At 69.7% G+C, this 113460-nt stretch carries 104 protein-coding genes and 1 pseudogene (1 of these 105 only partly in view); 67 read left to right on the forward strand and 38 right to left on the reverse strand.

Going from position 1 to position 113460, the window contains the following annotated elements; all coding sequences use genetic code 11:
• Positions 1-38: 38 nt before the first annotated feature.
• On the reverse strand, positions 39-707 hold the full coding sequence (locus ACFWV8_RS03260) for a class F sortase (RefSeq protein ID WP_384197512.1): 669 nt from the start codon (positions 705-707) through the stop codon (positions 39-41).
• A gap of 322 nt (positions 708-1029) precedes the next feature.
• Between ACFWV8_RS03260 and ACFWV8_RS03265 the strand changes: the two genes are divergently transcribed.
• A complete protein-coding gene (locus ACFWV8_RS03265; protein WP_384197514.1) occupies positions 1030-1515 on the forward strand; it encodes a hypothetical protein in 486 nt (161 codons plus the stop codon).
• A 153-nt stretch (positions 1516-1668) separates the two neighbouring features.
• Here the strand turns inward: ACFWV8_RS03265 and ACFWV8_RS03270 are convergent, their stop codons facing one another.
• Together ACFWV8_RS03270 and ACFWV8_RS03275 are read right to left on the reverse strand one after the other, a co-directional pair.
• Positions 1669-2256, reverse strand: a complete 588-nt coding sequence (locus tag ACFWV8_RS03270; RefSeq protein ID WP_384197516.1) for a hypothetical protein — start codon at positions 2254-2256, stop codon at positions 1669-1671.
• A 292-nt stretch (positions 2257-2548) separates the two neighbouring features.
• Entirely contained in the window at positions 2549-3313 is a 765-nt protein-coding gene (locus tag ACFWV8_RS03275; RefSeq protein ID WP_384197518.1) for a hypothetical protein, read from the reverse strand.
• A gap of 74 nt (positions 3314-3387) precedes the next feature.
• Between ACFWV8_RS03275 and ACFWV8_RS03280 the strand changes: the two genes are divergently transcribed.
• From ACFWV8_RS03280 to ACFWV8_RS03295, 4 genes are all read left to right on the forward strand, one after another.
• Positions 3388-4032 carry a hypothetical protein gene (locus ACFWV8_RS03280; RefSeq protein WP_384197520.1) on the forward strand — a complete coding sequence of 215 codons (645 nt, stop codon included), beginning with the start codon at positions 3388-3390 and terminating at the stop codon, positions 4030-4032.
• A gap of 95 nt (positions 4033-4127) precedes the next feature.
• Positions 4128-5072 carry an SCO0930 family lipoprotein gene (locus ACFWV8_RS03285; protein ID WP_384197521.1) on the forward strand — a complete coding sequence of 315 codons (945 nt, stop codon included), beginning with the start codon at positions 4128-4130 and terminating at the stop codon, positions 5070-5072.
• A gap of 206 nt (positions 5073-5278) precedes the next feature.
• Positions 5279-6091 carry an SAM-dependent methyltransferase gene (locus ACFWV8_RS03290; RefSeq protein ID WP_384197798.1) on the forward strand — a complete coding sequence of 271 codons (813 nt, stop codon included), beginning with the start codon at positions 5279-5281 and terminating at the stop codon, positions 6089-6091.
• The gene (locus ACFWV8_RS03295; protein WP_384197523.1) at positions 6088-8424 is read left to right on the forward strand and encodes a putative bifunctional diguanylate cyclase/phosphodiesterase; all 2337 of its coding nucleotides are present in this window, start codon (positions 6088-6090) and stop codon (positions 8422-8424) included. Before ACFWV8_RS03290 ends, ACFWV8_RS03295 begins: the two co-directional genes overlap by 4 nt.
• 42 nt (positions 8425-8466) lie before the next feature.
• Here the strand turns inward: ACFWV8_RS03295 and ACFWV8_RS03300 are convergent, their stop codons facing one another.
• Entirely contained in the window at positions 8467-9417 is a 951-nt protein-coding gene (locus tag ACFWV8_RS03300; protein ID WP_384197525.1) for a LysR family transcriptional regulator, read from the reverse strand.
• A gap of 94 nt (positions 9418-9511) precedes the next feature.
• On the opposite strand from ACFWV8_RS03300, the gene ACFWV8_RS03305 reads away from it, so the two are divergent.
• From ACFWV8_RS03305 to ACFWV8_RS03315, 3 genes are read left to right on the forward strand one after another with little or no spacing between them, the layout of a single operon-like run.
• Positions 9512-10264 carry a succinate dehydrogenase cytochrome b subunit gene (locus tag ACFWV8_RS03305; RefSeq protein WP_384197527.1) on the forward strand — a complete coding sequence of 251 codons (753 nt, stop codon included), beginning with the start codon at positions 9512-9514 and terminating at the stop codon, positions 10262-10264.
• A 1-nt stretch (position 10265) separates the two neighbouring features.
• The gene (locus ACFWV8_RS03310) at positions 10266-12230 is read left to right on the forward strand and encodes a fumarate reductase/succinate dehydrogenase flavoprotein subunit (RefSeq protein WP_384197529.1); all 1965 of its coding nucleotides are present in this window, start codon (positions 10266-10268) and stop codon (positions 12228-12230) included.
• The gene (locus ACFWV8_RS03315) at positions 12227-12973 is read left to right on the forward strand and encodes a succinate dehydrogenase/fumarate reductase iron-sulfur subunit (protein ID WP_329378236.1); all 747 of its coding nucleotides are present in this window, start codon (positions 12227-12229) and stop codon (positions 12971-12973) included. Before ACFWV8_RS03310 ends, ACFWV8_RS03315 begins: the two co-directional genes overlap by 4 nt.
• A 14-nt stretch (positions 12974-12987) precedes the next feature.
• Here ACFWV8_RS03315 and ACFWV8_RS03320 read toward each other — a convergent pair whose 3' ends face one another.
• Positions 12988-14043, reverse strand: a complete 1056-nt coding sequence (locus tag ACFWV8_RS03320; protein ID WP_384197530.1) for an MsnO8 family LLM class oxidoreductase — start codon at positions 14041-14043, stop codon at positions 12988-12990.
• Positions 14044-14101: 58 nt separating this feature from the next.
• Between ACFWV8_RS03320 and ACFWV8_RS03325 the strand changes: the two genes are divergently transcribed.
• The gene (locus tag ACFWV8_RS03325) at positions 14102-14590 is read left to right on the forward strand and encodes a hypothetical protein (protein ID WP_384197531.1); all 489 of its coding nucleotides are present in this window, start codon (positions 14102-14104) and stop codon (positions 14588-14590) included.
• Positions 14591-14658: 68 nt separating this feature from the next.
• Here the strand turns inward: ACFWV8_RS03325 and ACFWV8_RS03330 are convergent, their stop codons facing one another.
• Positions 14659-14883, reverse strand: a complete 225-nt coding sequence (locus ACFWV8_RS03330) for a dodecin (RefSeq protein WP_384197533.1) — start codon at positions 14881-14883, stop codon at positions 14659-14661.
• Between the two features lie 225 nt (positions 14884-15108).
• Between ACFWV8_RS03330 and ACFWV8_RS03335 the strand changes: the two genes are divergently transcribed.
• The 3 genes and pseudogenes from ACFWV8_RS03335 to ACFWV8_RS03345 all read left to right on the forward strand — a co-directional run.
• Positions 15109-16353: an extracellular solute-binding protein gene (locus tag ACFWV8_RS03335; protein ID WP_384197535.1), complete on the forward strand. Its 1245-nt coding sequence runs from the start codon at positions 15109-15111 to the stop codon at positions 16351-16353.
• A gap of 260 nt (positions 16354-16613) precedes the next feature.
• The gene (locus tag ACFWV8_RS03340) at positions 16614-17429 is read left to right on the forward strand and encodes a GNAT family N-acetyltransferase (RefSeq protein ID WP_384197536.1); all 816 of its coding nucleotides are present in this window, start codon (positions 16614-16616) and stop codon (positions 17427-17429) included.
• Positions 17426-18034: pseudogene (locus tag ACFWV8_RS03345) on the forward strand (lysophospholipid acyltransferase family protein); the annotation flags it as partial. The gene ACFWV8_RS03340 and the pseudogene ACFWV8_RS03345, both read left to right, overlap by 4 nt.
• A 260-nt stretch (positions 18035-18294) precedes the next feature.
• Here ACFWV8_RS03345 and egtD read toward each other — a convergent pair.
• Genes egtD through egtA form a run of 4 tightly spaced genes read right to left on the reverse strand, consistent with a single transcriptional unit; the run spans position 18295 to position 22647 of the window.
• On the reverse strand, positions 18295-19257 hold the full coding sequence (gene egtD, locus ACFWV8_RS03350) for an L-histidine N(alpha)-methyltransferase (protein ID WP_384197538.1): 963 nt from the start codon (positions 19255-19257) through the stop codon (positions 18295-18297).
• Positions 19254-20009: an ergothioneine biosynthesis protein EgtC gene (gene egtC / locus ACFWV8_RS03355; protein WP_384197539.1), complete on the reverse strand. Its 756-nt coding sequence runs from the start codon at positions 20007-20009 to the stop codon at positions 19254-19256. Before egtC ends, egtD begins: the two co-directional genes overlap by 4 nt.
• On the reverse strand, positions 20009-21376 hold the full coding sequence (gene egtB / locus ACFWV8_RS03360; protein ID WP_384197541.1) for an ergothioneine biosynthesis protein EgtB: 1368 nt from the start codon (positions 21374-21376) through the stop codon (positions 20009-20011). Before egtB ends, egtC begins: the two co-directional genes overlap by 1 nt.
• Positions 21373-22647 carry an ergothioneine biosynthesis glutamate--cysteine ligase EgtA gene (egtA, locus tag ACFWV8_RS03365; protein ID WP_384197543.1) on the reverse strand — a complete coding sequence of 425 codons (1275 nt, stop codon included), beginning with the start codon at positions 22645-22647 and terminating at the stop codon, positions 21373-21375. The genes egtB and egtA overlap by 4 nt, the downstream gene beginning before the upstream one ends.
• A gap of 163 nt (positions 22648-22810) precedes the next feature.
• On the opposite strand from egtA, the gene ACFWV8_RS03370 reads away from it, so the two are divergent.
• Entirely contained in the window at positions 22811-23764 is a 954-nt protein-coding gene (locus ACFWV8_RS03370; protein ID WP_384197545.1) for a TIGR02452 family protein, read from the forward strand.
• Here ACFWV8_RS03370 and ACFWV8_RS03375 read toward each other — a convergent pair.
• Positions 23749-24222: a type II toxin-antitoxin system PemK/MazF family toxin gene (locus ACFWV8_RS03375; protein WP_384197546.1), complete on the reverse strand. Its 474-nt coding sequence runs from the start codon at positions 24220-24222 to the stop codon at positions 23749-23751. The two genes, ACFWV8_RS03370 and ACFWV8_RS03375, sit on opposite strands and share 16 nt — an antisense overlap.
• Positions 24223-24289: 67 nt before the next feature.
• The gene (locus ACFWV8_RS03380) at positions 24290-24997 is read right to left on the reverse strand and encodes an alpha/beta fold hydrolase (RefSeq protein WP_384197548.1); all 708 of its coding nucleotides are present in this window, start codon (positions 24995-24997) and stop codon (positions 24290-24292) included.
• A gap of 139 nt (positions 24998-25136) precedes the next feature.
• Here ACFWV8_RS03380 and ACFWV8_RS03385 point away from each other — a divergent pair, with 139 nt between their 5' ends.
• The 3 genes from ACFWV8_RS03385 (at position 25137) to ACFWV8_RS03395 (ending at position 27980) form a co-directional block, all read left to right on the forward strand.
• The gene (locus ACFWV8_RS03385; protein ID WP_384197550.1) at positions 25137-26255 is read left to right on the forward strand and encodes a LacI family DNA-binding transcriptional regulator; all 1119 of its coding nucleotides are present in this window, start codon (positions 25137-25139) and stop codon (positions 26253-26255) included.
• Positions 26256-26355: 100 nt separating this feature from the next.
• On the forward strand, positions 26356-26673 hold the full coding sequence (locus ACFWV8_RS03390; RefSeq protein ID WP_384197552.1) for a hypothetical protein: 318 nt from the start codon (positions 26356-26358) through the stop codon (positions 26671-26673).
• Positions 26674-26789: 116 nt separating this feature from the next.
• Positions 26790-27980: a thiolase family protein gene (locus tag ACFWV8_RS03395; protein WP_384197800.1), complete on the forward strand. Its 1191-nt coding sequence runs from the start codon at positions 26790-26792 to the stop codon at positions 27978-27980.
• 9 nt (positions 27981-27989) lie between these two features.
• On the opposite strand, the gene trxA is transcribed toward ACFWV8_RS03395, so the two are convergent.
• Complete coding sequence (gene trxA, locus ACFWV8_RS03400) at positions 27990-28400, reverse strand: thioredoxin (protein WP_329378205.1); 411 nt, start codon at positions 28398-28400, stop codon at positions 27990-27992.
• Positions 28401-28527: 127 nt separating this feature from the next.
• Here trxA and ACFWV8_RS03405 point away from each other — a divergent pair, with 127 nt between their 5' ends.
• Positions 28528-29958 carry a dihydrolipoyl dehydrogenase family protein gene (locus ACFWV8_RS03405; RefSeq protein WP_384197555.1) on the forward strand — a complete coding sequence of 477 codons (1431 nt, stop codon included), beginning with the start codon at positions 28528-28530 and terminating at the stop codon, positions 29956-29958.
• 15 nt (positions 29959-29973) lie between these two features.
• Here ACFWV8_RS03405 and ACFWV8_RS03410 read toward each other — a convergent pair whose 3' ends face one another.
• The 3 genes from ACFWV8_RS03410 to ACFWV8_RS03420 form a co-directional block, all read right to left on the reverse strand.
• The gene (locus ACFWV8_RS03410; RefSeq protein ID WP_384197557.1) at positions 29974-33363 is read right to left on the reverse strand and encodes a hypothetical protein; all 3390 of its coding nucleotides are present in this window, start codon (positions 33361-33363) and stop codon (positions 29974-29976) included.
• A 112-nt stretch (positions 33364-33475) separates the two neighbouring features.
• Positions 33476-35746 carry an ATP-binding cassette domain-containing protein gene (locus ACFWV8_RS03415; protein ID WP_384197559.1) on the reverse strand — a complete coding sequence of 757 codons (2271 nt, stop codon included), beginning with the start codon at positions 35744-35746 and terminating at the stop codon, positions 33476-33478.
• A gap of 198 nt (positions 35747-35944) precedes the next feature.
• Complete coding sequence (locus ACFWV8_RS03420) at positions 35945-37036, reverse strand: magnesium and cobalt transport protein CorA (RefSeq protein ID WP_384197561.1); 1092 nt, start codon at positions 37034-37036, stop codon at positions 35945-35947.
• Between the two features lie 215 nt (positions 37037-37251).
• On the opposite strand from ACFWV8_RS03420, the gene ACFWV8_RS03425 reads away from it, so the two are divergent.
• The 6 genes from ACFWV8_RS03425 to ligD all read left to right on the forward strand — a co-directional run bounded on the left by ACFWV8_RS03425 (position 37252) and on the right by ligD (position 41438).
• The gene (locus tag ACFWV8_RS03425) at positions 37252-38043 is read left to right on the forward strand and encodes a VOC family protein (RefSeq protein WP_384197562.1); all 792 of its coding nucleotides are present in this window, start codon (positions 37252-37254) and stop codon (positions 38041-38043) included.
• Positions 38044-38180: 137 nt separating this feature from the next.
• Entirely contained in the window at positions 38181-38480 is a 300-nt protein-coding gene (locus ACFWV8_RS03430) for a hypothetical protein (RefSeq protein WP_384197564.1), read from the forward strand.
• A 37-nt stretch (positions 38481-38517) separates the two neighbouring features.
• Positions 38518-38910, forward strand: a complete 393-nt coding sequence (locus tag ACFWV8_RS03435; protein ID WP_384197566.1) for a hypothetical protein — start codon at positions 38518-38520, stop codon at positions 38908-38910.
• Positions 38911-39224: 314 nt separating this feature from the next.
• Positions 39225-39722, forward strand: a complete 498-nt coding sequence (locus ACFWV8_RS03440; RefSeq protein ID WP_384197567.1) for an ATP-binding protein — start codon at positions 39225-39227, stop codon at positions 39720-39722.
• 345 nt (positions 39723-40067) lie between these two features.
• Positions 40068-40430, forward strand: a complete 363-nt coding sequence (locus ACFWV8_RS03445) for a WhiB family transcriptional regulator (protein WP_384197569.1) — start codon at positions 40068-40070, stop codon at positions 40428-40430.
• Positions 40431-40469: 39 nt separating this feature from the next.
• Positions 40470-41438: a non-homologous end-joining DNA ligase gene (gene ligD, locus ACFWV8_RS03450; RefSeq protein ID WP_384197571.1), complete on the forward strand. Its 969-nt coding sequence runs from the start codon at positions 40470-40472 to the stop codon at positions 41436-41438.
• A 17-nt stretch (positions 41439-41455) separates the two neighbouring features.
• On the opposite strand, the gene ACFWV8_RS03455 is transcribed toward ligD, so the two are convergent.
• Positions 41456-41797: a tetratricopeptide repeat protein gene (locus ACFWV8_RS03455; protein ID WP_329378185.1), complete on the reverse strand. Its 342-nt coding sequence runs from the start codon at positions 41795-41797 to the stop codon at positions 41456-41458.
• Between the two features lie 136 nt (positions 41798-41933).
• Between ACFWV8_RS03455 and ACFWV8_RS03460 the strand changes: the two genes are divergently transcribed.
• From ACFWV8_RS03460 to ACFWV8_RS03480, 5 genes are all read left to right on the forward strand, one after another.
• Positions 41934-42899: a pirin family protein gene (locus ACFWV8_RS03460; RefSeq protein ID WP_384197572.1), complete on the forward strand. Its 966-nt coding sequence runs from the start codon at positions 41934-41936 to the stop codon at positions 42897-42899.
• Positions 42900-42980: 81 nt separating this feature from the next.
• Positions 42981-43472: a DUF2975 domain-containing protein gene (locus ACFWV8_RS03465; RefSeq protein ID WP_384197574.1), complete on the forward strand. Its 492-nt coding sequence runs from the start codon at positions 42981-42983 to the stop codon at positions 43470-43472.
• Positions 43472-43693: a helix-turn-helix domain-containing protein gene (locus ACFWV8_RS03470; RefSeq protein ID WP_384197576.1), complete on the forward strand. Its 222-nt coding sequence runs from the start codon at positions 43472-43474 to the stop codon at positions 43691-43693. Before ACFWV8_RS03465 ends, ACFWV8_RS03470 begins: the two co-directional genes overlap by 1 nt.
• A gap of 179 nt (positions 43694-43872) precedes the next feature.
• Positions 43873-47670 (forward strand): S8 family serine peptidase, encoded by a 3798-nt coding sequence (locus tag ACFWV8_RS03475; protein WP_384197578.1) that lies wholly within the window; start codon positions 43873-43875, stop codon positions 47668-47670.
• Positions 47671-47973: 303 nt separating this feature from the next.
• Positions 47974-48978 (forward strand): helix-turn-helix domain-containing protein, encoded by a 1005-nt coding sequence (locus tag ACFWV8_RS03480; protein ID WP_384197579.1) that lies wholly within the window; start codon positions 47974-47976, stop codon positions 48976-48978.
• Between the two features lie 33 nt (positions 48979-49011).
• Here ACFWV8_RS03480 and ACFWV8_RS03485 read toward each other — a convergent pair whose 3' ends face one another.
• A complete protein-coding gene (locus ACFWV8_RS03485) occupies positions 49012-49986 on the reverse strand; it encodes an NAD(P)-dependent alcohol dehydrogenase (protein WP_384197581.1) in 975 nt (324 codons plus the stop codon).
• Between the two features lie 209 nt (positions 49987-50195).
• Here ACFWV8_RS03485 and ACFWV8_RS03490 point away from each other — a divergent pair, with 209 nt between their 5' ends.
• The 4 genes from ACFWV8_RS03490 (at position 50196) to ACFWV8_RS03505 (ending at position 52870) form a co-directional block, all read left to right on the forward strand.
• Positions 50196-50645, forward strand: coding sequence for a spore-associated protein (locus tag ACFWV8_RS03490; protein WP_384197583.1), 450 nt, complete (start codon positions 50196-50198; stop codon positions 50643-50645).
• A gap of 332 nt (positions 50646-50977) precedes the next feature.
• Positions 50978-51784, forward strand: a complete 807-nt coding sequence (locus ACFWV8_RS03495) for a hypothetical protein (RefSeq protein ID WP_384197586.1) — start codon at positions 50978-50980, stop codon at positions 51782-51784.
• A 203-nt stretch (positions 51785-51987) separates the two neighbouring features.
• A complete protein-coding gene (locus ACFWV8_RS03500) occupies positions 51988-52443 on the forward strand; it encodes a DUF5707 domain-containing protein (RefSeq protein WP_384197588.1) in 456 nt (151 codons plus the stop codon).
• A gap of 214 nt (positions 52444-52657) precedes the next feature.
• Complete coding sequence (locus tag ACFWV8_RS03505; RefSeq protein WP_384197589.1) at positions 52658-52870, forward strand: hypothetical protein; 213 nt, start codon at positions 52658-52660, stop codon at positions 52868-52870.
• On the opposite strand, the gene ACFWV8_RS03510 is transcribed toward ACFWV8_RS03505, so the two are convergent.
• The 4 genes from ACFWV8_RS03510 to ACFWV8_RS03525 form a co-directional block, all read right to left on the reverse strand.
• The gene (locus tag ACFWV8_RS03510) at positions 52867-53922 is read right to left on the reverse strand and encodes an alpha-L-fucosidase (RefSeq protein WP_384197591.1); all 1056 of its coding nucleotides are present in this window, start codon (positions 53920-53922) and stop codon (positions 52867-52869) included. The genes ACFWV8_RS03505 and ACFWV8_RS03510 overlap by 4 nt on opposite strands.
• Positions 53923-54047: 125 nt before the next feature.
• Complete coding sequence (locus tag ACFWV8_RS03515; RefSeq protein ID WP_384197593.1) at positions 54048-54566, reverse strand: DUF1203 domain-containing protein; 519 nt, start codon at positions 54564-54566, stop codon at positions 54048-54050.
• A gap of 270 nt (positions 54567-54836) precedes the next feature.
• Positions 54837-55358 carry a hypothetical protein gene (locus tag ACFWV8_RS03520; RefSeq protein ID WP_384197595.1) on the reverse strand — a complete coding sequence of 174 codons (522 nt, stop codon included), beginning with the start codon at positions 55356-55358 and terminating at the stop codon, positions 54837-54839.
• A 125-nt stretch (positions 55359-55483) separates the two neighbouring features.
• A complete protein-coding gene (locus tag ACFWV8_RS03525; RefSeq protein WP_384197597.1) occupies positions 55484-55804 on the reverse strand; it encodes a hypothetical protein in 321 nt (106 codons plus the stop codon).
• A 202-nt stretch (positions 55805-56006) separates the two neighbouring features.
• Here ACFWV8_RS03525 and ACFWV8_RS03530 point away from each other — a divergent pair, with 202 nt between their 5' ends.
• Genes ACFWV8_RS03530 through ACFWV8_RS03540 form a run of 3 tightly spaced genes read left to right on the forward strand, consistent with a single transcriptional unit; the run spans position 56007 to position 58028 of the window.
• A complete protein-coding gene (locus tag ACFWV8_RS03530) occupies positions 56007-56444 on the forward strand; it encodes a helix-turn-helix domain-containing protein (RefSeq protein WP_384197599.1) in 438 nt (145 codons plus the stop codon).
• Positions 56441-56947, forward strand: a complete 507-nt coding sequence (locus ACFWV8_RS03535) for a hypothetical protein (protein WP_384197601.1) — start codon at positions 56441-56443, stop codon at positions 56945-56947. The genes ACFWV8_RS03530 and ACFWV8_RS03535 overlap by 4 nt, the downstream gene beginning before the upstream one ends.
• Entirely contained in the window at positions 56868-58028 is a 1161-nt protein-coding gene (locus tag ACFWV8_RS03540; protein WP_384197603.1) for an MAB_1171c family putative transporter, read from the forward strand. Before ACFWV8_RS03535 ends, ACFWV8_RS03540 begins: the two co-directional genes overlap by 80 nt.
• Positions 58029-58072: 44 nt before the next feature.
• Here the strand turns inward: ACFWV8_RS03540 and ACFWV8_RS03545 are convergent, their stop codons facing one another.
• The gene (locus tag ACFWV8_RS03545) at positions 58073-59215 is read right to left on the reverse strand and encodes a mandelate racemase/muconate lactonizing enzyme family protein (protein ID WP_384197604.1); all 1143 of its coding nucleotides are present in this window, start codon (positions 59213-59215) and stop codon (positions 58073-58075) included.
• Between the two features lie 237 nt (positions 59216-59452).
• Here ACFWV8_RS03545 and ACFWV8_RS03550 point away from each other — a divergent pair, with 237 nt between their 5' ends.
• The 10 genes from ACFWV8_RS03550 (at position 59453) to ACFWV8_RS03595 (ending at position 71664) form a co-directional block, all read left to right on the forward strand.
• Positions 59453-60442 carry a LacI family DNA-binding transcriptional regulator gene (locus ACFWV8_RS03550; RefSeq protein ID WP_384197606.1) on the forward strand — a complete coding sequence of 330 codons (990 nt, stop codon included), beginning with the start codon at positions 59453-59455 and terminating at the stop codon, positions 60440-60442.
• A 148-nt stretch (positions 60443-60590) separates the two neighbouring features.
• Positions 60591-61925, forward strand: a complete 1335-nt coding sequence (locus ACFWV8_RS03555; protein ID WP_384197608.1) for an ABC transporter substrate-binding protein — start codon at positions 60591-60593, stop codon at positions 61923-61925.
• 8 nt (positions 61926-61933) lie between these two features.
• Complete coding sequence (locus tag ACFWV8_RS03560; protein WP_384197610.1) at positions 61934-62938, forward strand: carbohydrate ABC transporter permease; 1005 nt, start codon at positions 61934-61936, stop codon at positions 62936-62938.
• Positions 62935-63813 carry a carbohydrate ABC transporter permease gene (locus ACFWV8_RS03565; protein WP_329378139.1) on the forward strand — a complete coding sequence of 293 codons (879 nt, stop codon included), beginning with the start codon at positions 62935-62937 and terminating at the stop codon, positions 63811-63813. Before ACFWV8_RS03560 ends, ACFWV8_RS03565 begins: the two co-directional genes overlap by 4 nt.
• 59 nt (positions 63814-63872) lie before the next feature.
• Positions 63873-66164: a hypothetical protein gene (locus ACFWV8_RS03570; RefSeq protein ID WP_384197612.1), complete on the forward strand. Its 2292-nt coding sequence runs from the start codon at positions 63873-63875 to the stop codon at positions 66162-66164.
• Positions 66165-66167: 3 nt separating this feature from the next.
• Positions 66168-68423, forward strand: coding sequence for an FAD-dependent oxidoreductase (locus tag ACFWV8_RS03575; protein ID WP_384197614.1), 2256 nt, complete (start codon positions 66168-66170; stop codon positions 68421-68423).
• A 2-nt stretch (positions 68424-68425) separates the two neighbouring features.
• The gene (locus tag ACFWV8_RS03580; protein ID WP_384197616.1) at positions 68426-69283 is read left to right on the forward strand and encodes an NAD-dependent epimerase/dehydratase family protein; all 858 of its coding nucleotides are present in this window, start codon (positions 68426-68428) and stop codon (positions 69281-69283) included.
• Between the two features lie 51 nt (positions 69284-69334).
• On the forward strand, positions 69335-70327 hold the full coding sequence (locus ACFWV8_RS03585; protein WP_384197618.1) for an acetylxylan esterase: 993 nt from the start codon (positions 69335-69337) through the stop codon (positions 70325-70327).
• Positions 70328-70379: 52 nt separating this feature from the next.
• Positions 70380-70568 carry a hypothetical protein gene (locus ACFWV8_RS03590; RefSeq protein ID WP_384197620.1) on the forward strand — a complete coding sequence of 63 codons (189 nt, stop codon included), beginning with the start codon at positions 70380-70382 and terminating at the stop codon, positions 70566-70568.
• A 172-nt stretch (positions 70569-70740) separates the two neighbouring features.
• Positions 70741-71664, forward strand: coding sequence for an endo-beta-N-acetylglucosaminidase H (locus ACFWV8_RS03595; protein WP_384197622.1), 924 nt, complete (start codon positions 70741-70743; stop codon positions 71662-71664).
• A gap of 88 nt (positions 71665-71752) precedes the next feature.
• Here the strand turns inward: ACFWV8_RS03595 and ACFWV8_RS03600 are convergent, their stop codons facing one another.
• A complete protein-coding gene (locus tag ACFWV8_RS03600) occupies positions 71753-72706 on the reverse strand; it encodes an alpha/beta hydrolase family protein (protein ID WP_384197623.1) in 954 nt (317 codons plus the stop codon).
• A 206-nt stretch (positions 72707-72912) separates the two neighbouring features.
• Between ACFWV8_RS03600 and ACFWV8_RS03605 the strand changes: the two genes are divergently transcribed.
• Positions 72913-73278, forward strand: coding sequence for a MerR family transcriptional regulator (locus tag ACFWV8_RS03605; protein ID WP_384197625.1), 366 nt, complete (start codon positions 72913-72915; stop codon positions 73276-73278).
• A 7-nt stretch (positions 73279-73285) separates the two neighbouring features.
• On the opposite strand, the gene ACFWV8_RS03610 is transcribed toward ACFWV8_RS03605, so the two are convergent.
• A complete protein-coding gene (locus tag ACFWV8_RS03610) occupies positions 73286-73906 on the reverse strand; it encodes a TetR/AcrR family transcriptional regulator (RefSeq protein WP_384197627.1) in 621 nt (206 codons plus the stop codon).
• A gap of 165 nt (positions 73907-74071) precedes the next feature.
• On the opposite strand from ACFWV8_RS03610, the gene ACFWV8_RS03615 reads away from it, so the two are divergent.
• A complete protein-coding gene (locus tag ACFWV8_RS03615; protein WP_384197629.1) occupies positions 74072-76288 on the forward strand; it encodes a 2Fe-2S iron-sulfur cluster-binding protein in 2217 nt (738 codons plus the stop codon).
• Between the two features lie 95 nt (positions 76289-76383).
• Here ACFWV8_RS03615 and ACFWV8_RS03620 read toward each other — a convergent pair whose 3' ends face one another.
• Complete coding sequence (locus ACFWV8_RS03620; RefSeq protein WP_384197631.1) at positions 76384-77037, reverse strand: class I SAM-dependent methyltransferase; 654 nt, start codon at positions 77035-77037, stop codon at positions 76384-76386.
• A gap of 382 nt (positions 77038-77419) precedes the next feature.
• Here ACFWV8_RS03620 and ACFWV8_RS03625 point away from each other — a divergent pair, with 382 nt between their 5' ends.
• Positions 77420-77935, forward strand: coding sequence for a hypothetical protein (locus ACFWV8_RS03625; protein ID WP_384197633.1), 516 nt, complete (start codon positions 77420-77422; stop codon positions 77933-77935).
• 328 nt (positions 77936-78263) lie between these two features.
• Positions 78264-79259, forward strand: coding sequence for an alpha/beta fold hydrolase (locus ACFWV8_RS03630; protein ID WP_384197635.1), 996 nt, complete (start codon positions 78264-78266; stop codon positions 79257-79259).
• A gap of 160 nt (positions 79260-79419) precedes the next feature.
• Here the strand turns inward: ACFWV8_RS03630 and ACFWV8_RS03635 are convergent, their stop codons facing one another.
• Positions 79420-80331, reverse strand: coding sequence for an AraC family transcriptional regulator (locus tag ACFWV8_RS03635; protein WP_384197637.1), 912 nt, complete (start codon positions 80329-80331; stop codon positions 79420-79422).
• 73 nt (positions 80332-80404) lie between these two features.
• Between ACFWV8_RS03635 and ACFWV8_RS03640 the strand changes: the two genes are divergently transcribed.
• The 4 genes from ACFWV8_RS03640 to ACFWV8_RS03655 all read left to right on the forward strand — a co-directional run bounded on the left by ACFWV8_RS03640 (position 80405) and on the right by ACFWV8_RS03655 (position 85957).
• Positions 80405-81439 carry an SDR family NAD(P)-dependent oxidoreductase gene (locus ACFWV8_RS03640; RefSeq protein ID WP_384197639.1) on the forward strand — a complete coding sequence of 345 codons (1035 nt, stop codon included), beginning with the start codon at positions 80405-80407 and terminating at the stop codon, positions 81437-81439.
• Positions 81440-81549: 110 nt separating this feature from the next.
• Positions 81550-83745: an MMPL family transporter gene (locus tag ACFWV8_RS03645; protein WP_384197640.1), complete on the forward strand. Its 2196-nt coding sequence runs from the start codon at positions 81550-81552 to the stop codon at positions 83743-83745.
• Positions 83746-83780: 35 nt separating this feature from the next.
• Complete coding sequence (locus ACFWV8_RS03650) at positions 83781-84512, forward strand: response regulator transcription factor (protein WP_384197642.1); 732 nt, start codon at positions 83781-83783, stop codon at positions 84510-84512.
• 59 nt (positions 84513-84571) lie between these two features.
• Positions 84572-85957 (forward strand): sensor histidine kinase, encoded by a 1386-nt coding sequence (locus ACFWV8_RS03655; RefSeq protein WP_384197644.1) that lies wholly within the window; start codon positions 84572-84574, stop codon positions 85955-85957.
• Here ACFWV8_RS03655 and ACFWV8_RS03660 read toward each other — a convergent pair.
• The 9 genes from ACFWV8_RS03660 to ACFWV8_RS03700 form a co-directional block, all read right to left on the reverse strand.
• Complete coding sequence (locus ACFWV8_RS03660) at positions 85932-86948, reverse strand: Gfo/Idh/MocA family oxidoreductase (protein WP_384197646.1); 1017 nt, start codon at positions 86946-86948, stop codon at positions 85932-85934. The two genes, ACFWV8_RS03655 and ACFWV8_RS03660, sit on opposite strands and share 26 nt — an antisense overlap.
• 15 nt (positions 86949-86963) lie before the next feature.
• Positions 86964-87917: an aldo/keto reductase gene (locus tag ACFWV8_RS03665; protein ID WP_384197648.1), complete on the reverse strand. Its 954-nt coding sequence runs from the start codon at positions 87915-87917 to the stop codon at positions 86964-86966.
• Positions 87914-89125, reverse strand: a complete 1212-nt coding sequence (locus tag ACFWV8_RS03670) for a mandelate racemase/muconate lactonizing enzyme family protein (RefSeq protein ID WP_384197650.1) — start codon at positions 89123-89125, stop codon at positions 87914-87916. Before ACFWV8_RS03670 ends, ACFWV8_RS03665 begins: the two co-directional genes overlap by 4 nt.
• Positions 89122-89964, reverse strand: a complete 843-nt coding sequence (locus tag ACFWV8_RS03675) for a carbohydrate ABC transporter permease (RefSeq protein WP_384197651.1) — start codon at positions 89962-89964, stop codon at positions 89122-89124. Before ACFWV8_RS03675 ends, ACFWV8_RS03670 begins: the two co-directional genes overlap by 4 nt.
• Positions 89961-90869, reverse strand: coding sequence for a carbohydrate ABC transporter permease (locus ACFWV8_RS03680; RefSeq protein ID WP_384197652.1), 909 nt, complete (start codon positions 90867-90869; stop codon positions 89961-89963). Before ACFWV8_RS03680 ends, ACFWV8_RS03675 begins: the two co-directional genes overlap by 4 nt.
• Positions 90866-92164 carry an ABC transporter substrate-binding protein gene (locus tag ACFWV8_RS03685; protein ID WP_384197654.1) on the reverse strand — a complete coding sequence of 433 codons (1299 nt, stop codon included), beginning with the start codon at positions 92162-92164 and terminating at the stop codon, positions 90866-90868. The genes ACFWV8_RS03680 and ACFWV8_RS03685 overlap by 4 nt, the downstream gene beginning before the upstream one ends.
• 105 nt (positions 92165-92269) lie before the next feature.
• Entirely contained in the window at positions 92270-93022 is a 753-nt protein-coding gene (locus ACFWV8_RS03690) for a GntR family transcriptional regulator (RefSeq protein ID WP_329378087.1), read from the reverse strand.
• Positions 93023-93094: 72 nt separating this feature from the next.
• Positions 93095-94270, reverse strand: a complete 1176-nt coding sequence (locus tag ACFWV8_RS03695) for a 4-hydroxybenzoate 3-monooxygenase (RefSeq protein WP_384197802.1) — start codon at positions 94268-94270, stop codon at positions 93095-93097.
• Positions 94271-94395: 125 nt separating this feature from the next.
• The gene (locus ACFWV8_RS03700; RefSeq protein WP_384197655.1) at positions 94396-95139 is read right to left on the reverse strand and encodes a helix-turn-helix domain-containing protein; all 744 of its coding nucleotides are present in this window, start codon (positions 95137-95139) and stop codon (positions 94396-94398) included.
• A 103-nt stretch (positions 95140-95242) separates the two neighbouring features.
• Here ACFWV8_RS03700 and ACFWV8_RS03705 point away from each other — a divergent pair, with 103 nt between their 5' ends.
• The 11 genes from ACFWV8_RS03705 to ACFWV8_RS03755 all read left to right on the forward strand — a co-directional run bounded on the left by ACFWV8_RS03705 (position 95243) and on the right by ACFWV8_RS03755 (position 108819).
• The gene (locus ACFWV8_RS03705; RefSeq protein ID WP_384197657.1) at positions 95243-96049 is read left to right on the forward strand and encodes a siderophore-interacting protein; all 807 of its coding nucleotides are present in this window, start codon (positions 95243-95245) and stop codon (positions 96047-96049) included.
• Between the two features lie 98 nt (positions 96050-96147).
• Positions 96148-97077: a dihydrodipicolinate synthase family protein gene (locus ACFWV8_RS03710; protein WP_384197659.1), complete on the forward strand. Its 930-nt coding sequence runs from the start codon at positions 96148-96150 to the stop codon at positions 97075-97077.
• Positions 97077-98522 (forward strand): aldehyde dehydrogenase (NADP(+)), encoded by a 1446-nt coding sequence (locus ACFWV8_RS03715; protein WP_384197661.1) that lies wholly within the window; start codon positions 97077-97079, stop codon positions 98520-98522. Before ACFWV8_RS03710 ends, ACFWV8_RS03715 begins: the two co-directional genes overlap by 1 nt.
• Before the next feature lie 99 nt (positions 98523-98621).
• The gene (locus ACFWV8_RS03720) at positions 98622-99638 is read left to right on the forward strand and encodes a sugar ABC transporter substrate-binding protein (RefSeq protein WP_384197662.1); all 1017 of its coding nucleotides are present in this window, start codon (positions 98622-98624) and stop codon (positions 99636-99638) included.
• Positions 99626-101191, forward strand: a complete 1566-nt coding sequence (locus ACFWV8_RS03725) for a sugar ABC transporter ATP-binding protein (protein ID WP_384197664.1) — start codon at positions 99626-99628, stop codon at positions 101189-101191. The genes ACFWV8_RS03720 and ACFWV8_RS03725 overlap by 13 nt, the downstream gene beginning before the upstream one ends.
• On the forward strand, positions 101188-102189 hold the full coding sequence (locus ACFWV8_RS03730) for an ABC transporter permease (protein WP_384197666.1): 1002 nt from the start codon (positions 101188-101190) through the stop codon (positions 102187-102189). Before ACFWV8_RS03725 ends, ACFWV8_RS03730 begins: the two co-directional genes overlap by 4 nt.
• Before the next feature lie 29 nt (positions 102190-102218).
• On the forward strand, positions 102219-104258 hold the full coding sequence (locus tag ACFWV8_RS03735; protein WP_384197668.1) for a hydantoinase/oxoprolinase family protein: 2040 nt from the start codon (positions 102219-102221) through the stop codon (positions 104256-104258).
• A complete protein-coding gene (locus ACFWV8_RS03740; protein ID WP_384197670.1) occupies positions 104255-105967 on the forward strand; it encodes a hydantoinase B/oxoprolinase family protein in 1713 nt (570 codons plus the stop codon). Before ACFWV8_RS03735 ends, ACFWV8_RS03740 begins: the two co-directional genes overlap by 4 nt.
• A complete protein-coding gene (locus tag ACFWV8_RS03745; RefSeq protein WP_384197672.1) occupies positions 105964-107175 on the forward strand; it encodes an amidohydrolase family protein in 1212 nt (403 codons plus the stop codon). Before ACFWV8_RS03740 ends, ACFWV8_RS03745 begins: the two co-directional genes overlap by 4 nt.
• Positions 107172-108053, forward strand: a complete 882-nt coding sequence (locus tag ACFWV8_RS03750) for an LLM class flavin-dependent oxidoreductase (protein ID WP_384197674.1) — start codon at positions 107172-107174, stop codon at positions 108051-108053. The genes ACFWV8_RS03745 and ACFWV8_RS03750 overlap by 4 nt, the downstream gene beginning before the upstream one ends.
• An 88-nt stretch (positions 108054-108141) precedes the next feature.
• Positions 108142-108819: a GntR family transcriptional regulator gene (locus tag ACFWV8_RS03755; RefSeq protein ID WP_329378065.1), complete on the forward strand. Its 678-nt coding sequence runs from the start codon at positions 108142-108144 to the stop codon at positions 108817-108819.
• A gap of 92 nt (positions 108820-108911) precedes the next feature.
• Here ACFWV8_RS03755 and ACFWV8_RS03760 read toward each other — a convergent pair whose 3' ends face one another.
• Positions 108912-111095, reverse strand: coding sequence for an MMPL family transporter (locus ACFWV8_RS03760; protein ID WP_384197676.1), 2184 nt, complete (start codon positions 111093-111095; stop codon positions 108912-108914).
• Positions 111096-111100: 5 nt separating this feature from the next.
• On the reverse strand, positions 111101-111316 hold the full coding sequence (locus ACFWV8_RS03765; RefSeq protein WP_384197677.1) for a hypothetical protein: 216 nt from the start codon (positions 111314-111316) through the stop codon (positions 111101-111103).
• A gap of 233 nt (positions 111317-111549) precedes the next feature.
• Between ACFWV8_RS03765 and ACFWV8_RS03770 the strand changes: the two genes are divergently transcribed.
• The 3 genes in view from ACFWV8_RS03770 to ACFWV8_RS03780 are tightly spaced (at most 44 nt apart) and all read left to right on the forward strand, a layout consistent with a single transcriptional unit that may run on beyond the window.
• Positions 111550-112200, forward strand: a complete 651-nt coding sequence (locus ACFWV8_RS03770) for a GntR family transcriptional regulator (protein WP_384197678.1) — start codon at positions 111550-111552, stop codon at positions 112198-112200.
• A 44-nt stretch (positions 112201-112244) separates the two neighbouring features.
• Entirely contained in the window at positions 112245-112994 is a 750-nt protein-coding gene (locus ACFWV8_RS03775) for a PIG-L deacetylase family protein (protein ID WP_384197680.1), read from the forward strand.
• Positions 112991-113460, forward strand: the 5' portion of a protein-coding gene (locus ACFWV8_RS03780) for a 4-carboxy-4-hydroxy-2-oxoadipate aldolase/oxaloacetate decarboxylase (RefSeq protein WP_384197682.1). It continues 241 nt past the right edge of the window; 470 of the gene's 711 nt are visible here — the first part of the coding sequence; it begins with the start codon at positions 112991-112993; its stop codon lies off the right edge, out of view. The genes ACFWV8_RS03775 and ACFWV8_RS03780 overlap by 4 nt, the downstream gene beginning before the upstream one ends.

Raw genomic sequence — 113460 nt, forward strand, 5'->3', positions numbered from 1 at the left:
CACACCCACCACCGCCGTACCGCGGCCGGTAGGCGCGCTCAGCGGGTCTCCACGAGACGGGCGAAGACCACGACGTTGCCGTCGTAACCGCCCGCCTTGGAGTAGCCGCCGCCGCAGGTGATCACGCGCAGTTCGGCGTGGCCCGTATCGCCGTACACCCGGGCCCCGGGGAAGTCGTCCTTGGAGAAGACCTCCACGCCGTAGATCTCGAACACCGCCACCCGCTCGTCGAAGCGGGTCACCTCGATGTGCTCGCCCTTGCTCAGCGAGCCGAGGCCGTAGAAGACCGCGGGCCCCGCCTGGTTGTCGACATGGCCCACGACCACCGAGGTGCCGCGCTGGCCCGGGGCGACGCCGTTCTGGTACCAGCCCGCCATGTTGGCGTCCTGGGGCGGCGGGGCGGCGATCCAGCCCTCCGGGTCGAGCCCGACGTCCATCACCGGGGCGTCGACCTTGATCGACGGAATGGTCACGTGGGACATGGGGGAGTACGGCAGCGGCTTCACGATGGGGACGGTCTCGGGCTGGGTCACCGCCTCATGCCGGGTGTCCAGGGCCGCGGCCGAGGCAGGCTGCGGAGGGCCGAGGGAGACATCGGCCCCGTTCCGCATCAGTGCGATACCGGAGAGCATGACCAGAGCCAGAAGGCCCCAGGGCGAGCGTCTCCTCCGCTCCGAGCCGCCGTAGCCGCCGTAGTCCAGGCCCATGTTTCTCCCTTCGTGGGCGCCTGCTACGCACGCTAAGCGCGCAAGTCCGGGTCGGCGAGAACTGGAGGGCGAATGGGTGGTGCGGCCGTCCGCGCCGACTCGGCTGGCCCATTCGAGTACTCGTCACACAAAAAACCTCTGACGCTCTGTGACCTGCGGGTCCGTCAGCTCCGGCCAAGCTCTGTCGGCGTGTCGCCTCACCGGTGTGGACCAGTGCCGAAATGCGTCGAAAGTGCTGTCCGGTGATGGTTCGTCATGGAGGGCGTACTCGTCGAATTTCCCGGAGCACCGCTTTGGGGCGTCTTCCGCTGGAGGCTCAACGATGCGTGCTTCACGCGCTCTCATGGTGACTGCCGCGGCCTGCGCCGCCGTGGCGCTCTCCGCCCCGCTGGCCGGGGCCACCAACGGTCCGACAAACATCACCGTCAACCCGTTCGCCGTTCACCAGGGCGGTACGTTGCGCATCACCGTCGACGGCTGCGGCCACGGCGGTACCGTCACGTCCAACGCCTTCCCCAAGACGCACCTCTCGGTGAACTCCTCGGGGCACTCGACGGCCACGGCCCGGATCCACAACCACGCGACGCCGGGCGACTACAACCTCTCCGTCAAGTGCAGCGACAACAGCCGCATCGCGACCCACCGCTTCCGGGTGCTGGCCGGACAGGGCGCGCAAGGCGGCCTCGGCGGCTCCATCGGCCCGAGCTCGACCGAGATGGCCGTCGGTGCCGGTCTGGTCGCGTCCGCCGCGGTCGGCGGCACGGTCTTCATCGCCCGCCGCCGACGTACGAGCAACGCGCTCGTCTGACCGGCCGGGCCTCCGTACGGCGGATGCCGGTCGCCCCAAGTCCCGGACAGGACTTGGGGCGACGGGCGTTGGACCCGCTCTCCGGGCTCTCCGCGCTCCCCATGCCTTCCGCGCTTCCCGGACGGACGGGGAGGGCGGGCCGACGGTGCGAGGTCAGTGGTCGCGGCTCGCCGAGCGGCGGCGCATGACCACGACGGTGCCCGCCGCCGCCGCGGCGACCAGGCCGGTGCCGAGGGCCAGCTCGGTGGCGTTCATGCCGATGAAGCTGCCGCCGAGTCCGCCGCGGACACCGCCGGGAGGCGCGATCGCCGTGGAACTGGTGGTCGCGGTGCGGGTCGTGACCGGGCTCGGTGTCCGGGTCGGGGTGGCGGTCGACGTACGGGTCGGCGTGGGCGACGGGGTGCCGCCCGAGATGGTCAGGTCCGTGGTGCCCTGCTGACCGTTGCAGGTGAAGGTCACCTCGTACATCGCTCCGGGCTTGGCGTCCCAGAAGATGGAGGCCCGCGCCGATCCTCCGGAGGGGATGGGGGTGTCGTCGAAGACCCCGGACTCGGCGGTGGCGGTGCTGCTGCAGTTGGTGACCGTGAGGGTCACCTGGCCGCCGGCGGCGATCACCGAAGGCGTGACGGCGAAGCCGAACGGGGTGGGGGCCGCAGGCGCGGCCATGGCCGTGGCGGGCGTGGTGAGTGCGAGTGCGGCCGCTCCCAGTAGAGCGGCGGACGCGGCACGTATCGCGCGCATGGACAATCCTCCGGTCTCCGAGGGGCAGTGCGGAACTGATTTCCGCGGCTGGCGGGAAATGCACCTCGATACCCGGCACGCTAGGAGTGCCCTACGGCAGCCGCGATCTCAGTCGGGCGAACGGGTTGTCTCGTCACCCGACTGGTCCGCGTGGGTCGCCGACGGACGGAAAGAGCCCCCGTGTTCCGCCCTCGGCACGGCAGGCACGACGTGGCATGGCACCGCATCGCACGGCCCGGTGGCCGGACGGGCCGCTGCCGCGATCCCGTCCGGCCACCGAGGGGGACCGGCCCTACATACGGATGTGCGGGAACAGATCGGTGAACGGGCCCGCCGTGGCCGAGATGCCCCGGCCGTACGGCGCGTCGAAGTCCCAGATCAGGAAGAGCAGGAAGGCGATCAGGGCGCTGAACAGCCCCGCGAGCAGCAGCTCCCGCCAACTGCGCCGGATCTGGAGCGTGAAGATCAGCCCCACGGTCACGACCGCGCCGATGATGAGGCCGAACCAGACGACCCCCGGCATGGTCGCCCCCGCGTTCTCCCCTCTGGCGCCTCTCGCGTCGTCGGCCGCCGCCACCTGGTCGACCAGCGGCTGGTAGGCCTGTGCCTCGTGGTCGTCGGCGGGCACGTAGTCGGTGACGCTCCGCCGTACCCGCTCCAGCAGCGCCGTTCCCTCCTCGCTGAGACTCTCGTGCTCCGACATGTAGGGCCACTCGGTGTCGACCACGTACGAGACATACGCGTCGACGTCGCCCCGGATCCGGTCGCGGACCTCGGCCGGGTAGACCTCGGACCGCGCCTGCACCTCGTGCAGGGCCTGCGCCTCCTGGCGTACGGACTCCTGGGCGCCGCCGCGCGCCTCCCAGACGCCCGCGATGGCCAGACCGAGCACGATCGCGTAGACCACGCCGATCATCATCGTCATGTATTCGAGGACGTCAGGGCTCTCCGAGGGATCGTCGTCGGCCGGCACCCGGCGGTTGTTGATGAGGACGATGGCCACGACGACCGCGCAGGCCGCGGCCATGGCGATGGTCAGGACAAGCCATTCCGACATGGGTCTCCGTCAACTAGCGGGAACGGGGGCGAAGGATGGCGGCGGCGAGCACCGCCGGTGCCGTGAGCAGGAGCATGAGCATCACGACCGAGGTGCCGTTCGACGGCCGCTCGCGGACCGGCGACTTGTACGCGGGCAGGACCCGGACCTCCGGCGGGTCGGCCTTCCGCGCCGACCGCGACGGTGACGGCGCGGGCGGCGAGGGTGTGACGGGCGGCGGCGGGGTGGGCGGCGCGACCGCGGGCCGCACCGGCGGCGGCGAGGGCGGCGGCGGTACGGGCGCGGGCTCGGCGGCCACCGGCGGTTCGGGCTCGGGTGCCGGCTCCGGTTCGGACCTGGGCGGTGTCGAGGGCTCCGGCGGGGGCTCGGGAGCCGGCGGCGGAGGCGGCGACGGCTCGGGCGGAGGTTCGGGCGACGGTGGCGGTGATGGCGGTGGCGGTGACGGCGGCGGTTCGGGCCAGCAGGGCCCGTCGCCGATGACGACGACCGCGCCCGCGCCGCCAGGCCCGGCCCAGGCCGAGACGCAGACGGCTGCGACGGCGGGGACGGGCGCGCTGAGTATGCAGACGAGTCCGGTGACGGCCAGGATCCGCACGGTGAATGATCGGTACACGGCGGCAGCATCGGTCAACGCGCCCCACACCGTGCCGAAAAGGCGTCTGATTCCCCTGATCGGGGGGATTCGGGGCTCGCCAGGTTTCTTTCTGAAGATTCTTTGAGAGGCGTTGAACGCTCCTCACCCTCCCGTGCGTACTTAGGACCATGAACGGCGCGGCCTGGCGCCCCAACTGGCTTACGAACTACGGGAGTTGACATGAACACCTGGCGGAACGCCTCGCTCGCGGTGACCGCGGTGGCCGTCCTGGCCCTGACGACGGCGTGCGGTCAGGAGAAGGGTGAGAGCCCCAACGGTGAGGCCGTCGGCGCCGCCGCACCCGCCGACGCCGGTTACGGCTCGGACAGCGGCTACGGCGACGAGTCGGCGGCCGAGCCCAAGACGGCCGGCCAACTCGCCGTCTGGGACAGCAAGGAACTCGGCGAGGTCGTCACCGACAGCGAGGGCTTCACGCTCTACCGGTTCGACAACGACACCGCCGAGCCCCCGAAGTCGAACTGTGCGGGCGAGTGCGAGAAGGCGTGGCCGGTCGTCGCCGCCGGTGACGTCAAGGCCGCAGCGGGCACCGACGCCTCGAAGATCGGTGAGGTCACCCGCGCCGACGGCACCAAGCAACTGACCCTCGGCGGCTGGCCGATGTACCGCTACGCCAAGGACACCAATCCCGGTGACGCCAACGGGCAGGGTGTGGGCGGTACTTGGTTCGCCTCCGCTCCCGACGGAAAGAAGGCCGCTCCCGGAGCTGGCGGCGGGGAAGCGGCCGGCGGCAGTGAGGCCGATCTCGCCGGACTGTCCGTGCGAAAGGATCCCAAGCTCGGCGAAATCGTGGTCGACTCCAAGGGTATGACGGTATATCGGTTCAAGAAGGACAGTGCGTGGCCCATGAAGACGGCGTGCACGGGCGCCTGCCTCGAAAAGTGGCCGGTAGTCGCTCCGGTGGACAAGAACGACACCGAAGGCATCATCAAGAAGGGCTTCGTGACGTTCGACCGGCCCGACGGAATCAAGCAGCAGACCATCGACTGCTGGCCCATCTACACCTTCGCCGGGGACGCCAAGCCCGGTGACACCAATGGTCAGGGCGTCGGCGGCACCTGGTACGCCGTCGCTCCCGACTCCAAGCTGGTCGGAGCGCCCAAGTAGTCCCCACGTCGCGCCTCCGGCCGATCGGTCCGCTGTCACGCACCCGTGTGTGACAGCGGACCGCTTGTGTGCCGGGTTCAGGTGTGACCGAGAACGGACCGCTAATTTCCGTTTCGGCTCGCTCTCTTGGCGGGCGATCAGTAGCCTCGGCTCGAACACCGGCCATGTACAGGGCCGTTCACCGTGGCGACTTGTTGGAGATCTCGATGGAGCGTCCCGCCTGGGCACCGCAAGGCATCGACATATCGGTGCCGAGCGTTTCCCGTATGTACGACTACTATCTGGGCGGTTCGCACAATTTCGAAGTGGACAGGGAAGCGGCCCGTAAGGCAATGCGGTTCATGCCGGGACTGCCCAAGATCATGCAGGCGAACCGGGCGTTCATGCGCCGTGTCGTCCGATTCGCCATTGGCGAGGGCGTGACCCAGTTCCTCGACATCGGCTCCGGCATTCCCACGTTCGGCAATGTGCACGAGGTGGCCCAGGCCGCCGACCCCGACGCCAGGGTGGTGTACGTCGACCACGACCCGGTCGCCGTCGCGCACAGCAGGGCGGTCCTCGAAGGCAACGACAAGGCCGGCATCGTGGCGGCCGATCTCCGCAGACCCAGGCAGATCCTCGACAGCCCCGAGGTCCGGGAACTCCTCGATCTGGACCGGCCGGTCGGCCTTCTGCTGATCTCCGTCCTGCACTTCCTTGAGGACGAGGACAAACCCGTCGCGGCCGTGACCGAGCTGAGCGAGGCCCTCGCCCCCGGCAGCGTCATAGCCGTGTGCCACGCCGCCCACGCCGGCATACCGCTGCCCCAGGAACAGATCGCCGGGATGGTCGGTGTCTACCAGGAAGTCCGCAACCCGCTGGTCATGCGCACACGCGACGAGATCGCCGGGTTCTTCGACGGCTACGAGTTCGTCGAGCCCGGTCTGGTGCCCATGGGGAAGTGGCGGCCCGAGAGCCCGGACGGCCAGGAGGACCCGTACGCGCTGACGGGCTTCGCCGGAGTGGGACGCAAGGCGTGATGGCGCCGGCGGAGGTCCCGGACGCCGAGGCGGAACCGGACGGAGTGGAGGACCGGCTCAGGCGCTTCGCGACGATCTGGAGCCGCGCGATCTTCCCGGCGACGGCCACGTCACTGACCCGGCCCGAGTTCGAACACCATCTGCTGCCCCTGGCACGCCGGTTGAGGGACGCTCTGCACCACAAGATCTTCGACGCCACGCCGGCGTCCGGCGTGGGGGCGGATCTGGTGGCCGCGCACTGCACGGACCCGGAGGCGCTCGCGCGCTCCCTCGGGGTCGTCGACGCCTATCTGGTGCTGTACTGCGGCGCGGCGGCCGGTCCGGCCGACGACCTCGCCGCTGAGGAACTGCGGGCGCGCTGCGCCCGGCTCCAGCACGCGCTCGCCGCCGGGTACGCCCTGGCGCTGCGCGAGCGCACCCTGGCCGAGCAGGAGGCCATCGCCCGCTCCGCGCTCGCGGCGCGCGGCGCCGCCGAGGACGCGCTGCACGCCACGGAGGCCCGGTTCCGCGCGGTGTTCGAGGGCGCGGCGATCGGGATCGGCATCGCCGATCTCGACGGACATGTGCTGGAGGTCAACGACACCCTCACCCAGATGTTCGGCGGCCTGGAACACCATGTGCGCAGCAGGAACATCAGCGAGTGGGTGCACCCCGACGACGTCCCGCAGGTCTGGCGGATGCACGGTGAGCTGATACGCGGCGAACGCGAGAACCTCCGTACGGAGAAGCCGTTCTTCCGTAACGACGGCACGGTCCTGTGGACCAATCTGACGGTCTCGCTGCTCCGGGACGTCGACGGAGTGCCGCAGTACCAGTTGGTGCTGCTGGAGGACACCACCGAGCGACGGCTGCTCAATCTGCGGCTGCGCTACGAGGCGACGCACGACGCCCTCACCGGACTGCCGAACAGGACGCTGTTCTTCGAGCGTCTGGAGAAGGCGCTGGCCCCCGCGAGGGACACGGCCAGGGACGCCAACGCCAAGGACGCCAAGGACGCCAAGGACGCCAAAGACGCAGCCAGGGACGGCGCGGAGGCACCGCCGGAGACCGGCTCCCGCGACAGCGCCGACGCGACTCCGAGGGAAACCGCCCAGGAAACCCGCCCGCCGGCCCGCTTCGGCCTCTGCTACCTCGATCTCGACGGCTTCAAGGCCATCAACGACAGCCTCGGCCACTCCGCGGGCGACCGGATGCTGGTCGAGGTCGCGGACCGCCTCCAGAGCTGCGCCACGGCCCCCGGCGAGATGGTCGCCAGGCTCGGCGGCGACGAGTTCGTGGCGCTGACCACCGGACCCGACACCCAGCGCGAGGTGAATGACCTCGCGTCGCGCATACTCGGCGTGCTCGCCACCCCGATCAGCCTGGACGGCCGCGAGTTCACCGTCCGGGGCAGTATCGGCATAGTCGAGGGCGAGGCGGGCGCGTTCAGCGCCGCCGAGGTGCTCCGCAGCGCCGACATCACCATGTACCGGGCCAAGTCGGCGGGCGGCAACCGGTTCGAGCACGCCGACGCCGAGGCCGATGCCCGCGCCATCACCCGGCACGGTCTCACCACGTCGCTGCCGACCGCGCTGGAGCGCGGCGAGTTTTTCATCGAGTACCAGCCGCTGGTCCATCTCGCCGACGGCACGGTGCACGGCGCCGAGGCGCTGGTGCGCTGGAGCCACCCGACGCACGGGGTGCTCGGCCCGGACCGCTTCATCCCGCTCGCCGAACACACCGGGCTGATCGTGCCGCTCGGACGCTGGGTGCTGGAACAGTCCGTACGCCAGGCCCGCGCCTGGCAGGAGGAGCTGGCGGCCGGCACCTTCGCGGGCCCGCTGCGGATCAACGTGAACCTCTCGCCCGCCCAGTTGCACCACCCCGGCCTCGTCGCCGACACGGTGGATGTGCTGGAACGGGTCGGTCTCGAACCGGGCTCGCTCTGTCTGGAAGTCACCGAGTCCGCGCTGATCGGCGCGGACGAGGATCTGCTCAAGCCGCTGCGGCAACTCGCCGAGATGGGCGTCGACATCGCGCTGGACGACTTCGGCACCGGCTACTCGAACCTGGCGAATCTGCGGCGGCTGCCGGTGAGCGTGCTCAAACTGGACCGCTCGTTCACCCAGGGAATGCAGCAGCACCCCGCCGACCCCGTCGACCTCAAGATCGTCGAGGGGATCGTCTCCCTGGCGCACAGCCTGGAGCTGGCCGTGACGGTGGAGGGCGTGGAGACCGGGACACAGGCGGAGCACTTGCGGATGCTCGGCTGCGACACGGCGCAGGGCTGGTACTACGCGCGTCCGGGTCCGCCGGAGATGCTGCACACCCTGTCGCTGGCCGACGCGGTCTGATGTCGTACTGAGCGCGTGGCTGGGCACCGGCCACGCGCTCAGCTACGCGCGTCGCATGCCGCCCTCGGCTCCGCGGCCGGTGCCCGCGCGGCTCGAACGGCTCGAACCGCCCTGGGCGCGCGTGCTGAACAGCACCCGCTGGAGCTCCCGCGCGGCGCGCGGCGGCGGGACGTCGCTGCGGTGGGCGAGCGCGATCGTACGGCGCAGTCCCGGCGGCGCCAGCGGCGTCACCCGCAGATCGCGCCCCGCCTGCTCGGCGACCATGCTCGGCACCACCGCCACCCCGAGTCCGGCCCGTACGAACCCCAGGACGGCGTCCATCTCGCCGCCCTCGACGGTGAACGTCGGCTCGAAACCCTCGGCCCGGCACGCGGCGACGGTCAGCTCCCGCAGGTCGTAGCCGTGCCGGAACATCACCAGCTGCTCCCGCTGGAGGTCGGAGATCCGGACCGGCCGGCGCGGTCCGGGCACCGCCGCCGACGAGACCACCACCAGGTCCTCGTGCAGCAGCTCGACCGTCGTCAGAGCCGGTGAGGGCGTCGGCAGCGGGAGTGCCACCAGGGCGAAGTCCAGGGCGCCGCGCGCCAGTTCGCGTACGAGATCGTGCGAGCCGCTCTCCTCGATCAGCAGCTCGATGCCCGGGTGCTGATCGTGGAAGTCGCGCAGGACCTCCGGCAGCAGCCCGGTGCACAGGCTCGGCGGCGCGCCGAGCCGCACCCGGCCGCGCCGCAGCTGGACCAGTTCCTGCACCTCGTGGCGCGCGGTCTCCGCGTCGGCGAGGATGCGCCGCGCCGTCGGCAGCAGGGCCTCGCCCGCGTCGGTGAGCGCGACATTGCCCCGCGCCCGGCCGAACAGCTCGGCGCCCAACTCCTTCTCCAGCGCCCGGATCTGCTGGGAGAGCGACGGCTGTGAGACATGCACGCGCTCGGCGGCCCGGGTGAAGTGCAGGGTCTCCGCGACGGCGACGAAGTAGACGAGCTGCTGGAACTGCATGTACCCAGCATAGACCTGCGATAGGCAGGGGCTATGGACATGAGCCGAACCATGTCTTGGACCTCTTGGCAGGCGCGGCCCTACCGTGCGTGACATGGCTCTGGCAACACGTACGGACAAGCGGGCGGACCGGAAGGCCGGTGAGCCGGGCGGCGGGCGACCCGGCAAACGGCCATCGGTGCTCAGCACCCTCTGGGGATCCACGGTCGGCAAGAAGGCCGTCATGGCCGTCAGCGGCCTGATCCTGCTCGGCTATCTCGTCGCGCATCTGCTGGGCAATCTGAAGATCTTCTTCGGCCCCGGCGAGTTCAACGAGTACGGACACTGGCTGCGCACCATGGGCGCGCCGGTCCTGCACCACGAGTGGGCCCTGTGGATCGTCCGCGTGGTGCTGCTCGCCGCCGTGATCCTGCACGGTGTCTGCGCCTACCAGCTCAGCCGCCGCGACATCGCCGCCCGCCCCACCTCCTACGTGCACAAGCGCCGCCGCGCCAGCTACGCCACGCGCACCATGCGCTGGGGCGGCATCATCCTGGCGCTGTTCATCGTCTGGCACCTGCTCGACCTCACGACCCTCACCGTCAACGAGAACGCCCAGCCGGGCCATCCGTACGAGAACGTCGTCGCGACCTTCTCCACCTGGTACGGCAACGTCATCTACATCACCGCGATGCTCGCCCTCGGACTGCACGTCCGGCACGGCTTCTGGAGCGCCGCGCAGACCCTCGGCATGGGCAGCGCGACCCGCGACCGCCTGCTGAAGATCATGGCCAACGGCCTCGCGCTGGTGCTGACCGCCGGCTTCATCTCCCTGCCCGTAGCCGTCATGACCGGAGTCGTGAGCTGACATGGACGACACACTCCCCGCCACGTACACCGACTACTCCACCGGCGAACCCGTCGCCGACACCAAGGCCCCCGGCGGGCCCGTCGCCGAGCGCTGGGACACCCGCCGCTTCGAGGCCAAGCTGGTCAACCCGGCCAACCGCCGCAAGCACACCGTCATCGTCGTCGGCACCGGGCTCGCCGGCGGCGCCGCCGGCGCCACGCTGGCCGAACAGGGCTACCACGTCGTCCAGTTCTGCTACCAGGACTCGCCGCGCCGCGCCCACTCCATCGCCGCCCAGGGCGGTATCAACGCCGCGAAGAACTACCGCAACGACGGCGACTCCATCCACCGCCTCTTCTACGACACCGTCAAGGGCGGCGACTTCAGGGCCCGGGAGTCCAACGTCCACCGGCTCGCCCAGATCTCCGTCGAGATCATCGACCAGTGCGTCGCCCAGGGTGTGCCCTTCGCCCGTGAGTACGGCGGTCTCCTCGACACCCGCTCGTTCGGCGGCGTCCAGGTCTCCCGCACCTTCTACGCCCGCGGCCAGACCGGTCAGCAACTGCTCCTCGGGGCCTACCAGGCGCTGTCCCGGCAGATCGCGGCCGGCACCGTCGAGATGCACCCGCGCACCGAGATGCTCGACCTGATCGTCGTCGACGGCCGGGCCCGCGGCATCGTCGCCCGCGACCTGATCTCCGGCAAGGTGTCCACGTACTTCGCCGACGCCGTCGTCCTCGCGTCCGGCGGCTACGGCAATGTCTTCTACCTCTCGACCAACGCCAAGAACAGCAACGCCACCGCCATCTGGCGCGCGCACCGGCGAGGCGCGTACTTCGCCAACCCCTGCTTCACCCAGATCCACCCCACCTGCATCCCGCGCTCCGGCGACCACCAGTCCAAACTCACGCTGATGAGCGAGTCGCTGCGCAACGACGGCCGCATCTGGGTGCCGAAGGCCCACGGCGACACCCGCCCGCCCGCCGAGATCCCCGAGGACGAGCGCGACTACTACCTGGAGCGGATCTACCCCTCCTTCGGCAACCTCGTCCCGCGCGACATCGCGTCGCGCGCCGCCAAGAACGTCTGCGACGAAGGCCGCGGTGTCGGCCCCGGCGGCCAGGGCGTCTACCTCGACTTCGCCGACGCGATCCGCCGGCTCGGCCGCAAGGCGGTCGAGGAGAAGTACGGCAACCTCTTCGAGATGTACGAGCGCATCACCGCCGAGGACCCGTACCAGGTGCCGATGCGCATCTACCCGGCGATCCACTACACGATGGGCGGACTCTGGGTCGACTACGACCTCCAGACCACCGTCCCGGGGCTGTTCGCGATCGGCGAGGCCAACTTCTCCGACCACGGCGCCAACCGGCTCGGCGCGTCCGCCCTCATGCAGGGCCTCGCCGACGGCTACTTCGTCCTGCCGTCCACCATCAACGACTACCTGGCCCGCAACCCGCACCAGGACATCGTGGACGACAGTCACCCGGCGGTCGCCGAAGCCGTCGCCGAGACCGAGGACCGGCTGCGGCTGCTGCTCGCCGTCGACGGCGACCGCACCCCCGACTCCTTCCACCGGGAGATCGGCGAACTGCTCTGGGAACACTGCGGGATGGCCCGCAGCGAGATCGGACTGCGCAAGGCGCTGGACCGAATCCCGCAGATCCGCGAGGAGTTCTGGCGCCGGATCAAGGTGCCCGGCACCGGCGAGGAGCTCAACCAGTCGCTGGAGAAGGCCAACCGCATCGTCGACTACCTGGAACTCGCCGAGCTGATGTGCCTCGACGCGCTGCACCGCGCCGAGTCCTGCGGCGGCCACTTCCGCGAGGAGTCCCAGACCGAGGGCGGCGAGGCGGAACGGCACGACGACGCCTTCTCGTACGCGGCGGCCTGGCAGTTCACCGAGGCCGGCACCGCGCCCGTCCTGCACAAGGAAGACCTCGTCTTCGAGTACGTCCACCCCACCCAGCGGAGCTACGCATGAGGCTCACCCTGCGCGTCTGGCGGCAGAGCGCCGCCGACGCCACCGGCGCCATGGTCACGTACGACATCGACGGCATCTCCGAGGACATGTCGTTCCTGGAGATGCTCGACTCGCTCAACGAGCAGCTGATCCTCACCGGTGACGACCCCGTCGCGTTCGACCACGACTGCCGCGAAGGCATCTGCGGCGCGTGCGGTGTCGTCATCAACGGCGATGCCCACGGCCCCGAACGCACCACCACCTGCCAGCTCCATATGCGGACCTTCTCCGACGGTGACACGATCGATGTCGAGCCGTGGCGGGCCGGCGCTTTCCCCGTGGTCAAGGACCTGGTCGTGGACCGGTCGGCGTTCGACCGGATCATCGGGTCCGGCGGCTACATCAGCGCCCCCACCGGCTCCGCCCCCGAGGCCCACGCCACGCCCGTGCCCAAGGCCGACGCCGACTTCGCGTTCGAGCACGCCGAGTGCATCGGCTGCGGCGCGTGCGTGGCCGCGTGCCCCAACGGCTCGGCGATGCTCTTCACCTCCGCCAAGGTCAACCACCTCAACGTGCTGCCCCAGGGCGCGCCCGAGCGCGAGACCCGCGTGCTGGACATGGTCGCCACCATGGACGAGGAGGGCTTCGGCGGCTGCACGCTGACCGGCGAGTGCGCGACGGCCTGCCCGAAGGGCATCCCGCTGCCGTCGATCACGGCGATGAACAAGGAGTGGCTGCGGGCGACGCGCAAGGTGGCGCGGTAGGGCGTCGCCACGCCTCAACGCGCGGAATCCGCGCGCGGATCGGGGACAGGGACCCGGGGGAGTCCCGCGACCCTCGCCAGGCGGGTGAAGGAGTCCAGGAGGGCGTCGCGGTCGTACGTACTGTTCGTCAGCAGCACCTCGTCGGCGTCCGTCTCCTTGATCACCGACTCCAGGGCGTCCGCGACCTGTTCCTCGGTGCCCTGGACATGGCCGCGCAGCCCCGACTCGTAGAACTCCCGCTCCTTGGCGGTCATCGTCAGCGTCTCGATCCGCGCGGCGGGCGCGAGCGGGGGGAACACGCCGCGGGTCCGGGAGTGGGCCATGGACCAGGCCTCGGGCATCAGCAGCCGGCGCGCATCCTCCTCGGTCGCGGCGACCGCGGCCGTACCGGAGACGACGACATACGGGCGGTCCGCCCAGGCCGAGGGGCGGAAGCCTTCGCGGTAGCGCTCGACCGCCCGCAGCATGCGGTCCCGGCCGCGCAGATCGCCGACGACCATGGGCAGACCGGCCGCCGCCGCGATGTCGGCGCCCTCGCCCATCGCCAGGACGAACGGCCGCGGGCGCAGGCCCTCGGCGGGCAGGGCGTGCACCTGCGGATAGCGGTCCTGGTCGCCGGTGAACCAGCCCAGGAACTCCTCGATGCCTCCGGCGAAGTCCTGCGGGTCCTTGACGTCCTGCTTGCCCGCGCCGAGCGCCCGGCGTATCCCGTCGGTGAATCCCACGGACCGGCCAAGCCCCATATCGATCCGCCCGGGAAACAGCGACTCCAGCACCCCGAACTGCTCGGCCACGACCAGCGGCCGGTGGTTCGGGAGCATCACCCCGCCCGTACCGACACGGATCGTGGAGGTCGCGGCGGCGACGGCCGCCGCCAGGACCGTGGGCGCCGAGCCGGCGACGCCGGGCACGCTGTGGTGTTCGGAGACCCAGAAGCGGTGGTAGCCGAGCGCCTCCAGCCGCTGGGCGAGGCGCACGGTGTCGCGCAGCGCCTCCGGGGCGGCCCGGCCATCCCGGGTGCGGGAGCGGTCGAGTACGGAGAACGGGATGCCGGCGATCGTTGAGCTCACGTCTGCTTCAACACCACCGGCGCGTGAGGATTCCCCGGCATCTCTCTAGGCTGGCCGTGTGACGGACAACAGCAGACCACTGGCGGTATTCGATCTGGACGGGACGCTCGCGGAGACCGCGCACCGCCAGCACTTCCTGGAGCGCAGGCCGAAGGACTGGAGCGGCTTCTTCGGCGCGGCGGGGGACGACACACCGCTCGCCGAGGGCGTGGCGCTGGTTCTGGCGAGCGCCGAGGAGTGCGAGGTCGTCTATCTGACGGGCCGTCCCGAACGCTGCCGCAAGGACACCCTCGCGTGGCTGGGGGCGAACGGTCTCCCCGGCGGCCGGCTGTTCATGCGCCGCGACGACGACCGGAGACCGGCGCGCACGACCAAGGTGGAGCGGCTGGGCAAGCTGGCCGCGGGCCGGGAGATCCGCATGCTCGTGGACGACGACGAGATGGTGTGCGACGCGGTGGAACGCGCGGGATTCAAGGTCGTACGCGCCCGCTGGGCGACCACGTCGCAGGCGCTGAAGGACGGCCAGGAGCGCGAGGGGCGCACCTGAGGCGGGTGTGGGGCCCGCCTGGGCCGCCCGGCCGTGGTGCGGTCCGCGCCCGGCCGCGGTGCGGTCCGTCAGCCCTCGGTCTCGCCGTCCTCCAGTCGGAAGCCGACCTTGAGCCCGACCTGGTAGTGCTGGATCCGTCCTCCGGCGATATGCCCGCGGATCTGTGTCACCTCGAACCAGTCCAGCTCCCGGAGGGTCTGGGACGCCCGGTCGATTCCGTTACGGATGGCCTCGTCGACGCCCGTCTCCGAGGAGCCGTAGATCTCGGTGACCCGGTAGGTGTGGTTGCTCATGGGGCCGTTCTCCTCTCCGCGCGGTCGCGGGTCTCACTCCACCGTGCCCCACCATCGGGCGCGGCGCGCGGCAGGAGAAGGGGGAGGTAGGGGTCCCGGGCGGCAGCGCGGGGCTTGACCGGTTACCTGGTCCATACCAAAATCGCCGAATGCCCGTGCGAGCACTTCTGCTTCCCCCACGTCGGGTTTCTCTCTTACGTGCCCGCACGCCAGAAGGTGACCTACGTGAATAAACGCTTCCTTGTCGGCTCCGCCGTTCTCGTGTCCTCCCTCGCCCTCGCGGGATGCGGAATGCTCCCCGGTGACGACGAGAAGGTCATCACCGTCTGGCTCATGAAGGACAGCGTCTCCACCGCGTTCCTGGAGCGGTTCACCGAGGCGTACGAGGAGGAGAACCCCTCGGTCCGGCTGGAGGTGGAGATCCAGGAGTGGACCGGGATCGGCAAGAAGGTGATGGCCGTGCTGGAGGGCGACGACTCGCCGCCGGACATCATCGAGGTCGGCAACACCCAGGTCGCCCAGTACGCGGAGAGCGACGGTCTGCGCGACCTCACCCTGGAGTCCGTACGCGACCTGGGAAGTGAGGAGTGGCTGCCGGGCCTCGCCGAGCCCGGCAGCATCAACGGCTCCCAGTTCGGCATCCCTTGGTACGCGGCCAACCGGGTCGTCATCTACAACAAGGAGCTCTTCGCCGAGGCCGGTATCGATGCGCCGCCCAAGACCCGCGAGGAGTGGCTGGACATCACCGCCGAACTCGACAAGGGGGCCCAGCAGGGGATCTATCTGGCCGGCCAGGACTGGTACACCCTCGCCGGCTTCATCTGGGACGAGGGCGGCGAGCTCGCGGTCGAGTCGGGCGGCGAGTGGGAGGGCCGGCTCGACACCCCCGAGGCCATCAACGGCATGAAGTTCTACAAGGAGTTGCAGGCGCTCGGCGACGGTCCCAAGGACTCCGACGAGGTGACTCCCGTGCAGGAAGGCGAGTTCGCCAGGGGCGACATCGCGCAGATGATCGACACCCCCAACTCCGCCGTCCAGATCGAGGAGAAGAACCCCGACCTCAAGGGCAAGCTCGGCTTCTTCCCGATCCCCGGCAAGAACTCCGGGACGCCCGGCTCCGTCTTCACCGGCGGCTCCGACCTCATCGTCCCCAAGAACTCCTCCCACCGGTCCGCCGCCGTCGAGGTGGTCAAGGCGCTGGCCGGCGAGAAGTGGCAGACGGATCTCGCCAGGACCATGAGCTACGTGCCGAACAAGACGACCCTCGCGGGCGTCATCGAGGGCCAGGAGGCGACGGCCGCGATGGCCGCGGGCGCCGCACAGGGGCGGGCCACGCCCAACTCCCCGAAGTGGGCCAATGTCGAGCTGGACAACCCGATCAAGCCGTACATGACGGCTGTCCTCCAGGGTGAGGACCCGAAGACCGCCGCCCAGGCGGCCGTCGAGGAGATCACGGCGGCGCTGCGGTAGATTTCGGGTACGGGGGCGCTCCACCCGGGTCGGCAGGACCGCCCCCGGGGGTTCGGAGGGTGCCCCGGAGGTCCCGTTCCGGGACGGCCGCTTTACCAGCACATTACCCGTTGGTTCCGGCCATTCAGCCGTCCCACATCCCCGCTCCGCCAGGCTGTCATGTCGAATCCAGCCGGTCACGGAAGAAACAAGGTGCCGGGGCGCCGCACCAGCGGCGTCCCACCACCGCTCGTTACTTTTGTCCGGCACAGGAGACCTCTATGTCCGCCTCGCCCGCCGTCGTCCCCGCCTCCCTCCCCACGGCACCCCCGCAGCTCCCCCTCCCCGCCTCGGAGCCCGACCCCGACCAGCGCTATCTCGTCTCCCTGGCCCGCGACCAGGAAGACATCCGCGCCGCCCAGCGCCTGCGCTACATGGTCTTCGCCGGTGAGATGGGTGCCCAGATCGACGCGCCCGAGCCCGGCCTCGACAGTGACGCCTTCGACGCCTACTGCGACCACCTGCTGGTACGCGAGGCCGAGACCGGCGAGGTCGTGGGGACGTACCGGCTGCTGCCGCCCGACCGCGCCCGCGCCGCCGGACAGCTGTACTCCGAGAGCGAGTTCGACCTCCAGAGGCTCGATCACATACGCGACGACCTCGTCGAGGTCGGCCGCTCCTGTGTCCACCCCCTGCACCGCAACGGCGCCGTCATCGCCCTCATCTGGGCCGGGCTCGCCCGCTACATGACCCGCACCGGCCACAACTGGATGGCGGGCTGCTGCTCCCTCCCGCTGAACGACGGCGGCTCCCTCGCGTCGGCGACCTGGAGCACGGTCAAGGACCGCAACCTCGCGCCCGAGGAGTACTGGGTCACCCCGCACCGTCTCTGGACCCCGGACAGCGAGACCCTGCCCGCCGCACGGGCCGAACTCCCCGCGCTGCTCCGCGGCTACCTGCGGCTCGGCGCCTGGGTCTGCGGCGCGCCCGCGCACGACCCGGAGTTCGGGGTGGCCGACCTGTACGTCCTGCTGTCGCTGCGCCGCACCAACCCCCGCTATCTGCGGCACTTCCTCTCGCTCGCCCCGGCGCGATGAGCGCCTGGCTGCCCACGGCGCCCTGCACCCCGCAGCTCTGCGCCCCGCTGCCGGACGCCCCGCGCCGGGGGCCGGTCCCCGCGTCCGCGCGGCTGGCGGCCGGTCTCGGCGCCGTGATCGCCGGGACCCTGCTCATCCCCTTCGCCGCGCTGTTCAACGCCCGGGTACGCGACCGGCTGACCCGGCGGTGGACACGTACCGTGATCCGGCTCTTCGGGGTGCGGACCGAGGTCGGCGGGACGCCGCCGGAGCTGTCGCCCGCGGCTTCCGGTGAAGTGCCGTGCGGGGTGCTCGTCGTCGCCAACCACATCTCCTGGCTGGACATCCCGCTCGTCGCGACCCTGTTCCCCGGCCGGCTGCTGGCCAAGAGCGACATCCGGCGCTGGCCCGTCCTCGGCCTGGTCGCGGCACTCGGCGGCACCCTCTTCGTGGAGCGCGACCGGCTCAGGGCGCTGCCGGGCACCGTACGGGACGTCAAGGACGCCCTGCGCGGGGGATCCCGGGTGATCGTCTTCCCCGAGGGCAGCACCTGGTGCGGAAGGGACCAGGGGCGGTTCACCGCGGCGATGTTCCAGGCCGCGCTGGACGCGGGTGCCGCAGTCCTTCCCGTCCGGATCGGCTACCGGCCGCTGGGTCCCGCCGCCTTCGTCGGGGACGACCCGCTCGCGGTCGCGCTGTGGCGCGCGGTGGTGACCCGCGGGCTCACGGCGGAGATCGAGGTACTGCCCCTGATCCCCGCCGGGAGCCACCCGGACCGGCGCTCACTGGCCCGTGCCGCCCAGAGCGCCGTCAGCGCGGTCGGTGCCGTCAGTACGGACACCCGGGCCGGTGGCGGCCGGACCGCCGGCCCGCACGCCGCTGTTTCTCACACCGCCGTGGCCAGCGACAGCGCGAACCGTCCCGCCTCGTCGGTCCACCAGTGCGCCAACTCCATTCCCGCACCGGCCAGTTCGGTGCGGACCGTGTCCTCGGTGAACTTCGCGGACACTTCCGTACGCATCTCCTCACCGGCCGCGAAGGCGACCACCAGATCCAGTTCGGGAATCTTCACGGTCAGGGCCCGACGTGCCCTGAGCCGCATCTCGATCCACCGCTGATCGCTGTCCCAGAGCGCCACATGGTCGAAGTCCGCCGGGTCGAAGTCGGCTCCCAGCTCACGGTCGACGACGGCCAGCACATTCTTGTTGAAAGCGGCCGTCACACCTGACGCGTCGTCATAAGCCTTGACCAGTACGGCCTCGTCCTTGACGAGGTCCGTCCCCAGGAGTAGCGCGTCGCCGGGCACGAGCATCGCGCGCACGGACGCGAGGAAGTCCGCGCGCTCGTCGGGCAGCAGATTCCCGATCGTGCCGCCGAGGAACGCGACCAGTCGCGGCCCCGGCGTGTCCGGCAGCTCCAGTTCCTTGGTGAAGTCGGCGATGAGCGCGTGCACCTGGAGGCCGGGCCGCTCGGCGAGCAGCGACTCGGCGGCCCCGGTGAGCGCGCTCTCGCTCACGTCGACCGGTACGTAGGCGTGCGGCACCGGCAGCTCGTCGAGCAGATGCCGGGTCTTCTCCGATGACCCCGACCCCAGCTCGACCAGTGTGCGGGCCCCCGTAGCCGCCGCGATCTCGGGTGCGCGGGCGAGCAGGATCTCCCGCTCCGCGCGCGTCGGGTAGTACTCGTCGAGCGTGGTGATCTCCTCGAAGAGTTCGCTGCCCCTGGCGTCGTAGAACCACTTGGGCGGAAGCGACTTGGGGCTTCGGGTCAGCCCGTGCAGCACGTCGGCGCGCAGGGCGGCGCCGGTGGCGTCCTCGGGCAGGGTGCGGGTCAGCTGGTAGGGGCTCACGAGGGGGGCTCCTTGAGGGGAGTGAGCAGGACGTCGGTGCGGGTCGCCGCCAGCAGCGTGTGGTCGGGGACTTCGCTCCAGCGCGGATCGTCGTCGTACGGCTCCGAGGCGACGACCGTGCTCCGGCCGGGCTCGGCGAGATACCAGAGCGTGTCCCCCCAGGCGGTCGCCGCGACCGTCGCACCGTCTGTGAGCAGCAGGTTCAGCCGCGAATCCGGCGCAGCCCCGGCCACCTCAAGGACCGTGTCGGCCAGGGCCTGGCCCATGCTGTCGCCCTCCCGCAGCCGGTGCAGCACCAGCGCCCACACGAGCGCCGAGTCGGTCCGGGCGTCCAGCGACAGCAGTTCGGTGGAAGTGAGGGCGGCGGCCAGCGGTGCCAGGCTCGACGGCCAGCCCCGTACGGCGCCGTTGTGGCTGAAGAGCCATGGCCCGGAGGCGAACGGCGCCGCCGCGGCCTCCCCGTCCGAGCCCGCCTCGGTGGCGTCCCGCACGGCCGCGAGCACCGCGGTGCTCCTGACCGCTCTGGCCAGATCGACCATGCTCTGATCGCCCCAGATGGGCCCCGGGCGCCGGTAGCGCGCGGGCAGCGGGTCGCCCTCCGCGTACCAACCGACCCCGAAACCATCCGCGTTGACCGTCCCGTGCCGCTGCCGGCGCGGCTCCCACGACTGCCGGTACAGCGCGTACTCGGGTGCGATCAGCACCTCGCGCAGCGCCACCGGTGGTCCCACATAGGCGATATGACGGCACATCACGCGCCCCCGGCCGAACGGGCGGTACGGAACCCGGCGAAGATCTGCCGGCGCACCGGCAGGTCCCAGTTGCGGAAGGTGCCCCGGCACGCCACCTGGTCCACGGCGAACGAGCCACCGCGCAGCACCTTGTGCGCCCCGCCGAAGAACACCTCCGAGTACTCCCGGTAGGGGAAGGCGACGAAGCCGGGATACGGCAGGAAGTCGCTCGACGTCCACTCCCACACGTCACCGATCAACTGCCGTACGCCCAGCGGCGAAGCACCCCTCGGATAGCTGCCCGCCGGCGCGGGCCGAAGATGGCGCTGGCCGAGGTTGGCGTGCTCGGGGGTCGGGTCCTCGTCGCCCCACGGGTGGCGCCGCGAGCGGCCGGTGGCCGGGTCGTGCCGGGCGGCCTTCTCCCACTCCTCCTCGGTCGGCAGCCGCCGCCCGGCCCAGCGGGCGTAGGCGTCCGCCTCGTACCAGCTGACATGCAGCACCGGCTCGTCTACGGGGACGGGCTCCACGACGCCGAAGCGGCGGCGGGTCCACTGCCCCGCCTCCCGCCGCCAGAACAGCGGTGCGGCGATGCCGTGTTCACGGATCTGGTCCCAGCCGGCCGGGGCCCACCAGCGCTCGTCCGTGTAGCCGCCGTCCTCGATGAACCGCAGATAGTCCCCGTTGGTCACCGGCACGGTGTCCAGGTGGAACGCGGGCACCAGCCGGTGGTGCGCGGGCCGTTCGTTGTCCAGCGCCCACGGCTCCGCCGAGGTGCCCATGCTGAACTCCCCGGCCGGGATCAGGACTTCACGCGGCAGCTCCGCCCTGTCCACCGGATCGGGGGCCGGGGGCTCCGGCGCCGTCAGCGCCGCGGGGCCCCGGCGCAGCTGATGGGTGATCAGCATCGTCTCGTCGTGCTGCTGTTCGTGTTGCGCGATCATCCCGAAGGCGAACCCCGCGTCCAGCAGCGGACCGCCGCGCAGCGGACTGCTGTCGAGGATGTCCAGCACCCGGCCCCGGATCTCCGAGGCGTACGCGCGCGCCTCCGTGGGCGCGAGCAGCGGGAGCGTGAGACGCAGCGCCCGGGGATGCTCGAAGGCGTCGTACACCGAGTCGATCTCCGGCCTGACGGCCTCCCGGCCGCCGACCGTACGGAGCAGCCACTGCTCCTCCTGATTGCCGATATGGGCCAGGTCCCACACCAGCGGGGACATCAACGGAGAGTGCTGCGCGGTCAGTTCGGGCTCGTCCACGCAGGAGGTGAGGAGTGCGGTGCGCTCGCGCGCGGTGGTCAGCGCGTCGAAGGCCCGGCGCCGCAGCGCGTCGACGGGTATCCCCTCGGTGGTCCCGTCCGCCGTTTCGGCCGGTGTCCCGGCGTTCTCGGTCATGTGCGGATTTCCTTCCCGGTTTCGGGGACGTTCATATCGTCGGCGGGGCAGCGCCCCGGCACGACGTACCGCTCGTTGAAGACCGCGACGGCCTTCTGCACGGCCTTGGTGGCACCCGTACGGGGCAGCGCGTCCAGCGCGACGGCGAAGCACGCCACCGCCGCCGCGTGCAGCTCGGGGTCGGTGAGCCCGTCGCGGGCGGCCGTGAGCCAGAGCGGATTGCCCGGCGCGGGCAGGGCGCCCGCCGTCTCGGCGAGCGTCTTCACGGTGCGGTACACCGTCTCGGCGGCCTCGGGGTCGTCGAACAGCGCGGTGGTCACCGCCAGCGGCACCAGCCAGCCGTCGGTTCCCGGCTGGGCGTCGATCATCCGCAGCTCCAGATGACCGCGCGGGCGCACCGGCGGGAAGAGGGTGGAGATGTGGTAGTCGAGGTCGGCACGGGCCGGCGGCCTGGGCAGCCCCGACCGGATCCACTTCCGGAAGGTCAGCCCCTCGGGCACGCCCCAGGGACCGGCCGCCGTCCGGACACACATCACCGGCGCGTCCAGTACGTACGCCGCCCACGCGGCCCGCGGCTCCCGCCGCAGGTCGGGCGCCTTGGTGCGGGCCGGATCGAGATCCGTCCACAGCGCCTGCCGGGTGGAACGCCAGCCGGTGACACGGCGCGCCTGGACGGGCGAGTTGGCGAACGCGGCCACCAGCACCGCGCCCAGCAGATGCGCGAGCTGCCAGCGCCTGCCGTACCCGAGAGGGCCCGGCTCCTCGGTACCCGCGTCGAGGCACACCTGGACGGAGGCGGAGGAACGCATCATGGCGCGGCCCGAGGGGCCGATCCGGTCGAGATAGGTCTCCATCGCGTCGTACCGCGGCTCCTTCAGGAGCCTGCCCGGTGAGTGCCACGGATCCTGTCCGAGGCCGGTGAGCGTGAGACCGGCCGTACGCAGTTCACCGCGTACGGCGGCGAGGTCCGCCGCTGTGGAGTCGACACACTCCATCAGGGAGGAGGCGGGGGCCGAGCTGAGTTCCAGCTGGCCGCCCGGTTCGAAGGTCAGCGCCGATCGCAGGGGCACGTCACGAAGGCCGGCGTAGGCCTTGTCGAGACGCTCGGTCCGAACGGGCAGTTCGGGGTCGTACAGATCGTGTACGAGCCATTCCAGTTCGACACCCACGATGCGGGGCGGACCTGTCTTGAAACATATGCCGCGCAGCAGCGCTTCGGCGTCGTCCTCGGTGAGAGACGGGCCCGCAGCTGCGAATTCCTCCGACGACATGGCCGGATCCTCCTGTCGAAGACCGTGCCCGGACCCCGTCCCGGGGTTCGGGGCGGGGCGCTTCGTCCAACCTAAAGCCACTTCCGGCGATACGCACAAGAGTGCCCCCGCGGGTGGGAAACCCGGTTGCCCCGCTCGGGCCGTCTCCACCAGGATGCCTCGCATGAGCGCACGGCTGCGGGAGATCGCGAAGCACACCGAGGAGATAGTCGGGGCAGGCGGATACCGCGCGGAGGACGGCAGCCAGGTGTCCCTCACGGCCCTGCTGACAGCCGCGACCGAGGGAACGCGCCTGTACGGCCCGGAGCCCGTGCCGGTCGCCCCGGACACATCCCGTACGACATCCTTCGAGGTCACAGGCGAGAGCAGCCTCCAGGCCGCCCGGCGGACGCTCTCCGCCGCACCGGGGCCCGTGGCGGTGCTGAACTTCGCGTCGGCACGTAACCCGGGCGGCGGCTACCTGAACGGCGCACAGGCCCAGGAAGAGGCACTGTGCCGGGCCTCCGCCCTCTACGTCACCCTGCTGCGCGCCCCGGAGTACTACGCGCACCACCGCGCGGACCGCAGCCCGTTCTACAGCGACCGCGTGATCCACTCGCCCGGCGTGCCGGTCTTCCGCGACGACCGGGGCCGGCTGCTCGGCGCCCCGTTCACCGTCGGGTTCCTCACCTCGCCCGCGCCGAACGCCGGGATCGTCGCGCGCGACCGGCCCGAGGAGAGCCGGCGAATTCCGGCCACTCTCGCGTCCCGCGCCGAGCGGGTCCTGGAGGTGGCGGTGGCGGGCGGATACCGGCGCCTCGTGCTCGGGGCGTGGGGGTGCGGGGTCTTCCGCAACGACCCGGCACGGGTGGCCGGCGCCTTCCGGGCGTTGCTCGTCGGGCCGCCGGAGGGGGCCGGAGCGGGCGGGGGAGGCGGCCGGTTCGCGGGCCACTTCGACCAGGTCGTCTTCGCGGTGCTCGACCGGACGGCTGATTCGGCCACTCTGGCCGCATTCCGTCGTACGTTCGCGGACGTCGCGAAGGACATCGCGGAGAACGCCTCGGAGGAGGCCCCGGGCGGATCAGGTGGCCAGGCTGGTCCGGGCGGTGCCCGCATACCGGCTCAGCGCCAGCCGTAACGCTCCCGCAGCCGCCGTACGACGCGGTCGAACCGCCCCCGGTCGAGCGCGCACGCCTCGCGCCGCATGCCCTTGTCGTGGATCCGCAGCACCCGGTCCAGATCCACCCACGACTCACGGCCCTGCCGGTCCCAGGGCCCGACCCCGATCGGCACCCACTCGTGGTCCCGGTCGTGCCGCTTGCTGGAGAGCTGCACGGCGAGCAGCGACCCGGCGGGTTCACGGGCCACGACGAGGACCGGCCGGTCCTTGCCGCGCCCGTCGTTCTCTTCATAGGGCACCCAGGTCCAGACGATCTCGCCGGGATCGGGATCGCCGTCCTTGTCGGGCGCGTACGAGGTGCGTACCGGCCCCACGTCGCGGGGATCGGCCTCGGTGGTGGCGGAAGGCCCGCTCCTGCCGGGGAGTTGGGGCTCGGGGGAGTGGCCGGGGGCGGCGGGGCCGGTGTAGGGCTTCATCCGACCGAAGGTAGAGCCCCCGCGCCCACGGCCCGCGCCCGGGTCCCGTCGTCCGGGCCCTCCGCGCTCAGATCCACCCCTTCAGGGAAGCCATGAACGCGTCGAAGTCGTCGCGGTGAGCCGTGTGCCCCGCGCCCTCGACCGTCCGGACCTCGAAGCCGCGCGACCGCAACTCCGCCGCGTCCTCGGGCGGGACCATGGGGCTCGGATCGGCGATCGTCACCAGCGAGGGCACCACCGGTCGGGCAGGCCGCAGATCCGCGCCGAACGCGGGCGCGATGCCGTACGCCGTCCGCTCGTCCCACCGGGCGAGGCTCGCCACCTCCAGGTCCACGTCCGCCTCCTCCCAGCGGGGATTGAGCGTGGCTATCTCCTCGCGCGAAAGGGTCTTGGCCGCCGCCAGCCGCGCGGGCCCCGCGCTCTCGGTGGCACCCGCCTCCGGGCCCGGCAGATGCCAGGCCGGATCGCAGTAGACCGCCCGGCGCGGGGCGAGCCGTTCCACACAGAGTGCGAGTGCCATGCCCCCGAGGGAGTGCCCGATCGCCAACTCCGCCCCGGCGGGCAGAGTTTCCACGAGGTCGTCCGCGAAGTCCTCCGGCGCGTAAGGACCTTGGCCGCTGGCGCCGTGGCCGCGCAGATCGACGGCGACCACGCGCAGTCCGCGCGCGGCCAGTTCGGGCCCCACCCGGCGCCAGGTCCGGTGGTCGGCCATGATGCCGTGGAGCAGGAGCGCGACCCGGTCGCCCTCGCCCCAGGTGTGGGTGTGCAGTCGCAAGGCGGTCCCTTTCGTACGTGGACGCGCTCGAAAGCGCCTTTCCCGTGGGGTGGTTGGCCGGGTGGATGATCTGAACTCGTGCGGAGGACCCCGGGCGGCGGATCCCAACGGCGATCCGTCTGGAAGGATGCGGGGGGCGATGAGCCAGTTACCTGAACAGTCCTCCACACCACCGTCCCCAAGACCCGCCCCGCCCTCGCCGCCCCCTCCGCGGCCGCCCGAAAGCCGTGCCGAACGCCTCGTGGGCCGCCCCGCCGAGCGCACCGTCCCCACCAGCGCCGACGTCGCCCGGCTGGCCGGAGTCTCCAGGGCCACCGTCTCGTACGTACTCAACAACACCTCCGCCGTACGGATCAGCGAGCCCACCCGCCGCAAGGTCCGCGAAGCCGCCGAAGAACTGGCGTACATCCCCCACGCCGCCGCGCGCAGCCTCCGCGCGGGACACACCAGGATTGTCCTGCTCCCCACCGCGAACGTCCCCATCGGCCCCCTTCACAGCCGCTTCCTCAGCGAACTCCAGTGGGCGCTCCGGCGGTTGGACTACACCGTCGTCCAGTACGGCAGCCTCGGCCTCGATGGCGACGAGGCCGCGCGCGCCTGGGCCGAACTCCGCCCGGTCGCTGTCGTCTCCCTCGGCGAGATCGCCCTCACCCCGCACGGGGTGGAGATACTCAAGCGCTCCGGCGCGAAGGCCGTCATCACACTCGGGCCCCGACGCGTCGAGGGTGCGCACGCCCTCGTCATGGACCAGCGTGAGATCGGCAGTTGCGCGGTCGGCCATCTGCTGGAGCGTGGCCGCCGCCGGATCGGCGTCGTGATGCCCGGGGAGCCGGGCCTGGAGCTCTTCTCGGAGCCGCGGCTCGCGGGCGCGCGGGCGGCGGCAGCGGCGTCGCCCACGGGCGCCCGCGTCGAGCCGGTACCGCTCTCGTACACGGAGGAGTCGGCCGCCGCTCTCGCCGCCCGCTGGGAGGGCCTCGGCCTCGACGCGGTCTACGCCTACAACGACGAGTACGCGATGCTCCTGATGAGGGCCCTCCAGGACGCGGGTGTCCGCATACCCGGCGACGTGGCGGTGCTCGGCGCCGACGACCTGCTGCTCGGCAAGCTGCTGAGGCCCAGGCTCTCCACCGTACGGATCGACCTCGTCACCGGGCAGCGGCTGGCGGCCCTCGTCGACCGGGTGGTGCGCGATCCCGGCGGTGAGCCGGAGCGGCACGACCTGATGGGGGCGCTGGCCGTACGGCGCGAGTCGACCTGAGAGCCGGCCTGAGAGCAGCCTGACGCCGTCGCCGTACCGCCGCCACCCCCTCCCGCCGGACGACATGCGGGCCGCCCGCCCGTTGTCTAGCGTCACCAGCATGAGCACTGCCTGGCACCCGTTCCCGCGGCGTTTCGAGATCGTGCTGGTACCGGAGCACACCGACGACGGCGAAGGTCCGCCGGACGCGGCGACCGCACTGCGGTCCGCCGTGGTCGAGCTGACCGGAGAGACGGGCGAGTCCGGTTATCCGCGCTACGAGGGCGGCGGCATGGTCGCGGACATCGACCCGGAGACGCGCACGGTCGAAGGGCTGCTGATCGACGGCTTCGAGGTCGACTACGGCCTGACGGCACGCGTCGTCGACACCCCCGACAGGCCGGACGCGCCCGGCGCGGCGGAGCCCCGGACGAGCTGACCGGCCGTCCGGGACTCTCCTCTTCCCCTCGGCTTACATGTACCTCCCATGAAAGAGTGCGTCCGTGAACAGCTGACCCAGTGGACTCAATGGGGAGAGAGCCGATGAGCGATCCGATGACCATCCGTGACGTCTACGTCGTCGACGCCGTCCGCACACCGATCGGCAAGTTCGGCGGCGCGCTCTCCTCCGTACGACCGGACGACCTCGCCGCCCACGTTGTTCGGGCGCTCGTGGACCGTACGCCCGAACTCGACCCGGCCAGGATCGACGACGTCGTACTCGGCGCGGCGAACGGCGCCGGCGAGGACAACCGCGACGTCGCGCGCATGGCCGCCCTGCTCGCGGGGCTGCCCGTGTCCGTTCCCGGCGTCACCGTCAACCGGCTCTGCGGCTCGGGGCTCGAAGCGGTCATCCAGGCGGCGCGCGCCGTCGCGCTCGGCGACGCGTCGATCGTCGTCGCGGGCGGCGTCGAGTCCATGTCCCGTGCCCCGTGGGTGCTCCAGAAGCCCGAGCGGGCCTTTCCCGCCGGGCACCAGCAGATGTACTCGACAACGCTCGGCTGGCGCATGACGAACCCCGGGATGCCCGCCGAGTGGACGGTCCCGCTCGGCGAGGGCGCCGAGCAGATCGCCGACAAGCACGCGATCACCCGCGACGCGCAGGACGCGTTCGCGCTGGAGAGCCACCGCAAGGCCGCGCGGGCGTGGAGCGAGGGTCTGTACGACGCCGAGGTCGTGCCGTACGCGGGGGTGGAACTCGTACGCGACGAATGCGTCCGCGACAACACGTCGCTGGAAGCACTGGGCAAGCTCCGGCCCAGCTTCCGTAAGGAGGGCGCGGGGACGGTCACGGCGGGCAACGCCTCACCGCTGAACGACGGCGCCGCGGCCCTGCTCGTCGTGGACGAGGCGGGCCTGCGGGCCACGGGCCGTGAACCCCTCGCCCGGATCAGGACCTCCGCCGTCACCGGCATCGAGCCGCAGCTCTTCGGCCTCGGCCCGGTCGAGGCGGTACGCCGGGCGCTGGCCAAGGCGGGCCGGGACTTCGCCGACCTCACCACGTTCGAACTCAACGAGGCGTTCGCCGCCCAGTCGCTGGGCTGCCTCGCCGAATGGCCCGAGCTGGACCCCGCCGTCGTGAACCCGCGCGGGGGCGCGATCGCCATCGGCCACCCGTTGGGTGCCTCCGGCGCGCGCCTCGCGGGGTCCGTCGCCCATCAGCTCGCGGCGGCGGGCTCGGGAACCGGTCTCGCCGCGCTCTGTATCGGTGTGGGCCAGGGACTCGCCCTCGTACTGGAACGCTGACGAGCCCTCTTACGCGCCGGTCGTCCCTTCGCCCGGAGCCCGGCCATCGGCCTTCGCGGCGGCCTCGGCCTCCGCGACCGACTTGCGGACCTCGTCCATGTCGAGCGCGCGTGCCTGCCCGATCACGTCCTCCAGGGCCGTCTCGGGCAGCGCGCCGGGCTGGGCGAAGACAGCCACGTTGTCCCTGACGATCATCAGCGTCGGGATCGAGCGGATCTCGAACGCCGCCGCGAGCTCCTGCTGCGCCTCGGTGTCGACCTTGGCGAAGACCAGGTCGTCGTGCCGCTCGGACGCCTGCTCGTACACCGGGGCGAACTGACGGCAGGGACCGCACCACGAAGCCCAGAAGTCGATCAGAATGAAGTCGTTCTCCGACACCGTCCGGTCGAAGTTCTCCTTGGTGAGTTCCACAGTGGCCATGCCTGTTACCTCTTCCTGTTCTTTCCGGATGAAGCCGCCTGGACAACGGTGCGTACCACCGCCGTATTCCTCGCCCATTCCCGAAGATCGTGTAGCCATGCGGGGGACGCCGCATCAGACTGTTCCCATGACGGAAGCTACTGAATATGACGTGGTGGTGCTGGGCGCGGGACCGGTCGGGGAGAACGTCGCCGACCGTGTCAGGGCGGCCGGGCTGAGCGCCGCGATCGTCGAGCGGGAACTGGTCGGCGGCGAATGCTCCTACTGGGCGTGCATGCCGAGCAAGGCCCTGCTGCGACCGGTGATCGCCCGTGCGGAAGCGCGCCGCGTCCCGGGGCTGAGCGGGTCCGCGCAGGGCCCGCTCGACGTACCGGCCGTCTTCGCGCGCCGCGACTCCTTCACCTCGAACTGGAAGGACGACGGCCAGGTCGGCTGGGTCGACTCGATCGGCGCCGCCCTCTACCGGGGCCACGGCCGGCTCGACGGCAAGAAGCGGGTGACCGTCACCGACCCGCGGGGCGGCGAGCAGGTCCTCGTCGCCCGCCACGCGGTGGCCGTCTGCACCGGCACGACAGCCGTCGTCCCCGACCTGCCGGGCCTGGCGGGCGCCAAGCCGTGGACAAGCCGTGAGGCGACCAGCTCCTCGACCGTGCCCGGCCGGCTGGTGGTCGTGGGCGGGGGAGTGGTCGGCGTCGAGATGGCCACGGCCTACCAGGGATTCGGCTCGGCCGTCACGGTGCTCGTACGGGGCGACGGACTGCTGCCGCGCATGGAGCCCTTCGTCGGCGAACTGGTCGCCGACTCCCTGACGGAAGCGGGCGCCTCCGTACGTACGGGCGTCTCCGTCGCCTCGGTCGAGCGCGACGGCGGTACGGGGCCGGTCACGCTGGTCCTCGACAACGGCGAGCGGATCGAGGCGGACGAGATCCTCTTCGCGACCGGCCGGGCTCCGCACACCCAGGACATCGGCCTCGACTCCATCGGCCTGAAGCCGGGCTCCTGGCTGCCCGTGGACGACAGCTGCCGGGTGGAGAACAGCGACTGGCTCTACGCGGTCGGCGACGTCAACCACCGCGCGCTCCTCACCCACCAGGGCAAGTACCAGGCCCGCATCGCGGGCGCCGCGATCGGCGCCAGGGCGCGGCAGGTGCCCCTGCTGGAGACCGACCGCTGGGGCGCCCACGCGGCGACGGCCGACCACGACGCGGTCCCCCAGGTCGTCTTCACGGACCCGGAGGTCGCCGCTGTCGGCCTCACCCTCAAGGAGGCCGAGGACGCGGGCCACCGGGTCCGCGCGGTCGACTACGCGATCGAGAACGTCGCAGGCGCCAGCCTGTACGCGGACGGCTACCGCGGCCGCGCCCGGATGATCGTGGACCTGGACACCGAGACCCTGCGGGGCGTGACCTTCGTGGGCCCCGGGGTCGGCGAACTGCTCCACTCGGCGACGATCGCGGTCGCCGGCGAGGTCCCGATCAACCGCCTGTGGCACGCGGTCCCGTCCTACCCGACGATCAGCGAGATCTGGCTGCGGTTGCTGGAGACGTACCGGGGCTAGCGTTCCGTCACTCCGTCACTCCGTCCGGATCACCACCCCCAGCGCCGCGTCCCTGACGTCCGTCGACGGGTGGGTGCGTAGCGTGTAGAGGGCTCGGCGCCAGTCGTCGGGCCAGCCCAGGCGGTCGCCCAGGGCGGAGACCAGGGCGACCGCCAGGAGGCCGGTGGACGGGGTGTCCGTGGCCGTCAGGTGGGTGGCCGTTGTCAGGAGCGCCGTGGGGTTCGACGGCGGGGCGCCGTGGGAGAGTCGGCTGCGTACGCGTTCCGCCGTCGACACCGCCAGAGCAGGGCGACTGGTCGCGTTGGCTGCCAAGTCCCGGAGTCGCGCAGTGAGTTCAGGCAGGTCCGCGTCCATGTCAAGGAGGGCGCAGAGCAGGGCCGCGCGGGATCCGGCCAGAGACGGCTCCGCGGCGAGCTGTGCCGTCACGGCCTCAAGTACCGGACGGGTGTCGGGAGTCGGCCGGTCGGGTAGCGCGTACAGCAGCGCGCGTACCCGCTGGCGGGACGGCAGGTCCCGGTCCGGCGGGGTGCCGGGTTCACCGGCGGCTATCGCCGGGAGCAGCGCCGCCAGCGTGCCGTGCAGCAGGCTTCCCGGCGCCGCGCCGCCCACCGGATGCGGCAGGCCGGAGACGGCCAGCTGGACGATCGTCGTCGTGGCCAACCGCCAGACGGCACGCGGCCCTTCCCCCTCGCCGAGGTCGGTCACCCGCTCGGACAGTCCCTCCACCGCGTCGGGGGCGTACCGCGCCCACTGGGGGAGCACCCGCAGTCCGGCCGTCGCCGCATCCATGTCCGCCGCCCGGCAGACCTCGCCCACCAGGCGGGCGTACCGGGGGCGGTGGACCTCCGGCAGGGACCAGGCAGAGGTCCGTACGACCGCCTGAAGTACCCGCGGTTCCCCTCGCGTTGCCGCCGTGAGGACCGACCACGTCTCCTCCTCGGAGAGGAGGCCGGTCGCGAAGGCCACGACCGCCGCCTGTACGTCGGGGTGCCCGGGTGGCGCGTGGAAGGCCGCCGAGAGCAGCGCCGCCGCCCGGGGGAGCGGCAGATGGGTGGCCGCCAGCCGTACCGCCTCCTTCCGGCCCGTCACCTTCACGCCCTCCTCGGCGGTGAGCAACGCCCCCAGCCGCTCGGCGAGTTGGGACGGCGCGACGAAACGCGCGGCCCGGGACGCGGCGTGCACCGCCACCCGCGCGCGGTCGTCCCCGGCGTGGGCCAGCAGCACAGGCAGTGCGTCCTGCGGATCGTCCGCCCACACCAGCGCGGCGAGCGCTGCCTCGGCCAGTACCACGTCCGGGGAGTCGGCATACCGCAGGGCGAGCGCCCGCCCGTGCTCCGGGACCGAAGCGGCGGCCCGGATCGCGACGGCGCGCGGGTGGAGCGGCATCGACGTGTCACCGGCCACAGCGGCGGCCATGGCGCCCGCCGCCTCCTGCTGACGCGGCAACCAGCGGTCGGCGTACCGGAGATCGGGCAGCGGCCGGCGCGCACCGCGCCGGAGGAAACGACCGTACGGCGGCGGCCCGTCGAGCAGCACGTCCAGCAAATCGGTCCGACGCTCCGTCAGAACCCTTTCGACCGGGGCGAGTACGGCCGCCGACGGCTCCAGCCCCAGAATCCTGGCCACCCGCTCGTCCCGGGTCCGCTGCGGTTCGAGCCAGTAACTCGCCGCCGTCTCAAAGGCGTTGTTGTCGCCGAACTCCAGTGCCTCTTCGAGCATTCCCTGGAGCACGGGCATCCGGTGCGCCCGCCTGCCGAGCGAGCTGGTCAGCGTGAACAGCAGCCGGTAGTCGGCCTTGTCCATCGCCGCGTCCAGCCATGGACGCAGCGCGTCGAGCACCTGGTGCTCCTGGCCGCGCCGCAGGGTCCGGTCGAGCGGGCCGAGGTGGCCCACGCCGACATGGGAGGCGATCCGTTCCAGCGCGCCCAACGACCAGACCACCAGGGCCTGTTCACCGCGCCCCGCGTTCTCGCGCAGCAGGTCGACCGCCAGCGTCCGCAGGGCACCCCGGGTGCCGTAGGAGATGTCCCGTGCCTCCAGGGCGTCCAGCAGGACGCGGTCCAGCGTTCCCGTGTCCTCGGCCGTGAACAGATCGGAGCGCACATTCGCGAGCGCGCCGAGCGCGGCGCAGCGCACCGGGTCCTGTTCGTTGCGCAGCCGCAGCAGCTCCTTCAGCGTCTCGTGCACGGCGTCAGGGTCGCGGGAGTGCGCGGCGTTGGCGATCAGCAGCGGCCAGGCGAGGGCGCGGTCGCCCGCGTCCGGACGGCGGGTGACCGCGAGGAGTTCGGGACGTGCCTCGGCGACCGGGCCGTACGCGACCAGCTCCAGGACCTCGTACCAGGACCTCCCCGTCTCGCGGCGCCGGGCCGCCCACCGCCGGGCCTCCGCCCACCGGCGCTCGCGCGGCAGCAGGGTGAGGACCGGCAGTACGACATCCGCGTCCGCCTCGACATTCGCGGTCGCCAGGTCGAAGAACTCGCTGCGTCGGTGCGGCGGCAGCGCCTTGAGCAGCTTGGCGAAGAAGCCGGGGTACCGGTCGGCCCAGTAGCGTCCGAGAGCGGGCAGCGAGGGAGGGTCGGCCTGGACGATCCGCCGCAGGACGGACGCCGACGGGAACGGCGCGTACGATCGTCCGCTCCGGTCCCTCGGGATCAGCAGCCGTACGGCGCGGTCCGCGTCGAAGGCCACCAACTCGTTCAGCCTCTGGAGCAGCGCCGCCGGAAGCGTGTCGGGGCCGTGCCGCTCAAGCAGCGACAGCACCCGCCCGGGGTGACTGGTCAGGGTCGCTACCATGCCGTCGGCGTACCGGTGCCAGGCGGCGTTGCGCTCCGGGAGCGGGAGGTCCGCGATCTCCCGCTCGGCGTGGTCGAGCACCTGGTCCGGGAAGTTGACGCCGAGCCTGGTCCAGGACTCGACGGCGTACGAGAGTCCGGGCAGCGCCGCCGCCACGAACTCCGGGGAACAGACGGGCAGTAGCTTCGCCGCCGCGTAGTCACCCCACCGCGTGCGCAGCCTCGGCACCAGGCGCTCCGCCAGCGCCGTACGCCTGCTCGCGAGTATCACCTCGCCGAGCCGCTGGCGCGTGTCCGCCGAAGCGTCCTCGTACGCCGTCTCGATCGCCGCGTCCGGGAGCGGAAGGGTGCGGGCGGCGCGCAGCGCGTACGCCCGTACCACCGGGTCCGGGTCCGTCAGCCGCGGGGCCAGGAAGTCCAGGTGCCGGCCGACCAGCGCGGCGAACGCCGCGAGCCGTCGCTCGTACCTGTCACGATTCGCCAACTCCTCGACCAGGGACGACAGTTCGTCGAGCGAGGCCAGCGAACGGACATGGCGCGCAAGGTGCTTGAGGCGCTCCGGGTACGACAGCGGTTCGAGCGCGACAAGCAGACGGTCGACGGTGAGTGACATGACCGTGATTGTGCCGGTGGGACGGAGCGCGAGCCCAGCGGATTTACGCGGCTGTACCGCCGATCCGCCGGGCTCCACTCCACCAGTACGGCCTCCGGACCGCCTACCGGGCTTACGGCTTCGTACCGACGTACTCCCGCAGATGCCGCGCCGTGAGCGTGTCCGCGTGCGCCACCAGATCGGCCGGCGTACCCGTGAAGACGATCTGCCCGCCGTCGTGCCCGCCGCCGGGCCCCAGGTCGACCAGCCAGTCCGCGTGGGCCATCACCGCCTGGTGGTGCTCGATCACGATCACCGTGTTGCCCGCGTCCACCAGCCGGTCGAGCAGCGCGAGCAGCTTGTCCACGTCCGCCATGTGCAGCCCGGTCGTCGGCTCGTCCAGGATGTAGACGGACGACTTCTCCGCCATCTGGATCGCCAGCTTCAACCGCTGCCGCTCCCCGCCCGACAGGGTGTTCAGCGGCTGGCCGAGCCGCAGATAACTCAGCCCCACATCCGTGAGCCGGCCGAGGATCGCGTGCGCCTGCCCGGAGGGGAAGTAGTCGTGCGCCTCCGCGACCGACATGGAGAGCACCTCGCTGATGTTCTTGCCGTTCAGCCGGTACGTCAGCACCTCGGGCGTGAACCGCTTGCCCTCGCACTCCTCACAGACCGATGCGACGCCCGCCATCATCGCGAGGTCGGTGTAGACGAGCCCCAGACCGTTGCAGTTGGGGCAGGCACCCTCCGAATTCGCGCTGAACAGCGCCGCCTTGACCCCGTTGGCCTTGGCGAACGCCGTCCGGATCGGGCTCAACAGCCCCGTGTACGTCGCCGGGTTGCTCCGCCGGGACCCCCGGATCGGCGACTGGTCGGCCACCACCACGCCGTCCCTGTGGGAGAGATAGCCATGGATCAGCGAGGACTTCCCCGACCCCGCGACCCCGGTGATCACACTCAGCACACCGGTCGGGATGTCGACGCTCACGTTCTTCAGGTTGTGCAGATCGGCGCCCTCGATGGACAGCCGCCCGTTCGGCTCGCGCACCGACTCCCGTAGCCGCGCCCGGTGTTCGAGGTGCCGTCCGGTGAGCGTGTCCGAGGCTCGCAGCCCCGCCACGTCGCCGGTGTAGCAGATCCGCCCGCCCGCCGTACCGGCGCCGGGCCCGAGATCCACCACATGGTCGGCCATCGCGATGACCTCGGGCTTGTGCTCGACGACCAGCACGGTGTTGCCCTTGTCCCGCAGCCGCAGCAGCAGGTCGTTCATCCGCCGGATGTCGTGCGGGTGCAGCCCGATCGTGGGCTCGTCGAAGATGTACGTGGCGTCGGTGAGGCTGGAGCCCAGATGCCGCACCATCTTCACGCGCTGCGCCTCACCGCCGGAGAGGGAGGACGAGACGCGGTCCAGGCTCAGATATCCGAGCCCGATCTCCACCAGCGACTCCAGCAGGTCCCGCAGATTGCCGAGGAGCGGCGCCACGCCCGGATCGTCCAACTTCCGGATGTACTCGGCCAGGTCGCTGATCTGCATCGCCGAACACTCCGCGATGTTCACGCCGTCGATCTTCGAGGACAGCGCGGCGGTGCTCAGCCGGCTGCCACCGCAGGACGGGCACTCGGCGAAGACGACGGCCCGGTCCACGAAGGCCCGGACATGGGACTGCATGGAGTCCCGGTCCTTGACCAGGATCGTGCGGTTGAGCTTGGTAATGAGGCCCTCGTACGTCATGTTGCCGGAGCCGACCTTGACCTTGGTCGCGCTCTTGTGGAGGAAGACCTCCCACTCATCGGGTGAGAAGTCCTTGAGCTTTTTGTCCGGGTCGTAGAAGCCCGAGGCCACCATGATCTGCCAGTACCAGGCGTCCACTTGGAAGCCGGGGACGGTGATCGCGCCCTCGTTCAGGGAGAGTTCGCGGTTCACGAGCTGGTCGATGTCTATCTTCGACACCTGACCGATCCCCTCGCACTCGGCGCACATGCCCTCGGCGGCGTTGAAGCTGAAGGCGGTTGACGTCCCGATGTGCGGGGTGCCGAGCCGGCTGAAGATGATCCGCAGCATGGTGTACGCGTCTGTCGCCGTGCCCACCGTGGAACGGGAGTTGGCGCCCATTCGCTCCTGGTCGACGACGATCGCGGCGCTCAGATTGTGCAGTGAGTCGACGTCGGGTCTGCCCATGCTCGGCATGAACGACTGGATGAACGCCGTGTACGTCTCGTTGATCAGGCGCTGGGACTCGGCGGCGATGGTGCCGAAGACGAGCGAGGACTTGCCGGATCCCGAGACGCCGGTGAAGACCGTGAGGCGGCGCTTGGGGATGTCGACGGAGACCTCCCTCAGGTTGTTCTCGCGGGCCCCGCGGACCTTGATCACGTGGTGACTGTCGGCGGCTGGGATGTTCACGGACTGCTCCTCGTGATTCTCGGCGAGCGACGAGCGGCCAGCGTACACCGTACCCAATCAAGGTCGCACATACTTTCGAACGAAGGTCCGTGCTTCGTCCGGCCGTCACGGACGGGGTCACGACAGGGTGCTACGGCGCGGAGTTCGGCCGGTGTCGCGGACGCGGAGCGCGGCCGGTGTCGCGGACTACGGCCGGCGTTACAGCCAGCCGTTGCGGCGGAAGCTGCGGTGGAGGACGTAGCACGCCGCAGCCATGAGAGCGACGACGGCCGGATAGCCGTACGTCCACGTCAGACCCGGCATGTGCGCGAAGTTCATCCCGTAGATCCCGCACACCATCGTCGGCACCGCGATGATCGCGGCCCATGCGGTGATCTTGCGCATGTCCTCGTTCTGCGCGACGGTCACCTGCGCGAGGTGGGCCTGGAGGATCGAGTCCAGCAGATTGTCGAAGGCGGCTATCTGCTCGGTGAGCCGGGCCAGATGGTCGGTGACGTCGCGGAAGTACGGCCGTACGGCGGGAGTGACACCCGGCATCGTCCGGTTCGCCAGCATTCCCAGCGGCCGGTCCAGCGGTGCCACCGCCCGCTTCAGCTCCAGCAGTTCACGCTTGAGCTGGTAGATGCGCCCGGCCTCGCCCCGGTCGGCCCGGCCCGCCGATTCGTTGAAGACCGCGCTCTCCACATGGTCTATGTCGTCCTGGACGGCGTCGGCGACGACGAGACAGTCGTCCACCACCTGGTCCGCTATCGCGTGCAGCACGGACGACGTCCCCATCGCCAGCCGCTCGGGCGCCGCCTCCAGCCGCTCCCGCAGCGGGCCGAGCGAACCGTGCCTGCCATGCCTGATCGTGATCACGAAGTCGGGTCCGGTGAAGACCATCAGCTCACCCGTGTCCACCACCTCGCTGGTGGCGGTGAGTATCTCGTGCTCGACATAGCGGCAGGTCTTGAAGACCGCGAACAACGTGTCGTCGTACTGCTCCACCTTCGGCCGCTGATGCGCGTGCACCGCGTCGTCGACCGCCAGCGGGTGGAGCCCGAACAACTCGGCGAGCCCCTTGAACTCGGATTCGGCCGGCTCGTGCAGACCGATCCAGACGAAGCCCCTGCCGGATCTGCGGACCCGTCGTACGGCTTCCTCGGCCGGGCAGTCGCCCGGCTGCCGTATGCCGTCGATGTAGACCACACAGTTCACGACGGCGCTGCCGAGCGGCGACCGGGCCGGGTGGCTGAGGTCGACAGTGCTGCGGTAGACGCGCCGCACCGCCCGGCGGAGGCGACGGATCATGGGCACCTGGGGGCTCCGTTCGAAGGATCGGCGGACAGTCTCCCACCACCCGATGGGCGCCGTCGCCGGTCACCCCTGATCGCCGGGGCCTCCGGGCGGCTGGGGCCGCGGGGGCCGGGCGACATGCGGGCCGCGTGCTCTGCTGGCACAGTCGTCAGGGAGCGGAGGGGAGCACCGGGGCATCCACCGGCACGACCGGAGTGAGGTGAGTGGCCATGGCACCGAGGCATCCCGTCTTCGGGGCGCCGTGCTGGGCGAGCCTGCTGGCCCGCGACCTCGCCGACACGCGGAACTTCTACGGTGCCGTACTCGGCTGGACCTTCCGCCCGACCGAGCTCGGTGACCAGTTCGTGGTGGCCGAGGCCGACGGCGTACCGGTGGCGAGCATCGGCGCGCTCGCCCCCACCCTTCAGGTGGCCGTCGCGTGGACGCCGTACTTCGTGGTGGGCGACGCGGACGCGACGGCGTCGCGTATCCGGGAGCGCAGCGCCACGGTCGCCGTGGGCCCCCTGGCCTTCGAGATGGGTCGGGCGGCGCTCGCCGCCGACCGGGACGGCGCCGTTTTCGGCTTCTGGGAGGGCGAGCCGCTGCCCGACGCCACGGTCAAGCTCGGCGAACCGCCCTTCCGGCTGGAACTGCGCACGTACGACGCCATCGCCTCGGCGATCTTCTACGGCGAGGTGCTGCGCTGGGCCGACGACGGACCCGGCGGCATCGACGTCAGCTACGAGAAGGACCATGTCGTGCTCCGTACGGGACACGGTTCCGGGAATGTCGTGGCACGAATAAGCAGTGGTGGCGTCGAGGCGGCGATGGATCCGCACATGCGCCCGCGCTGGCATGTGTCGTTCCCGGTGGACGGGGTGAAGGCGGTCAGAACCGCGGCCGAGACCGCCGAGGAGATGGGCGGCACCGTGGTGATGGCTGAGACCACCGCGTACGAGGAGGCGGAGCAGGTGACGCTGCGCGACCCCGACGGCGGGCTCTTCACCTTGACGGGGCGCTGACGGACCGGCCGTCGGCCCGGGGGTCCAGGGGTCCAGGGGTCCAGGGGCCCGTACGACCGGTTTCACCGGCCGCGAGCGGGTACGCGGCGAGGACCGCGGGACCACCGCGCGAAGACCCGGCGACGAAGGGAGTCACGGTGAACGACCGACATCCGGGCGAGTCCGATGGCAAGGGCGCGGCCGTCCCGCGGGACCTGCCCGACCAGACCGCCCGGCCCGGAGAGGACCCGCTGGACGTGCGGGTCGAGGGGCTGGGCTCGTCCGGCGAACCCGATCCCGATCCCGGCACCGGCCCTGATCCCGACCGGGAGGGCGACCTCGGCTCGGACGACGAGGAAGACGTCCCGGAGGATCCCGACCAAGAGCCCGACCAAGAGTCCGACCAGGAGATCCCTGATCCGGAGCTTCCCGACATCCCCGACGAGCCGTCGGGCTGACCGGCCCGGCGCGCGCTTCCGAGCGGAGGTACCCACGGTGAAGAGCTCACAGAAGCCCAAGGCGTCACACGGCGCCGACACAGAGGTGACGGTGGAGATCAGCGGCTGCGAGGCGAAGGACGCGGATGCCGTGTTCGGCGCGCTGCGCACCGTCTTCGCCTCCGACCGCGCGCCCGACGACACGCCGGAGGAGGTGGCGGGTGCCCGCCCGACGGTGTGGTGCTCGACCTTCGACGTGTCGGAGGTACGGAAGAAGGCCGGCCCGACCCGGCTGACCAAGCCGGTGACCGCGGACATCCAGGGCGGCTACTGGGCGGTCGCGAGGCTCCAGGAGGGGCTGACCGGGGCGTTCGCCGTGGAGGTGCTGGGTACGGCCGCGGGCGACCAGGAACAGGAGGCCCAGCTGCGGCTGGACACGCGCCGTGTCTGACGACCTCGGGGCCGGAGGTAAACATGGCTTCCGGGTGCAGACGATTTCGGCCGGCCGCCCTCGCTGCCTCCTGGGGGCGGCCAGACCGGCCGCGGACCCGCTCCGACCTGCGTGTCTTCTCGTGGACCACCGACGAACACGACGGCCCGCGGACGACCGCGGCAATCGGCGGGGAATCCGAGAAGTTGCGCATTCGGCTCCGTCGGGTCAATCTTTTCAGTGACCCAGAAGTGGCTAACGCTCACGCTTCGTATTCGGGGGTCGTTGCAACAACGAGGTGAAGTACGTGGGCCTCTGTGTGAGGAGCCTCGATCATGACGATTCCACTGAGCCGTTACTACGTAGTGGAATTGCACGCCTCTCCGGAGCGCGTATCGCAAATCCGGCGCATTGTCGCCGCGCACCTTCGACACTGGAATCTCGACCGGCACGTCGACCCGGTCTGCTCGGGCATCGACGAACTGCTGACCAATGTCCACCGCCATGTCGGTGAGGACAACAAGTGCATGGTCGAACTCCGCTGGACCGGCCGGTATCTCACGGCCGCCGTCTCCGACAACGGTCCTGAGCTGCCCCGACTTCCTTCGGCCGGCTGCGGCGGACTGGCCAGGCTCGCCTCACTCAGCGACAGCTGGGGCACCTGTGGCACGGAGGAGGGCAAAGTCGTCTGGTTCACCAGGAGCGTCGAGGCGCCGCAGAACATCCTGCGCCTGCCGAACGTCCCGGGCGGCGGGACCGACGCGGCGGCGAAGGAGCCGACTCCGGCCGTGACGCTCGCGCCGGCGTTCGCGCCGTCCCTGGCCTCGGCCTGACGCAGTTCAGCCCGTAACGCGTGGTCCGTGTCGGGCGGGAGACGTCGGGTACGCGCTCTGACACGTGCCCGTGCCCGCCAATGCCAAGGAACCAGAAAGAAGGAGCTGGCCATGGAAATGGAAAGAGACCAGGGCCCGAGGGGCCTCATAGGGACACTCGGCCGATCGCCCAAGCGCGAGGGGCGGTTGCGCACGTGCCTGCCGGCGCGTGTCACGGCGCGTGAATACGAGGCCAGAGACGGCCAAGGGCGCCAGGAGACGGTGGATCAGGACTGGAATGTGGTGCGGGGAGAGGACTGAATGACTGCGCGGTCGCACGTCGATCAGACGGGAACAACGGAATCGATGGGAACGGCGGGAACGGCGGGAACGACGGACGGGAGCCGGACAGGCTCCGGCGCCGAGGCGTGGGAATGGCTGCGGGACGCGGCCTGCGCGGGCGCCGATCCCGAACTGTTCTTCCCGGTGGGGGATTCCGATCCCGCCGCCGAGCAGGTGGAGCGCGCCAAGGCGGTGTGCCACGGCTGCCCGGTGGAGAGCCGTTGTCTCGAATGGGCGCTCAACACAGGCCGTACGTCCGGGGTTTGGGGCGGTACGGACGAGGAGGAACGCCGCCGGCTGCGCCGCAACGAACGACGCGGGGTGCCCGCGCCGCGCGGCAGGCAGTCCTCGGGGCCGGGCGGCAGGCGCCGGCCCCGTACCCACTAGGCCCTGTCCGGTGGCCGTGGCCGAGGAGGCGTGAGCGCGATGAGTGCGGACTCCGGTAGCGCGGGGGAGGGGAGCGTACGGGCGGGCCGCCGGACCGTGCGGATCCACCGGCCGCGGAAGGTCCTCTTCCCGGCGACCGGCTCTTCCAGCTCCTCCGGGTCCTCCGGCACCAGCCGGGGGAGCGACCTCACGAAGGCGGACCTCGTCGAGCACTACCGCTCGGTCGCCCGCTACATGCTGCCCGAACTCAGGGGCAGACCACTGATGTTGGAGCGCCACCCGGACGGTCTCGAAGGGCCGCGCTTCATGCAGAAGAACATCCCGGGCAACTATCCCGACTGGGCGCGGCGGGCCGAGATGCCGAAGAAGGGCGGGACCGTCACGCACCCCGTGTGTGACGACGCCGCGACGCTGGTGTTCCTCGCCGACCAGGCGACGATCACCTTCCACCGCTGGCTGTCACGGGCGGACCGCCCCGACTTCCCGGACCGGCTGGTCTTCGACCTGGACCCGGCGGACGGCGACTTCGAGCCCGTACGCGCCGCCGCGCTGCTGCTCCGCGAACTGCTGGACGAGCTGAGGCTCCCCGCGATGGCGATGACGACGGGTTCCAAGGGGCTGCATGTGACCGTCCGGCTTGACCGGCGTACGGCGTTCGACGACGTACGGGCCTTCGCCATGGACGCGGCGCGCGTACTGGCGGCCCGTGATCCGGACCGGCTGACGACCGAGCAGCGCATGGACGCCCGCGCGGGCCGGCTCTATCTGGACGTCCAGAGCAACGCGTACGCGCAGACGGCCGTCGCGCCCTTCTCCGTACGCCCGAAGGAAGGCGCTCCGGTCGCGACGCCGATCAGCTGGGACCAGCTGACGGATCCGGCGGTCACGGCGCGGCGCTGGACGGTGACGAACGTACTGGAGCAGGCGCGCACCCGCCCCTGGTCGGACATTCCGGCCAGGGGCAGGTCACTGGGCCCGGCGCGACGACGGCTGGACGCCCTCCGCTAGCGGCGCCGGTCGCGCGTCTACGCGAACTCACCCGCAAGCGCGGCGGCCATCCGCAGATGCGGTCCGGCGTCGCCGTCCCGCCCCTGCCGCTCCAGCGTGCGGCCCAGCATGAGGCGCGCGTACTGCTCGACGGGGTCCCGCTCCAGCACGGCGAGCAGCTCGGTCTCGGCCTTCCGGAGCCGGGCGGAGTGGTAGTACGCACGGGCGAGGAGCAGCCGGGTCGAGACCTGCTCCGGGGCCTCGGCGACGAGCCCTTCGAGAATGCCCGCGGCCGTGACGTACTCCTGGGCGTCGAAGAACTGCTGAGCACGTGCCCAGCGCTCCGCGGCGGTCCCGAAGTCGTAGTAGGTGTTCTTCACTTGCCCTCCCTTGGGGCCCGGCTGATCGCTTACACCACCCCACAACACGATGAGGTGGTTGAACATTCCACTACCTACGCGACCGTTATCGCGTGGATGCTGCCCTGGGGTGCCGGACGGGATTAGGTTGGGCGCCATGAGCAATCTTGATCGTCAGGCGACGCTCTCCGTCTGCGGCGGCCGTGGCTTCGTCGTCGCCGAGCCGGTGCGCGAACTCCTCAGCCCCCGACACGTCAAGCTCGGCGAGTCCACGGAAGTACGCCGGCTGCTGCCCAACCTCGGGCGCCGCATGGTCGGCGCGTGGGCCTTCGTCGATCACTACGGCCCCGACGACATCGCCGACGAGCCCGGCATGCAGGTGCCGCCCCACCCGCACATGGGGTTGCAGACGGTCAGCTGGCTCCACGACGGCGAGGTCCTGCACCGCGACAGCCTGGGCAGCCTCCAGACGGTACGCCCCCGAGAACTGGGCCTCATGACCTCGGGCCACGCGATCAGCCACTCCGAGGAGAGCCCCCGTTCCCACGCCCGGTTCCTGCACGGCGCCCAGCTCTGGGTCGCCCTCCCGGACGCCCACCGCGACGTGGACCCGCACTTCCAGCACCACGCGGACCTCCCCGTGGTCACGGCCCCGGGCCTGACGGCCACGGTCATCCTGGGCACCCTGGACGGCGCCACATCCCCGGGCACGACGTACACACCCCTGGTCGGCGCCGACCTCACCCTCACCCCGGGCACGGACGCCCGCCTGCCCCTCGACCCCGACTTCGAGTACGCGGTCCTGGCGATGTCGGGCGAGGCGAGGGTCGACGGCGTCCCGGTCCCGGCGGGCTCGATGCTCTACCTCGGCTGTGGTCGCACGGAACTTCCCCTCCGCACCGACTCCGAGGCGGGCCTGATGCTGCTCGGCGGCGAGCCCTTCGAGGAGGAGATCGTCATGTGGTGGAACTTCATCGGCCGCTCGCACGAGGAGATCGAAGAGGCCCGAAAGGCGTGGACGAACGAGTCCCGCTTCGGCGAGGTAAAGGGCTACGCAGGCACCCGCCTTCCGGCTCCGAACCTCCCGCCGACGGCCCTCAAACCACGCGGCCGAGTGCGCTGACCGCCCGCTCTCCGGCGCAGCTCTTGCGTGACCTATCGAGATTCGATAGATTTCCATCGTAGGTCGATGGAAGGATGGGTCATGGGAAAGCTGACAGTACGTGCGCTGCGCGCCGTGCTCGTGGTGGTGCTCACCGGCACCGTGTTCGTGCAGGCATTGATGGTGTGGGCGTTGGTCAGTGGGAGTGACCCGGAGGACGGGTCGCTCCCACTGACCCCGCTGCGCGTGATCACGATCCTGGGCATCGGCACGGCCCAGGCCGCGCTGGTCTGCGTATGGCGACTGGTGACGATGGTGCGACGCGGAACCGTGTTCTCCCACGCCGCCTTCCGGTACGTGGATGGCATCATCGGCGCGATCGTCGCGGCTGCCCTCGTGTGGTTCACGGTCACGGCCCTGAACGCGCCCGGCCAGCGGGACGACCCGGGCGTCACCCTCATCATGGGCGGGATCGGCGTGGCCATCCTGGGAGTCGCGCTCATCGTGCTCGTGCTGCGGACGCTGCTCGCCCAGGCCGTCGCCCGCGACGTCGAAGCGGCGCAGATGCAGGCCGAGTTGAACGAGGTGATCTGATGCCGATCGCCGTCGACATCGACGTGATGCTGGCCAAGCGGAAGATGTCCGTGGGCGAGCTCGCGGACCGCGTAGGGATCACGCCCGCCAACCTGGCGGTACTCAAGAACGGCCGCGCCAAGGCGGTGCGCTTCGCGACGCTCGCCGCGCTCTGCGAGGTGCTCAAGTGCCAGCCGGGCGACCTGCTTCGCTGGGAGGCCGAGGACGCCGCGGACGAATGAACCGGGCCTGTCGCGACCGCCTCAACTCTCCGAAACGCGGCGCCCCCGGCAGGGCCGCGTGTCGCCGTTGGGACATGTCCCACCTGTGCCACCGGAATTCAGTGACACCAATCCGCCTTCACAGGAGTCTGTGCGGCAGGTGAACTCCTCACTTCGCGCAACGGAAGGCATGGCACCAGATGAGACGGATCCGCCTTGTGGCGGCCATATCGGCGGGACTGACTCTCGCCGCCGGCGCCGTGGCGCCGGTGTCGGCCACTACCAACGGAGTACGGGAGAAGCCGGCGGCGAGCGGCGGGGCCGGGGCGGGCAGTGTCTCCGTGCGCCTCATCACCGGCGACCGGGTCACCCTCAGCGGTGGCGGCCAGGACGGCCGGGTCGTCTCGGTCGAGCCGGGAAAGGGCCGTAAGGGCATCATCTTCCGGACCCTTGAGGAGGACGGCCGACTGACGGTCCTGCCCTCCGACGCCGGGGAGCTGGTCTCCGCCGGGCGTCTGGACAAGAAGCTGTTCGACGTGACCGCGCTCGTCGCGCAGCGGTACGACGAGGCCCATACCGCGGAACTCCCGCTGATCGTGGCGGGCACCGACGGGGTCGCGGACTCCGCGGTGCGACGGCTCACCGCCCTCGCCGACGACGGTTCTCCCGGCCGGCTCCTGGACAGCATCGACGCCCGGTCGGTCAGTGTCTCCTCCGACGACCTCGGGGCGTTCTGGAAGCGACTCGCGCCCACCGGGCCGACGATGAACGCCGCCGCGGTCACCGCCACGCCCTGGGTGTGGCTGGACGGGCGCGTGAGCGCGTCCCTGGACCGCAGTACCGCCCAGATCGGGGCCCCCGACGTCTGGAAGTCCGGTCTGCGCGGTGAGCACGTCAAGGTGGCCGTCCTGGACACCGGTGCCGATCAGACCCACCCCGACCTGGCGGGCCGGATAGCCTCGGCCGAGGACTTCTCCGGCAGCTCCGGAACGGGCGACGCGTTCGGACACGGTACGCATGTGGCCTCGATCGTCGGCGGCAGCGGCCAGGCGTCGGGTGGCACCCGTCAAGGAGTCGCCCCCGCCGCCGAGTTGATGATCGGGAAGGTTCTCGGCGACGACGGTTTCGGAACCGAGTCCCAGGTCATCGCGGGGATGGAGTGGGCCGCCGCGCAGGGGGCCGATGTCGTCAACATGAGCCTGGGCTCGGACGCTCCGAGCGACGGCAGCGACCCCATGAGCCTCGCGCTGAACGAGTTGAGCGAGAGCAGTGACGCGCTGTTCGTCGTGGCCGCGGGCAACAGCGGCCCCGGAACGGGGACGATCGGTTCCCCCGGCGCCGCGGATGCCGCGCTCACGGTCGGCGCGGTGGACCGGGACGATTCGCTGGCCCCGTTCTCCAGCCGTGGTCCCCGGGCGGGGGACGACGGTGTCAAGCCCGACGTGACGGCCCCCGGCGTCGGGATCGTGGCGGCCCGCGCCACGGGCACCGCCATGGGCGATCCCGTGGACGAGAACTATGTGGCGGCATCGGGGACGTCGATGGCCACGCCCCATGTGGCGGGAGCCGCGGCTCTGCTCGCCCAGCGGTATCCCGAGTGGTCGGCCGCGCGGATCAAGGACGCGCTGATCAGTACCGCGCGCACCGTCGCCGGCCAGCAGGTCACCGAACAGGGTGGTGGCCGTATCGACCTGGCCGCCGCCGCGCTCGGTCCGGTGACAGCCACCGGCACCGTCGCGCTCGGCCCGTTCGAGACCGGTACGGGGGAGACCCGTACCAGAACGCTGCGCTACACCAACACCTCCGAGAAGGAGGTCACGCTCTCGCTCGGTCTGAAGCTGGCGACCACCGGCGGCCGGGAACCCGCGGCCGGTGCTGTGCGCCTGGGCGCCGACTCCGTACGGGTCGGGCCCGGCTCGACGGCCGAGGTGCCCCTCACCGTGGACCCCGTCCGCGCGGCGCAGGGCGACTACTACGGGCACGTGACGGCGACGCCGTCGGACGGTTCGGCCACCGTCCACACCACGGTGAGCCTGGTCGTGCAGGGCCCCACCCACAAGCTGACCGTCAGGACGTACGACCACGAGGGCAAGCGCGTCCAGGCGCTGCCGACGATCTGGGGCGCCAACGGGTTCGTGGGGTACACCGACACCGAGTCCGCCGTGGCCGAGGTCGAGGAGGGCACGTACCAACTCGACTACTCCACCCTGGACAAGGCGGGTGACGGAGAGGAACTGCGTCATGTCGTCGTGCCCGAGGTGAAGGTCACCAAGGACATGTCCGTCACCCTCGACGCGCGCCGTACGACGCTGGTCGACATCCGCACACCACGCCCCGCCGAGCAGCGGGGCATCATCAGCTACCAGACGTACCGGAAGATCGACGGACACGGCCTGATCCAGGGCACGATGTACTTCGACGTCGCCAAACGCCTGTACGTCAGCCCCACCCCCGCCGTCACGGACGGCACGTTCGAGTTCGCGTCCCGCTGGCAACTCAGCGCGCCTCTGCTGGAAACGACGGTGCCGGGCACCGAACTCGACCTGAACGCCTACTACATGCCCACCTCGCCCCTGTTCGACGAGCGGGGCGAGCGTCTCACCGCCGTCGACGCGGGCGACGCCAAGGACCCCGAGTTCGGGAAAGCACGGGGCAAACTCGCCGTCGTCACCAACGAGGAGGGCGAGGACGAAGGCGAACTCGCCAAGAAGGCGGCGGCGGCCGGTGCCCGTGGTCTGATGCTCGTCCACTTCAGCGACATCGCCTGGACCCGCTGGCGGCCGGACGGCGAACGCCGGGCCCTGCCCACCGTACGGGTCGGCGCGAAGGTGGGCGCCGAGCTGCTGAAGCGGATCGACAAGCGCTCCACGTCGGTGCGGTTCACCGGCACCGCGCGCAGCCCGTACCTCTACGACGTCATGCAGGTGTCCTCCCAGCGGATTCCGGAACGTGTGGTGCACACGGTGTCGGAGCGCAACAGCGCGATCGTGCGCACCTCGTACGCCGACAACGGCGGATCACCGTGGGCGGCCGAACAGCGTTTCGCCCGGCGGCCCTACCAGGACGCGGCATGGCTTCAGTACACCCGCCATGTGCCCACCGGCTTCGAACGCACCGAGTACGTCAGTGCGGGCGACACCAGCTGGCAGCATCTGGTGCACCACGAGACCACTTTCGATGTCGACACGCCGCTGAACGTGGGCATGAGGGACACGGCCCGCACCTACCGGCCGGGTGAGCGCACGTCCGAGGTGTGGCAGGGTGTGGTGGTCCGGCCGTCCATCCCGCGCGGCACGAGGAACCCGTCGGTCCGTGAGGGGAACGTGCTCTCGCTGCGGATCCCGGAGTTCACCGACTCGACGGACGGGCACTGGTCGCGGCTCGCCGCCGACAGCGGCGGGATCGGCACCTCCGGTCAGGCGCGGAACGCTCAGCCGGGCGACACCGCGGCGGCCGTGCTGTACCGCGACGGGAAGAAGACCGCCGAGGCCGAAAGCGCCTGGACGGACTTCACCGTGCCGTCCGGCACGGCCGACTACCGGCTGGACCTGACGACGTCACGGGTGTCCCCCGAGTGGGCCTTCGGGACGGCGACCGAGACGTCGTGGTCGTTCCGCTCCGGGGCGGCGGGTGGGACGGCGGCGCTGCCGCTGCTCCAACTCGACTACGACGTACCCGTCGACGTCCGCAACTCGGTCGGCCCCGGCCGGTCCCACTCCGTGGGACTGACCGTCCGCGCCCAGGACGGACTGGCCGCGCCGCGCGGTGTGAGCCTCGATGTCGAGGCGAGTTACGACGACGGCGACAGCTGGGAGCGTGCCACGGTGAAGAGCCGCGGATCCGGCGCCTTCTCGGCGAAGATCGAGGCGCCGAAGCGGCAACGGGGCGACGCGTACGTCACGTTGCGTGTCACCGCGAAGGACTCCGCCGGCAACCGTGTCCGGCAGACCGTCGAACGCGCGTATCTCCACCGCGGCCAGGGCGTGTTTGAGAAGTAGCGTCGTCCGCCCATTGGGCGGGGCCCACGGCGTCTGGTGCGTGCGATCGCAAGGCGGAGGATCAACCCCGTAGATGGACCGGACGTACTTGGATGACTCCGACAACGCGGCGAGCGCGCGTGCCAGGCGTCGTGGGCCAGACGGGACTTCTAACACGCCCTAGCGGGGAGTCGTCGCGCACGGGTGGGCAGGCGGTGGAAGCCGTCTGCCCATCGGTGTGCTGTGCACACGATGCAGTACGGTATTCAACGTTCGAGGGTGCGTGAAGTGAGCGCGTGGGGGCCGAGGTCTCAGGAGGGCGCAGTGGCGCTGGAGGCCGCCGGGGTATCGGCAGTCGAGGAGGCCGTCTACCGGCTTCTCATCACGACGGGTCCGCTCAAGGCCGCCGACGTCGCCGAGCGCGTCGGTCTGGAGGTCGTGGAAGCCCGGAGCGTGCTGACCGATCTCGCGGCCAAGGGCATGGCCAGCCACACCGACGGTGTGCCGCGTCAGTACCGCGCGACACCCCCGGACGTGGCGCTCACCCCCCGGCTGAAACGTAACTCGGACGCGTTGGACCGGGCCCGCGTCGAAGTCACCAGTCTCCTGGAGACCTACCGGGACACCGCACGCCGGCAGGACGCGGGCCAGCTCATCGAGGTCATCACCGGCGGCGAAGCCCTGCGCCAGCATCTGCGGCAGATCCAGGCGAGCGCGCGCGACGAGATGCTCTGGTTCTGCAAGGCCCAGTACGTGGCCATGCCGTCGGGCAGCAACGACGCGGAGTTCGACGCGCTGGGCCGGGGCGTGACCTACCGGGTGCTGTACGAGAAGGCCTTCTTCGACGACGAGGGCGCGGTCGACAACGTCGTCGAGGGCGTGCGTGCCGGGGAGATCGCCAGATCCGTACCCCATCTGCCGCTGCGGCTCGCCGTGGCCGACCGTGCCATCGCCGTCTGCCCGTTGGTGCCCGGAGGACCGCAGGGCAGCCCCGACGAGCCGACGGCCGCGCTGGTCCGGGACAGCAACCTCCTGGCCGCCCTCATCGCCCTGTTCGAACGCTACTGGGAGGACGCCGTCCCGCTGGACGTCGACGACTCCGGGGCGGTCGCGGGGACGGACGGAGCCGGCGCACCGGACCCGCTCTCCTCCATCGACAGACGGTTGCTGTCCCTGCTCGTGGCGGGCGTGGCCGACAAGGCGATCGCCAGCCAGATGGGGCTGAGCCGGCGCACCGTGCAGCGCCATATCCAGCACATGATGGAACTCGCCGGAGCGACCACCCGTATGCAACTCGCCTGGCAGGCGGCCAGGCGGGGCTGGCTGTGAGGGGCCGGCTCGCAGGGCAGGGACGGCGGTCCGTCACACGGTGATGACGACCTTCGCGCGCGCGTGCTCCACTTCGACGTACCCGATGGCCTCGGGTACCTCGCTCAACGGATAGGTCCGGTCGATGGCCGGGGCGAGCTTCCCGGACCCGGCGAGTTCCCCCAGCGCCGCCAGGTTCTCCTTGCCCGGCGTCGCCGTGAGGACGAGCAACTGGTGGTGGACGAAGCGGGACATCACGTGGCCCTTGAGGATGAGACCCATCGGCCCGAAAAGACTCCCGCCTTCGAATACGCCTCCACCGGAGAGAACGAGCCTCCCCGCAGGTGTCAGCGCACGCCGGCACTCGGTCAGCGAACGGTTCCCCACCAGGTCGAACACGACGTCGTACCGCTGTCCGTTCCGGGTGAAGTCCTCCACGGTGTAGTCGATGAGGTGATCCGCGCCCATCGACCGGACCAGTTCCAGGTTTCGCGTACTGCAGACGCCGGTCACCTCCGCGCCGAACGCCTTGGCGATCTGTACGGCGAAGGTGCCCACACCACCTGACGCGCCATTGACCAGTACCCGCTGTCCCGGCTGGACCTGTCCCAGGTCGCGCAGGCCCATCAGGGCCGTGTTCCCCGCCAGCGGCAGCGCGGCGGCCTGCTCGAACGACAGGTCGGCCGGTTTCGGCTCCACCACGTCTTCCGGAGCGGACACGTACTCGGCGAACGCCCCGTCGGCTTCGCCGAATACGTCGTCACCGGGTCGGAACCGCGTCACGTTCCTGCCCACCGCTTCCACCCGACCCGCGAAGTCCGTGCCCCGGATCTTCGGCTTCGGCCCCCTGAACCCGAACGTCAGGCGCGCCAGGTACGGGTCACCCCGCATGACGTGCCAGTCACGGGCGTTGACCGAGGCCGCGTGGACCCGCACCAGAACCTCATGGTCGGCGACAACCGGCTTGTCGACCTCCCTGAGCTCCAACACGTCGGGTGAGCCGTACCGGTCCTGGACGATCGCCTTCATCGGACCCTCCTGTGACACACGAGTTCGGTGCGATACGGATCGGCTGACCCGAAGTTCAGTACTACTCATGACGGTAGGCGAGCGACCTCGGTGCGGGTATCGGGGCGAATCCCTAGGTGACGCCGCGTCGAACCGAGTACAACCATCCGTGCCGTTCGGGGGTCTTCCAAGTGTGAGCAAACCGCTCTCGGAGTCGCAAGGGGGAAATAATGGGAATCAAGCGTAATGCCGCAACCGCAGGAGCGTTGACCGCGCTCGTCGTCGGCGCCACCGCCACATTCGGCGCCACCGCCCACGCCGCGCCCAACGTCACGCCGCAGGGGGTCTGCGGCAGCGCTTACAAGACCGTGAACTCCGCTCCTATCGGTTCGCAGGGCACGGTCTACCTCACGTACAACTCCGCCAACGGCAAGAACTGCGTCGCGACCATCCGCACCAACCCGGGCACCGCCAAGCTCATGTCGGCGTACATCTACGTGCCCGACACCGACGAGTGGGCCGAGGACTCCGGGAACTTCACGTCGTACGCGGGTCCGAGCCGCGTCTACGGCAAGGCCCACTGCGTCAGCTGGGGTGGCAACATCGCCAACGTGTACGTCTCGGTGGAGAACTCCAACTGCGCTGCCCTGAAGGAGCGCAGGGTCACCACCATCCGCTGACCCCGGCCCAGCTCCACGGCGACGGGTTTCCGCGCCACCCCTGGGTTCGGCCGGTCCGACCAGCTCTCCGATCGGACCGGCCGAACCGCCACGACCCCGGTCTACGCCCCCGCCCCGCCGGCCGGCGCGTACGCCGAAGAGATCACCCCGTACCCGGAGCGGGGCCGGATCACGCGGTGACGGACCTGACTCAGATGCCCTGTTCACCGCATGGGAACATACGTGAGCCCGTCTGGGCAGCAGTCCCTCGCTCCTGCGTTCACGGCGACTGTCGCGTGTGCGTGATGTCCGGGAGATTTCCATGCGTCCTCCATGTCCCTACCGTCGTTCCCGTGTCCTCGCCGGCCCCGTCGCTCTGCGCTGCCGCGCTCGCCGGTCTCGTCGGATGTTCCAGCGAGAGTGACCAGCCGCACGCCGGGGCCGGGGCCGTGAAGACGCCGCCGGTCCCCGAGGGCGATCTCGCGGGCACCGTGGTGGACGCGGTAGCCGCGACGCGGCGTACCAGTGCCCGGCTCGACCAGGAAATCACGATGAGCGACGGCAAACAGAGCCAACTCCTGCTCATCACCGGGCACTTCGACATGGCGGGCGACAGGGGCCGTCTCACCGTCGAGACGACCGACAGCGGTGGCGCTCACGCGGAGGAACTCTTCGTGGCCGGAAAGGTCTATCTGCGCGGCGTCAAAGGAGCGGCGGGCCCTTGGGGCTCCTTCGACCGGAACAAGAGCGAGGTGCACCTACCCCTTCGCGCACCCATGAACGATCCAGAGCACACGCTCGTCCAGGTAGGTATGGCGAAGAAGGTCTACTACCAGGGCGTCGAGAAGGTGAACGGTGCCCCGGCCAAGCACTATCGCGGCATGCTGGACCATGCGGCGATCTCGCTCAGGATCGCGGAGAGCGAGCGGGACGAAGTCAACGAGGACCGCGCGGCCAGGGGCGAGGACATACCCGCCTTCGCGGACGTCTGGATCGACGGAGCGGGGCGGGTGGTCCAGACACGGACGGCCCTCGGCTTCGGTTTCAACACCACAACCGTCACAACGGTCTTCTCCGACTTCGGAAAGCTGGTGCAGGTCACCGCGCCAGCGGCGATCGGCATCGTCCGAGTACCACCCTCGCACATCATCACCGGCTGACAACACCGGGAACTCGGCAGCCCCGGCCGGCGCCCCGCGCGACTGGCCTTACCAGGTCCCGACCGTCCAACAGCCGCCTCTACTCAGCCGGGTTGAGTGTCAGTACTCATGTTCGGTGCACTCTCAGGGGGCGACCATCGATGAACCGGCGGCGCGGAGAACGCCGGTTCCGATACCGCTGAGACGATGGTGGAGAGCCTCTTATGTCCCGACGTACCGTTCTTCTGTCCGTGACCGCCGCGGTCGCCGTTCTGGGGGGTGCCGGGACGTTCGCCCTCGCGTACGCCGGCGAGCAGCCGCCCACCCTGGAGCACAGCACGGCCCGCTACACAGCTCCCCACGGTGACCGTGACGGCTCGCTGGTCTTCACGACCGACGCGACGGCGTCCTCCGGTGTCACGGACGTCAAGGTCCTTGCCTGGCCGGCGGATTCGTCGTTCGCCGAGAAGGATTTGACCGTCAAGGAAATGGCCGCCGCCGAGCCGGCCACGTGCGAGCCCTCCGGCGGAGACACCGTACGCTGCACCTACTCTGTCGCCATAACCGGTGCCGACGCCGCCGAATCCCCGCGCGGACTCTGGCACGTCGCGGTGCTGGCCCGCGCCGGTGACGGTTCCACGACGCTCGACACGAAAGCGACGCGTTTCACCGTCGGTTGACGCCGGCCACGGGCGCCCCGCCCCTTGGGGCCTGACGGGAGGGCTTGGGGCTGGCCGACGCGGCGAAGAGTGCGTCCCCCTTGGAGGAGAAGTACCGGAAGAACGTACTGCGGGAGATCTCAGTGGTGATCGTGGGACGCTCGCCGCAGAACACGCGAGCCGTGGCGGGCGAAAGCTCGCGGTCGAACTGGACGCCGCATACCCGCGGATCGACGTGCTCACCAACAACGCCGGCGGCGTGTACGGCGACCCCACCAGGACCCTCGACGGTTTCGAGAAGACCTTCCAGATCAACCACCTCGCCCCGTTCCTGTCGTCGAACCGCTGGCTCGCCGAAGGCACACCCGGACGCGACTGGGAATCTGACGCGCGGCCTGTGGGAACGGTCGGAACAGCTGATCGGCTGACGCCTGCCACGGAATGTTAGGTCTGAGGCATCAGGTCGGTCAGGTCCAGGACTCGCCCGTCCTGGGTGCGGATGGTCCCGGGCTCCGGTCCTGGCCCCGCGCTGTATACGGCGTCGCCGTGTGTGTCCAGCCAGCGGCCCATCTCGCGTAGGCGCTCCTGTGCGGGGGCCGGTACGTCGCCGGACTGTGTCGGGCCGATGTTCAGCAGCAGGTTGGAGTCGGCGGCCACGCAGCGCAGCAGTGTGTCGATGAGCTCGTCCGGCCGTTTGTAGTTTGTGTCGTGCGGTACGTAGCCCCAACTGCGGTTCATCGTCAGGCAGGTTTCGCGCGGCACCGCGAGCAGCGCGCCGGGGTTGAGGCCCGTGGTGTTCTCTCCGGGGAGATCGTTCTCGTAGCCCTGGACATCCTCACCGGGCTGGAGGCCGTCTTTGCGGTTGTTGAGGAGTACGGCGTCCGGCTGGAGGCGGTGGATGAGGTCGTACAGCCGGGGATAGTGCCACTGCTGGTCGGCGGTGAACCAGCCCGGATGTTCCTCCGGGACGGGGGAGTTGGGCCAGTCGCCGTCGAACCAGATCTGCGCGATCTCCCCGTACTGCGTGCACAGCTCTTCGACCTGCCCGAAGAGGAAGGCGAGATAGTCCTCCCAGCGGGATGAGTCGAGGTAGCCGGGGTGGTGCCAGTCCACGAGAGAGATGTAGAAGCCCAGCTTGACGGTGCCGGATTCCCGGCAGGCGTCGGCGAGTTCGGCGATGGGGTCGCGGCGGAACGGAGAACGGGTGATCTTGAAGTCGGACAGTGCGGTGTCGTACATGGAGAAACCGTCGTGATGGCGGCTGGTGATGGTGAGGTAGCGCTGGCCCGCCGCCTCGGCATGAGCGACGAGTTTATTGGCGTCGAAGGCCGCGGGGTTGAAGAGCTTGGCCAGCGGCGCGTACTCGGCCGCCGGTATCCGGGCGATGACCTGTTCCCACTCGCCGCGGCCGATCATCGAGTAGAGGCCCCAGTGGACGAACATGCCGAACCGGGCACGGCGGTACCAGTCGAGCCCTTGAGGGCTTACCTGCGGGGTCATCGGCTCATCTCCGCGAGGGAATCCGGGTCCGGGAAGGCCAGCGTTGTGAGGACCGTACACATGATCGTTGCGAGGGGCCAGGGGGTGCGGCGCCGCGACCCCTACCCTGAGCGTGCTCTTGCCAGCTAACGCGCCTCGGCCGAGGGCCGTCGCACCTCGAAGTGGAAGCATCCGTATTCCACTGCCCGGACGTGTACGAGCACCACGTCCGGGTCGCTGAACGCATCGTCAAAAGCCGCGTCGAAGCCGACCGTGGCGTCGGCGGGAATCTCCATAAGGCGTCCACCGGCGATATGGCCCCGGGCGTCATAGCGGCGCACGGTTCGCAGGGCGCCCGGCCGATCGAAAGGGTAGCTCTCGCCGAGGGTGAACCCGTCGCAGTCATCGGCGTGAATAAAGACGGGACCTTGTTCGTCGTACGCGCCCGGACGTGCACCCCTCGTGGTGGCCCAGCGTCGCAGTGGGGCGTACGAAACAAGGGCAATTTGCTCACCGATCCTGATGGGGCGAAGGCAGCAGCGCAGCGGGGAGCCTGCGTCGTCGCGGGTCGCGATGTACGGGGCGCAGGGACGGCCTGCGTCGTCGGCGATCCGCAGTTCCTTGAGGACGGCTGTTTCAACGGGGAGCACGGTGTACTTGGTCATGTGCCCGATGGCGACTCGACGCGCCTGTGCCTGCTGGCAGGAAACGGACATCGCGTTGCTCCGTGCCCAACGGAGAAGGCTGACCGGAAGCGCCACAGCCGCTGCACGCAGACCCCCTGTGCCCGCCGACCCCTTGGACTTGATCATCCAGGCCGTCTACACCGCCATCACTAAGCCTCGCCATGAGGGTTGTGCGGCCCAGCGGGGGCGGGCCTTCAACTTGCCTGTCGCGCCGGCTGCTTCAGGCGGCGTGTGCCCGAGTCTCAGCTCTCATGAGTCGAACTGTGGGCATTGTTTGTTGAGCTTTTCCCACTCGGCGTCGTTCACCGGCAATTCCGAGTAGGGCGTCCACTGGGCACCTTCCGCCAGGTAGGCGCTCAGTGAGGGTGGCTTCTTGGGCTTCCAGCCGCCTTCGGCGAGACATTGGTAGCTGCCCACCGCTGCCGCATACATGCCTCGCCGAACCTCGTCGTCGGGGTCTTCCGGATACGCGACCTCTGAACGGCAGATCCGTTGGGCTGATGAAGCCTTCTCGTTGTTCTGTTCAGTCGTCGGGAACTCGACAGACGACTCCTTGACGCTGACTCCGCCAATTCCGCGCGACCGAAGGCAGGAAGCGTACTCGTTCTTGTACGCCGTCATGTCGTCCCAGTATCGCTTGAACGCCGATCTGTCCGCACCCGATACGGCAGGTTCGCTCGCTGCTCCCGCGCCCCTCGTCGGCGCCGATTGCCGATCGCATCCGCCGAGCGCGATGAGCAACACGCAGGAAGTCAGCATGACGATATTCATCGACCCCGGTCGCACGATACCAACCACCCAATGCCTGTTCAGAAGGGTTGCCGCCGCCCATACGCACCCCGGCGACGAATGGACGGCAGCCGGTCTACGGATGCCCTTGTTTCCCTACAGGAGCATCAGAAGTAGCAGTATCCGAACGCGTGGACGATAATTCCCGGGCCGCCGGCGTCAACGGCATTCACGGTCCAGCTCCCCGAGAACTTCGAGGACTGTGTGCGGTGTACGGCGAGGAACGGGGCGACGTAGATCTTGTTCACGTCAACGGCCGTGACGCTCACCACCCCGCTCGCCTTGTCTTCGACGCCCACCCGTCGACCGTGATAGCAGTACGTATCCCCGCTCGCACTCTGATCCGCCGAAGCCGGGGGAGAGCTGACGATGAGCGATGCCGCCGCCGTTGCCAGCATTGCGAGAAGGACGGCTGGTTTGCGGATCATGGAACGTTCTACCAATTTGTTCACGTGACTTCTCCCCTTGGTCGGACAGTCGTTGATCCGTTGAATCCCGGGGCGGTGAGATCGTCGCCGCGGTCGTTCCCGGAATGGCAGGACCGTAGCTCGCGCCAATGGAGCACGTCAACCAAGATGGATAGAATTCAGTATTCCGCTTTATGTGAGTTGATCGAGGTAGGATGTGGGCATGGCAGAGGACAGCGCCAAAGCCGTACTGGCGACGAAGGTCGACCATTTGTTCAGCGTGGTGCGGCCGGCCGACGGCGGCGAGTACACGTTCGACGAGGTCGCCGAGGCGATCAGGGCTCAGGGCGGTCCCACCATCTCGTCAACGTACTTGTGGCAGTTGCGCAAAGGTCTCCGGGACAACCCGACCAAGCGTCATCTTGAAGCTCTCGCGACCTTCTTCGGCGTACCCCCGGCGTACTTCTTCGACGACGCGGAGGCCGAGCGCATCAACGCCCAACTCGCGCTGCTCAGCGCGCTGCGCGACGCGCCGGTGCGGCAGATCGCCCTGCGCGCACGTGGGTTGTCGACGAAGAGTCTGGAGACGATAAGGGACATGGTCGACCGCGTCCGCGAACTCGAAGGGCTGCCTGATCCCGCGGGCGACGTGGACCAATGATCCGGACCGGCCGGCGGAAGATGCGGCGCCGCTGCGCCGAGGTGCTCCGGGATCTGGAGCTGCCGGGCTCGTTCGATGTCCCGACGCTGTGCGCCGAACTGGGTACGAGGCGCGGGCGGGCGATCAAGCGACTGCCTCTGCCCGACCTCTTCGGTGTGTGCGGGCTCTGGATCGCGACCGATACCGCCGACCTGATCGCGTACGAGCAGCACACGACCGTGCCGCACCAGAACCACATCGTGCTGCACGAGATCGGTCACATGCTGTGCGACCACTTCCCCGTCACACTCAGCCCCGCTGAACAGGCGCGATTACTGCTGCCCGACCTTGATCCGCGCATGATCCGCCGGGTGCTGGGCCGCACCGGCTATTCGAGCGTCGAGGAGCGGGAAGCGGAGTTCCTGGCGTCGTTGCTCGGCCAGCATGTCCGCCCGGCCTCTCGCGACGAATCTGTGGTCGGCCGACTGCGATCCGCGCTGGGGAACGGTCGCGACCGTGGGTGAACTGGCGCGGAACTACGTTCCGGCCCTGCTCGCCTGGGGGATGCTGCTGTGGCTGCGACCGGGGCCCGCGCCCGGCCGCCGGCTCGTGCGGCTCTGCGTGCTCGGCCTTGCCGTTTCACAGACGGCACTCACACCTGCCGCTGCCACTCTCGCGCGCGCCGCGAGTTCGCACGGCATCGAACGACTCGTCGGTCACGTCGCCATGCTCGCCGCCGTCTGGGCGGGAGCCCAGATCCTGCTGCGGCTGCACGGATACGAAGCACGCGCTCGCGCGCACACGGCGTGGGTGGTCTTCGCCGGTGTCGCGATGTGTCTCCTGTTCGCTCTCACCCCGAACCTGTACCCACAGTCGCCATGGGTGATGGAGTACTGCATCGCCTACGCCGTGGCGCTGCTGCCCGAGTTCACCGTCATCGCCCGGCTCTGCCTTCGGGACGCGTTCGAAGCGCCGGACCTGGCGCTGCGTCTGGGTCTCAGCTTGGTCGCCGCCGGAACCGGCGCGGCGGCCTGCTACATGTTGAGTAAGACCGTTGTCGCGGTCTCCGCCCGAGCCCCGGTCGACTTCTCGTTCGGCAGGGGCTTCATGATGAGCAGAGCGCTGCCGACAACGGCCCACCTCCTTGTACTCGTTGGAGTCGCCGTGCCGGCGATCGCCGAGTGGCTGCGCCGCTACGGTCGCTACCGACAGCTCGGCCCGCTGTGGTCCGCCCTCTACCGGGCCGAACCCGCCATCGCGCTGGAACCCCCTGGGCTGCTGCACGGCAACACACTTTTCCCCACAAGGTTGCAGCTGTACCGGCGAGTGATCGAGATCCGCGACGGTCTGCTGGCGATACGCCCGTACCTGCCTTCCGACGAGTCAGCCGTCAGCGGGATGGAAGACGCCCGGCGAGAAGCCGCCAGGATCGCGGTTGCCCTGCGTGCCCGCGAGAAGGGCAGTCCGTTGCGTTCGATCGAGAACGCCGCCGTGGGTGGCCATGACCTGGGCAGCGATACCGATTACCTCTGCCGTCTGGCCGACGCCTACCGCAACACGGAGAGAACAGGTCGTCGGCGTCGGCCTCCGCGCGCAAAGCGATAGCCGACCGCGGTCAGCAACTGCCGCCCGCCATGCGGCGCACGGGCTCACCAGTTGGTGAACGCGCCGTCGGACGTGCGCAGATGGGGCCGCTCGGCGGCCGTGGCCTGGTACGCGCGCGCCTCCTCGCGGTCGATCACCACCCCGATCCCGGGCAGTTCGCTCCGCTCGACACGGCCCGGAACCACGGTCGGCCGTTCGACGAACAGGGCGGCCGTCGCCGGTTCCGGGTCGGTCTGGTGCTCCTGGACGGCCACATTGGTGCAGGCGAGGTTGAGCTGGAGCGACGATGCGGCGGTCACCGGGCCGAGCGGATTGTGCGTGGCGAGCTTGATGTGGTGCGTCTCCGCCATGGCCGCGATCTTCTTGGCCTCGGTGATCCCCGCGGCGACTCCGACGTCGACCCGCGCGTAGTCGATCAGATCGCCCTCGATGAGACTTCTGAACTCCCATTTGGAGCCGAACTGTTCACCGGCCGCCAACGGTACGCCGGTGCGGGCGCGCAGCATGCGGTAGCTCTCGGTGTTCTCGCAGCGCAGCGGATCCTCCACGAAGTACGGGCGTGCCGCCTCGATCTCCCGGCACAGGGTCAGCGCCTCCGGCGGATCCAGCCGTGTGTGCACATCGAGGATGAGTTCCACCTCGTCCCCGACCGTTTCCCGTACCTGGTGGAAGAGTTCGACCGAGTCCCGCAGACAGCGGCGGGCGTCCAGCACGCCGTCCGCCCGGTGCGGCGCGGCGAAGCGCAGATGGCGCCAGCCCTCCAGCACGAGCCCGCGGCAGCGGTCCAGGAACCGGTCACGCTCGTGGTAGTCGTCACCGACATGCGTGTAAGCCGGGACATGGTCCCGTACCCGGCCGCCCAGCAGTTCGTGCACCGGTACGCCCAGCGCCTTGCCCCGGATGTCCCACAGCGCGACATCCACCGCGGCGATGGCGGCGCCGACCATCCGGTCCGAGGGAAAGAAGCCGCGGCGCGACATCACCTGCCAGAGATGCTCGATGCGCCGCGGATCCTCGCCGACGATCAGATCGGCGAGATGGTCGAGCGCGCCGGCGACCGCCTTCTGACGCGACCGGATGCCCACCTCGCCCAGACCGTGGATGCCCTCGTCGGTGTCGACCGCGACCAGCATCATGCTGTCTCCGTGGTCGGGGAGAGTCAGCACTTCCAGGCCGGTGATCTTCATGTCACTCCTCGATGAGAACGTTCCCGCAAACTCCGCAACACCAACAGGACCGAATCATTGACGTTGCCCAAGCGGTCGCACAAGACCCCTGCGAGTAGCGGATTTTCACGGGATTTTCTTTGACGCAACACTCTTGACACCGTCTGGGAACGTTCGCAAGGATCCACCGCATCCAGCCGAGAAGGCCAGAGAAACGAACCGGCGACGAACCGGGGAAGCGAACCGAGGAGGCCGTCCGTGCCAGTCACGATCCGGGAGGTGGCGAGCGCCGCCGGCGTCTCCGTCTCGACGGTGTCCCGCGCGTTCACCGCGCCCGACCAGGTGCAGCCGAAGACCCGGCAGCGCATCCTCGACGTCGCGGCCAAGCTCGGTTACGCACCCAATCCGGCGGCCCGCAGCCTGCGCGGGGTCGGCACCGGAACCCTCGGGCTGATCATCCCGGACATCGTCAACCCCTTCTTCCCGCCCATCGTGAAGGCGATGCAGGCCCGTGCCAGGCGACTGGGGCACACCGTCCTCGTCGCCGACAGCGACGAACGCGAGGCCGACGAACTGGAGACGATCGCGGCCGTGTCGAAGCGGGTCGACGGGCTGGTGCTCTGGGCCTCCACACTCTCCGAGGACCGGCTGCTCGAACTCGCCGAGCGGATGCCGCTGGTCGTGGTGAACCGTCATGTGCCGGGCATCGCCGAGGTGCACATCTCCCTGTCCGCCGGAATCGCGCAGGCCGTCGAGCATCTGCGCGCGTACGGTCACCGGCGTTGTGTGTTCGTCAACGCCTCCCGCGCCGAACTCAGCCGCGGCAAGTCCATCCACGAGTCCTTCGAGGCGCTGGACCTCTCCCTGGTCGAACTCGGCCCGTACGAGCCGAGGTTCGAGACCGGCGTGCACGCGGCGACGCTCGTCGCCGCGCACGGGGCCACGGCGGTCCTCGCCCACAACGATCTGGTCGCCCTGGGCGTGCTGCACCAGATGGCGAACCTCGGTGTGGCCGTCCCCGGCGACGTCAGCGTCATCGGTATCGACGACACGCAGCTCGCCTCCGTCTCCACGCCCGGCCTCACCACCATCAGGATCGATCCGGTGGAAGTCGCCACCCGCGCCACCGATCTGCTCATCGAGACGATCGCGGGAAACGCGGGAGGTAACGCGCCCCCGCCCGTCGAGATCGGCTCACGGCTGATCCCGCGCGCGTCGACGGGCCCCGCGCCCGCCTCCTCCCGCTGAGCGCACGACAACCAGGCACCCGCCACCACAACCAGGCACCTCCACCACAATCAGGCACCCCCCGCGCCGACGCACCATGTCCACCATGTTCCTTGGAGTCGATATGTGCCGTATATCCCGCCGTGCAGCATGGCTCGGCTGTACCGCCGTGGCCTTGGCCCTCACCGGCTGCTCCGCCGTCACCCCGAGCAAGGCCGGCTCCGGCGGCGACCTCGTGCTCCGCGTCCAGGGCATGCCGCCGGCCACCGACAAGCCCGCCCTCGCCCTGTTCAAGAAGCAGGTGGCCGACTTCGAGAAGGCCAACCCCGGCATCGAGATCAAGGGCTCCACCACGGTCTTCGACCCGCTGACGTTCTCCGCCAAGCTCTCCGGCGGCAATGTCGAGGACGTCATCAAGGTGCCGCTCACCGAACCGCCCCGGCTCATCCAGCAGGGCCAGGTGCGGCCCATCACCGGGCAGCTCCAGGAGTGGGACCACTTCGCCGAGTTCAACCCGCAGATCCTCAAGCCGCTGAGCGATCCCGCCGGCGAGGTCTACGGCGTCCCGCAGAACCCGTACGCCCAGGGCCTCGTCTACAACCGCGACCTCTTCGAAAAGGCCGGGCTCGATCCCGACCGGCCGCCCACCACCTGGCCGGAGGTACGTACCGCCGCCAAGGCGATCAGCGACCGTACCGGCAAGGCGGGCTTCGTCCACGAGTCCAAGGACAACCAGGGCGGCTGGCAGCTGACGATGCTCAGCTACGCCTTCGGCGGCGATCTCCAGCGGGAGGAGAACGGCAAGTACGTCGCCCAGTTCACCGGCGAGCCGACCAAGAAGGCGCTGAACCTGCTGAAGGACATGCGCTGGAAGGACGACTCGCTCGGCAAGAACCTGCTCAACAACCAGAACGACGTCATCAGACAGTTCGCGGCAGGCCAGGTCGGGATGTTCATGGGCAGCCCCGGCACCTACCGGCTCGCCACCACACAGTTCGGCATGGAGGACACCGGCGCGTTCGGGGTCGCGCCCATGCCGCAGTCGGGTGGCGACGCCACACTCACCGGCGGCGACATCTACCTCGTCCCCGAATCGACCGACAAGAAGCACACGGAGGCGGCCGTCAAATGGCTGACCTTCGCCTACGCCCAGCCGCAGTACAGCACCGACGCGGCGGCGCGGCAGGCCGAGGCGCTCGCCGCCGATCCCAAGTCCGCGGTGGGAGTGCCCACCCTGCCGGTCTTCGACGCCGAACGGCAGGCCGCGATCGACGCCGCGATCAAGCCGTACGTCAATGTGGAACTGGAGCACTTCCGGCCCTACACCGAGGGCCTGTCGTCGCTCGAACTCAAGCCGGAACCGCCCTATCAGGCGCAGACGCTCTACACCGCGCTCGACCCCGTCGTCCAGGCGGTCCTCACCGAGCGGGACGCCGACGTCGACGCCCTGCTGGCCGAGGCCGAGAAGGACGTCAACTCCAAGCTCGCCGCGGACCAGAAGTAGAGCCTCCCATGAGCCTGCTCAGCCCCTCCTCGCACACCCCCGCCCCACCCGGCACGTCTCCCTCGCGAGGCACCGGCCGAGGCACCCGGGTACGGATCGGCCGGCCGAAGCGCCGAGGGAACGGCCGACCGGCCGGCCGGCGCGCCGGAGCCGCCCGCGAACAGTTCACCGCGTGGCTCTTCCTCGTGCCCACCCTGATCGTCTTCGGGCTCTTCGCCTGGTGGCCGATCGTGCGCAGCCTCCTCCTCGGCTTCCAGCGCACCAACCTCGTCGACCCCGCCGTCTGGGTCGGCCTCGACAACTTCCGCGCCCTGTTCGACGATCCGCTGCTGGGCACCGCCGTGGGCAACACCCTGCTCTTCGTCGGCCTGGGCATCGTGATCGGCTTCCCCGCGCCCCTCGTGATCGCCGCCGTGGTGAGCACCGTGCGCCGCGGCGCCGGTATCTACCGCTTCCTTGTCTATCTCCCGGTCGTCATCCCGCCGGTCGTCGCGATCCTGCTGTGGAAATGGTTCTACGACCCGGGCAGCGGCCTCTTCAACAGCGCCCTGGGCACGGTCGGCCTCGGCCCCTTCTCCTGGCTCGAATCGCCCGACACCGCGATGCTGTCGCTGGTACTGGAAGCCACCTGGGCCGGCATGGGCGGCGCCGTCCTGATCTACCTCGCGGCGATGGCCGGGATCCCCGCCGAGCTTTACGAGGCCGCCGAGGTGGACGGTGCCGGCATCTGGCGGCGGATCGTCCATGTCATGTTGCCCCAACTGAGGCCCGTCATAGGACTGTTGCTGCTGGTGCAGCTCATCGGCACCATCCAGGTCTTCACCGAGCCGTACATCTTCACCGGCGGCGGTCCGCAGAACTCCACCCTCACCGTCCTGCTGCTGATCTTCCGCTACGCCTTCCAGGACGGCGAGTACGGGCAAGCCGCCGCGCTCTCCTTCCTGATGGTGCTCGCCCTCGCCGTGCTGTCCGCGGTCTATCTGCGGGTCACCCGCAGTTGGAGCACGTCATGACCTCCGCCACCACCTTCGTCTCCGTCCACGACCGGCAGCGCCCCGGCGTCCGGGCCGCGGTCCGCTCCATCCAGGCGCTCACGCTCGTGTCGCTGCTGCTCATCGGCGTCGGCCCGCTGTACTGGATGGTCAAGGGCGCCGTCTCGCCGCCCACCGAGCTGACCACACGGCCGCTCGCCCTCTGGCCGGACCGGCCGCTCCTGGACAACTTCGCCACCGCCTACACCGATCTGAGCGTCGGTCACTATCTGCTGAACACCGTGCTGGTGGTGGGCGGTTCATGGGCCGTCCAGCTGTTCATCTCCGCCACCGCCGGCTTCGCGCTCTCCGTGCTCCGGCCCCGGTTCGGCCGGGTCGTCTACGGGGCGATCCTCGCCACGATGTTCGTGCCGTACACCGTGAACATGGTCAGCCTCTTCATGACGGTGATCGACGTGCCGTTCCTCCACCTCAACCTCGGTGACACCTACTGGGCGATCTGGCTGCCCGCCGGCACCAACGCCTTCACGGTGCTGCTCGCCAAACAGTTCTTCGACGCCCTGCCCCGCGAACTCTTCGACGCGGCGCGTGTCGACGGCGTCAGCACGCGCCAACTGCTCACGAAGATCGTGCTGCCCATGAGCCGGCCGGTGCTCGCCGTGATCAGCCTGCTGGCGGTCATGCACAGCTGGAAGGACTTCATCTGGCCGCTGGTCGCCCTCACCGACCCCGAGAAGCAGCCGATCAGCGTCGCACTCGCCCAACTCGCCACCCAGGCACCGCAGGACCAGCTCATCGCCGCGATGGTGATGGCCGTCGCGCCGCCGGTCCTCGTCTTCGCCGTCTGCCAGAAGTACATCGTCGCCGGCCTCGGCTTCACCGGCGTCAAGGGCTGACCCAGCCTGTCCGCGACCACGTCGCCCCTTCCTCTCAGGGACAAGAGAAAGGCTCCGCCATGTCAGTTGCCCGCCGCAGATTCCTCCAGAGCACCGCCCTCGCCACGGGCGCCGCACTGCTTCCCGCCACCGCCGCCCACGCCGCCGACCCGCTCACCCTCTCCGCCGACGGCATCACCCTCATCGGCCGGGGCGACGGGAGCCTACTCGTCAAGGACGGCGCGGGCACCGACCGCGTCCTGCTCACCCACTTCATGATCAAGGACAGCGCGCTGGGCCAGCAGCGCACCTTCGGCGGCACCCCGAAGGCGGTCACCCTGCCCGACGGCAGGCCCGGCCTTCAGATCACCTACACCCTGGGCGCCGGCGCGCCCGGCGTCACCGTGACCGGCACGTTCGACGTCACCCCGCACAAGGCCCATCTGAAGTGGGAGACCGGCGGCTCCGGCACCCTGACACCGTCGGGCTTCATGTTCGCCAGGACCGTGTACGGGGCGACCGCGGCCGAGTCGTACGAGGCGCTCACCGTCTGGAACCGCGACGCCCGCGGCGGTATCCCGTACGAGACGAACGCGGGCGGCGCCTACGCCGAGACATGGCCCGACGGCAAGGGCTTCTTCTGCCTCGACAGCACCAACCCCGCCTACACGAACGCCACATGGATCCACGCCCCAGGCGCCGCCACGGGCACGGCCACCGCCGTCACCGAGGCCGACCTCGTCCTCGGCGACCTGCGTCCGCGCGCCGCAGGCACCATCGCGGCCGGCCGCCCCATCGGCGTCGAGGTCTGGACCGACCAGCCGTTCAACCTCTACAAAAGCGCCGGACAGACCATGACGCTCAAGTCGCAGGTGGTCAACGGCGGTTCGGCCGCCAAGCCGGTGACCCTCAAATGGTGGGCGCGCGATTTCGCCGGCACCAGGCTCGCCGGCGGCACGCTCACCCGGACAGTGGCCCCCGGCGCGGCCTGGGACGCCGCGTTCACCCTCACCGCGCCGTCCCAGGGCATCGTCTTCACCGAGGTGGAGGCCATCGCGGGCGGCCAGCGCGCACTGGCCCGCACCAACCTTTCCGTGCTGCCCGACTTCACCTACCGCGCCGGTACGGAATCCATGTTCGGCATCGCCAACTACCCCTGGCTCCTGAAGCCGGGCAAGGACGCCGTACTCGGCCTGCTGAAGACCCTCGGCGTCAAATGGATACGTATCGCCTACGCCGGCGCGCCCGGAATCGACACCGCGACCCTCGACGCGCACGGAATCGGGCACAACGTCGAACTCAGCGGTATCCCCGTCGGCGGCACCCCGCAGCAGATCGCCGACTGGGCCGACACCAACGTCGCCAAGGCCGTCGACGCCGACGCCGTCTACTTCGAGGTGAGCAACGAGGTCAACCAGCCCTGGATGTCGGGCCGGGGCGCCGACGTCTACGTACGCGACGGACTGCGCCAGGTCACCGACCGGCTGACCGCCGCCGGTTCGCCCATGAAGGTGATGAACGCGGGCCTCGGCGGCATGGACTACATCTGGACGGAGAACTTCCACGCCGCCGGGGGCTGGGACCTCATCGACGCCTTCGCCTTCCACCCGGGCCGCGGCAACTTCACCCCCGACTACGCCCCGCCGCCCTCGGAGTGGACCCAGGGCTCCTCCGGCTCGTACTGGAACTTCCTCGGCGCGCTCCGCAAGGCCCGCGAGGTCGTCGACACGTACGGCGGGAACAAGGAACTCTGGCTCACCGAGGCCTACGCCTCCACCAAGCCCAACGCCTGGTGGACCGACACCTACCGCAACGCGGCCGAGAACACCCTGCTCACCCTCGCCCTCGCCAAGTCCGAGGGGGTCAGGGGCGTCAACTGGTACCAGCTGCACGACACCACCATCCACCATCCGCAGGAGGCCGACCCGGACAACGTCGAGTACCACTTCGGACTGATGAACCGCGACACCAGCGCCAAGCCCTCGCTGCTCGCCTTCGCCACCGCCGCCCGTGTCCTCGACCGCGCCGACTTCGTCCGCCATCTCGCCTTCGCCGACCAGGACATCAAGGGCCTGCTCTTCACCACCCCCGAAGGCCCCGTGTCGATCCTGTGGAGCCGTAAGGACGGCTATGTGCTCAACGCCGACCACACCGCGGACTCCTGGTACGCGTCACCGGAACCCTGGACCGACAGGTGGACGACCAAGACCGACGTCGTCGCCCACTCCGCGACGGTGAAAGGCACCGTGCGGGAGCTGAACTGCATCGGCCAGGAACGCACCCTCACCGCGGCGGGCGGCAAGGTCACGGTGCGCCTCGACGGCGCGCCGCGCGTCTACTACGGACTCGCCGCCAACCCGGACTGGAAGTAGCCCATGAGAAACGAGACCGCGAGGTACGACATCACCGTGGTCGGCGGCGGCCTGGCCGGGACCTGCGCGGCCATCGCCGCGGCGCGGCTCGGACGCACCGTCGCCCTGGTCAACAACAGGCCGGTCCTCGGCGGCAACTCCAGCAGCGAGGTACGCGTCTGGGTGTGCGGCGCCACCGGGCACGGCAAGAACCACCACGCCCGCGAGGGCGGCATCATGGGCGAACTGTTCGTCGAGAACCAGTACCGCAACCCCGAGGGCAATCCCTACTACTGGGACGCCGTGATCCTGGACGCCGTGCGGGCCGAGCCCAACATCGCACTCCACCTCAACACCGACGTCCGCGAGGTCGAGGCGCACGGACCGGCGGACGACCGGCGGCTGACCGCCGTCACCGGCTGGATGATGGGCTCCGAGCGGCGAATCCGCTTCGAGAGCGACCTGTTCCTCGACTGCACCGGAGACGGTCTGATCGGCCATCTCGCCGGCGCGCACCACCGGATCGGCCGGGAGTCCCGCGAGGAGTACGGCGAGCCGTGGGCGCCCGAGACCGCCGACGACATCTCCCTGGGGTCCACGCTGCTCTTCTACACCAAGGACACCGGACACCCCGTCCGCTACGTACCACCGGACTTCGCCAAGGACATCACCAAGACCTCCATCCCCGAACGGCGCATCATCAAGGCCGGCGACAACGGCTGCGCCTACTGGTGGATCGAGTTCGGCGGCGAACTCGACACCGTGCACGACAACGAGCGCATCCGCGACGAGCTGTGGTCGGTCATCTACGGAATCTGGGACCACATCAAGAACTCCGGCGACTTCGACGCCGAGACCATGACCCTGGAGTGGGTGGGCTCCGTGCCCGGCAAGCGCGAATACCGGCGGTTCGTCGGCGACTACGTACTGAACCAGGCCGACATCCTCGGCCAGACACCGTTCCCCGACCGCGTCGCGTTCGGCGGCTGGTCCATCGACCTGCATCCGCCCCAGGGCATGTACGCCACCGAGGCGGCCGCGAAACAGCGCTACGCGGACGGGATTTACCACATCCCCTACCGGAGCCTGTACTCCGCGAACACCTCCAACCTGCTCTTCGCGGGACGCGACATCTCCGCCAGCCATGTCGCGTTCGGCTCCACCCGTGTCATGGCCACCTGCGCCACCCTCGGCCAGGCCGCCGGGACGGCCGCCGCGCTCTGCGCCGAACTCGGCGTCGCCCCAAGGGCGTTGGACATCTCCGCGCTGCAACGCACCCTGTTGCGCGAGGACGCCTCCGTCATCGGCCTCGCCTCCACCGACCCGGGCGACCTCGCCCTGCGCGCCACCGTCACCGCCCACTCCAGCCTCACCCGCCTCGCCGTCGAGACACCGGGCGAATCCTGGCCGTTGGCGGCAGACGCCGGGATCGTCCTGCCCGCCGATCCGGGGCTCACCGGCCTCGAACTCCTCGTGGACGCCGCGCGCGACACCGACCTCACGGTCGAGCTGTACGACCCGGAGCTGGGCCAGAACTACGTACCGCGCCGGCTCGTCGACTCCGTCACCGTCCCGGTCACCGCCGGCGCCGGAGTGTGGATCGACACGGGCCTCACCTGGTCGCCCGAGACCCCGCGCAACGCCTTCCTCGTCGTACGGGCCAACCCCGCCCTCGCCCTCCGCCGCGCGGACACACCCACCCCCGGCGTGCTGTGCTTCACCCGCGTGCCGTTGCGGCCCCAGGACGAGACACCGCAGCCCCTGCGCGAATGGACGGACACCAGTCTGCTGCGCAGCACCTTCTGTCTGCGTACGGGAGCGACAGACGCCTTCGCCCCCGCCAAGGCCGTCGACGGCTACGCCCGCCCGTACGCCGGACCGCACATGTGGGTCTCGGCGCCGCTCGCCGAGACGGCTGGGACCGGGGCCGGGGCCGGGACCGGCACCTGGCTGGAGCTGGCCTGGCCCGAACCGGTCACTCTGGGCCGTATCGACCTCCTCGCGGACGACGACGTCAACGAGGACCTCATCAATCTGCACCACCACAGAACCCCGTTCGACACGCTGCCCACGCTGCTGCGCGACTACCGCATCGAGGGCCGTGAGGAGACCGGCCCCTGGCACGTCCTCGCGGCGGCGCACGACAACCGGCGCCGCCGCCGTGTGCACACGTTCGACGAGCCGGTCACGGTGTCGGCGCTGAGAATCGTCGTCGAAGCGACCAACGGCGCGCGGTCCGCCCACATCGCGGCCGTCCGCGCCTACGGACCGGAGAGCTGAACATGCCGACGAGGGTCATGGTCACCGGCGCCGCCGGACGGATCGGACGCGCGGTGCTCACCCTGCTCGCCGAGCGGGGGATCGAGACCAACGCCCTCGTCCTGGAGGACCCCGGTGACCTCACCGCACGGCGGGTGGTCACCGGGGACGCGGGCGACGCGACGGCCGTACGGGACGCGCTCGACGGCGCCGACGCGGTCATCCATCTCGCGGCCGTCCCCAGCCCGCTGCACCTCACCGGACGGGAGGTCTTCGGCGGCAACACCCTCGCCACGTTCACCGTGCTGGAGGAGGCCGGGCGCGCCGGAGTCCGCCGTACCGCGCTCGCCAGTTCCTACGGTGTCACCGGCCTGCCCTGGACGGACGACCCGGACCCGCACCCCGCGTACCTCCCGCTGGACGAGGCGACGCCGTCCCAGGTGGCGGACGCCTACGGCCTGTCCAAACAGACCGACGAACTGACGGCCCGCATGATGGCGCGACGCCACTCCATGAGCGTGATCTGCCTGCGGTACCCGTACGTCGGAGGCTTCGACGAACGGCTGCCGGCCCACGCCGCGAGGCTCACCGAGGATCCGGCCGCCGGGGCGCGGGACCTGTGGACGTATCTGGAGACGCGCGACGCGGCGAGGGCGGCGCTGCTGGCCCTCGACGTACCCGGGCCGGGGGCCCACGCCGTCCATCTGTGCGCGCCCGAGACCATGGTGCCGTTCCCGACGGAGGAACTCCTGCGCCGCTACCACCCCACCACCCCGGTCCGCCGCCCCCTGCCCGGACGCAGCGCACCCGTGGACACCACGGCCGCGCGGCGACTGCTCGGCTTCACCGCGCGCCATCTGCTGAGCCCGTCCTGCGACTGAGGACGGACCGGCCACCGGACGTACCCGGTGAACCTTCCCACGGAGACCCGCATGGCCCTGTTCGACCTGCCCCTGGACCGGCTCACCGGCTACCGCCCCGACCGGGACGAGCCCGCCGACTTCGACAGCTTCTGGCGGCACACCCTGGACGAGACGGCCGCCCGGCCGCTCGATCCCGTGTACCGGCCCTACGACGCGGCGCTCACCACCGTGACCGCGTACGACACCGAGTTCACCGGCTACGGCGGCGACCGCGTACGCGCCTGGCTGCTGATCCCGGCCGGGATCCCGGCCCCTATGCCCTGCGTGATCCACTACCTCGGTTACGGCGCCGGCCGCGGCCTCCCGCACGACCATCTCGTCTGGCCCGCCGCGGGCCGGGTGGCGCTGGTGATGGACACCCGCGGCCAGGGCGCCACGAACCCGCGGAGCGCGGGGGCGACCGGGGACCCGCACGGCACCGCCGACCCACAGGCCGCCGGCTTCGTCACCCGCGGCATCCTCGACCCCGCCGAGTACTACTACCGGCGGGTCTTCACCGACGCGGTGCGCGCCGTCGATGCCGCGGCGGCGCATCCGGCCGTCGACGAGCGGCGGATCGCCGTCCACGGGGCAAGCCAGGGCGGCGCCGTCGCCCAGGCGGCAGCGGCGCTCCGCCCGGGACTCGAAGCGGCCCTGATCGACGTCCCGTTCCTCACCCATGTCCGCCGGGCCGTTGACATCACCGACCAGGATCCCTACCAGGAGGTCGTACGCTTCCTCGCGACCCAACGCGCCCCGGAGACGGTCTTCCGTACGCTCTCCTACTTCGACGGCCTCAACTTCGCCGCCCGCGCCACCGTCCCCGCGCTGTATTCCGTCGCCCTCAGGGACACCGTCTGCCCGCCGTCGACGGTCATGGCCGCGTACCACCACTGGGCGGGCGAGAAGGAGCTCACGGTCTACCCATGGAACGGCCACGAGGGCGGCGCCGGCCGGCAACGCGATGTGCAGCTGCGGTATCTGCGGTCGTCGGCCGGTAACGAGCCGACAGCCACCGGGTAACGGATCACGCTTCCGCTTCTGGCGCGGCGCCGCGACAAGGGAGAATGAGGCCATGGCGATGTGCAGGAAGTGCGGTACGCGGAAGCGTCGTTGGCCTCGGCCCTGCCCCCGGTGCCGTTCCGGGGCGGACCGCGCCGACACGGCGGCGGACGTCGCCGAGCTGGCGGTGGAGACGGGACTGCTCGGCTGGATCGCACGAGGGGTCACGGCGGCGGTGCGGCTGGTGCTGCGCGCGTTCTGATGGGGCCAACTCCCGTGCTCTGATGTGGAGTTGTCGTGGGGTCTGCGGGGGAGTCGTGAGAGTTCCCGCAAGATTCCCGGGACTCGCCCACGGGGGCGGAAAACTCGTAGGGCTCACTCGGCGCTTTCGAACAGGCCGGGCGCCGACCCATGCGAGGGGAGACCGTTCAACGATGTTCACTCTGGTACGGAGCAGGGTACGGACGGCCGCGCTGGCGCTCTCGGCCGTAGCGGCCCTCGCCTTCGGTACGACAGCCACGCACGGCGCCGCGGCGGCTCCCGCTTCCGCTGCGGCGAAAGAGGGGCCGATCTCGGTGGCGTACGTCGAGGTGAACAACAACAGCATGCTCAACGTCGGCAAGTACACCCTCGCCAACGGCGGCGGCAACGTCTTCGACGTCGCCGTGATCTTCGCGGCGAACATCAACTACGACACGGGCACGAAGGCGGCGTATCTGCACTTCAACGAGAACGTGCGGCGCGTCCTCGACAACGCCGCCACGGAGATACGGCCGTTGCAGCAGAAGGGCATCAAGGTCGTCCTCTCGGTCCTCGGCAACCACCAGGGCGCGGGCTTCGCCAACTTCCCGACCCAGCAGGCGGCTTCGGCGTTCGCGAAACAGATGTCGGACACCGTCGCCCAGTACGGTCTCGACGGAATCGACTTCGACGACGAATACGCCCAGTACGGCAACAACGGCACCGGCCAGCCCAACGACAGTTCGTTCGTGCACCTGGTGACGGCGCTGCGCGCGAACATGCCAAACAAGATCATCAGCCTCTACAACATCGGCCCGGCCGCGTCCCGGCTCTCCTACGGCGGCGTGAACATCTCGTCCAAGTTCGACTACGCCTGGAACCCGTACTACGGCAGCTGGCAGGTCCCCGGCCTCGCCCTGCCCAAGTCGAAGCTGTCACCGGCCGCCGTCGAGATCGGCCGCACCTCCCAGACCACGGCCGCCGACCTCGCCCGCCGCACCGTCAGCGAGGGGTACGGCGTCTATCTGACGTACAACCTCAACGGCGCCGATCGCAGCGCCGATGTCTCCGCGTTCACCAGGCAGCTCTACGGCAGCGACGCCCGCTACACGCCGTAAGCCGCCCGCAGGCCCCGGCGGGCGGTGCTCCTGTAGAGGCACCGCTCGCCAACCGACCGTCGACATCGCTGCGGTGTCGCACGGGTGGTCACTTCGATTCGAGTCGTCCCAGCGGGTGGACGTCGGAGGCGAGTGCGGCTTGTGCCGTGGCCCAGTCGGTCTGGTCGGTGCCGGTCACGTGGCGCAGGTAGGCGAGGGTGACCTGCTGGACGAGGGCGACGCGGTCGGGGCTCTCGTCGGTGGTCTCGGCCGCCCCGTAGCCGGAGATGCCGCCGAGGAAGTGCCGGCCACCGTAGACCGTCAGCAGGCTCTTGGCGCCGGGGCTGAGGGTGTACGGGTCGGTCGTCCAGGCCGGTCCTCTTGTGGAGAGCGGGAGTTCGTCCTTGTCGCCGGCCACGACGAGTCCTGGCGCGGTGATGTGGGAGAAGTCCTGCTCGCGCAGCCACGGAAGATTCTCGTGGGCGAAGGGGGTCAGCTCGGCACCGCCCTTGCCGGCCGTGGCCAGTTGGACGCTGGCCATGACACGGGGGTCGGACAGATCCTCGGCGATGCTCGTCCGCGGGTCCTTGACGCGCAGACCCACGAGGATGCCCGCCGTCTGGCCGCCGAAGGAATGCCCCGCCGCGACGACGCGCCCCCGGTCCATCCGGCCGGCCAAACCGGGCACGGACGCCTCCAGGGTGTCGAGCTCGTCGAGGATCCGCTTCATGTCCTGCACGCGGTAGCGCCACAGGTGGGGTTTGCGCGGGTCGTCCGCGCCGATGCCGAAGCGTGTGGAGTCGAGGTGAGTGGCCTGGATCACGACGAAGCCGTGGGAGGCCCAGTGGTCGACCAGTGGTGCGTAGCCGTCCAGGTCCGAGCCGAATCCGTGCGCGAACAGCACGATCGGCAGGCGGGTGCCGGTGACCGGGGCGGAGACGCGTACGTGTACGTGTGTGTGCGGGTCCTCGCCGCTCCGCGGCGAGGACAGGGCGATGGGTTTGACCGACACGGTCGGGGTGGCCGCCGGGCCGGTGAGGTCGGTCGTCAGGTAGGTGGTCATGCGAGTGCTTCTCTCTGGTGTGTGGGGCAGGTCGGATGATCTTGGGGTGGAGGGTGCGCGCGACGTCCCCTCCTCTCGCGTTCGCGCCTTCCCGCGTCGCAAGACGAACCGGGAGAAAGCGCCCGGCGCGTCACACAGCCATTACGCTAAAACCTGACGCCGACGTCAGAGGCAAGCCGGCTGAGGAAAACCACACAGGAGAAGACATGCGTGTCGGAGAGCTCGCCGCCCGCACCGGCGTCAGCGTCCGCGCCCTGCGCTACTACGAGGAGCAGGGCCTGCTCAGTGCCGAGCGAAGCCCCAGCGGCCAGCGCCACTACCCCGAAAGCGCAGTCGAGCGTGTCCAGTTGATCCAGCAGCTGTACGCCGCCGGGCTGCCCAGCAGGACGATCGTCGAGCTCCTGCCCTGTGTCATCGAAGGCCGCGCCACTCCCGCCCTGCTCAAGCGGTTGGAGGCGGAGCGCGAGCACGTCGACCGGCGCGTCAGCGATCTCATGCACGCCCGGGACCGGCTCGACTCGGTCATCAACTCCGCCACGAGCAACATGCGCACCGGCGCATCCTGCCGGTGATGGGCGGCTACTGGCCGCCGCGCAGGTAGCGCGTGACCATGTTCACCAGTTCGTTCTCGAACGTCTCGACCGGCGTGGTCCTGGGATAGGCCATGAGCTTGTGCGTGTTCGTCTCGACGGTGAACACGATCAGCTCGGCCGCGGTGCCGAGGTCCCGTACGCCGACATCCGGGTGCCGGGCGAAGAGGTCACGTACCTGACCGACCCGGTTCTTTTCGTGCCGGTCGATCGTGTCGAGCAGCTCCCGCGAGAGCGGCGCCTCCTCGATCATGATCCGCAGCAACTGCGGATCGTCGCGGTGGTTGTCGATCGCGTCACGGACCAGCGTCCGTACCGATGCCTCCAAGCTCCCGGCGGACAAATCGAGTTGGTCCGCCCGCGTCCACGTACCGCGGTCGATGTGCCGCACCAGCAGCTCGGCGAGGATGGCGTCCTTGTTGGGGAAGTACTGGTACAGCGAGCCGATGGAGATACGGGCGCTCTCGGCGATGCGGTTCGTGGTCCCGGCGGCGTAACCGTGTTCGGCGAAAACGTGAGCAGCGGCGGTGAGGATGCGCTCGCGGGTGAGTTCGGCGCGTACCTGGCGAGGCTTGCGACGTGGCTGAAGACGGCGGTCGGCCGACGGCACCGGGAGGTCCTCCTCGGGGGCGAAAAGCGAGTAGCCAAAAGCTGAGCTTTTACTCAGAAAAACTGCCATGAGCTGCGGAAACAGTAACGCCCTCGATTTCGGTGACCTGTCGTGCCCCTCGCCCGGCCGCCTGGGCCGGTCCGCCCCGGGCCGAGAGGAATCCTTGTGAAGCAACCGAACCAGTTGAGCACCCCGCACCGGCTGACGACGGTGGACGAGGTCGAGACGACCATCGGCCGCCCGGCGCCGCCGGTCATGCTCAAGCAGATCAGCGCCCTCGACGAGGGCTGCCGGACCGTACTCGCCCGGTGTCCGATCGCGGCCTTCGGTTACCGGGACGCCGACGGCACCAGCAGGACGACCTTCATCGGCGGTACGCCGGGGTTCGCGCGCGTCCACTCGCCCACGCGGATCTCGTTCTCCCTGCGCGAGTCCGGCGACCCGCGCGGTCCGGTCTCGTTCTTCTTCCTCCTGCCGGGCGTGGGGGAGATCCTGCGCGTCAACGGTTCGGTGGCCGCGCGGAAGGGCGCGGAGACGACCGTCGACATCGAGGAGGCGTACGTGCACTGCGCGCAGGCCGTCCTCCGGTCGCGCCTGTGGCAGCCGCCCGCCGTCACCCGCGAACTCGCCGAGCCGGCCTCCGAGTTCGCGGGTGACGGGCCCCTGCGCGGGCCCGGCGTCGCCGAGTTCCTGGCCGCCGCACCGTTCCTCGCGCTGTCCACGGGGGACTCCTCCGAGGGGAGCGACACCAGTCCGCGCGGGGACCGGCAGGCGGTGGCGCGGATCCTGGACGGTCGCACGCTCGTCATCCCGGACCGGAAGGGCAACAAACGCGCCGACACGCTCCACAACCTGCTGCGGGACGACCGGCTCTCGTTCGCCGCGCTCGTTCCGGGGCGCAGCGGTGTGCTGCACGTCCGCGGGCGCGGCACGATCACCGACGATCCCGCGCAGCTGGAGACGATGGCGCTACGCGGGATGCCCCCGCACCTGGCGCTGCTCATCGACGTCGAGTACGCCGGGGTGACCGGTAACGACGCCGTCGGGCGCTCGCGGCTGTGGACGCCCGACGCGCATCTCGACCGCGGCACGGTGCCGGATCTGATGGCGCTGGCGGGAGAACACCTCGCCGCCAACTCGTCCAGGGGCGACGGCGGTCCATCCGCGTTCCTGCTGAAGGCCGTCGGGGCGATTCCGGGGATCAACCGGCTGCTGCGACTGGCGGGGGACCGCCTCTACCGGTCCGGGCTGCGGAAGGAGGGCTACGAGGACATCGAGCCCGCCGCGCGCGGTCGGCGCCGCGGCTTCCTGCGACGACGTCCTGCCGATCGCGCCGTTCCCGAGGGCGACGGCAGGACGGAGAACCCTCTGCGGGAAGTGCGTGTCGCCGAGGTGCGCGGGGAGACGGCGAGCGCGGTCACCCTCGTACTGGAGGACGTTGGCGAGAATCCGGGATCGTTCGACTTCAGGCCCGGCCAGTTCTTCACGCTCGTCGCCGACATCGACGGCCGCCCGGTGCGACGGGCCTACTCGGCGTCGTCGGCGCCCGGGGCGCCCAGGCTGGAGGTCACCGTCAAACACGTCGATGGCGGCCGGTTCTCCACCCACGTACATCGACATCTCCGTGCGGGGGACCGCCTCGCGGTGCGCGGCCCGTCGGGGTCCTTTCACGCCGAGCCACGGTCCGGGGACGAGCTCGTGCTCGTCGCGGCGGGCAGCGGCGTGACGCCGATGATGAGCATGATCCGTACGCGGCTCGCCGTCCGTCCGGCCCACGGCGGCCGGATCGCGTTGCTCTACAGCAGCCGCAGCGCGGACGAGATCATCTTCGCCGACGAACTGACGCGGCTGGCGAAGGACGATCCCGACCGGCTGTCGGTCACCCACGTCCTGACCCGCCGGGACGGGCGTCTCGACGCGGACGGTGTACGTCGTTGGGTCACCGGCCTGTCCCCGGCCGGTGACGCCCACTACTACCTCTGCGGTCCGGAACCGCTGATGGACACGGTGCGGAGAGCTTTGAACGGGCGTGGAATCCCTGACGAGTTGGTGCACCACGAGCGCTACACCAGCGGAGCGGACACCGGGGCCGCGACGACGGCGCCGCAGGAGATGACCGTCGAGGAGAATGGGCACCCGGTCGGCACGGTCGTGGTCGAACCTGGCCAGACGCTGCTGGACGCGGGACTCGCGGCGGGGCTGCCGATGCCGTACTCCTGCACGGTGGGGAACTGCGGCGACTGCATGGTGCGGCTCCGCGGCGGAGAGGTCACGCAGAACGAGCCCAACTGCCTGACGCCACAACAGAAGGCCTACGGCTACGTGCTGACGTGTGTGGGCTGCCCGCTGACGAAGGTCACCCTCGACATCACGGACCCGTGATCGGTGTGGGCGAGGCCGTTGATCACGGACTGGGTCGGCGCCGCGAAGGCACCGGTTGACGCGTTCTGGGCGAACCCGATCGAGGCGAGCCCCCGTCAGGCCGTCTCGGGCTTGCGGGCCAGGAGGCAGGCGTGCGGTCTTTTCACGCGTCCGCCCGGCTCCTGCTCCAGTCTCGCGGTGACGACGAGTCCGGCCTGGCCCAGCAGGCCGATCACGCGGTCCAGGGGCAGCAGGTACGACTCGTAGGACACCGGACGGCCATAGCCGTGGGTCGGCCGCAGCCGCTCATCGCCGACGTGGCCTCCCCAGAGGAGGTAGCCGCCGGGCGCGAGCGTGCGATGGAACTCGGCGAACACCGCCGGCAGCCACCGCGGGGGCGTGTGATGGGTGGAGTACCAGGCCAGGATGCCGCCGAGCTCGTCGTCCCTCGTCTCCAGCGAGGTCATCGAGCCCTCCGTGAACCGCAGGTTCGGATAGGCGTGCCGGGCCAGCCCGATCATCTTCGGCGACAAGTCGACGCCGAAGGCGGACACCCCCAGCCCGGCCAGGTGTGCCGTCACGCGCCCGGGGCCGCACCCCAGATCCGCGACCGGCCCCAGCCCGGCCGTCCGCACCAGTTCGGCGAACCCCGCCAGCATCGCGCGTGACAGCGGGTCCATCTCGGACGGAAGCGGGACGCGTTCGACGTAGTCGGCGGCGACCGTGTCGTACGACTCGCGGACGGCGGAGAGAAAGGAGGGCTCAGCCATGCGGGCGACCCTAGGGCCTGTCCGGCGGATCTTCGCGGGCCCGGAACGCCCGGCACGGCGCCTCGCTTCGTTGTCGGACTCGTCCAAGTACGTCCAGTACGAGCACGATCCTCCGCCTGGCGATGCACCGCACCGGACGCCCCGGGCTGATCCGCGAAGATCCGCCGGACAGGCCCTAGACCAGGCAACTGACGGACCATGGCACGGTCTTCAGCCGATCTGCGCACCATCCTCCGCCTTGCGGGCGCACGCCCCGCCTTGCGGGCGGACGGCGCTATTTGTCAGACACGACCTGGAGCTCGTAGTCCTGGGCCAACTCCTCCCAGCGAACGCCGCGAAGCGCGGAATCATCGTCGTGCCAGGTCTGACCTATGCTGAGCCAATGTCCGACAGCGGCGCGCCACCGAGCAGTTCGGGCACGGAAGAGCCTCGCGTCGACGCGGAACTCCCCGAGACGGTGCGTATCGCCGGAGTTGTGTTGAGAAGGGTGGAGAGCCCTCCCTCGCTGGCCTGTTGGGCCGGCGACTTTATGGAGCCGGCGGGCGCTGTCGAGACCGGGATAAGTCTGGTGATCGAGCCGGCCGCTCCGCCGGAAGAGGCCACCCTCCAGTTCGCTCATGACATCGTGAGCCGTTTCGATGTCTTCGCCGACCAAGCTCTGGAGTACTGCCGCACCCGACTCCGGGAATCGCACTTCGGACTCACCACCGAGGAACTGGCCTGGCTGGACCTTCCGGAGCTGCCACTGGCGGTTCCCGAAGCGATCGTGTGGGCCGACCGAACCTGGGCAATCCGTTTCACGGAGAGCAGGCTTCGGCTGGCGGACCCCTACGGAGTCCTCGTGACGTTCGACGGAACGCGGCCTGTCGACGTCGAGGGCATCGACGACGGTCAATGAACCGCTCGACGCGCTGCCGTCGAGATCGCTGGGCTCTGCCGAGGAATGCCCGGACTTCCCCTGACAGCAAGGGCGTTGGCCTTCTGGCTGGTCCGGTGCCTTCGCGCGATGTCCGTGCCAGGCAGTGGCGGCCCTTTTTCTGAACTGATCGGTGCGGAAGTGCTACAGTCCTCTCCGTAGTGATCAGTACCGATCGGTGCTTAAGTGTGCCACCGCCCTTGTCGCCGACGGCCGGAGCGCTCACCCATCGGGGCAACCGCCCATGCGCCGCCGGTCCGTGGCCACCGAGAACGCCGAAAGCACCAGACAACGCAGAGGAGTTCCGCATATGAGCCCCAAGAAGTCCGACGACCCCGAGCTTTCCCGGCGACCCAGCAGACGCAACGTGCTCGGCGTCACCGCCGGTGCCGGGGCTGCCGCGCTGCTCGGCATGCAGGGCGGTGCCGCAGCCGCCGCGCCGAGGGCGAGGGCGATACGGACACCGGTGATCGAAGGATTCAAGAGCCGATTCGCCGAAGTCAACGGCACGCGGCTGCACTACGTCACCGGTGGCCAGGGTGACCCCCTGGTCCTGCTCCCCGGGTGGCCACGCACCTGGTACCAGTTCCACAAGATCATGCCGTCACTCGCGCGCCGCTACCAGGTGATCGCCCCGGACCTGCGCGGTATGGGCGACTCCGACAAGCCCGCCGACGGGTACGACAAGAAGACCATGGCCCGGGACATCTACGAGCTGCTCCGGACCCTCGGACACCGCCAGGCGTACATCGCGGGCGAGGACATCGGATCGCAGGTCGCGTTCAGCTTCGCCGCCAACCACCCCGAGGCGACCCACAAGGTCGCTCTGTGGGAGACCGGGCATCCCACCGAGATATTCAACGAGATACGCATGCTGCCCCAGCCGGGCCAGCCGGCGCCGTGGTGGTTCGCGTTCAACGTGATCGACCAGTTGCCCGAGCAGCTCCTTGAGGGGCGGTTCCGGTTTGTCGTCGACTGGCTGATCGACTTCCAGGGCGGGGACCCCAGGGCCTTCAGCGAGAAGGCGCGGGCCATTTACGCCGCCGCGTACGACACGCCTGACGCGATCCGCGGAGGGAACGGCTGGTACCAGGCCTTCCAGCAGGACATCACCGATCTCAAGGACTACCCGGTGCTGACCATGCCCGTGCTCGCAATGGGCGGCAAGTACTACGACCTCCTTCTCGCGCAGATGGAGGGATTGGCGGCGGACGCACGCTACGTCGAGTTCAAGGGGGCGGGTCACTACCTCGCCGAGGAACGCCCCGCCGACGTTGTGCGGGAACTCACCGCCTTCTTCGGGTAGTCCCAGGGGGCCGGTCTTCGGACCTGCCCCCCAACTTCCGTTCGTTGTCCGGCTGTTGAAGCTCGGTGCGTTCCTGCCACCGCGATCGGTGTCCCGCTCGGCTTCCTCGGCCCGGTGCCGCTGCTCGGCCCCCACCGCGATACGTACGAGCGCCGGACGCTCAGTCGGTGCGAACCCGTTTCCGGTAGCGCAGCGGCGGCTCTCCCGTCTCGCGTTTGAACGCGGTGCTGAAGGCGCTCTCCGAGGCGTAACCCAACGTGGACGCCAGGGCCCCGACGTTGCCGTTCCCGTCCCGCAGGGCGCGCCGTGCCAGCAGCATGCGCCAGCGGTTGAGGTAGGTGAGGGGTGGCATGCCCGCCACGGAGCGAAAGCGCGTGGCGAATGCCGTACGTGACATGGCTGCCGTCCGCGCCAGTGTCTCCAGCCGCCAGGCCGTGCCCGGTTCGGAGTGCATGAGGGTCACGGCCGCGCGCAGCCGTTCGTCGGTCAGCAGCCGCAGCCAGCCAGGAGGAAGCGTGGCTTGGCCGAGATAGACGCGCAGAATGTCGAGGACCAGCAGCTGTCCGTGCTGGCGGACGGCGAAGGCGGAGCCGACGCGGTTGCCGGTCACCTCGTCGAGCAGGTGCTCCAACCGGGCGCGGAGCGGGACGGTGGTGCTCGCGGCCCGTACGTGTCCGACCGGCGGGAGCGCCTGGAGGAGCAGGGATTCGCCGATCGCGTTGAGGGACACGTGACCGCCCAGGAGGGAATCGGCACCTTCATCGTCGCCAAGGGGGGAACTCGTGCTCGTCACGTCGATCTCGTACGGGACCTGGCCCGCAGGACCTCCTCGTACTGCCAGCCACGTCTGGTTGTTCAGGATGGCGACATCGCCGGCCTGGAGGGTGAGCGGCTCGGGGGCGCCGCTGGAGGTCAGCCGGGCCTGCCCGTGAACGACCGCGAGGAACTTCAAGGTGGGGGGAAGGGAGCCGCGGGCCACCCAGGCGCGCTCCCGTGGGACGGCGAGGCTGCTGGTCATGAGCCCCTGGATCTCAATGAGGTCAAAGACCTCGGACAGCGGGTCACTCAACATGCTTGAACGATCGCGAAAGAAATGCGAACTGTCAATTATTCACCGTGCGGTCCGGCGGTCATAGCGTGGCGGCATGAACCATAAACAGCGTCCTCTCGGTTCCGGCTTCACCCCCGCCTCCACGGCCCAGGAGGTCATCGCCGGGATCGACCTGGCCGACAAGAACGTGATCATCACCGGCGGCCACACAGGGATCGGCCTGGAGGTCACCCGTGCTCTCGCCGGGGCCGGTGCGTCGGTGACCACGGTCTCGCGCGACCCGGACCGCGCCGAGCGGGCCCTGGCGGGGATCGGGGACGTCGAGGCCGACCGGCTGGACCTGCTGGACCCGGCGTCTATTGACGCCTTCGCGGCGCGCCGGCTCGAAACCGGCCGCCCGCTCCACCTCTTGATCAACAACGCCGGCGTGCCATCACCCGCGCGGCGAACCGTGGACGCCCGCGGCTACGAGGTCCAGTTCGCGACCAACCACCTCGGCCACTTCCAACTGACCCTCGGTCTGCTGCCGGCCCTGCGCGCCGCGCGCGGCGCCCGGGTCGTCAACGTCACCTCCGGCGCCCAGCGCCTGTCCGGCATCCACTGGGACAACCTGCACTTCGCCACCGACTACGAGCCGACCATGGCCTACGCCCAGTCCAAGACGGCCAACGTGCTCTTCACCGTCGAGCTGGACCGCCGCTGGGCCCCGGCCGGCATCCGTGGATACGCCACCCACCCGGGCATCGTCGTCGGCACCGGCCTCAACGGCGCCGCGGGCGAGGAGAGTCTGCGGGCCATGGGACTGATCGACGAGTCCGGCCGGCCGGTCATCGACCCCGAGCGGGAGAGGAAGACGCCACAACAGGGGGCCGCCACCGTGGTGTTCGCGGCCACCAGCCCCCTTCTCGTCGATATCGGCGGCGTCTACCTCAGGAACAGCGACATCTCCGAACTGGACGACGAGCCGAAGGCGTTCGACCCGCGGCACCCCAACTCCACTGTCACGTCCCACTCCATCGACCCGGAATCGGCCCGGCGCCTCTGGCGACGGAGCGAAGAGCTACTCGCGTCGCCAGGGGCGCCAGTTGGCCGGACAGGACATCGGCGGCCGGAGCCGGCGGGACCTTGACGAGGCGGCGGGGGAGCCGTCAAGTAACCGTCAAGGTCAGCGGGGGCCGGCCATCAAGTTGGAACGTGACGCTGAGCAGGTCATCAACACCTGCCATGAAAGGCGTTCCAGTGGCTCAGCTCCTGTACCGGCTGGGGGCCGCGGCGGCCCGTCGTCGGCTCATCTTTCTGTTGACGTCGCTGGCCGTGCTGGCCGGGGCGCTCATCTTCGCGTTCTCCTCGTCCGGCTCGTTCGCGCCCGGTCATTCGATTCCCGGTTCCCCGGCGCAGGTCGCTCTGGAGAAGGCGAACCGGCACTTCCCCGATGAGGGCGGAATCGAGGGTGACGTCCTGTTCGTCGCTCCCAACGGCGCGAAGATCAAGGACGATTCGGTCGTCCGGCGGATGCGCGCCGTGATGGAGCGGATGCGGGCCGAGGACCTGGTCGCTGACGTGAGCGATCCGCTGGAGAGGGTCTCGGAGGACGGCCGGGTGGCGGTCGCCTCGGTCCGTATCGACCTGGAGCAGGACGCAGAGGTCGAGCCCGCTCAGCAGGAGGAGGTACGGGCGACTGGCGCGGCCTTCAACGAGCGCTTCAACGACCAGGGCGGACGTGTCATCTTCGGTGGCGACGCCTTCGAGGAGGAACTCGCCCCGTTCGGCACCCCTGAGGCCATCGGCATCGGGGTCGCTCTGCTCGTCATGCTGATCACGTTCGGATCGGTTGTCGCGGCCGGGATCCCGATCCTCACGGCGGTCCTCGGCGTAGGAGGCTCGGTCGCCGGCACGCTTCTGGCCACCGCCTACTTCGACGTTTCCCAGAATGCGCTGACCCTGGCGATCATGCTCGGCCTCGCCGTCGGTATCGACTACGCCCTGCTCATCGTCTCCCGGCACCGTGCGCAGCTGACCCGCGGGATGCCGATGGCCGAGTCGATCGCGATGGCCACGGCCACCGCGGGCAGCGCCGTACTCTTCGCCGGTCTCACCGTGATCATCGCCTTGGCCGGCCTGACCCTCGCCGGGGTCCCGATGCTCACCTCCATGGGCCTGGCGGCGGCCGGTGCGGTCGCCCTGGCCGTTCTTGTCGCCCTGACAGCGCTCCCCGGTGTCATGTCGCTGGCGGGTGACAGGCTCAGGCCCAAGCCGTCGTCCCGCGCCGCCCGTCGCGCGCTCGACACGGAATCGCGCGGTCTCGCCGTACGCTGGGTCGACGCCGTGATCCGGCATCCCCGTAAGGTCGTGGTCGCCGTCGTGCTCTCGCTGGCCGTGGTCGCCGTCCCCGCCGCGCAGTTGCGGCTGGCCCTGGCCGACAACGGTTCCGCGCCGAAGACTTCCGAACCCCGGCAGGTCTACGACCTCATCGCCGGAGCCTTCGGCCCCGGCGTCAACGGCCCGCTGCCCGTACTCGTCGAGGGTGACTCCGTCGCCGAGATCAACTCCACCGCGGAGAAGGTCATCGACGCCGTCGAGCCGATGTCCGGCATCGCGGAAGTGAGCGGCCCGCTCATCGCCCCCGACAAGCAGGCCGCGATGGTCAGCATCGTGCCCGCCACCGGCCCCAACGCCGAGGCCACCAACGCCCTTGTCGGCGACCTGCGCGCCGCGCTCGTCCCCATCGGCGCGCAGACCGGCGGCTATGTCGCGGTGACCGGTATGACCGCCATCAGCATCGACGCCGTGGACAAGACCAGCGGCGCCCTGCTGCCCTTCACCGTCGTGGTGGTCGGCCTGTCCCTCCTTCTGCTGCTGATCGCCTTCCGGTCCTGGACGATTCCGCTCAAGGCCACCGCGGGCTTCCTGCTCTCGGTGGGCGCGGCATTCGGTGCCATGGTGGCCGTCTTCCAATGGGGCTGGCTGGCCGGGGTGTTGGGAGTACCGCTCGTGGGTTCGGTCCCCAGCTTCGTACCCATCATCGTCATGGCCGTCCTCTTCGGCCTGGCCATGGACTACGAGGTCTTCCTCGTCTCCGCGATGCGCGAGCACTACGCCCACCACGGCAACGCGCACGACGCGATCAGGGCGGGCGGCCGCGACGCCGGGCGTGTGGTCGTGGCAGCGGCGGCGATCATGATCACCGTCTTCTTCAGCTTCCTGTTCTCACACGATCCCAACGTCATGCCGATCGCGTTCGCCCTGGCTTTCGGAGTCCTCGTCGATGCCTTCCTGGTGCGCCTCACCCTGGTCCCGGCCGTGCTGAAGCTCCTGGGCGACCGTGCCTGGCGACTCCCGCGCTGGCTCGACCGGGTGGTGCCTAAGGTGGACGTCGAAGGTCAGGCCCTGGCCAAGAACGAACCCGCCACTCGCGAGCCCGAACTGGTCGGCTGACAACACCGCGCACTGAACCGGAACGGAGGCAGCGGATGGCTGATACCGAGCATCCCGACCGCGTACTCGTGGTCGACGACGATCCAGGAATCCGCGGTCTGCTGACCTCCGCTCTGCGCTTCGCCGACTACGAGGTGGACGTGGCGGCCGACATCCCAGAGGCACTTGAGCAAGTGCGGACCTTTCAGCCGGACGTCGTCGTGCTCGACGTGATGCTGCCGGGGGGAACCGGATTCGACGTACTCGCCATGCTCAGGTCGCGGTCGATCGAAGTGCCGGTGCTGTTCCTCACCGCGCGGGACGCGGTCGAGGACCGGGTCCGTGGACTGCGACTGGGCGGGGACGACTATGTGGTCAAGCCGTTCAGCGTCGTGGAGATCGGGGCGCGGATCGAGGCACTGCTGCGCCGTGCGCGCGGCAACGCCGTGCCCGCCGGTTCGGCTCTGACCTTCCACGATCTGTCGGTGGACCCGGGGCGTCACGAGGTCCGTCGGGGTGAGCGACTGGTGAAGCTGTCGCCGACCGAGTTCAAGTTGCTGCACGTCCTCATCACTCATCCGGGGCAGGTGCTGTCGAAGACGCAGATCCTCGAAGCGGTCTGGCAGTACGACTTCGGTGGTGACTCGGTCGTTGTGGAGCGGTTCATCTCCAACTTGCGCCGCAAGATAGACGACGGACACGAGCCGCTGATCCACACCGTGCGGGGCGTCGGGTACGCCCTGCGGCACGAGCGGGGACCGGGTCACGAGGGGACCACCGGGCGATGAGGCGGCGCTGGCGCCGATGGCAGGCGGGTATCCGTGGCCGGCTACTCGTGGGCTTTCTGATGCTTTTCGTTTTCGCCCTCGGCGCCAGCACCGTCCTGACCGGGTTCCTGGCCAACGACTACATCCACGATCGGTCCGTCGAAAAACTGCGCGACGACGAGCGCCGGATAGGCGTGCTGATCCGTTCCGCCCCGCAGACGATCAACTCGGATCAGTTCGAGACCATGCTCGGCCCGCCCCTCGGCACCATGGGACTGGACGCGGACGACCACATCCTGTTCGCCATCGGGACGAGCGCCGGAAGGGAGTACGAGCTCGCCCGGCTCGCGAAGAACGCGGACCCGGGCGAGATCATGGAGACCGGAGACGACGTGGTGGCCGTACTGATCACCACACCTGGTATGCGGATCACCTACTCCGACAGAGACACCGACGACGTCGCTCGGATGATCCTCGTGAACGACCCGAACGTCGACAGGAACACCGTCGTCGGTTTCATCGGGAGCATGGCGACGATCGCGCTCGTCTCGGTGATCGTCCTGATGGCACTGGGACTGGTCGTACTCCACATCGGCCTGCGTCCCCTGACCGAGATGGCGCAAGCGGCCGATGCCATCGCCGAAGGGTCGCGCGACGAACGACTGCCCGTATCGAACCGGGGCACCGAGACCGACATACTGGCGGCGGCGACCAACCGCGCCTTCGACGCGCAGGCACGCGCCGAGGACCGGGCGAGAACCTTCGCCGCCGACGCCTCGCACGAACTGCGCACCCCGCTCGCCACGGTCTCCGGCTGGCTGGAGCTCTACCGGCAGGGCGGCCTCGGAGACGACGACGTCGAGCAGGTGTTTGTCCGGATCGAGGACGAGGTGGGCCGGATCCGGCTACTGGTCGAAGAGCTGGGACTGCTCGCCCGCCTGGATACCGGCCGGCCCCTCGACAGCCATCCGCTCGACCTGGCAGCGCTCGCCGAGAGCGTGGTCGAAGACGCACGCGTGATCTACTCCAGCCTCGACATCACCCTGGACACGCCGCCGGACGGGCTCCCGGTGCTCGGCGACGAAGCCCGGCTGCAACAGGTCCTCCGTAATCTGGTGGGCAACGCCGTCCAGCACAACTCGCCCGGCACCCAGGTCGGTTTGACCCTGTACCACCGAGGTGACGAGGCGTGCGTCGACGTCGTCGACAACGGCTCGGGAATACCGGCCGCTGACATCCCACGACTGTTCGACCGCTTCTGGCGCGCCGAAGCCAGCCGGAGCCGCGCCTACGGTGGTTCAGGTCTTGGCCTGGCGATCGTCCAGGCCATCGTCCGCGCCCACGGCGGCCGGGTGACCGTGAACTCCGAGGTCGGGCGCGGCACCACGGTGACCCTGTACCTGCCCACCGCGCGGCTTGACGATGTCGTCGCGGGTGGGCTCACGAACTCACGGCCGTCTCGATGACGGACAGTGCTGCCACGGCATCGGCCGCGTCGACGGGAGCAGGCGTCCGGTTCGTGATCGCCGCCGCGACCCCGGCGTAGAAGGAGGGGTAGTCTCCTGCCGCGACGGGGACCCGCTCCTCACCGTCGGGACCGCTGATGGTGATCGCCCTGCTCGTGTCCATCCCATACCCGGCATCGTTCGGCCGCTGCCCGCCCATGAGCTGCGCCTCCTGAGGATCGAGGCCCCAGACCGTCGCGACGGCCCTTGAGCCCACGACGCGAAATCGCGGCCTGGGGGCGGGTGCGACCGCGCTCATCCACAGCCGGCTGCGTACACCGCTTCCGTGGTGAAGCGTGACGAAGCTGTCGTCGTCGTTGACCGCACCCGGCCGGCGCCGGTCGAGCTCCGCGTGAACTTCCTCGACGGGCCCGAACAACTGCAGGCACTGATCGATGAGATGAGGACCGAGGTCGTACAGGATGCCACCACCCTCACCGGGGGCTGTGGTGTCCTTCCACTCCGCGCCCAGCTCCGGCTTCCACCACTCGAAGGCCGTCTCGAACTGGTGGACATCTCCGAGGCGGCCCGTGCTGATGATTTCCGAGAGGGTCAGGAAGTCGCCGTCCCAGCGCCGGTTCTGAAACACCGTCAGCAGTCGGCCCGCCTCGTCCGCGGCCCGAATGAGGGTCCGCGCGTCATCGGCTCTCACCGTGACGGGCTTGTCGGTGACCACGTTCAGGCCGGCCGAGAGAGCGCGCAGAGCCAGCGGAAGGTGGGTGCTGTTCGGGCTGCCGATGACGACGAGGTCGAGATCCGCCGCGGCGGCGAACAGATCGTCGGCGCTCGGCACGATTCTCGCGGCTGGATACGCGGCGGTGGCCGCCGCCGCGCGAGCGGGGTCGGAGGTGACGATCACGCTGAGGTCGAAGGCGGGGTCGGCGGCGACGAGTGGCGCGTGGAAGACACGTCCTGAGACGCCGAAGCCGATTATCGCGGTGCGGATGGGCATGTGGGTGCTCTGTCCTTACTGGGGGCCGAGGGTGGCCGGAAGCGACGCCACGATCAGATCCACCTCGTCGTAGATTTCCTCGGGGATGGCCACGGTGGCCGCCGCGACGTTCTGCTCGATGCGTTCGGGACGCGAGACGCCCACGACGGTGCTGGCGATACGGGGATCCCGGACGGAGAACTGGACGGCGAGAGCGGCCAGGGGCACGTCCGCCTCCGAGCAGAGCGCCTCGATGCGGCGGATCGCCGCGAGAAGCTCCTCGGGCGCGTCGCGATATCCGTAGCGGGTTGACGTGTGAGTGCCTGAAGCGAGGATTCCGCCGCCGAACACCGCCGCGTTCACCACGCCCATTCCCAGGTCGCCCGCCTGGTCGATGACGCGGCCGGCGTTGCGGTTCACCAGGGTCCACCGATTGTGGGTGAGCAGTACGTCGAAGATCCCGGTGGAGACATACCGGGAAATGACCGATGTATCCCCGCCCGCCACCCCGATGGCGTGCGCGATTCCGGTCTCCTTGAGTTCACGCAGTACCTCGACGGCTCCTCCGGGGCGCATGGCCTCCTCGAAGGTCGTGTTCTCGGGATCGTGCAGATATACGAGCGGGACGCGGTCGATTCCAAGTCGCTCAAGACTTCCCGCGATAGACCGGCGCATCTGCTCCCCGGAGAAGTCGCCGGTGTCGAGGTCACGCGTGATCTTGGTCGACAGAAGGTATCCATCGGGCAGGCCGCCGACTTGGGCGAGCCCGGTTCCGATGCGGCGCTCCGATTCTCCACCGCTGTACGCGGCGGAGGTGTCCAGCGCGCGCACGGCTCCGGTGAGAGCGGCACGCGCCGTGGCGACGCCGCTCTCGTACGACACCTCGTATCCGAAGTTCTTGGGCATCGACCCCAGCGGCGCTCCGCCGATCGTCAGCGGTGTCACTTCCAGGCCGGTGGCACCGACCGTCCTCAGTGGTGTGTTCGTCATCGCGCCGGCACCGTCTTCCACTCGAAGAAGTCCTCCGCACCTGGTCCCAGATGCGCTGTCGCCAACTCACGGTCGATCTCGATCCCCAGCCCCGGTGCGTCGCCGACCGTCACATGGCCGTTCACGACGATCGGGTCCCCGAGCCCTGAGACCATCTCGTACCACCAGGGTTCACGCGCCACCGGATATTCGAACGCGATGAGATTGTCCGGGAGCACCGCGCCGACCTGGATCAGCGCGGCGAGTCCCAGCAGTCCGCTGCTGACTCCGTGCGGTGCGATCTGGATTCCGTAGAGGTCGGCGAATTCGGCGATCCATTTCAGCTCCGCGAGTCCGCCGACATCTCCGGGGTCGGGGCCGATGATCCGAACGGCCCGGCGGTCGATCAGTTCGCGGAAGTTCTGGCGCAGATAGATCTGTTCGCCGGTGTGGGTGGGAATGACGGTCGATCCGGTGATCTCGCGATAGCCGTCAACCTCGCCCCACGGCACGAAGTCTCCGGTCAGCAGGTCCTCGGCCCAGGCGATGTCGAAGGGTTCGAGCCGGCGCAGGACGGTGATGGCGTCGGAGACGGTCCACCCCGGTCCCATGTCGAGTGCGAGGCGCCGATCGGGCCCCAGTACGTCCTTCATCGCCGCTACGCAGTCGACGACATGGGCCAGCGCGTTGGGCGTCATCGGACCGCGATTGGGATGCAGCGGACCGGTGCGCAACTCGTTGTAGAGGAAATCGGGAGTGTTGGGCGCCATGAAACCGTGAAGTCCGACGCCTTCCTTGAAGATGCTGAAGCCCTCGGGCGCCGCGGCGCTGTAGGCCATGGCATCCGCGTAGTGCTGAGGAGTGTGACCTTCCAGCGGACGTCGTACACCGCCGTTGTAGACACGGATCCGGTCGCGGACCTTTCCTCCCAGCAGCCGGTGAATCGGGAGTCCGGCGGCCTTGCCTGCGATGTCCCAGAGGGCGATCTCGATGGCGGATACCATCGCCCCCCACGGCTTGGATCCCCCCAGCCTGCGGATCCGGATCATGCAGCGTTCGACTTCGGTCGGGTCGCATCCGATGAGGAGTTCGCGCGATATCCCGAGGGTGGACACGACATTGGCCTTCGTGTATTCGACCTCGGCGAATCCGTCGATGCCTTCGTCGGTCACGACCCGTACGACGGGGCTCTCCCCGATACGGGCACAACGGATGTCCGTGATTCTCATCCCTTGACCGCTCCTCCGGTGAGACCTCCGATGAAGTGGCGTTGCAGCAGCACGAACAGGATGATGACCGGAACGGTCAGCACCACCGAGGCGGCCATGGTCGCTCCCCAGTCCACGTTGAACTCCGTGGCGAATTCGGTCAGTGCGACCGGCCCTGTGCGCGCGGCTGTTGAGGATGTCAGTACGGAGGCGAAGAGGAACTCGTGCCAGGACTGAAGGAAGGCGAACATCCCCGCGGCGACCAGACCCGGGAAAATCACCGGGAGTGTGATGTAGGTGACGGCGTCGAGACGGTTTCCCCCGTCGATCTGCGCCGCCTCCTCCAGTTCTATCGGCACCGCCGCGATCTGGTTACGCATCATCCAGGTCACCAGCGGGACGGTGATCACCAAGTGCGCCATGGCGACGCCTACCACGGAGTCGAGAAGATTCAGGGACCTGATGATCTGGTAGAGGGGCAGCAACACCACCGTGAGCGGGACCACCTGACCGAGCAGAAGGAACAGCGCGAGCGGTCGTGACGAGCGGAAACGGAAGCGCGCGAGGGCGTACCCGGCACTGAAGCAGAAGATCAGGGTCGCGATAGCCGCGAGGAGTCCCACGATCAGTGAGTTCAGAAGTGCCCGCAGTGTGTTCGAGCTGGTGAATACGGTGACGTAGTTCTGCAAGGTCCATGAGTCGGGAAGCAGATGGGCGTTGGCGGAGTAGATCTCCGATGAGCCCGTGAAGGAGGTGAACAGCACCACGGCGACCGGCCCCAGGCTCCACACGAGAAGTGCGGCGAGCAGGAACCACATCCCGAATCCGGCCGCGATTCGCGTCGCGGATCGTCGACTCATGACTGCTCCCGAAGGTCTGTGCGCATGGTCCGAGCGAACAGAACGGCGCAGACGGTTCCGATGGCGAGCTGCAGAATTGAGACCGCGTACACCAGAGAGTCATCACCGTTCTGAAAAGCCTGGTACAGCAGGATGGGCAGGATCGTGGACGCCCCGGCGGGTCCTCCGCTGGTGGTGACCCAGATGATGGTGAAGGAGTTCAGGGCCCATATCGCCAGGTTCAGCGCGGCGACCGCGGTCGTGGTGCGGATGCCGGGAAGTGTGATGTACCAGAGAATCTTGAGGGAGGAAGCGCCGTCGAGGCGAGCCGCCTCGTAGCGTTCCTCGGGAATGCCTGCCAGCGCGGCGGACACCATCAGGACGACGAACGGCGCTGTCACCCATATCTGAATGACCATGACCGACCAGAGAACCATTGAGGGGTCCGACAGCCAGTGAACGGGCCCCGAGACGATACCCAGGTCCATCAGATAACGGTTGACCAGCCCGTAATCGGTGGACAGGCTCCAGCGCCAGATGGTCGCTCCGACAACGCCGGGGATGATCCAGGGCACCATGATCAAGCTGCGCCACAGTCCGGAGAGCCGTATCTGTTTCGCCCGGAGAACGATGCCGCCGGCGTAACCGATGACCATCGCCCCGATGGTGGCGCCGACTGTCCATTTGACTGTGTTGAACATGACTTGGGCGAAGTCGGGGGTCGAGAAAAGGCGGGTCAGACCCGAGCCGCCGTCGCCGACGACCCTGACGACGGTCGAGACGATAGGGATGACGAACATAAGGGCTGTGAGAACGAGCGCCGGCATCATCAGCCCGACCGGGCGCCCGGTGCGACGGCGACGCTTCGGCCGGGTCACGGCAGTGGATTCCGCAGAACTCATCAGGTCACCTTGGGTCGAGGTCATCGGCCGAGCGCCTTGTCCGCCTGGGCGACGATGTTCTTCGCTGCCGCGCTGCTCGACCGCTGCCCAAGACCCACTTTCTGGGTCTCGTTGTGCACGCCTGGAATGGTGGCTGTCCAGCGGGGATCGTCCGGAGCCGGGGTGGAGTGGTCGGTGAGTTGCCGGACGTACGGCTCGCGCAGTTCGGTCTGGAACTTCGCGTCCTTGAACGCGCTGAGCCGGGCGGGGAAAGTCAGCGTCAGAGCAGCCATGTTTTCCGGCTTACCGAGGAAGGCGACCAGTTTCTCCGCCGCGTCCTTGTGCTGGGCCTTGGCCGGCACGATATAGGCCCAGCCACTTCCTTGTGCGGTACCGACCGAGTTTGCGTTCGGACCCGGCAACTCGGCAGTGGCGATGGGTGCTTTATGTGTGACCGCGTCGTCCACGTCGAAAACACCGCCTTGATACATCGCGACTCGTCCCTGGAGGAACAGTTCATGGATGGCGGTGTTGTCCAGTTCGAACGAGCTCGGGCTGGCCCAGCCCGCCCTGATGGATCCACCGATGAGATCCAGGGCGTTCTTGACCGAGGGCTCGGTGAGCTCCGGTGCCCCGTTATTGATCGTCGATCCGTCGGAGATCGCGAAGTCCAGGAGACGCAGGGTCAGGTCACTCGGATCCCCCTGCATCGGCCAGGCGGTCCCGACGACATTTCCCTTGGTGAGCCTCTTGGCGTCTTCCTCGAATTCGGCCCAGGTTCTGGGCGGGGAGTCGATTCCGGCGGCTTCGAAGAGGTCGGGGTTGTAGATCAGGGCGTTTGTCGCCCAGCGGTAGGGCACAGCGTACGTCTTGCCCTGATCGGTGAGCGATTCGACAAGTCCGGGGGCGAAGTCGGACTTGGGCGTGGCGGGTCCGTACTGGCCGCTGAGGTCCGTCAACTGGCCTTTTCGGGCATAGCCCTTGATACGGGAGGTCGACTCGGTGATGACGTCGGGAACATCTCCGGAGTTCAGCGCGACGGAGGTGCGATTGGCGACCGTGTCACCTGTCGTCTTGACCAGATTGACGGTGGCGCCGGAGTTCTCCTTTTCGAACGCCGTGACCAGTTTCTTGGCCGCGTCGTAGTCCCAGTCCGGAACCCACCAGGTGACGGCGTCCGCGTTCGAAGAATTGTTGGCGATGTTGTAGGTCACCGTTCCGGCCATCGCCAGGATCACCGCCGTGGTTGCCGCGATGAAAGCGGCCGTTCTGGGGAGGACTGCCATAGTCGGCTCCATTGCTCCATTGCTCGAATGCCACGGTCCAGTGCGGGTCGACATTGAACGCGAGAGCCATGATGCAAATGTAATTACAGGATGTCAACCCATCGGGGTGTGCGACGTAGACGCCCGGCGGCGGCCGGCGAGGTCAGGGAGGTCGACCGGTCAGTCGGTCTGTCGGCGGACGTCGACCTCAAGGCGGCTGAGGTCTCCTCGGTGATGCCCGGTGAACCGCTCCAGCGGTCGTCCGGCGGCGTCGTACGAGACGCTGCGCATGATCAGGACGGGAGCCCCGGCGGGCAGGCCGAGCACCTCCGCCACCTCGTCGGCGGCCACGCCGGCCTCGATGAGGCGCCGGGCGTGATCGAACCGGACGCCGAACCGCTGCTCAAGCACCCCGAAAAGGGAGAGATCGTCCACATCGGCGGTGAGCAGCCCCTCACCGACGGACAGCGGGAGTTGGGTGAGGGTCAGCGCCCAGGGTGCGCCGTCCATCGACCGGACGCGCTGCACCTCCACCACCATCTCGCCGACCTTGACCGCCAGGTCCTTGGCGACCGCCTCGGACGCCGGGACCAGGCCCTTGCGCCGTACAACGGTGTGATGGGTTCCCGATCCCGACTGGATGTCCTCGAAGTAGCCGATCAAGGCGTGCCCGAAGACGCTCGGGGCGTGGGTGTCCGCGACGAACGTGCCGCGGCCTCTCTCGCGGCGGATGACGCCCTCGTGTTCGAGCTCGCCCATGGCCTGACGGACGACGGTGCGTGAGACGTCGTACTGCTGACACAGCTCGAAGTCGCCGGGGAGCCGATCGCCGGGTTCCAGTCCGCGGGACTGGATGTCCGCGAGGATGAGATCTTTGAGCTGCGAATAGAACGGCACCGCGGAGCGGCGATTGATGAGATCCCCGGCAGACATGGGGGCAAGCGTAGCCTGCGCCCGGAGTCGCCGAGTGGCCCGACCTCCGGGGGCCGGCCGCTCGGCGCCGGGTTACGCGGACGGGCGATTCGCCGGCAGTGGCTCCAGCATGGTTTCCAGATTCTTCCTGGCGATCTGCCGGCGGAACTCCCCTTCGTAGGAGGGGTCGCCGGCGTCGTGCATCGCCTCGGTCATCCAGACCGCCGACGCCTGCTGCTGCCATGTGTGGTCCAGGCAGGTCTCGGAGTAGCTGTCGAGCAGGCTGGAATCCAGCTCCGAGATTTGGTGGACGACCGCGCGGGCGAACACATCGGCGTCGTGGAGGGCGAGACTCATGCCCTGCGCGCTCACGGGCGAGATGAGGTGTGCCGCGTCCCCGAGAAGGTAGAGCCTGCCGTGGCTCATGGGGCTGAAGGTGACACCGCGAAGCGGTACGACCTGCTTGCTCGTGATCGGGCCCTTCTGGGGCACAGGCGAGCCGAAGCGCGCTTCCAGTTCGCTCCAGACGCGGTCGTCCGGCCATTGGCCGACGGTGTCGGTGAGCGGGCACTGCAGATAGAGGCGGCTCGCGTTCGGGCCTCGGGTGATCTGTGCCGCGAAACCGCGGGAGTGCACCGCCAGTACGGCCAGGGGGTCCGCGGGCACGTCGGTCATGACGGTGAGCCAGGCGTATCCGAACTCGTGGGTGGCGCTGGTGAGGACTCCGGCGGGTACGGCGGTCCGGCTGACGCCGTGGAAGCCGTCGCTGCCGGCGACGAAGTCGCAGCTGACGGTCTTCGTCGAGCCGGCGGTGTCGCGGTAGCGGACCAGGGGGTTCTCGGTACTGAGGTCGTGCAGGGAAACGTCTTCGGCCCCGAAGCGCAGGTCGCCGCCGTCGCGGAGGAAGACCTTGATGAGGTTGCGGACGAGGATCTGCTGGGGGCAGTACGCGCCGTCGACATCGTCCGGGTCGTCGTCACCGCCCGTCCTCCACTGCCGCTTCTCTCCTTCGATCAGCAGTGGCATGGCCGCGTCGGAGTCGCCGTGGCTGTGGCCTTCGACGACCTCGGCCAGTCCCCACTCCCGCAGCCGGCGGACGCCGCCGGCGTCGAGAGCCCCGGCCCTCTGCCGCTGTTCCACGTACTCGCGGCTGTGCTTTTCCAGGACGACGCAGCCGATGCCCTTGCCGAGGAGGAAGTTGCCGAGCGCGAGTCCGGCGATGCCGCCTCCTACGATAGCGACGGTTGTGTCCTTGCCGGTGGTGGTCATGGTGGTGAGCTCCTTGTGGAAGCCGCCCAGGTGCGGCGTGGTGATCACCACTGTGAGCTCTCCGTACGGTGCGTCCAACCGGCAGATGGACAGCTGATACCGGAAACCCGCCAATCTGCCGGCCGCTACGGAAGCCTGGGGCTGCCCCGCAGATCTGCCTGGTAGCTGCCCGGGGTCTGGCCGACGACGGAGCTGAAGGCGTCGATGAAGCTGGAGGGGTTCGACCACCCGCACGTCATCGCCGTGTCGGTGACCGAGGTGCCGTCGGTGAGGTGGGCCAGGGCGTGGTGGATACGCAGGATGGTGCGCCACTGGTGGAAGCTCATGCCGAGTTCGGTGTGGAACAGGCGGCTCAGGGTGCGTTCGCCGGCTCCCGCGGCGCGTCCCAGCTCGGCCAGGGTCGCGGGCCGCGCGGGATCGGCGTGCAGGAGGTCGGTGGCGGCGCGCAGGCGGTCGTCGCGGGGTTCGGGCAGGTGCAGTGACTGCTCGGCGGTGTCCTGGAGTTCGTCGATGACTACCGCGAGCAGCCGGGTGTGGGCGCCGGGGCGGGTTTCCGGCCGCTCGTCGGTCAGCGCGAGGACGGCTTCGCGCAGCAGGGGACTGACCGCGAACACGCTGGGGTGGTCCACGAGTTCACCGCACAGGCCGATCGGGACGGTCAAGAGGCGGGCGTCGGTGCGGCCGTAGAAGCGATGGGAGTGGGCGAAGCCGGGTGGCGTCCACGTCACACGGTTGGCAGGTGCGACCCAGGTGCCGCGTTCGGTCGTGGTGGCGAGCGTCCCGGCAGCCGCGTAGACGAGCTGCCCCTGGTCGTGGGTGTGGGGATCGAGGCGGTAGCCGTGCGGCAGCCACCCGGCGCCGCTGGGCATGGCCTGCGGTTCCGGTGGGCCTGGAGAAGGCTGGCGGGTTTTCGGCATCGGATGACAGTTTACCGGTGGTACGTCGTCCCGTATTCGCCGGACAGTAGCTGCCATGAGCCCTCATCCGCGCCACCGGCGCATGCTGACACTCACCGTTCGGGCCGCCGAGCGCGTCAGCCCACACTTCATGTCCGTCACGCTGGGCGGCGCCGACGTCCAGCACCTTGAGCGGAGCGGGTACGACCAGTCGGGCCGGCTGTTCTTCGCCGACCCCGGCAACGACGAGGTCGTGCTGCCGACCGGCGGGCGGTGGATGCTCCAGCACACCTTGCGGAGTGGCAGGCGACGGCCACGCGTCAGGTCGTACTCGATCAGGCGGTTCCGGCCGGAGGCCTCGGCGTTCGATCTGGAGATCTCACTCCACGAGGAGGACGGACCGCCGGCGCCCGGCACTGCCTGGGCGCTGGCGGCCAGGCCCGGCGAGACGGTCGCGTTCCTCGACGAGGGATACGGCTACCAACCCTCGACAGGCGCCCGGTGGCAGCTACTTGTGGGTGATGAGAGCGCGCTTCCGGCGATTCTCGCGATTCTGGAGCGCTCGGCCGGAACGCTGCCCGCCGAGGTCTTCCTTGAGGTCCCCGCCGTTGAGGACATCCGCCACGATGTCGTCACACTCCCCGGAACCACCGTCAACTGGCTGCCCCGCCAAGGCGATACGAAGACCCCGGCGAAGCCGGGCTCCCTCGCGCTGGAGGCGGTGAAGAGTGCCCGGCTCCCGGAAGGGCCCTTCTACGCCTGGACCGCGGGCGAGGCGTCGCTGGCCACCGGCGTTCGCCGGCATCTCGTCGGCGAACGCGGCGTCCCCCGCTCCGACGTCTCCTTCCGTGGCTACTGGAGATACGGCCGAGCCGCCCTGTAGGGCGCGGACGCGTCTTTTCCATGCGCGATGCCTACTCATGGCGTGTGGCATGTGACATGGTACTGCTCATTGCGACCCCATCGAATGAGAGGCAGACCATGCCCGGCAAACAATTCGACCTCGGCGGCGTCATCGTCGCGACGACGCTGCCCTACAAGGCGGACAGCTCCGCCCCCGCGGGACTCGCCGTCGACTACGACCGCTACGCCGAACACTGCGACTGGCTGATCGGCAACGGCTGCCGCGGTGTCGGACCCAACGGCTCGCTCGGCGAATACTCGTCGCTCACCGACGAGGAACGGCGCCGCGTGGTCCAGGTAGCCGTCGAGGCGGTGGGCGGGCGCGGGCTGGTGGTGGCCGGTGTGCACGGCGCGGGCTGGCATCAGGCCAAGCGCTGGGCCGAGTTGGCCAAGGAGGACGGCGCCGACGGTGTGCTCGCCCTGCCGCCGACCCTCTACCGGGCCAGCGACGAGCAGGTGGTCGACCACTACCGGCACATCGCCGAGGTCGGCCTGCCGATGATGATCTACAACAACCCGTTCGACACCAAAGTCGATCTCGTGCCCCAACTGGTCGCGCGGCTCGCCGAGATCGACGAGGTGGTGGCGGTCAAGGAGTTCAGCGGGGACGTCCGGCGAGCCTTCGAGATCAGCGAGCTCTGCGACATCGACATCATCGCGGGCGCCGACGACGTGCTCCTGGAGCTGATGCTCGACGGCGCCGTCGGCTGGTTCGCCGGGTTCCCCAACACCTTCCCTGCGGAGTCCGTCGCGATCTACGAGCACCTGGCGGCCGGCCGGTACGAGCAGGCGCGGGAGCTCTACAAGCAACTGGTCACGGTGTTCCGCTGGGACTCACGGACGGAGTTCGTGCAGGCCATCAAGTTGGGGATGGACATGGTCGGCCGGTTCGGCGGTCCGTGCCGCCCGCCACGCGGGCCGCTCACCCCGACCCACGAGAAGCAGGTGCGGGCCGCCATGGAACGCGCGATCTCCGGAATCGCCGCACTCTCCTCCGAGGAGGGCTGATGGACCTGACCGAGACCTCCCCCGCCGAGCGGGCACGCGTGCTCAACGCGATAGCGGACGAACTGACGGCCGCCGCCGGGGAACTGATACCGCAGGCGATGGCCGAGACCGGGCTGGCCGAGGCGCGGCTGGCCGGGGAGTTGAAGCGTACGGTCGTGCAGCTGCGGATGTTCGCCGACGTCTGCGCCGCGGGGGAGTTCCTCGACGTACGTATCGACGAGGCCGACGCGGGATTCGTCCTGGGCCCCCGTCCCGACCTGCGGCGGTTCAATCTGCCGGTGGGCCCTGTGCTGGTGTTCGCCGCGAGCAACTTCCCGTTCGCGTTCTCGGTCGCCGGCGGTGACACGGCCTCCGCGCTGGCCGCCGGCTGTCCGGTGGTCCTCAAGGCGCACCCCGGCCACCCGCGTCTGTCGGCGCTGACCGCCGAGAAGGTGCGCTCCGCGCTGGTCAAGACAGGCCTGCCCGCCGAGACTTTCGAAGTGGTCTTCGACCAGGACGCCGCCGTACGGCTGTTGCGCGAGGACCGGATCGCCGCGGCGGCGTTCACCGGGTCCTTCAAGGTCGGCCGGCTGCTCGCCGGGATCGCCGCCGGACGCGAGCGCCCGATCCCGTTCTACGGTGAACTGGGCAGTGTGAACCCGGTTGTTGTGACGCCGGGCGCGCTGGCCGAACGCGCCGACGCGATCGCGTCCGGCTTCGTCGCCAGCGTGTTCGGTTCGGCCGGGCAACTCTGCACCAAACCCGGCTTCCTGTTCCTTCCCGAGGGCCACGGCCTCGCCCCCAGCCTCGGCTCGGCTGCGGACGCGGTGCCGAGCCACCCACTCCTGTACCAGGGCATAGCCGCCGCCTACACCGAGCGCCGTGCCACCGTGCTCGCCACCCCGGGACTGTCCGTACTCGCCGAGGGAGCCGTGGGGGACGAAGCGGACGGTGGGACCCGGGCCGCACCGACCCTGGTCGAGGTGAGCCTGGACGAGCTGCTGAAGCGGCGCGGCACACTCCTCGACGAAGCGTTCGGCCCGCTGTCGATCGTCGTGCGCTACGCCCCGGACCACCCCGACCAGTTGGTGGAGGCGATCGGTGAGCTGTTCCCGGGCGCGCTGACGGCCACGGTGCACCGTGGCGCCGGGGAGAACGACGCGTGGCTGCGCCGGCTCGTCGCGGTGCTGAGGGAACGCGTGGGCCGTTTGCTGTTCGACGGCTGGCCGACGGGTGTCGCGGTGACTCCCGCGATGCAGCACGGAGGTCCTTATCCGGCCACCACCGCTCCGGGGACGACGTCTGTAGGCACCGCCGCGATCGAGCGCTTCCTGCGGCCTGTGACCTTCCAGAACTGCCCGCCGGAGCTGCTGCCTGCGGCGCTGCGCGACGACAACCCCTGGCGGGTTCCCCAGCGCCGTGCGCCCGCCGGCGAATCGCTGAACTGGGGAAACCACTCCGTCTGAGACAACTGGCCGAAACACAGTTGTTACCGTCGGACTCTTTCGCCGAGTGTGCAGTGTGACATATCACTGTGCCACAGCAATCAAACCGGAGGCTCTCCGATGAACAGTTTGCGTATCTCCGGCACCGTGGCCCTGACTGCCACCGCCCTCCTGCTCACCGCCTGCGGAGCCGCCGATTCGGCCGGCTCGGACGGCGACACCCTCAAGGTCGCCGTGCTCGCGGCTTCCAGCCAGAACGGCTACAACCAGGCCGTCTACAAAGGCGTGAAGGAAGCCGCGGCCGCGTCCGGCAAGAAGATCGACCTGAAGCTCCTCGACGGCCAGTTCGACTCGAACACACAGCTGTCGCAGCTCCAGAACGTCACCAGCACCGGAAACTACGACGGTGTCGTCGTCGTGCCGAACGACGGTGTCGGCCTGGCAGCGGCATTCCCGCTGTCCAAGAAGATCCCCGTCGCGACGGTGCTCAACCCCGTCGGACCGGACATCAACAAGATGGAACCGCAGGTCGACGGCGTGGTCACCACCGTCGGTGTGCCCCCCTCCATGGCCGCGGAGAAGCAGGCCGACGGTGTGGTCACCTACTGCGCCGAGATCAATCCCTGCAATGTCGTACTGCTCGTCGGCAACCTGTCGACGCCGCTCGACGTGGCCCGCCGTGACGCCTACAACAAGGTGCTCGGCGCCCACCCCAACATCAAGGTGGTCAGCACGGTCGAGGGCCAGTACGACAGGGACACCTCGCTCAAGGCGATCAGCAACGTGCTCCAGGCCCACAAGGACATCAACGTCATCCTGTCGAACGCCGACCAGGAGGCCGCGGGAGCCCAGATCGCCCTCCAGAACGCGGGCATCAAGCCGAGCAGCATTTATCTGACCGGCGCCGGCGGCACCAAGGACGCCGTGGCCGCCGTCCGCGCGGGCACATGGAAGGGCGCGTACATCAACTTCCCCGCGAGCATGGGCAAGGCGGCGATGGAGGAGCTGGTGAAGGCGATGGACGGAGGCACGGCGAAGGCCGTCGTCAACGCGGACGACATCGGCGGGACCGAGCCGTACGCGACCAAGGAGACGCTGACCAAGACCCCGGATTTCACCGGCGAGTGGAACGGCTGACGCCGATGGTCACCGCCCAGCCGGTCGTCGAGCTCACCGGCATCACCAAGCGGTTCGGCGGAACAGTGGCCCTGGACGCCATCGACCTGGCGGTGCACGCGGGCAGCGTGCACGCCCTGGTCGGGGAGAACGGGGCAGGGAAGTCCACCCTCGGCAAGATCGTGTCCGGTGTCTACACGCCCGATTCCGGGCATGTCCGGGTCGACGGTCAGCCGGTCGGGCGGTGGGACACGGTACGGGCGCAGCGGCGCGGGCTCGTGATGATCGCTCAGGAGCTCTCGCTCGTACGTGATCTGACGGTGTCCCAGAATGTGTTCCTCGGTGTCGAGCAGAGCCGATTCGGCCTTCTGCGACATGACCAGGGCCGCCGGTTCGCCGAGCTCGACGAGATCACGGGGTTCGGCCTCGACCCCGACGCACGGGTCGGCGATCTGCGTATCGCCGACCAGCAGAAGGTCGAGATCCTGCGCGCGCTCGCCCGGCAGGCCAAGGTGATCGTGATGGACGAGCCGACCTCGTCGCTCACCGCACACGAGACCCGGCGGCTGCACGAGGTGATCCGCCAGCTCACCGCGCAGGGACGGGCGGTCGTCTATGTGTCGCACTTCCTCGACGCCGTGCTCGAAGTCAGCGACACCGTCACGGTGTTGCGCGACGGTCGGAAGATCCGTACGGCGCCGGCGGCGGACCAGACCAAGTCGTCCCTGGTGGAGGCGATGCTCGGCCGGGAGCTCGCCGTCTCGTTCCCGCCGCTGCCGCCCGCGCCCCGCCCGGAGGTGGCACCGCTCCTCAAGGTGGAGGCGCTGGCCAGCGAACGGGGTGTGAAGCGGGCCTCGTTCGAGGTACGGCCCGGCGAGATCGTCGGTCTGCTGGGGCTGGTCGGCTCCGGACGCACGGAAATCGCCCGCGCCCTGATCGGCGCCGACCGGGTCACCGCCGGAAGCGTCACGCTGGCCGGCCGCGCGCTCGGCCGGACGACGCCCCGGCAGAGCCGTGACGCGGGCCTGGTGCTGGTCCCCGAGGACCGGCACGGGCAGGGTCTCGTACTCCAGCGCAGCGTCACGGAGAACATGACGCTCCCCTCTCTGAGCCGGTTCTCCCGGCTCGGTGTGATCGACCGAAGGGCGGTCGGCAAACAGGTGGACGAGCTGGTCCGCCGCCTGGAACTGCGCCCGGCCAGGCCCGAGTTGCCGGTGCAGAGCTTCTCCGGCGGCAACCAGCAGAAGGCTCTGATCGCCAAGTGGCTGGTCGGCGACCCGAAGCTGGTGATTCTCGACGAGCCGACCCGCGGCGTCGACGTCGGCGCCAAGCTCGCCATCTACGAACTCATCGCCGATCTGGCGGTCCGCGGCATCGGGGTGCTGCTGATCTCCTCGGAACACGAGGAAGTACTCGGCCTCGCCCACCGGGCCCATCTGGTCAGCCGCGGCGAGGTACTTGACGAGGTGGACCCGCGCGGCCTGGCCGTCGAAGACGTTCTCCGGCGGCTGTTCGACGTCGCGGACCCGGCCGGAACAGGCGAAGCAGGAAAGGCAAAGGAGTCCGTCCAATGACCGCCACCGAAACCTCGCGCGAGACCGGCGCGGGTGCCGCCGTCCACGGCGGCACCCCGATCGGCCCCCGAGTCATCGCCTTCGCCCGGGACTACGCGGCACTGATTCTGCTGGTCGCGGTCTTCGTGACGCTGTCGATCATCTCGTCGTCGTTCCTGTCCTTCACCAACATCATGAATATCCTCAACCAGAACGCACCGCTCGCGATCATCGCCGTGGCCGGTACGTTCGTCATCGTCTCGGGGGCGTTCGACCTCTCCACGGCGGCGATGTACTCGGTCGTCAGCGTGGTCGCCGCGTCGATCGCCACGTCCACCGGCAGCGTATGGCTCGCCCTGCTGGCCGCACCGGCACTCGGCCTGGTGATGGGCGCCCTCAACGGGCTGGCCGTGACCCGTCTGAACGTGCATTCGTTCCTCGCCACACTCGCCTCCAGCCTGGTCTACAAGGCCGTCGCCGTGCTGGTCACCGGCGGTTCGCTGATCACCGTGACCACGAGCGGCTTCTCCGAACTCGGGCGCGGCAAGGTCGCCGGGATCTTCTTCTCTGTCCTCATCCTCATCGCCGTCTTCGCCGTCGCGTCTCTGCTTCTCAACGGCACCGTCTTCGGCCGGCATGTGTTCGCCGTCGGCGGCAACCCGGAGGCGGCTCATCTCTCCGGCGTACGCGTGGACCGCGTCAAGGTCATCGTGTTCGCGCTCAGCGGTCTGGCCGTCGGCATCGCCGGCGCGATCGGCGTCTCCCGCCTCGCGTCCGGTCAGCCACAGGCGGGCACCGGGCTCGAACTACAGGCCATCGCCGCGGTCATCCTCGGCGGCAGCAGCATCTACGGAGGGATCGGCGCGGTCTGGCGCTCGCTGGTGGGTGTCTTCCTGATCGCCCTGATCGGCAACGGCTTCGACATCCTCAACGTCAATCCGCAGATGAAAGACCTGGTCACAGGCGTCATCATCCTGGCCGCTGTGGCGCTGGCAGCCGCCGACCGCCGCCGGCGCTGACCACTTCCCTGAACGCTGAAAGGTTGAACATGGCTGAAGTACGCGTCGCCGTCGATGTCGGCGGCACCTTCACCGATGTGGTGAAACTCGTCCCGCAGACCGGGGAACTGCGGTTCGAGAAGGTGACCACCACCCCCGCCGAGCCCACCGAGGGGGTGCTCGCGGCCTTCGCCGCCGCCGAGGCGGCGCTGAGCGAGGTGACGACCTTCAACCATGGCTCCACGCTCGGCCTCAACTCGCTCCTGACCCGGACCGGCGCCAAGGTGGCGGTGGTGGCCACCGCTGGTTTCCGTGACGTCTATCTGCTCGGGCGCACCGACCGGCGGCCGATGTACGCGCTCACCTACCGCAAGCCCGAAGCCCTGCTGAAGCGGCGGGACACCTTCGAAGTGGTCGAGCGTTCGCTGTTCGACGGCAGTGTCGCGACGCCGTTCGACGAGGCAGGCGCACGTCTCGTCGCCGCCGAGATCGCCGCCGGCGGGTACCAGGCGGTCGCGGTCGCCTTCCTGCACGCGTACGCGAACCCGGCGCACGAACTCGCCATGCGTGAGGTCCTGCACGAGGTCGCGCCCGGCGTCGAAGTGACTCTGTCGCATGAACTGTCCGGCGAGTACCGGGAGTACGAGCGCACCTCGACAGCGGTCCTGGACGCGTACATCAAACCGATCATGCGGACCTACCTCGAAGCCCTGACGAAGCGGCTGGACGAGGGCGGCTTCACCGGCCGGTTCCTGATGTCGCGCTCCGGCGGGGGAGCGATGACAGCGGCAGCGGCGACCCGGCAGCCGGTCAACCTGATCCTTTCCGGTCCGGCCGGCGGTGTCGTGGGCGCCGCCTCACTGGCGAAGGTGATCGCCATCCCCAACCTGATCACCATCGACATGGGCGGCACCAGCCTGGACGCCTCGCTGGTTCTCGACGGCGAGCCGGTGCTGCACCAGGGCGCCGAGTTCGAGGGGCTGCCCATCAACACCACGTCCCTGAACATCCACACCATCGGCGCGGGCGGAGGCTCGATCGCCTGGCTGGACGCGGCCGGTGCGCTCCAGGTCGGTCCGCAGAGTGCCGGGGCATCGCCGGGACCGGCGGCGTACGGGCGGGGCGGCACCCGGCCCACCTTCACCGACGCCGCCCTGGTACTCGGCTACATGGGCAGTGACGTACCGCTCGGTGGCTCGCTGGTGCTCGACCAGGATCTCGCGGCCAAGTCGTTGCGGCCGATCGCCGATCAGCTCGGCATGAGCCTGCGTACGGTGGCACGCGGCGTCATACGCATCTCGACCACCAAGATCGTCGGCGCGGTCCGGGCGATCACCGTCGAACTCGGCCGCGATCCCAAGGACTTCGCGCTGCTCTCGTTCGGTGGCGGCGGCGGACTGGTCGCCGTGGACGTGGCCCGTGAACTCGGTATCCCGACCGTCATCGTGCCGCCGGGACAGGGCGCGTTCTCGGCACTGGGCATGCTGATGGCCGACGTGCAGCACGACTTCGCGCGCACCGATGTGCTCCCTCTGGCCTCCACGCCGGACTCGTACTTCGAAGAGGCGTTCGCCGCGATGGAGGCCGAGGCGAACACGGCCCTGGGCCAGGAGGGCTTCGGCCCCGAGAGCCGCGTCCTGCACCGCTCGGTCGACCTGCGCTACGCCGGCCAGGAACACGCGGCGACGGTGCCCCACCCGGCCGAGAACGTGGCCGACAGCCTCGCGGAAAGCTTCCGCGACCTCCACGAGCGGCTCTACGGCCATGTCATGGATGACCCGGTCGAGATCGTGACACTGCGGCTGCGGGCGGTCGGCCTCGTCGACAAGCCCGCCTGGCCCCTGCACCCCGAGCGCACCGCCGGGGAGCCCCCGGTGCTGGGCCGGCGCCAGGTCTTCGCCCACTCCGACACGGGTGTGCCCTACCGCCTGGTCAGCCGGGAGTCACTGCTGGTCGGCGACGTGATCGAGGGGCCCGCCGTGGTCGCCGAGCACACCGCCACCACCGTGTTGCACACAGGCGACCGGCTGCGCGTGGCGCGGCACGGCGAACTCGTCATCAGCGTCAAGGCCGAGGAGAAGGACCAGTGACCGACGCGATCACCCTTGAGGTCATCCGGCACGCGCTGCTCGCCACCGCCGAGGAGATGGCCCGCAACCTGTGCCGGACGGCGTACAACACCGTGGTGTACGAGATCCACGACTACGGGATCGGCGTGCACGACGTGAACGGCGACGTGGTCGCCGACGCACCCGGCATCGCGATCTTCACGCGGGGCAACGACTACGGGATCCGCCGGGCGGTCGAGCACATCGGCGCCGAGAACATGGCGCCCGGTGATGTGTTCCTGCTGAACTACCCCTACTGGTCGTCGGCGCACACACTGGACACCCTCGTCTTCGCACCGGTCCACGTCGACGAGCGGCTCATCGGCTTCGCCTCGTGCCGCATCCATGTGCTCGACCTGAAGCAGAAGAACCCCGGGTATGTGCTCGACTCGACCGACATGTACGAGGAAGGCATGTTCTTCCCGGGCTCGCGCCTCTACCGCGCGGGCGTGCCCAACCAGGAGATCTTCGACATCGTCCGCTTCAACTCGCGGATGCCGGAGAGGACCATCGGCGACCTGCAGGCCCAGGTCTCGGCCTGCGTGACCGGAGTACGGCGCACCCAGGAACTGGCCGCCCAGCACGGCACCGACGTACTCGTCGCCGCCATGGGGTCGATCAACGACCACGGCGAGCGACTGGCCCGGCTCGCGCTGGCCCAACTGCCGCGCGGCACCTGGAGCGCCACCGACATCGTCGACTCCGACGGCATCGACACCGATCGCGAGATCCTCCTCAAGGCCACGGTCACCGTCACCGAGGACGAGTTCGTCATCGACTGGACCGGCAGCGAACGCGACGTACGCGGCCCCATCAACCTGCCGGTGGGTCAGACGATCGCGCTCTCCAGTCTTGTGTTCAAGGCACTGACCACACCGGACACCCCGGTGGTGGCCGGCAACTTCGCCCCGCTGCGGGTCGTCACCGACCCCGGCAGCGTCATGCACGCCGTTCCGCCGATGCCCACGTTCACTCTGTGGACCGGGCTGCTCGCCGGCGAAGTCGTCCTCAAGGCGCTGGCACAGGGCATGCCGGAACGCATTCCCGCCTGCTCCGGCGGCGACGTCTCGTCCATGATGGGACTCGGTACGAACCCGCGGACGGGTCAGCCCTGGCTCGAAGCGACCAACGAGGCCGTCGGGTTCGGCGGACACACCGGTGGCGACGGCGAAGACGGCATCATGCACATGTCCGAGCCGGGATGCCGCAACAACCCGGTCGAGGTACTGGAACAGAAGTCGCCCATGTTCATCGAACGCTACGGCTATGTGCCCGACACCTCGGGTCCGGGCAGACATCGCGGCGGCGTCGGCGTCCAGCGCGTCTACCGGTTCACCGCGCCGTCCACCGGCATCGCGCTGGTCTACCGCACCAAGTCGGCTCCGTGGCCGATCGCCGGCGGCGAGCCCGCGGTCCCCGCCCGGATCGTGCTCAACCCGGGCACCGACCGCGAGGTCGTCACCCGCGGCAGCTACAACTCGCTCGCGGCGGGGGACGTACTCGCCAACATCACCGGCGGCGGGGGCGGTTACGGTCCCGCGTTCGAACGCGAGCCGGCCAGGGTCCTGGAGGACGTCATCGACGGTTTCGTGTCGGTCGAGGCGGCCCGGTCCGCCTACGGCGTCGTCATCACCCAACAGCCGTGGGCCGTCGACGAGTCGGCCACGGCACAGCTCAGGGCGGCCTCATGACCACCGCCGGCATGACCACCGCCGACCTCGTCATCACCGACGCGCTGCTGCACGAGGGCGAGCCCGCCGAAGCCGACGTGGTCGTCCACGACGGGCGGATCGTGGCCGTCGGACCCGGCGCGGGCAAGGGCCGTACCGCTTCGCGGACACTCGCCGCCGCGGGGGCTTCGCTCCTGCCGGGCCTGATCGACGCGCACTTCCACGCGTACGCGACCAGCCTCGACGCGTGGCGGCTGGAGAACGCGCCGCTCAGCTACGTCGCGCTGGCAGGCGCCCGGCGGCTGAGCCGGGCGCTGCGCCGCGGGTTCACCACGGTCCGTGACGTCGCGGGGGGCGACGCGGGCCTTGACGAGGCGATCGCCGCCGGACTGATCGAGTCCCCGCGATACCTGTGGACCGGCCCGGCCATGAGCCAGACGGGCGGTCACGGCGACCCGCGTGCCGCCGACACCGACGTCTGCTTCCACTCGGGGCCCATGAACCAGGTCGTCGACGGAGTGGACGACCTGCGGGTGGCGGCGCGCGACCGGTTCCGCCGCGGCGCGCACGCCCTGAAGATCATGACCTCCGGCGGTGTGGTGTCGCCCACCGACCCGATCAGGGTGCCGCAGTACTCGGCCGAGGAGATCCGGGCGGTCACCGAGGAGGCCCGGCGCCGCGGCAGTTACGTCGCCGCACACGCCTACTCACCCGAGGCGATCCGGCACTCGATCACCAACGGAGTGCGCTCCATCGAGCACGGCAACCTGCTGGACGAGGACACGGCCGTCGCGATGGCCGAGGCACAGGCGTTCCTCGTACCGACCCTCGCGGCCTACGACGCGATGGACAGGCGCTGGCAGGAGGTGGCCCTGAGCCCGGTGCAGCGCGCCAAGAACGCCGAAGTGCTGGACCACGGCCTCAGGTCGGTGCGGCTTGCCCAACAGGCCGGGGTACGCGTCGGGTTCGGGACCGACCTGATGGCCGATCTGGAAGACGACCAGTTGTGCGGGCTGAGACTCCAGGCCGAGGCGATCGGCTGGCAGGCGGCCCTGCGCTCGGCGACCCGAGTGAACGCGGAACTCGTCGGCCGGCCCGACCTGGGCCGCGTCGAGGTGGGCGCGACCGCCGATCTGCTTCTGCTGGACGGCCCGCTCACCGATGACGAGACGCTGCTCTGGGACGGAAGAAGGAACCGCACCGTGGTGCAGGGTGGAGTAGTGAAATGACGACTGTTCCCGTTCTGTCGTGTCTGGTCCTGCCCGACCAGACCCCGGCGGCATTCCTGGCCGGGGTCCGTGAAGCCGAGCAGGCCGGGGTGCGTACGGTCTGGACGTACGACCACCTCTCGTGGCGCGACCTGGCCGACGGGCCCTGGCTCGCGACGGTGCCGCTGCTCGCCGCGGCGGCCGGGGCGACGTCCACCGTGCGTCTCGGCGCACAGGTGGCGACGCCCAACTTCCGGCATCCGGTGCCGTTCGCGAAGGAGGTCATGACCCTCGACCATGTCTCCGCGGGGCGGCTGGAGTTGGGGGTGGGAGCGGGCGCGGAGGACGCCGACGCGCGCGTGCTCGGCCAGGCGCCGATGACCCGCAAGGAGCGCGGCAACCGTTTCGAGGAGTGGGCGACGCTGCTCGCCACACTGCTGGAGCAGGACCGCACCGACCACCGCGGCGTCTACTACAGCGCCGAGGACGCGCGCATGATCCCGGGCTGTGTGCAACGGCCCCGGGTGCCCCTGACCGTCGCCGCGGCGGGCCCTCGGAGCATGCGGGTGGCGGCACTTCTGGGCTCGGCCTGGGTGACGTACGGGCCGTATCGCCAGTCGCCGGCGCCAACGGAATGGCTGGCGGCGATCGCGGAGCAGAGCAGGAGCCTGGACACCGCCGTCGCCGAGGTGGCGCCGGGCAAGCGGATCCGCCGCATCGCACAGGTGGCGCTCGACGAGACGCGGCCGTTCAGGGACGCGGACACCTACCGGCAGTTCGCCCAGGACGTGGCGGCGGCGGGATTCGACGAACTCACCGTGCACTGGCCACGTTCCGACGGCCGGGGTGTGCCGGCCGCCGCTCTCGACACGGTGGTCGCCACCCACGCCGGATCCTGAGCGGGCACATCCGGCGGCGGGAAGACGCTCGGTAAGCTGTGCCATTGCACTGAGAGAGATTGGCTGTTGATTGGTGATGGGGATATTCATGGCGACTGCGGACAGCCCTCCTCTGGGGCCGCTCACACCCGGGAGCAGCCTGCGTGAGCGGGTCGAGGAGGCGATCGCCGCGGCCATCGTCTCCGGCCAGATGCCCGCCGGTGAGGTGTTCTCGGCCCCGACCCTGGCCGCTCGCTTCGGTGTCTCGGCCACACCTGTCCGCGAGGCGATGCTCAACCTCGCCAAGCGCGGCATGGTCGACATCGTCCGCAACAAGGGCTTTCGCGTCACCGCGGTGAGCGAGGACGAACTGCGCGCGATCGTCGACGTACGCCAGCTGCTGGAAGCCCCCGCGGTCGGACGGCTCGCGGGCAAGCTCCACGAGGCGGACCTGGCACACCTGCGCGGCCTGGCCGAGGAGATCGTACGGGGCGCCCGCGACGCCGACCTGGCCCACTACCTACAGGCCGACACAACATTCCACCTCACCGTGCTGAAGCTGGCCGGCAACCCGAGGCTGCACGACATCGTCGCCGACCTGCGCGCCCAGACGCGGCTGACAGGCCTGGCGGATCTGGTGGCGACGGAGGAACTCCAGGCGTCCGCCCGTGAACACCTGGACCTGCTCGACCTGTTGGAGGCGGGGGCGGCCGAGGAGTGCGAGCGGCTGATGGTCAGGCACATCGGCCATGTGCTGGGCTGGTGGGCCGGTCACACGGAGGCGTGACGGGTGATGTTCCCGTGGTACGCCCGTGAGTTGCGCGGATGTGCTCAGCCGGGTATCCGGAGCTGAGCACATCCGCGGGCTGTTACGGCCGGTCAGGCGTCCGTGGGGCGTTCGATCGACACCTTGGGCAGTTTCCGGGCCAGCGCCGCCGGTAGCCACCACGCCCGTTTGCCGAGCATCTGCATGACGGCGGGGACGATGAGGCACCGGATGACCAGCGCGTCCAGGAGGATCGCCACCGCGAGGCCGAGTCCGAACTGCTGGAGCATGCGGTCGGAACTCATGACGAACGCGGCGAAGACGACGATCATGATGGCTCCCGCCGCGGTGATGACCTTGCCGGTGGAGGCGAGTCCTTCACGCACCGCGAGTGAGTGGTCCTTGGTGCGGGTCCATTCCTCGTGGATGCGTGAGATCAGGAAGACCTCGTAGTCCATGGAGAGTCCGAACACGATCGCGAAGATCAGTGCGGGGATGAAGGCTTCGATGGGTCCTGGCTGTGCTCCGAGCCAGCCGTGCTGGAAGACGAGGGTGATCACACCCAGTGCGGCGGAGATGGACAGCAGGTTGAGGATGGCCGCCTTGACCGGGATCCAGATGGAGCGGAAGACCAGCAGGAGCAGCAGCGAGGAGACGCCGACGACGACGGCGACGAACAGCGGCAGCCGGCCGGCGAGTGTTTCGGAGACGTCCTGGGACGCGGCGGTGGCACCGCCGACCAGGACCTCCGCCCCGGTTTCGTTCTCCAGGACAGGTGCGACGTCGTCGCGCAGATGGTGGACAAGGTCCACGGTCCCCTCGTCCTGGGGCGAGGTCGTCGGGTAGACGAAGACGGTGGACAGGGCGCCGTCCTCGGAGGGCAGGGCGGGGCTGGCCGCGGCGACACCGTCCGTCTTGGCCAGTTCGCCCTGGACACTGCGGCCGGCTCCTTCGTCGCCCTTGACCAGGACGATGAGGGGGCCGTTGAAGCCGGGACCGAAGCCTTCGGCCAGCAGGTCGTACGCCTGCCGGGAGGTGGTGGCCTCGGGGTCGTTGCCGGAGTCGGCGAAGCCCAGGCGCATGCTCAGCGCGGGTGCGGACAGGGCGAGCAGGGCGATGACGCCGACCAGGAGGGTCGGGATCGGGCGGCGCTGCACGGCCAGCGCCATGGCGCGCCAGCGGCTGCCCTCGGTCTTCCCCTTGGCGGTGGCCTTGGTGGCCTGCTTGAGGACGTGGCGCTGGATGTGTCCGCCGAAGAGTCCCAGCAGCGCGGGCAGAAGCACCAGAGAGGCGGCCATGGTGACCAGGACGGTGACGGCCACCGCGAGGGCGATGCCCTGGAGGGAGCCGAGGCCGAGGGCGACCAGGCCCAGCAGGGCGACGATGACGGTGCAGCCGGCGAAGAAGACGGTGCGGCCGGCGGAGTCGAGTGCTTTACGGGCCGCCTCGGCGGGCTGGACACCGGCCAGGAGTTCCTGGCGGTAGCGGTAGAAGATCAGCAGCGCGTAGTCGACACCGACGCCGAGCCCCACGAGCATCAGGATGGGCGGGGTGAAGTCGGCGACGGTGAACAGGTGAGAGGCCAGGGCGATCAGGCCGATCGCGCCGCCGACCGCGAAGAGCGCGGTGATCAGCGGCAGGGACGCCGCGAGCAGGGAGCCGAAGAGCAGGACGAGGATGACCAGGGCGGCCACGATCCCGGCGAGCTCGGCGGTCGGCGCCTCCTTGTCCTCCGCGTTGCGCGCGGCCTCGCCGCCGACTTCGACCTGGAGCCCTTCGGTCTCGATGTCCTGGGCGGTGTGAATGATCTTCGCGACGTCCTCCCTGGGGACGTCCTCCGTCTTGCCGTCCAGCGTCACGGACGCGTAGGCGATGGTGCCGTCCTTCGACACCGCCGAGGCGTCGGTGAACGGGCTGCGGACATCGGCGACGCCTGCCATCCCCTTCACCTGGGCCAGCATCGGAGCGACGGTGTCCTCACGGCCGGCGATGCCCTGCGGGTCCTTGAAGACGATCTCGACGCTGTCACCGGCCTGGTCCGAGCCGTGCTTCTTGAACAGGTCGGTCGCCGCCTGCGAGTCGGTGCCCGGCAGGGTGAAGTCGTTCTTGTAGGCGGAGCCTGCGGCCATGGAGCCGAGCGTGATGGCGGCCAGAACGGCCACCCAGAGCACGATGGCGGCCCAGCGATGGCGCTGCGCCCAGCCGGCCAGGGCGCCGAACCGGCCGACGCGCGCCTGGTCCGGCTGGTCGGGCGGGGGCGGGGCGAAAGGCGCGGCGGAGCCGCGAGGGGAAGACACGCTATCTACCTCGAATTCCAGCGAGTGTGACCTGGTGTGAGAGCCGCGCCCACCACGGCACCGCTCACCGCGGGTACGCCGATCGCCAGGGCGGCGAAGATGCCGCCGACCGTCATGGAGAACGTTCCGGCGGCGGCAACCAGCAGGATTCCGGCGGCGGTTCCCACGAGCGTGCCGGCAAAGGCAGCACTGGCGCGGCCGGAAGTGGTGGGCGAAGTCATGCCCTTGATCCTGCGGTGGCGGGCCGGTCCGGGGCGTCGGCCCACGGCTGACACCATGCGTACCCCACCGGTAGTAGGCCTCGGCCGGGCCGTACCCCAGCGGACGCAAGCGGCGCCGGACCGGCTCACCCCTGGGCGGCGGGCTCCGCCGTCAGACAATAGTCGGACGAAATTGTTGACAATATTGTCCGGCTCGCTCTACGTTCGACCGGCAGCCACTCAGGAAGGGCGCCATGCCGACAGAAGTCCGTCCAGGCACCGGGAAGCAGGCCAGGCAGCACGCTCTCGTGGAGCTGCGGCAGGCCATCCTGCGGGGCGAGATGGCACCGGCCCAGCGGCTGGTGGAGAACGAGCTCGCCGAGCGGCTCGGTGTGACACGGGCCAGCGTCCGGGCGGCGCTGATCGAGCTGGAGTCGGAGGGACTGGTCGAGCGGATCCGCAACCGCGGTTCGCGGGTCCGGGTGGTGACCGTCGAGGAGGCGGTCGCCATCACCGAGTGCCGCATGGCCCTCGAAGGACTGTGCGCCGCCAAGACCGCCGTCCGCGCGAGCGACGAACAGCTGACCCAACTGGCGGACCTGGGCGCGGCGATGACCAAGGCCGTCGCCGACGGCGAACCGCTGACCTACTCCGACCTCAACCATCAACTGCACGCCAGGATCCGGGAGTTCTCCGGGCAGCGGACGGCCGTGGAGCTCCTTGAGCGCCTCAACGCACAGCTGGTGCGCCACGGTTTCCAGCTCGCGCTGAGACCGGGACGTCCCCAGCAGTCCTTGAACGAGCATCTGGCAGTGATCGCCGCGATCAGGGCCAGAAACCCGCAGGCGGCCGAAGAGGCCGTCCGCGCCCACCTCGGCAGTGTGATCGACGCCTTGCGCGACTGACGGGGCCGAGACGGGCGCACACCGGCCCGAAGGAGAGCTGACCGATGACGTACGGCAACGCGCCCGCCCCACAACGGTCCACGCTGGTCGTCACCGCGCACGCCGGGGACTTCGTGTGGCGGGCGGGCGGAGCCATCGCCCTGAGCGCCGCCCGCGGAGAGAAGGTCACCATCGCCTGTCTGACCTTCGGCGAGCGCGGTGAGTCCGCCAAGGCCTGGCGCGAGGGCAGGAAACTGGCGGAGATCAAGGCGATACGGCAGGACGAGGCCGAGCGCGCCGCCGCCACCCTCGGTGCCGGCGTCCGCTTCTTCGACGCCGGCGACTACCCGCTCACCGCCACCGCCGAGCTGACCGACAAGCTGGTCGAGGTCTACCGCGAGACCCAGCCCGACGTCGTGCTCACCCACCCGGCCGACGACCCCTACAACGGCGACCACCCGGCCGCCAACCGGATGGCGCTGGGGGCCAGGATCCTCGCCCAGGCCATCGGCTACCCGGGCCCCGGCGAGATCATCGGCGCCCCGCCGGTCTTCTTCTTCGAGCCGCACCAGCCGGAGATGAGCGGCTTCAGACCCGAGGTCCTGCTCGACATCACCGAGGTGTGGGACACGAAGCGCGAGGCCATGGAGTGTCTCGGCGCCCAGCGGCACCTGTGGGCGTACTACACCGATCTCGCCGTCCGCCGCGGTGTCCAGCTCAGGCGCAACGCCGGACCGAACCTGGGCCTGGCGCACAACACCATGGCCGAGGCCTACATGCGGCCGTTCCCCCAGATCGCGAAGGAGCTGGCATGAGCGGAGTCATCGTCACCAACCCCCCGAAGGCGGCGGCGAAGGACGTCGACGCGCTCGCCGGTTACGGGGTCGCCACCGTGCACGAGGCGATGGGCCGCACCGGTCTGCTCGGCACGCGTCTGCGTCCGATCCAGCGGGGCGTCAGGGTCGCGGGCACCGCGGTCACGGTGCTCTCCTGGCCCGGCGACAACCTCATGATCCACGCCGCCGTCGAGCAGTGCGGCGAGGGCGACATCCTGGTCGTCACGACCACCTCGCCCTCCACCGACGGCATGGTGGGCGAGTTGTTCGCCACCGCGCTCCAACGGCGCGGCGTACGCGGCCTGGTCATCGACGCGGGCGTCCGCGACACCGCCGAACTCCGCGAGGTGGGTTTCCCCGTGTGGTCCGCCGCCGTGTCCGCGCAGGGCACCGTGAAGGCGACCGGTGGCTCGGTCAACGTGCCGGTCGTGATCGGCGGCCAGAT

It is taken from the genome of Streptomyces sp. NPDC058665 (genome assembly GCF_042714995.1).
Taxonomy (GTDB): domain Bacteria; phylum Actinomycetota; class Actinomycetes; order Streptomycetales; family Streptomycetaceae; genus Streptomyces.

Bases quoted from the DNA above. Each gene is read 5' to 3' on its own strand.
- ACFWV8_RS03260 (WP_384197512.1), bottom strand. From the start codon at position 707: ATGGGCCTGGACTACGGCGGCTACGGCGGCTCGGAGCGGAGGAGACGC.
- ACFWV8_RS03265 (WP_384197514.1), top strand. From the start codon at position 1,030: ATGCGTGCTTCACGCGCTCTCATGGTGACTGCCGCGGCCTGCGCCGCC.
- ACFWV8_RS03270 (WP_384197516.1), bottom strand. From the start codon at position 2,256: ATGCGCGCGATACGTGCCGCGTCCGCCGCTCTACTGGGAGCGGCCGCA.
- ACFWV8_RS03275 (WP_384197518.1), bottom strand. From the start codon at position 3,313: ATGTCGGAATGGCTTGTCCTGACCATCGCCATGGCCGCGGCCTGCGCG.
- ACFWV8_RS03280 (WP_384197520.1), top strand. From the start codon at position 3,388: ATGAGCATCACGACCGAGGTGCCGTTCGACGGCCGCTCGCGGACCGGC.
- ACFWV8_RS03285 (WP_384197521.1), top strand. From the start codon at position 4,128: ATGAACACCTGGCGGAACGCCTCGCTCGCGGTGACCGCGGTGGCCGTC.
- ACFWV8_RS03290 (WP_384197798.1), top strand. From the start codon at position 5,279: ATGGAGCGTCCCGCCTGGGCACCGCAAGGCATCGACATATCGGTGCCG.
- ACFWV8_RS03300 (WP_384197525.1), bottom strand. From the start codon at position 9,417: ATGCAGTTCCAGCAGCTCGTCTACTTCGTCGCCGTCGCGGAGACCCTG.
- ACFWV8_RS03305 (WP_384197527.1), top strand. From the start codon at position 9,512: ATGGCTCTGGCAACACGTACGGACAAGCGGGCGGACCGGAAGGCCGGT.
- ACFWV8_RS03310 (WP_384197529.1), top strand. From the start codon at position 10,266: ATGGACGACACACTCCCCGCCACGTACACCGACTACTCCACCGGCGAA.
- ACFWV8_RS03315 (WP_329378236.1), top strand. From the start codon at position 12,227: ATGAGGCTCACCCTGCGCGTCTGGCGGCAGAGCGCCGCCGACGCCACC.
- ACFWV8_RS03330 (WP_384197533.1), bottom strand. From the start codon at position 14,883: ATGAGCAACCACACCTACCGGGTCACCGAGATCTACGGCTCCTCGGAG.
- ACFWV8_RS03340 (WP_384197536.1), top strand. From the start codon at position 16,614: ATGTCCGCCTCGCCCGCCGTCGTCCCCGCCTCCCTCCCCACGGCACCC.
- egtC (WP_384197539.1), bottom strand. From the start codon at position 20,009: ATGTGCCGTCATATCGCCTATGTGGGACCACCGGTGGCGCTGCGCGAG.
- egtB (WP_384197541.1), bottom strand. From the start codon at position 21,376: ATGACCGAGAACGCCGGGACACCGGCCGAAACGGCGGACGGGACCACC.
- egtA (WP_384197543.1), bottom strand. From the start codon at position 22,647: ATGTCGTCGGAGGAATTCGCAGCTGCGGGCCCGTCTCTCACCGAGGAC.
- ACFWV8_RS03370 (WP_384197545.1), top strand. From the start codon at position 22,811: ATGAGCGCACGGCTGCGGGAGATCGCGAAGCACACCGAGGAGATAGTC.
- ACFWV8_RS03375 (WP_384197546.1), bottom strand. From the start codon at position 24,222: ATGAAGCCCTACACCGGCCCCGCCGCCCCCGGCCACTCCCCCGAGCCC.
- ACFWV8_RS03385 (WP_384197550.1), top strand. From the start codon at position 25,137: ATGAGCCAGTTACCTGAACAGTCCTCCACACCACCGTCCCCAAGACCC.
- ACFWV8_RS03390 (WP_384197552.1), top strand. From the start codon at position 26,356: ATGAGCACTGCCTGGCACCCGTTCCCGCGGCGTTTCGAGATCGTGCTG.
- ACFWV8_RS03395 (WP_384197800.1), top strand. From the start codon at position 26,790: ATGACCATCCGTGACGTCTACGTCGTCGACGCCGTCCGCACACCGATC.
- trxA (WP_329378205.1), bottom strand. From the start codon at position 28,400: ATGGCCACTGTGGAACTCACCAAGGAGAACTTCGACCGGACGGTGTCG.
- ACFWV8_RS03405 (WP_384197555.1), top strand. From the start codon at position 28,528: ATGACGGAAGCTACTGAATATGACGTGGTGGTGCTGGGCGCGGGACCG.
- ACFWV8_RS03410 (WP_384197557.1), bottom strand. From the start codon at position 33,363: ATGTCACTCACCGTCGACCGTCTGCTTGTCGCGCTCGAACCGCTGTCG.
- ACFWV8_RS03420 (WP_384197561.1), bottom strand. From the start codon at position 37,036: ATGATCCGTCGCCTCCGCCGGGCGGTGCGGCGCGTCTACCGCAGCACT.
- ACFWV8_RS03425 (WP_384197562.1), top strand. From the start codon at position 37,252: ATGGCACCGAGGCATCCCGTCTTCGGGGCGCCGTGCTGGGCGAGCCTG.
- ACFWV8_RS03440 (WP_384197567.1), top strand. From the start codon at position 39,225: ATGACGATTCCACTGAGCCGTTACTACGTAGTGGAATTGCACGCCTCT.
- ACFWV8_RS03445 (WP_384197569.1), top strand. From the start codon at position 40,068: ATGGGAACGGCGGGAACGGCGGGAACGACGGACGGGAGCCGGACAGGC.
- ligD (WP_384197571.1), top strand. From the start codon at position 40,470: ATGAGTGCGGACTCCGGTAGCGCGGGGGAGGGGAGCGTACGGGCGGGC.
- ACFWV8_RS03460 (WP_384197572.1), top strand. From the start codon at position 41,934: ATGAGCAATCTTGATCGTCAGGCGACGCTCTCCGTCTGCGGCGGCCGT.
- ACFWV8_RS03465 (WP_384197574.1), top strand. From the start codon at position 42,981: ATGGGAAAGCTGACAGTACGTGCGCTGCGCGCCGTGCTCGTGGTGGTG.
- ACFWV8_RS03470 (WP_384197576.1), top strand. From the start codon at position 43,472: ATGCCGATCGCCGTCGACATCGACGTGATGCTGGCCAAGCGGAAGATG.
- ACFWV8_RS03475 (WP_384197578.1), top strand. From the start codon at position 43,873: ATGAGACGGATCCGCCTTGTGGCGGCCATATCGGCGGGACTGACTCTC.
- ACFWV8_RS03485 (WP_384197581.1), bottom strand. From the start codon at position 49,986: ATGAAGGCGATCGTCCAGGACCGGTACGGCTCACCCGACGTGTTGGAG.
- ACFWV8_RS03490 (WP_384197583.1), top strand. From the start codon at position 50,196: ATGGGAATCAAGCGTAATGCCGCAACCGCAGGAGCGTTGACCGCGCTC.
- ACFWV8_RS03500 (WP_384197588.1), top strand. From the start codon at position 51,988: ATGTCCCGACGTACCGTTCTTCTGTCCGTGACCGCCGCGGTCGCCGTT.
- ACFWV8_RS03510 (WP_384197591.1), bottom strand. From the start codon at position 53,922: ATGACCCCGCAGGTAAGCCCTCAAGGGCTCGACTGGTACCGCCGTGCC.
- ACFWV8_RS03515 (WP_384197593.1), bottom strand. From the start codon at position 54,566: ATGACCAAGTACACCGTGCTCCCCGTTGAAACAGCCGTCCTCAAGGAA.
- ACFWV8_RS03520 (WP_384197595.1), bottom strand. From the start codon at position 55,358: ATGAATATCGTCATGCTGACTTCCTGCGTGTTGCTCATCGCGCTCGGC.
- ACFWV8_RS03525 (WP_384197597.1), bottom strand. From the start codon at position 55,804: ATGATCCGCAAACCAGCCGTCCTTCTCGCAATGCTGGCAACGGCGGCG.
- ACFWV8_RS03530 (WP_384197599.1), top strand. From the start codon at position 56,007: ATGGCAGAGGACAGCGCCAAAGCCGTACTGGCGACGAAGGTCGACCAT.
- ACFWV8_RS03535 (WP_384197601.1), top strand. From the start codon at position 56,441: ATGATCCGGACCGGCCGGCGGAAGATGCGGCGCCGCTGCGCCGAGGTG.
- ACFWV8_RS03540 (WP_384197603.1), top strand. From the start codon at position 56,868: ATGTCCGCCCGGCCTCTCGCGACGAATCTGTGGTCGGCCGACTGCGAT.
- ACFWV8_RS03545 (WP_384197604.1), bottom strand. From the start codon at position 59,215: ATGAAGATCACCGGCCTGGAAGTGCTGACTCTCCCCGACCACGGAGAC.
- ACFWV8_RS03560 (WP_384197610.1), top strand. From the start codon at position 61,934: ATGAGCCTGCTCAGCCCCTCCTCGCACACCCCCGCCCCACCCGGCACG.
- ACFWV8_RS03565 (WP_329378139.1), top strand. From the start codon at position 62,935: ATGACCTCCGCCACCACCTTCGTCTCCGTCCACGACCGGCAGCGCCCC.
- ACFWV8_RS03570 (WP_384197612.1), top strand. From the start codon at position 63,873: ATGTCAGTTGCCCGCCGCAGATTCCTCCAGAGCACCGCCCTCGCCACG.
- ACFWV8_RS03575 (WP_384197614.1), top strand. From the start codon at position 66,168: ATGAGAAACGAGACCGCGAGGTACGACATCACCGTGGTCGGCGGCGGC.
- ACFWV8_RS03580 (WP_384197616.1), top strand. From the start codon at position 68,426: ATGCCGACGAGGGTCATGGTCACCGGCGCCGCCGGACGGATCGGACGC.
- ACFWV8_RS03585 (WP_384197618.1), top strand. From the start codon at position 69,335: ATGGCCCTGTTCGACCTGCCCCTGGACCGGCTCACCGGCTACCGCCCC.
- ACFWV8_RS03590 (WP_384197620.1), top strand. From the start codon at position 70,380: ATGGCGATGTGCAGGAAGTGCGGTACGCGGAAGCGTCGTTGGCCTCGG.
- ACFWV8_RS03595 (WP_384197622.1), top strand. From the start codon at position 70,741: ATGTTCACTCTGGTACGGAGCAGGGTACGGACGGCCGCGCTGGCGCTC.
- ACFWV8_RS03600 (WP_384197623.1), bottom strand. From the start codon at position 72,706: ATGACCACCTACCTGACGACCGACCTCACCGGCCCGGCGGCCACCCCG.
- ACFWV8_RS03605 (WP_384197625.1), top strand. From the start codon at position 72,913: ATGCGTGTCGGAGAGCTCGCCGCCCGCACCGGCGTCAGCGTCCGCGCC.
- ACFWV8_RS03620 (WP_384197631.1), bottom strand. From the start codon at position 77,037: ATGGCTGAGCCCTCCTTTCTCTCCGCCGTCCGCGAGTCGTACGACACG.
- ACFWV8_RS03625 (WP_384197633.1), top strand. From the start codon at position 77,420: ATGTCCGACAGCGGCGCGCCACCGAGCAGTTCGGGCACGGAAGAGCCT.
- ACFWV8_RS03630 (WP_384197635.1), top strand. From the start codon at position 78,264: ATGAGCCCCAAGAAGTCCGACGACCCCGAGCTTTCCCGGCGACCCAGC.
- ACFWV8_RS03635 (WP_384197637.1), bottom strand. From the start codon at position 80,331: ATGTTGAGTGACCCGCTGTCCGAGGTCTTTGACCTCATTGAGATCCAG.
- ACFWV8_RS03640 (WP_384197639.1), top strand. From the start codon at position 80,405: ATGAACCATAAACAGCGTCCTCTCGGTTCCGGCTTCACCCCCGCCTCC.
- ACFWV8_RS03650 (WP_384197642.1), top strand. From the start codon at position 83,781: ATGGCTGATACCGAGCATCCCGACCGCGTACTCGTGGTCGACGACGAT.
- ACFWV8_RS03655 (WP_384197644.1), top strand. From the start codon at position 84,572: ATGCTTTTCGTTTTCGCCCTCGGCGCCAGCACCGTCCTGACCGGGTTC.
- ACFWV8_RS03660 (WP_384197646.1), bottom strand. From the start codon at position 86,948: ATGCCCATCCGCACCGCGATAATCGGCTTCGGCGTCTCAGGACGTGTC.
- ACFWV8_RS03665 (WP_384197648.1), bottom strand. From the start codon at position 87,917: ATGACGAACACACCACTGAGGACGGTCGGTGCCACCGGCCTGGAAGTG.
- ACFWV8_RS03670 (WP_384197650.1), bottom strand. From the start codon at position 89,125: ATGAGAATCACGGACATCCGTTGTGCCCGTATCGGGGAGAGCCCCGTC.
- ACFWV8_RS03675 (WP_384197651.1), bottom strand. From the start codon at position 89,964: ATGAGTCGACGATCCGCGACGCGAATCGCGGCCGGATTCGGGATGTGG.
- ACFWV8_RS03680 (WP_384197652.1), bottom strand. From the start codon at position 90,869: ATGACCTCGACCCAAGGTGACCTGATGAGTTCTGCGGAATCCACTGCC.
- ACFWV8_RS03685 (WP_384197654.1), bottom strand. From the start codon at position 92,164: ATGTCGACCCGCACTGGACCGTGGCATTCGAGCAATGGAGCAATGGAG.
- ACFWV8_RS03690 (WP_329378087.1), bottom strand. From the start codon at position 93,022: ATGTCTGCCGGGGATCTCATCAATCGCCGCTCCGCGGTGCCGTTCTAT.
- ACFWV8_RS03695 (WP_384197802.1), bottom strand. From the start codon at position 94,270: ATGACCACCACCGGCAAGGACACAACCGTCGCTATCGTAGGAGGCGGC.
- ACFWV8_RS03700 (WP_384197655.1), bottom strand. From the start codon at position 95,139: ATGCCCAGCGGCGCCGGGTGGCTGCCGCACGGCTACCGCCTCGATCCC.
- ACFWV8_RS03705 (WP_384197657.1), top strand. From the start codon at position 95,243: ATGAGCCCTCATCCGCGCCACCGGCGCATGCTGACACTCACCGTTCGG.
- ACFWV8_RS03710 (WP_384197659.1), top strand. From the start codon at position 96,148: ATGCCCGGCAAACAATTCGACCTCGGCGGCGTCATCGTCGCGACGACG.
- ACFWV8_RS03715 (WP_384197661.1), top strand. From the start codon at position 97,077: ATGGACCTGACCGAGACCTCCCCCGCCGAGCGGGCACGCGTGCTCAAC.
- ACFWV8_RS03720 (WP_384197662.1), top strand. From the start codon at position 98,622: ATGAACAGTTTGCGTATCTCCGGCACCGTGGCCCTGACTGCCACCGCC.
- ACFWV8_RS03730 (WP_384197666.1), top strand. From the start codon at position 101,188: ATGACCGCCACCGAAACCTCGCGCGAGACCGGCGCGGGTGCCGCCGTC.
- ACFWV8_RS03735 (WP_384197668.1), top strand. From the start codon at position 102,219: ATGGCTGAAGTACGCGTCGCCGTCGATGTCGGCGGCACCTTCACCGAT.
- ACFWV8_RS03745 (WP_384197672.1), top strand. From the start codon at position 105,964: ATGACCACCGCCGGCATGACCACCGCCGACCTCGTCATCACCGACGCG.
- ACFWV8_RS03750 (WP_384197674.1), top strand. From the start codon at position 107,172: ATGACGACTGTTCCCGTTCTGTCGTGTCTGGTCCTGCCCGACCAGACC.
- ACFWV8_RS03755 (WP_329378065.1), top strand. From the start codon at position 108,142: ATGGCGACTGCGGACAGCCCTCCTCTGGGGCCGCTCACACCCGGGAGC.
- ACFWV8_RS03765 (WP_384197677.1), bottom strand. From the start codon at position 111,316: ATGACTTCGCCCACCACTTCCGGCCGCGCCAGTGCTGCCTTTGCCGGC.
- ACFWV8_RS03770 (WP_384197678.1), top strand. From the start codon at position 111,550: ATGCCGACAGAAGTCCGTCCAGGCACCGGGAAGCAGGCCAGGCAGCAC.
- ACFWV8_RS03775 (WP_384197680.1), top strand. From the start codon at position 112,245: ATGACGTACGGCAACGCGCCCGCCCCACAACGGTCCACGCTGGTCGTC.